Below are 115,343 nucleotides of genomic sequence, written 5' to 3'. Positions count from 1 at the left end.
TTCCGCAATCAAGGCCGCCTTGGCTGCCCGCACGACTACACCTGCTTCGGCAGCGAACTGGAGCCGCTGATTGTCAACATTCATGGCGACAGTCAGCATGCTGGGAAGCATCCCAAGCATCACCAGCAAACCTCGCAAGAGCAGACACGGCTCATTCAACTGCACAACGACATGAAAGCGGCGGTTGAAAAGGAAGATTACGAGCGTGCTTCCCAAATACGGGATGAAATCCGTAAGATTGAGGATGGGCAGTCGTAGCCCTGGGGCCGTTCCCTGCGGTTCACGTTGGCAAGCAAGTAACTGGAGAGTGAAGGTTAGACTTACGTGGAACTAAATGAATTGGCATGTCGATCTGGCGAATGGATGCGCGGTAGCGGGCCTGAGTCCGATATCGTGATAAGCAGTCGTATTCGTCTGGCTCGCAACCTGGCCGAGTTCCCGTTCATTCGCCGCTGCTCGCCACAGGATCGCAAATCGATCGAAAAAATGGTCCACGATCGCCTGCATGCGATCCCTGGATTCAATGCTCTGTACTATCTTCGCGTCGATGAACTGGCCCATGTCGATCGCCAGTTTCTGACCGAACGCCAGTTGATCAGCCGCGAACATGCCGAGGCCGAAGGTGCCCGCAGCGTGGCGATCGACAACGACGAACGCTTGAGCGTGATGATCAACGAAGAAGATCATCTTCGCATTCAAGTGATGAAAAGCGGTCTCGATCTGCACAGTGCCTGGCAACAGATCAACGAAGTCGACGATCAATTGGAAAGCAAGTTGACGTATGCCTTCCACGAACGACTCGGCTATTTGACCGCTTGTCCGACCAACGTCGGCACCGGCATGCGAGTCAGCGTGATGCTGCACTTACCCGCCCTGGTGATCACCAACCAGATCGAAAAAGTCTTCCGCAGCCTGCAGAAGATCAACCTGGCGGTGCGTGGCTTGTACGGTGAAGGCTCGCAGGCCATGGGCGACTTCTACCAGATCAGCAATCAGATCACGCTGGGTAAGTCGGAAGAAGAACTGATCGGTCAGGTCAGCGGCGTTGTGCCGATGATCATTGCCTACGAACGCAAAGCTCGCGACTTCCTGATCACCCAGAACCGCGAAGACCTGCACGACAAGATCAGCCGGGCTTACGGGATCTTGTGCACCGCCCAGACAATCAGCAGCGAAGAGACCATGCACCTGCTTTCGAGTGTGCGAATGGGCGTCAACTTGGGGCTGATCGATGACTTGGCCATTTCCGACATCAACAAGCTGTTTGTCGAAACGCAGCCGGCTCACCTGCAAAAGCTGCGGGGCAACGAACTCGACACGGCAGGTCGCAACATCGAACGGGCCTTGTACCTGCGTCGATATCTGCAAGATCGCGGAAAAGAACACCGCGACGAGCGAAATTAGCAGAATTGGTCGATTTTTCGCCAAGGTTCTTCTAGACTCGACGAATAAGATGTCGAAATTGCCGGGTGAGTCTTTCCCCGGCAAACCTTGTCCTTGGCCCCGAAATCGATCCCATGTACGAACTGCTGCCGGTCCAATCCATTCTGCTCGCTGTTGGAGGAGAGATTGCCGGTTTCGTCGTGGTGATCGTAATGATCGTGGGGGGCATCCTCACCGAGCATCTCCACGGCGGATTTCGGACGCTCTCGCTGATTCGGCTGGGTAACAAACGTGCCCGAATGGACCAGATGGATCAAGCTCTCGAAGCGATTCAAGAGGCCGACCCGAACTTCGATCTACAGAACTTCTGTGCCGCGGCCGGCAAGGCATTCATCGAACTGGAGAAAGCGGTCGATAGCCGCGATCTGAACGACATCCGAGCTTTTATGTCGGATGGAATTTACCAGCGTGTGATCTTTCGTTTGGAAGAAGAAGAAAGCCTCGGGCGATATCGCAAGACCGACAAGCTCGAACTCACCGAGATCGTTCCGGTCGAGGTCAGTTCCGCGAAGAACAACGAAAACGCCTTCGAGGTGATCTCGCTGCGGATCGTCGGCAAGGCACATCGCGAATACCAGATGAAGCATGCCGAGGCCTCGATTGCCTTGGACGAGATTGAGCCGATCAGCGAAGTCTGGACCTTTTTACGCCGTCGCGGTGCGAAGACCCGCTCGGGCGACTTCGGTTCGATCCATGGCAATTGTCCCAACTGCGGTGCCGATGTTTCGGTGAACCAGTGGGAGAAATGCCCTGCCTGCGACAGTATGGTCCGTTCCGGCGAGCACGACTGGGTGCTGTCCGAAATCTCGGATGGTTCTTCCTGGAAGGTGACCAAGCCTTTCAAGATGAGCAGTGTGACCCGTTACTGGATCAAGCAAGACAAAGGCTTCAGTTCGCACTACCTGGAAGATCGAGCGAGCGTGATCTTCTTCCGCAAATTTCTGGCCGACCGAATCGGAACGATCGACCCGCTGGGCAAGGTCGCCACCGATCGCTTTTGCGAAGCGTATGCCCAGAAACTGCAGCCCGATGCCAACGGCACGCGGATGATCTTTCTGCAGCCGAAGATTCTGGCAGCCGACGTTTCCGGCGTGATCGCAGAAGCACCGCTCGATAAGGCACTGATGCATGTTCGCTGGACCGCACTTCGGGGGACGGTCGACAAGCGTGGTGACTTCCAGCTGGAACGCGATCCGGTGCAATTCAGCTCGATGATGGTTCTGGTGCGGCAACATGGCACGATGACCCGCATCGAGCGAACCATTACCAGTTCGCATTGCCCCAAGTGTGGTGCTCCTGAATCGAACAACGCGTCGCATGCCTGCGAGTTCTGCCATACCGTGCTGAACGATGGTGCCTTGGAATGGACCTTGGCCGATATCCTTCCGTTTACATCGACCGCGGCATTGGCGCTTCGCAAGAAAGCGTACGAGGGAATCGAGCCGAAGGTGGCCGTCATGACCTCGGAATACGACGAAGACACCCAGCTCAAACGCGTAATCGTCGTTGACCAGACGATGCCGGCATTCACCAAAAGCGAGATGGAAGGGATCCAGATCGATGGTGCCACGCCCGATATTCATGTTCGCGAAGACGACGTCACACTATGCCGCTTGATTGGCGTGATTTCGACCGAGTTGAACGTTTCGCGAAAGAGTGCCCAGGGATTCATCCTGGAAGTCGCTCGGGCCTGCGAGATTCCTCGCGAAGTGCTGATCCAAGGAATGAAATCACGCACGCCGCTCGATCGGGCACATCTGCGAGATTTGAATCCGATGCTGGTGAAGCGTTGGCTTTCGGCGATGGTCGATGTCTGCTTGATCGATGGCCGGTTGGAAGAGTGGGAGCGAAAGCTACTCAACGCGACCGCCTTGGCCATTGGACTGAGTCAATACGATGTCGACGCCCTGATGCGGGCTCGAACGCTGCAATTAAAAGAATGGACCGATGGGATGCGTTCGGTCGACATGTTTGCCTGGGTGGTGGTCGTCGCAGCCTCGGACGGCAAATTCGATCCACGCGAAGTCGATCAGCTCAAGTCGTTGGCGGCGGAATTCAAAATCACCAACCAACAGCTAAAAGAGATGTGCCTCGCTGCGAAGCGAAACGAACTGGAGGCACCCAAGCCTGGGGACTTTGGCATCGGCAAATATTGGCTGATCCGGATGATTGACATGGCACTGGCCGACGGCAACATCTGTGCTAACGAGCAGCGAGTGCTGACCAAGGTTGGGGCTTCGATCGGGATGACCAGCTTCGATATGAAGCAGATGATTCGACGTCGCCGATCAATTCTGCATCAGCAAGCGCAGCAGGCCCTTCGCCAGAACCAGGCTTCCGCCGACGACTCTTTGCATGTCGAACGGGACTGGTAACGCCGGTCCCCTTCCCTTGCCTGGCCGGACGATCTAGCGCGTTAGCTTTGCCCGCAGGTCTGGGATGATCGACGACGGCACGAACTTCTCGAGCTGTTCGTCGTTGGCCAGTGGCGTGATCTGTTTCAGCAGCGAGCTGGAAACGTGGCCATATTCTTCATCCGCCATCAGGAAGATCGTTTCGATCCCACTGTCGAGCTTGCGGTTGGCCATCATCATCGTGAACTCGCCGGCGATGTCGGTCAGGGGGCGGATCCCGCGAATCATCACATGGGCGCCCACGCTGCGGACAAACTCGACCGCCAGGCCATCGAACGTTTGGGCCTCGACATTCGGCATGTCGGCCGTAACTCGCTGGACCAGGTCAATACGCTCGGTCGGACTGAACAGCCCGGTCTTCTCGGCATTGATACCGATGCCAACAATCAGCTTGTCGACTAACTTGCTGCTGCGCTGGATTAGGTTCAGGTGCCCCAGAGTGATCGGATCGAACGATCCAACATAAACGGCGATTCGATTGCCATCCGCCATGGAAGTCTTTCAGAATTGGAAACTACTTACGTGGGCTTAATCTTGTGATGCGAGAGTCGACGCATGGTAGCTCAGGATCCATTTTCCCAAGCTGAAGTAAATCAGTTGCCCCAGTTGATAAACGAGGCCAAAGATGAGGCCCACGACGATTGAATAGTACATGATCGTGCGGAACATCTGCGACTTGGCATCGTTCTGCTGTAAGGTCATCAAGGCTTGTTCCATGGCATGCCAGTTGGCCATCTGCAGCATCGTGGTCGCCACGGCATTGATCAGCGTGTAGATGATCCCGACCAGGCAAACATTCGCCAGAAAACGGTATGTTCCGGCCTCGTCCTTCCGTAGCGATTGGATGCTGCCATACATCAGCGACACACCCATCAGAAATGAAAACAAAGTCAGGCCAATGAGCAACGGCAGGTGGTTCCGGGTAACCTCAGCCATTTTCTCTTGCATCTCAATCTGGGCTTTGAGCTGCGGGTCGGCGTCGGTCGCATCCATCGAAAACGCATCAGGTGCGAACGCCTGCATGAGAATCCCTGGCATGCTGCCCATACAGCCCAACAGTAAAATGACCGCCAGGATGATGCCTACCACCGCGATCACCGTCACCTTGGCGGGACGCATCGGTTTGTTCGGGATGACTTCGGCAAATACTTCTTCACGATCCGAGAAGTCGACCATCTGCGATTCCAATTCGTCCAGTTGGGCTCGTTTGTTGAGGCACGCTTCCCGTCGAGTCGTGCACACTTGATTGCCTGAAGCTTAATCGACAGCGTCCAGCGTTTCTAGCAAACGGTCGAGATCTGCCTGATTGTTGTAAGCATGGGCACTGACCCGAGCGAAGTCACCACGAACGCTGAAATTCACGCCGATCTTCTGGCCGGCGGCGCGCAGGGCTTGGGGAAGTTTGCCAGGGACCTGAAACGGAACGATCCCGGAACGTTCGTCCCCTTGCCGACTGCAAATGACATGGGCCCCTGCCTTGGTCAGTGCTTCGCAGATGGCGTCGGTTACCTCGAGAACGCGCTCCCCCACGGCCGATTGCTGCGGGCCGGCGCCCTGATCGAGTAGAAACTGCAGGCTCGCGCCGAGGCCAATCATGCCGGGCATGTTCTGCGAACCCCCTTCATACCGGGCAGCACTCTCGCGGAACGTGAGATCGGTTTTATCGAAATTGGTGCGACCGGCGACGCTGTTCCAGCCGATGCCGACCGGATGCAGTTCGTCGAGCAGTTCCTTCTTCACATAGAACAGCCCGGCACCTTCCGGCCCAAGCATCCACTTGTGACCGTCAGCCGCCAGGAAGTCGATATCGGCATCACGCACATCCAGCGGAAAGACACCCATCCCTTGAATCGCGTCCAGAAAGAACAGCGCGCCAGCATCGTGCGCCATTCGGGCCACCGCCTTGGGATCGATCCGCCAACCTGTCTTGTAGCTGACCCAACTCATCGAAAGTAGACGGGTGCGGCTATCGAGGGCCTCGGCAATGCGATTGAAGTCGGGCTCGACCCCATCAACCGGGATCACGCGAATCTCGACCCCCTTCGATTCCTGGTGGAGCCACGGGTAAAGGTTCGAGGGGAATTCGTTCCCCAGCACCACCATGTTGTCGCCAGGCTTCCAGTCGAGCCCTTCCGCCACCAGGTTGATGCCATGGGTCGTGTTGGCAACCAGCGCGATCTCGTCGGTCGTGGCCCCGATCAGTTGGGCTCCGGCGGTGCGGGTAGCCTCGATGGCACGTTCCCAGTCGAGCCAAACGACATCCCCCTCTTGGGCTGCCTGGTCGCACCAAGACTGAATTGCTTGGGCCGTGACACCCGGCAGCGGAGCGACTGCGGCGTGATCGAAATAGGCCCACTTCCGGGTAACAGGCATCGCTTCGCGAAAAGATTGCCACCGGGAATCATTGGAAAACGTCATTAAAATCTTCTTTTATGATCGACCAAAAGACTTGTAGGAAATATAGTTACGACTTAAATTAGACCATCTTTCACCAGGGCGGTTCAGTATCAATTTAAAGACTTTTCCGATCGCCCGACACCATCTGGAACCTGAAAGCAAGACGATCACCTACCCTGTTTTATGCCGACTGGGCGCTCTAGGTGACATTGCCTTTCTGGGAGGTATACTGGATGGACTGGATAAATTGGTCAAAATTTGTCTTTTCAAACCGTAGCGTATCGCTGATTTGCTCCAGGAGTTGCCAATGCCGAAAGCGCTGACGATTGTGGGAATGGGTGTCGCCGTTCTCCTACTCTTGATATTTGCGCTCGATCTGTTGGCCGGTGTTCCCTTTGGTGGCGTCAGCTGGATGATGGACATCTCGTTCATCGTGTGCGCCGGAATTCTCGGTTTCCTGGCGTTCACTACGTTCCGCGAACAGAAGTAGCCCCACTACACGTTCCCCAAATTGCGGGATCTGTTCCGAAAAATCGTGCGAGTTCCCGCCTCTTCCCCATCGCTATTATGAAACTTTCCTTTACGCGATTCGTTTTGGCTGTGAAAATAGTAGGAAGCCTAAGCAAATCAAAGGAGTTAGCGAATGGTGAACCTGAATCGTCGAAGTATGTTGGGAATGCTGGGTGGCTTGTCCGCCGCAGCCATGACGCCTCCGTTGTTGGGTGCCCCTCCTTCCGATTCACAACGCCGCACATGGGAAGCCTGTGTTGAGAAAGGTCTGGCGTGGGTTCAACGAACCCAGTCTCGCTTAGGTCACTGGACCGCGGCGAACTATCCCACCGCAATGACCGCCCTGGCTGGCACCGCTTTATGTGCCTCTGGCTCGACCACCATGCAGGGCCCCTACTCCGAGAACCTCCGCCGAGCGGTGGAGTTCCTCGTTTCGAAGGCCCGACCCAATGGTTTGATTGGCGACCCGGTCACCGACAACCGTTACACCTACGGTCACGGCTTTTCGATGCTCTTCCTCTCGCAGATCCTGGGAGAAGAAGAAGACTCGGACCGACGTGAAGATCTCATTAAAATTCTGACCAACGCGGTCAAGTTCAGCGTCTCGGCCCAGACCAAATCGGGCGGATGGGGCTACGTTAGTGCGAAGGACGGAAACGACTTCGACGAAGGTTCCACGACGATCACCCAGGTCCAAGGACTTCGCGGCTGCCGCAATGCCGGCATCCCGGTTCCTTCGGAAGTGATCGAGAACGCGAAGAAGTACATCTACGACTGTCAGAACCCGGACGGCGGGATCTCGTACAGCTCGAAGAACCGAGGGACTTCGCGTCCGGCAATCACGGCGGCTTCGATCTGTTGCCTTCAGAACGCAGGCGAATCGAAGTCAGACGTCGTGCAGAAGATGCTCGACTACTGCAAGAAGAACCTCTACCAGATCCAATCGCAGGCCCAGAGCTTCAGCCACTGGCATTACTCGTACCTGTACTACTCGCAGGTCGTCTACCGCGAAGGCTCCAACGATGTGAGCCTGTGGGATACGTTCCGCAATCGTTTGTACGACCGCATCACGGTCGAGCAAAACAACGAAGGCTACTGGGACGAAACCAGCATCGGGCCAATCTACGTCACGGCTTGCAACTTGATCATGATGCAGTTGGATCTGGGCTACTTGCCAATCTACCAGCGTTAGTCCGCGGTCGACGCGACATGTTCGAGGATCGCGTCGACGATTCCTTGCATGGTGTAAGTCTTGGCTTCGACAACTGGTTCGAAGCCGAGCTCGCGCAGCGTGTTCGAGGTAATCGGGCTGATGCTCACGAGCTTACTCTTCTTCATCTCTTCTCCCAGCAAGGCCACCGTGGCATTGGCGATCGCGCTGCTGGTGACAATCACCCAATCGATCCCCTTTGTTGCGAAACGTTTCTGGACCTCCGATGAAAGCTCTACGACGTCGTCGCTTTGATAGGTGACCACCTCGGTCACGTCCGCCCCGTACGACTTAAGCCCTTCCGGCAAGACATCGCGACCACGAGATGCTCGTGGCAATAGAACACGTTTTCCAGAGACCTCGTTGGCCAAGGCATCGACCAGCGACTCGGCTCGGAATTCTTCCGGAACCACGTCGGCACGAAATCCAAACGACCGCAGCGCTGCTTCCGTTCCGGTGCCAATTACCCCGAATTTCACGTGCCCAAGGGCTCGATAGTCGAGGCCGATCGCTCGCAAGCGGCGTAGGAAATAGGCTACCCCGTTCACGCTGGAGAAGACAATCCAGTCGAACGATTTCAGTTGCTGCAACGCTTCGTCGAGCGGCTGCGTATCGTGGGGATCGTTGATTTCGATCGCTGGTTGCAGCAATACCTCCGCGCCAGCTTCCGCCAGTGGATAGTGCAAGTCGATCGCTTGCGACGACGGCCTTGTCACCAGAAACGATTGACCAAACAGCGGACGTTCTTCAAACCAGTTGGGCATGCCCCGATCGGCCGCGACCTCGCCCACAACCGTGATCACCGGCGGACGAATCTTCGAGCCGGAATGCAACAAGTTGGGGATCTCGCCCAGCGTGCAGCGGAACGTTTCTTGATCAGGCCAGCTACAGCGACGAACGATCGCGCACGGAGTATCAGGCGACTTGCCATGTTCGATTAAAGCGGCCGACCACTGCGGAGCGGTTGTGACGCCCATGTAAAAGACCAGCGTGCCTGGGAAGCTGGCGAGCGCACCAAAGTCGATCGCCGAGCCATCCTTACCAGGCTTCTCGTGACCGGTCACAAACGCGACTGCCGAGGCATAGTCCGAGTGGGTCAACGGAATGCCGGCATAGGCACTCGCGGCCAATGCGGTGGTGATGCCAGGCACGACTTGAAAGGGGATGTTGTTGGCGCGGAGCGCTTCGATCTCTTCCCCGGCCCTGGCGAAAACGGTTGGGTCGCCACTCTTCAGGCGAACAACGGTTTTGCCGGCTTGGGCATGGCGGATCATTTCGGCGTTGATCCGATCTTGGGTCCAGATCTTTCGTTCGGCGTGGCTGCCGAGGCAATGCATTTCATCCGCGACCAGGTTAGCAAAACGCAGAATTTCCGGGTTGGATAGATAGTCGTACAGCACAACGTCGGCACGCTGCAGGCAGAAATAGCCGCGCTGCGTAATCAGTCCAGGGTCACCAGGGCCACTACCGACCAGGTAAACAGTTCCGGGTCGCGGAGTCGGCGATTCTTCTGGGGTGGGTGCCACGATCGTCCCTCAAAGGAAGGTGTGCCGTCAGTCGGCGATGCGTTTCTATGAATTTAAAACCAATTGGCGCCTTAACGGAAGCGGTTGATACAATAGGACTAACGGATTATTGTGCGTGGCAGACACAATAAAAATTCCTCATGCATGTCCGAACGATTTGGCCAGCCCTATGTCTGACGGTGGAAGTTTTTCGATCTCGGAAGAAGCCGACTACGAAGTCTCGCCAGCGCTAAGAAAGCGTCTGCAGCAGCTTTTCGATCACGCAAACCAGTTGATGAGCAAGCCGAAGTACGACTTCGACTATGCCCACAGTTTGTTGGCCGAGTGCTGCAAAGGTGACCCAGCGAACCTGTTCTACGTCGAGAAGATGTTGGAAAATCTCGACCGTAAGTTCAAAGGCAAAAAGAAGGGCTCGCTGTTCTCAGGCTTCGGTAGCAAAAGCGGCTTTAAGAAGGCCCTGGCTGCGAAGAAGTGGAAGGAAGTCCTGGCCGAAGGGGTCGAACTGCTGAAGTCGAATCCCTACGACAGTGTCACGCTGCGGGGGATGGTCGATGCCTGCGAGGCGATGCGATACCACGAAGTGGGCCTCCGCTACATGAAAAACGCCATGGATGGTTCGCCTGGCGATATGGAGGTGATGCGTCACTGTGCCCGTTATCTGGGGCGTGTTGGCCAATTTGACCAGGCAATCTCGCTTTGGCACTTCATCGAAGAAAAGAAGCGTGGCGACGACGAAGCCAACAAGATGATCTCGCAATTAACCATCGACCGCGAGCGCCGGGCCCAAGGGCTCGCGACGGTGACCAACCGGATCGATCCTGCCGACGCTGCGAAAATCCGCCGTCGCCCGGCTGCTCAGAATGGCGAAGAATCGGACGGTATCCAAGAGCGTCCGGCGATGAAGATCGAGCTCAACGAGAAGCAGAAGCTGAAAGCGAAGATCGAGGCCGATCCCGATTCGCAAGAAAATTACATGAAGCTTATCGACCTCTGGTGCGACGAAGGGAAGTTCTTCGAGGCCGATAAGGTGATCAAAGAAGCCTTCTCCCACTTCGGCGAATCGATGGAATTGATCGAGAAGCGAGAGGATGTCTCGATTCGCAAGGCTCGCCATCGGTACCGCATGGCCGAACAGCAGGCCGCCGAGAACGCCACGCCGCAGGTCCTGGAGCTTGTCGAGACCGCCAAGAACGACCTCAGTCGGCTCGAACTCGACGTCTACAACAAGCGCTCCGAGCGTCACCCGGGAGATGTCAGCCTGAAATACGAGCTGGCCTTACGGCTCAAACGGGTCGGGAACTTCGAGGAAGCGGAGAAATTATTTGATGAAGTCTGCGAAGCGGATGAAAAACTTTTAGCAATTTGCTACCTGGGCAAGGGAGAGTGTTTGCAGGCCCGGAAGAAGTACGTCACCGCGATGGAGATCTATGAAGAAGCCCTAAACTATGCTGACAACTTGAGTTCCGAACGATTGAAGCTTCTGCTTTATCGGGCCGGGGTGCTCGCCCAGGGGCTAAAAGAGTGGACTTCGGCGACCGCGTATTTAAAACGCCTGCAGAAAATGGACGCGGATTACAAAGATGTCTCTCGACGGCTAGACAAACTCCGGTAAATCCGGCATGATGATTAGCTTCCAGTAAGAGTCTGACAAAGGACTGTTCGTTTCCGTCTACCCGGTTCAATCATGCCTAATACCAAGAGCGCTCAAAAACGTCTTCGCCAAAATGTGGTTCGCCGTACTCACAACCGTGCGGTAAAGTCCTCGCTTCGATCCTCGATCCGTAAGGTTCGAGAAGCCGTTACGGCTGCTGACTTCGAAAAGGCTGAAGAACTGTTCCGCGCCACGGTGAAGAAGCTGGACAAGGCTGGTGCCAAGCGTGTTCTGCACCCAAAGACCACTTCGCGTTTGAAGTCGCGTCTGTCGCAGCACATCAAGAATGCCAAGCTGAAGGCTTCGGCCTAAGTTATCTCCGGCCGTCAGGCCGTTGTTAGATAACTGCGTCTAGAAACAAGCTGGGGTGCCCAATGGACGCCCCAGTTAACGCACGTCCAGCCCTGACTCTGGTTGGACGTTTCTCATTGGCGGACGCTTCTAGGCGTGCTCCCAAGCAATCTGACATGCGTCGAAGATTGGTCCTTCGACGCACGTTCGTTTGTAGTCCCAACTGCCATCTTCCTGCAGCACTGGGGCAACACAGGTAAAGCAGATCCCGATGCCACAAGCCATCGGTGTTTCCAGCGAAACCTGGCAGGGCACATCGCGTTCGGCGGTGAGCTTGCTGACCGCTTCCATCATCTTCTCGGGTCCGCAGCACAGAACCTGCGGGGCGCCGATTCGCTCGGCAATCGCTTGATCGAGAAGGTCGGTTACCAGGCCGTGATGCCCGGTCGAACCGTCATCGGTGCAGATCTTCAGTTCCAGGCCGGTGGCCTCGAAGTCTTCTAGCCCCGCCAAATCAACCGCCGAGCGAGCACCGTAGCAAAGGGTAACCTTTTGCGGAGGCTTCTGGGTGAACTCCCCTTCTCCGTACGACTGCTTGCCCAGCACTTGCTTGGCGACCGCCAGGAACGGTGTCTGGCCGATACCGCCGGCAACCAGAATCAAGTGATCGGTCTCAGGGATCGTGAAGCCGTTGCCAAGCGGACCCCAGACTTCCAGTTGTTGACCAGGTTCCATCTGCTTCAAGCGAGTCGTCAGTTTGCCGTGGACCTGGTAGACGACGTCGACGTATTTAGGGGTTCCGTCTTCGCCGGCGATCACGTCGTACATGGCGAAGGCCCGGCCGAGCAGTGGATCGAAGCAGTTGGCAACACGCACCATGACGAACTGCCCTGGCTGGATCTTGGCTGCGATCTCAGGGGCTTCAAAGCGAACCCGATAGATACGGGCCGCCATCTGGACGTTTTCAACGATCGAGGTCGCTTGAAATTGGAACTGGGACATCGGCTTCCAATCCTTCTCTCTGGCTTATTTCCGACGCATCTGCTTGTCGCGCGATGCTTTCTTTTGCTTGACGGCTCGGCCCTGGCCACGACGCGATTCGGTCGGTTGAGCCGACTTGGTGGGGGCCTTCTTCTTTTTCTTTTTCCCGCCGCGGGCAACGGCACCCTTCTTGGTCACGCGTTTGCCGCCGGCCTGGAACGAGCCGCCGCTACTTGAACTGCGGGTAGCTGATTTTCGTTTCGGAGGCTTGGCAGAGGCCGCGTCTGGCGAGGCGCTGGCTCGCAGCGATTTGACTTCAGACGGCGTCAGTTCGCGGAAAGCTCCGGCGGGAACTTCGCCCAACTTCAAAGGCCCGATGGCGACCCGTTTCAGACGCAGTACCTTATGGCCAACCTTGGCCATCATGCGGCGGATTTCGCGGTTCTTGCCTTCTCGCAGCACCACTTCCAGGATGGCGCTTTTCTTGAGCTTGCGTTTCAAGCGGCATTCTTCGGCCCGAACCATGCCCTCGGCGATGTAGACGCCGCTGCGCATCATCTTGATTTCTTCGACCGACGGAACACCGGCCACTTCGACGTGATAGGTCTTCGGCACGCCATAGCGTGGATGAGCCAGCACGTTGGCCAGTTCGCCGTCGTTGGTAACGATGATCAAGCCTTCGCTCTGGCGATCAAGGCGACCAATCGTAAACAAACGTTCGTCGGGGGGCAGAAGATCGACGACGCGGGTTCGCCCTTCCTGGTCGAAGTTGGTGCTGACCACGCCGACCGGCTTATTCAGCACGAAGTATTGCTTGCGGCGAGTGCGGATCCGGTTGCCATCGACGGTGATCTTCTGGGTGCTCGGATCGACGCTGGTGCCCAGTTCGGTGACGAACTCGCCGTCGACTTCGACGCGTCCCTCTTGGATGATCTCTTCGCACTTCCGGCGCGAACCGATACCGGCTTCCGCCAGGACTTTGTGCAAACGGACGAGGGGAGACGATGACGATGAACCAGGCATAGGGCCAATTGACTGCGAAAAAAGGACTTAGGCGAATGGCTCTATGATACGCCCCGAGTCCGCAATCGCCCATGGGGAGCGGCCCCCAACCTGCCTAAAACGCGGGGTTCCCGTAGGGATCGAGGAAGCTGTATGGCTGATTTTTGACCGCTTCAGGCAGCGACTTGTTGAAGTCTCGAGGCCGAACGCCGACCATTTCCGGGCCAGCATCGGTATCGGGATAAGGATCGCTGTGGAGAGCACGGAGCCGCTGTTGCTCGACAGTGCCTGGATTGGACCAATTCGGTCTCGCCAGGCCGGCACAGCCCACCAGAGGCGACAGCGCAACGATCACCAGCAGCAGACGAGCTGTGGGAGCGAGTCGAATTGGCGAGAATTTCGAGATCACGCGATTTCTCCGAGAAAATAGAGCCACATCCGGGGCTCTGTGCTGCGAACCTTAGCGATTTCCCCCATTTGCCGCAATGGAGAACCCAAATGGCCCTGGTCCGCCGGGGGGAGGCACGAAGATCAGTACTCTTCCAAAGCGACTTTGGTTCAGCTTGCATCCCGAGATCCCATCGGAAATCGGCCACCCAGCCGGGCCGTGCTGCTTTCAGGCAAATTGCTTTAATCGCGATTTAGCTCTGCTAGACTGACCGGAACTAAGGGATCGCGGCACGAATGACTGCTGAAGAAAGGTTGCCTGAATGGACTTTGCTACGCTGTTTGCCTGGTTCGTCATGGGGCTTTTGTCTCTGGTCGTGGTCGCGGTGATCGTTGGGCTTGGCTCGCTCCCAGGCCAAGTCGCGAAGGCTCGCAGCCATCCCCATGCCGAGGCGATCAACGTCGCCAGTTGGATCGGGCTGGCTTGTGGCGGAATCCTATGGCCGTTCGCCTTGATCTGGGCCTACCTCCCCTTCTCTTCAGCATCGACTTCCGAAAGTTCGGAGGTCGATCAGCTTCGCCAGCAAGTCGCCACGCTCGAGGCGGAGCTTGCCGCTTTGAAATCTGCTTCCACGCACGCCTCTTCCTGATCTCTCTGCACCGGATCGGTACGCCATGATTGCAATGTTTGTCGTTCTGTACGTCGCCGGGATCTGGCTGTTTTATGTTCGCTTGAAGGTGAAGCCGAACCCGATCAATCTAGCGGTTTGCGTGGTGATCGGGCTGGTCGCCGTGATGGGAATCGTCATCGGCTGGCAACATTCCGCGCCGACTTCCGGACAACTGGTCGTCACGCGCTACGCGATCCCCATCGTGCCGCAGGTCAAAGGACCGATCGTCAAGATTCATGCCCTGCCGAACGTTCCGCTAACCAAGGGCAAGGACATCCTGTTCGAGATCCAGAAAGAACCTTTCCAGTACGCCGTCGAGCAAAAGACCGCGATCGTGGGCGTGACGGAAAAGACGATCTCGCAAATCGAAGCCAGTTTGAAGGTCGCCGATGCCACGATCGCCGAAGCGAATGCGAACCGCGATGCCGCCGAGGCCGATCTGAATGCGAAAGAAGATGCCAACAAGCGATCGCCCGGTGCCGTGAGTGCGTTGGAGTTGGCCGAACTCAAGCAGCGTCTGGCGGCGGCATTGGCGGGCGTCGACAAAGCAACGGCCGCTCGCGAAGAGGCCGCGGCATCGTTGGAAGTTGCCCGGCAGCAGCTTCTGCAGCATCAAGCCGAATTGCGGAGCGCCCAGTTCGACCTCGATCAGTGTGTGGTCTATGCCCCTGCGGATGGCTTTGTGACGAACTGGCAGGTTCGCGAAGGCTCGATGGTGACCCCCATGGCCTTGGCTTCGGTTGGGACATTTGTCGATACTTCCGAGGTCAGCATCGCGGCGGTTTTCAGCCAGAATGTGCTGATGAATGTCGCCCCTGGTCAGAAAGTGGAAGTTGCCCTGATGAACCATCCTGGCGAAGTCTTTTCCGGCACGGTCGACTCGGTCATAGCCGCGACTGGCGAAGGTCAGTTTCAGGCAAGTGGGCAACTGATGAATGCCGACAGCATTCGTTCCAGCGGCAAATATGGGGTGAAAATCTCGCTCGACGATCCTAAGCTAATCGCCGAGCTGCCAATGGGCACCGGCGGCATGGCAACTATCTATACCGACTCTGGCCGTCCTTTTCAGGCCATCAGCACGGTGACCATGCGTATCAAAGCGTGGGTTTACTATCTGCTGCCGTTCTAAACGGCTACGGCAAGTACATATCGAGCAAGGTCGTGGGTTCGATCGCGTTCAGTTGGACCGAGCCGCACGCGGCTGGGATCAAGAACGTCGAACCCTTCCCCAGGGCCTGATCCAACTGGGCGTGTGAGGTGCGAATCTTGCCTTCCAGCACGGCGACGATGTGAAAGCCCTGATTTCCGCCGATCGACTTGCGCCCCTCGAACTGCCAGCGATCGAGGATGAACTTATCGCACGTGACCAGGCGGTTGATGTCAGCATCGGAAGTCGGCTGCGGCTCTTGCGGTTCGACAGGGCCTCGGTCGAAGTCGATGGTCTCGAGCGATTCGGTGATGTGGAGTGCCCGCGGCTTGCCATCCGCCCCCACGCGGTTCCAGTCGAACAAGCGGAAGGTGGTGTTACTGGCCTGCTGGATCTCTGCGACCAGCAAACCTTTGCCAAGGGCATGCGTGGTCTTCGCAGGAATGAAAAGGCAATCGCCGACCCGCGGCTCGATCACGTGCATCGTGTCGACGACCGAATTCGCCTCGACCGCTTGGGCGAGCTGCTCTCGGGTGACCCCTTCTTTCAAGCCGACATAAACCTTCGAGCCAGGCTCGGCGTCGAGAATGTACCAGGCCTCGGTCTTGCCGAGATCTGGCGGATCGAGCTTGGCTCCTTGGGCGTCGTCGGGATGAACCTGGATCGAAAGGTCGCGATTGGCGTCCAGAAATTTGAACAGCAGCGGAAAGGTCCTTCCGGCCGACTTGTTGCCGAAGAGATCGGTTGGGAATTCCGCGACCAGTTCGCCGAGCGTTTTGCCGGCCAGGGGGCCGTTGGCCACCACGCTTTGATCTTCGCCATGATCGACCACTTCCCAGCTCTCGGCGAAGTCGCCTGTGTCTGGGATTGGCTTCCCCAAAACCGTTCCCAGGCGACGGCCGCCCCAGATATAGTCGCGGAAGGTCGGCTTGAAGATTAGTGGGTAGTTCAATGGCACGGTGCGTTTCCTTGCTTCCGGTCGTAGCGATTATGCAAATGGACCTTACCAGTTTTGAACCTTTGGCCAGAAGAAGCAACCATCTAGGCGATTCAATCGGTCGCGTTCCGGGCGAAAACCACCCTGGCGAGCCCCTCCGCATTGAATTTTCGAGGCGGCGTTGGTAGTATAAAACGCATGTCAGGTGGCAGACCGGCCTTTATCTACGCCCCACTGCTGTCGCGCGAAGTGCTCTTTCGGGGTGCCGGCAAGAATCCACTGACATGGCAAGACAACCTGTTCGCTTCGATGCGAGTGAAGCGGTCGCCATCCTTACGATGATGATCGTCGGTCACCCAGATCCGTTCAGGAATAAGCTTGCCGCGACTCTTACATGCTCCTGCAATCCCCTGACGATGCGCTTCCTGTACCGAGGTTCTGGGAATGAACAGCAAGATCAACGATGACTTCTTCGAAGGCAGCTCGATGTCCTTCGGCGATCACCTCGAGGAACTGCGTACCTGCTTGTTCCGGGCGGTGATCTGGCTGGCAGTTGGCGTTGCGGTCGGCCTTTATTTCGGCAACGACGTGGTGAAATTCATCGAGAAGCCGATTCAAAGTGCGCTGATTCGCTATTACCAAGACAAGTCGATCATCCAATTGGAAGAGAACCTGGGGATCAAGCTGACCGAGGCACAGATTCGCGAAGTCGACAGTTTGATGCGTACCAAGGCCTGGGTGGCGGTCGACATGTGGATCGAACCGGCCGAAATCCGTCGCCTCGCAGGCGTCGAAGGCACGCCGGAAGCCAAGCCCGAAGAGCCACAAGCGGACGAAGCCAAACCGGCCGAAGAGAACGAACCTGCCGCGAAAGAAGACGCAGAAAAAGAAGGCGCCGCTGAAGCAGACACTGCCAAAGATGGCGAGGCTAAGACGGAACGCGAAAAGATGCTGACTGAACTCAAAAATGCCGGCGTCTTGCCGACCGAAGAGCCAGTCCGGATGCGTACCTGGCAACAGATTCAGCCTTCGACGGAAGCCCTGCGGGTGGAAGAAGTGTTCATGATCTGGCTGAAGGCGGGCATCGTGTTCGGCTTTATCCTGGCCAGCCCGGGCATTTTCTGGCATCTGTGGCAGTTCGTCGCCGCTGGCCTTTATCCGCACGAAAAGAAGTACGTCTGGATCTTCATGCCGTTCAGCTTGACGCTGTTCTTTGGTGGTGCGGCCGTGGCTTACTTTCTCGCATTCGAGCCGGTGCTCGACTTCCTGTTTGGGTTTAACCTGCGAACCGGCATCGACCCGCGTCCTCGGATTAGCGAGTGGATGGGCTTTGTGATCATGCTGCCGCTGGGCTTCGGGATCAGCTTCCAGTTGCCGCTGGTGATGCTGCTGCTCAACCGGATCGGGCTGTTCAGCATTGAAGCGTACACCTCGAACTGGCGTGTTTCGATTCTGGTGATCTTCGTGCTGTCGATGCTGCTCACGCCATCCGACCCGATCAGTATGTTGCTGTTGGCCGTTCCACTGACGCTGCTCTACTTCCTGGGAATCGCCCTCTGTAAGTGGTTCCCTTCGACACGTACCCCGTTCCCGGCCGCTCGAACCTAAATGGCAAATCGGGCCTGCCTTCTGGGGTCGAGTCGAAAACTGGGCTAAAATAACAGGCATCGTCTTCCGCGACGATGCCTGTTTGCTTGGGTAGCTCTGCATCGAAGGATTGAACCTTGGGATATCTCGTCCTCGAAAACGGAACCGTTCACGATCCCCAGAATGGGATCGATGGCGAAGTTCGCACGCTTTGGATCGAGAACGGCAAGGTGGTGCCGCCGTCGACCGAAGACAATCCGGTCATCGCCAGACGCATCGATTGCCGAGGCTATGTCGTCATGCCAGGTGGTGTCGATATGCACTGCCACATTGCCGGACCCAAGGTCAACATCGGCCGGCAGATGACGCCCGAGTATCGCCGTGATGAAGGAATCCCCCGCAGCGAAGGTCGCCGAAGTGCTTCCGGCGGGTTGCTGCCCAGTTGTGTCGGGACTGGCTACATGTTTGCCGGGCTGGGATATACGACCGCCATGGATGCCGCCATCCCTGGTTTGCATGCTCGGCACGCGCACGAAGATCTGCTGGACACACCGCTGCTGGACAAAGGCTTTTACTTGCTGTTCGGCAACAATCAGTTTGTGATGGATCGAATCCGCGAAGAACGTCACGACTGTCTCGATGCCTACCTGGCGTGGTCGCTTGGTTCGACGAGTGCTTACGGTGTGAAAGTGGTGAATCCCGGCGGTGTTGAAAACTGGAAACAGGTCAGCCGCAAAACGGTTCAACAGTTGGAAGAACCGGTCCCTGGCTTTGGGGTCTCGCCACGATCGATCGTGCGGAATCTGGCGGCTTCGGTCGATCGTTTGAAGCTGCCACACTCGATCCACATTCATTGCAACAATCTCGGTGTGCCTGGCAACAGCGAGACAACGCTGCACACCATGCAGGCCCTCGAAGGGCATCGAGGCCACTTCGCCCATACGCAGTTCCACAGTTATGCCGGCGACGAAAACGACCCGGCCAGCTTCCGTTCGGCGGTGCCTCGTTTGGCAGAGTATGTCAACTCGAACCCGAACATCACGATCGACGTCGGTCACGTGAATCCTGGTAAGACGTTGGGCATTACCGGTGATGCTCCGTTCGGATACTTTCTCTCGAAGCTGACCGGCAATCGCTGGTATGCCGCCGACAGCGAACTGGAAGCAAGCTGCGGCGTGATTCCAATGGAGTTCCAACCGCAGAAAGTGCTGGTGCATGCCATTCAGTGGGCGGCCGCGCTCGAGTGGTATTTGTTGATGGAAGATCCATGGCGGGTCGCCATGAGTAGCGATCATCCCAACGGCGGCGCGATCTTCCGTTACCCGGAAGTGATCCATTTGCTGATGGACAGTGCCTTCCGCAGCGAAGCGATCGCCCGGATGCACAAGACGCTGGGGGACCGAACCATTCTGGGCGATCTCGACCGAGAGTACTCGATGAACGAGATCGCGATCATTACCCGGGCCGCACCGGCCAAGATGCTCGGACTGAAGCACAAAGGGCATCTGGGGATTGGCGCCGATGCCGACGTCACGATCTATACGCCGAACCTGAACCGGACTGAGATGTTCCAGCGGCCACGGTATGTCGTCCAGGCTGGCCGCGTGATCGTCGAAGATGGTGAGCTAGGCGGCGAGGTCTTCGGAAAGCTGTTCACGGTCGATCCAAGCCTGGACGACGGACAGTTGCCGGTGATTCAGAAGTGGTTCGACGACGCTCACACGATTCGCTTCCGCAACTTCGCGATCGATCGGCAACATCTGGGCGAAGTGGAAACGGTCGCGACTAGTTAGCCGGCATGCATCGCTGTGCCTTGGCAAGCACAAAAAAACGGCACGCGGGATAAACCGGCGTGCCGTTTGTGTTGGATATCGAATTGCTGCCGGGGAACTAGCCGCCGGTTGCTTCGAGCAGTTTCTCTTGCCCGACGCGATCGCAGAAGTCGCCGAGGGTTTCCCCTTCCTGACGCTGTTCTTTGAAGACCGTCATCACCTTGACCAGTTCCGGCACGACTTCGTCGGCTGGGACCATGTCTTTGTAGATGTAGCTCAAGCGATTGCCGAGGCGGCGACCACCGAGGAACATCGTGTACTTTTCCTTGGCACGACCCACCAGGCCGATGTCGCTGTTGTAAGGACGAGCACAACCGTTCGGGCAGCCGGTCATACGCATGGTGAACTTTTCGTCCTCCAGACCAAGCTTGGCGACTTCCTTTTCCAGATCGTCGACCATGCCTGGCAAGGCCCGTTCGCTTTCGGTGATCGACAGACCACACGTTGGCCAGGCGACACACGCCATCGACCAGCGAAGGGTGTTGCTGATTTCGGAAGTCAGGGCGATGCCGTGCTTCTTCAAAATCGCTTCCAGCTTGGGCTTATCGGCTTCGGCGATGCCGCTGAAGATGATGTCCTGGTGGCTGGTGAAGTGGATGCCTGGTTCCAGCGTCGCGCAGATCTCGCGGATGGCACTCTTCAAAGTCCATCCTTCCAGGTCGGCGATACGACCGTTTTCGACGTTCAGACCATAGAACCAGTTGCCATCGCCTTGAGCCGACCAACCTTTGTGGTCGTCGAACTCGGTGACGTCGGCAGCGTGTGGTTCAGGAAGATCGCGACCGAAGTATTCTTCGACCTTCTTCTTGAACTCTGGCAAGCCCATGTTGCGGACGGTGTACTTCAGACGAGCCACCTTACGGTCTTCACGGTTGCCGTAGTCGCGCTGAACCTTGACGACTGCTTCGCAAACACCGATCAGGTCTTCCGGTGCGACGAAGGTCAGCTTCAGGCCCAAGGCTGGGTAGGTCTTGTCGGCACTTGGCGTACGACCCATGCCGCCACCGACCAGGATGTTGTAGCCGATGATCTTGCCTTCCTCGTGGATGGCGATCATGCCCAGGTCCTGGGTGTAGACGTCGATGCAATTGTCTTCCGGCAGGCAGATGCCCATCTTGAACTTACGGGGCAAGTAATGCTTGCCGTAGATTGGTTCGATGATCTCTTGGCCGTTCTCGTCGACCTGGATCTTTTCGCCCGTTTCAGGATCTTGCAGGAAGATCTCGCGGTAGGCACCAGTACGTGGCGCGAAGTGATCGGCGATCTGGAACGAAACCTTTTGGATTTCGTCGTGCAGTGCGTTGTTCTTGAAAGGAGCCGGGCAGCACATGACGTTTCGGTTGACGTCGCCGCAGGCACCCAGCGTGGTGAGACCAACATTCTTCATCCGCTGCATCAACTGACGGACGTCGCTCTTCTGAACGCCGTGGAACTGCGTGGCCTGGCGGCTAGTGATGCGGAGCGTGCCGTTGCCGATGTCGTCGCACAGATCCAGCTCTTCCAGCAGCTGCTTGCTGGTCAGCAGACCGGCCGGCAGGCGAGTGCGGATCATCATGATGTATTCTTTGCCCGAACCGCCGGCGGCGCGGCTGGCAGCGCGAGCGTCGCGGTCGTCCTGCTGATACATGCCGAAATGTTTGATCAGCTGGATGCTTTCCTTGCTGAAGTGGTCCGTTCCATCGACCATTTCAGTGGCAAGGTTGCCGCGCAGGTAATTGCTTTCGTCTTTGATGCCCTCAACCGGGCTCAGCTTGTTATCAGAGGATGCCATGGAGCAAAGCTATTTTGGGGAAATAGAAAAATGGGGAGGTTCTGACGATAACACCTGCGCGAAATTATTCATTTGCACGCAAATTGGCCCCCGAAACCGGCAATCCTGGCCGTTTTACGGGGATGCTGGCGCTTAATATACACATTCGGACAATTCTTCGTAATGCGTCAATCTCGTGTGGTTTTACCAGACGGAATTCTTTCCGAGGCGGGGTGTCGGCGGTCGATTGGCGGGTAAAAGGCAAATCTGGGGGACGGAAGAATTTGATGGTGGGTGGTTCCCAGAGCGGATCGCTCGATAAAATGGCCCACATTCCTCTCATGCCTAACGACACCCGAATGGGGAGTGCCCTGTGACTGCGACGATTCTGGATGGAAAAACGGTATCTGCCGCCCTGCAAGACGATATTGCCTCGCGCGTGGCCAGCTTCCAGCAGGAAACGGGCAAAACGCCTTGTTTAGCAGCGGTGTTGGTGGGTGAGGATCCGGCCAGCCAGGTCTACGTTCGTAACAAGGAACGGGCCTGTCAAAAGGTGGGGATGACCAGCCAGTTGTTTCGTAAGCCTGCCGAGATCACCCAGGCCGAGCTGCTGGAACTGGTGGCCCAGCTTAATCAGGACGACACGGTCAGTGGCATTCTGGTTCAGCTTCCCTTGCCGAAGCATCTCGACGCGTCCGAAGTCTTGGATGCCATCGATCCCCGAAAGGATGTCGACTGCTTCCACCCCAGCAACGTCGGTCTGCTTTCCCAGGGACGCCCGAACTTCCTCCCGTGCACTCCGCATGGAGTGGTGCAGATTCTGAAGCACTTCGATCTGCCGACGGCCGGAAAGAACGTGGTTATTCTTGGTCGTAGCGATATCGTTGGCAAGCCTTTGGCCCTGATGTTGATGCAGCGGTCGAGCGAAACCTGCGGTGCCGACTACGCCAATGCCACCGTGACCGTGGCCCATAGCCGTACGCCGAATCTGAAAGAGTTGACCCAACAGGCCGACATTTTGGTCGCCGCCATCGGCGTACCGAAGTTTGTCACGGCCGATATGGTGAAGCCAGGGGCGATTGTGGTCGACGTCGGCATCAATCGAACCGATGACGGTCTTTGCGGCGATGTCGACTTCGACGCGCTGTTAGAAGTTGCCGGAGCGGTGACGCCGGTCCCGGGTGGCGTTGGCCGACTGACGGTCACGATGCTGCTGGAAAACACCCTGAAGGCAGCCCAGATTCAGGCCAGCTAACCGCTTAGGTCCGCTGCCGTAGTGCTTCGTACAACAGCACCGCGGCGGTGGTCGAAACGTTCAAGCTGTCGGCGATCCCGTTCATCGGCAGATGAATGTTCTGCACATGGTCCTGGTGCCATTTCTGACTGAGCCCGTGCGCTTCGCTCCCCAGGACCAAGGCGGTCGCTCTCCGCATATCGACCGAGGTATAGGCTACCGAACCATCGACTCGGGCCGCGAAGGTCTCAATCGCGTTGTCCTTCAGCCAGGCAATGGTTTCTTCTGACGTGGCATCGACGATCGGGGTCGAGAAGATCGTCCCGAGACTGGCTCGAATCGCGTTGGGATTGAACAGATCGGTGCGACCATCGGCCGAGATCAACAAGTCCGCACCGACGGCATCCATCGTTCGCAAAATGGCGCCGACGTTGCCTGGCTTCTCGACTTGCTCGATCACGACAATCAGTGGTGCTTCCGGCAGGGTGACCTGCTGAAGCGAGTTGGACGGGATCGGTACGATGGCCACGGCCCCTTCGACTCGTTCACCAAAGGCAAGCTTGGCCATCACATCGCGTGTGACATGCTGGATGTTGAGGTCGGGGTGCTGCTGCAGGACCTCGTCAAACGACTCCGCTTCCGGGCCAGAGAAGGCATCGGGAAGGACGTAGATCGTTTCGACCGGAAATCCCATCAACAAGGCTCGGCGAATCTCGCGCAGACCATCGACGATGGTGCGGCCCTGCTGACTGCGACCGCGGCGGTCACGAAGTTTGACCGCGGCTTTAATCTGAGCGTTTTGTAGCGAGCGAATGATTTCAGCCATAACCGCCTAGGCTCCACGTTGGTAGCTGGCGAAATAGCCGCTGGGAAGCTTGCGGCCTTTCTGGTCGGTGATCGTCAGCGGCCCCGATTTGATTTGACGCGGAGCTACCGACGGAAACGCATCGTCCACCATCTGATGCAACGTGTCCGCTTCGTAGCCTGGCGAATGGCAAGTTAGCAGAACTAGCTTCGGACTGTCTGCCAGAAGTTCATTCAAGTATCCCATTAGCAGTGGCAGGTGCTTATCAATCCGCCAGACTTCCCCTTTCGAGCCATGGCCATAGGTGGGCGGGTCGAGGATCACGCCGTCGTAGGTGTTGCCCCGTTTGACTTCGCGTTTGACGAACTTCCGGGCGTCTTCCGCGATCCAGCGAATGGGGGCTTCGCCCAGGCCTGAAAGCTCGGCATTGCGGCGAGCCCATTTCACCACGTTGGCGGCGGCATCGACGTGGGCCACTTCGGCCCCACCCAACGCACATGCCAGCGAAGACCCGCCGGTATAGGCGAACAGGTTTAATATCTTGAGCGGCTGAGGGCTTTCGCTGCATGTTTTACGCAGCCATTGCCAGTTGGCAAACTGCTCGGGGAAAAGCCCTAAGTGACCAAACTGCGTTGTCTTGAGACGAAACCGTAGCTGCCCGGCGGCCACTTGCCAATCTTCCGGCAACTGGTCGGCGTCGTGCCAATCTCCCTGGGTTTCGGTACGCCGCACATATCGAGCGGCTGCCTGAGACCAGATTTGGGGAGAAGCTGCGCGAAACCCTTCGGCCGAAGGGGAATAGCGATCGAGAACGACCGAGCCGAATTGCTCTAACTTTCGACCAGCTCCGAAGTCGAGCAAGCTATATTGAAAGGGAGCCAGATCGGCGTCGTGCATAAGAGTGGTTAGCCACGAGGCGAGGGAGAGAATTTGGTTTTGCCCTGGAATAGTTCCTAATATCTTCCCACAATAACAGAACATGGCTCCTCTGTCGTCGACCCCCAATTCGAGATCGCTCGTGACTGTTCGCCGAATCCTTCCATTTCTCGTTTGCCTGACATGGGGGCTGTTCCTCTTGGTACCCTCGGTCCAAGCTGCCGACGGAGACCAACCGGCGACCGATGCTGCCGCCCCGACGACACCACCGACTGCGGCCGAAATTCAGGCTTGGATCGATCAGCTCGACAGCGACAAGTTCCTGCTTCGCGAAAACGCCACTCAGAAGCTTATCGAAGCGAAAGACACTGCCATCGAGCCGCTGACCGATGCGGTCCGAACTGGCAGTCTCGAGAAAGCTTTTCGTTGTATCCATGTCTTGCGGGCCTTCGCCATCGGCGACGATATTGCGACCGAACGAGCCGCGACCGCCAAGCTGGCGTTGATCGCAGCCACGCAGCACGACCGTGTTTCAGCCTATGCCACCGACGTGCTGAAGAAGATTCAGCCGGTTCAGCGAGAACGTGCCATCCGAATCTTAAGCGGGCTGGGCGTGAAGTTCTCGACTTACAGCCAGCCGCAAGGATTCCAGGCCAGCCTGCAAGAGCCAGGGATTGTGATCGACGACAGTTACCAGGGAACGGTCGACGATCTTTATTACCTGCAGCATCTCAACTTCATCGGCGACGTGCAGATCTCGAACGACAAAGTCACGGCCGATTGGTTTGCTCACATTGCCAAAATGCCCAACGTCCGGCTGATGACCATCAAAGATGGCCCGGTCGATTTGGAAATGCTGCGCGAGCTCGATCCGCTGCTGCCACGCATGATCGGCTTCCGGCTGTATTACTTGGATATCAAGGGTTCGCTGGCTCCGTTGTTCTCGAAGATGATCAACCTTCAGCGAGCCGAGTTGTTCGGCATGGTGGTCGATGGGAAAGAACTCTTCCTGAACGAAGCCGAGCAGGAACGGATCATGCGAGTTGTGCCTGACATCACGCGTCAGGTCGACAATTTCAAAATCCGCAGCGGTGGTTTTCTCGGGGTGCATGGTTCGAGTTCCGGAGGCAACGGCCCCTGCGTGATCCAGAACGTCAACCAAGATAGCGGTGCTTACAAAGCCGGTCTTCGGGGTGGTGACACGATGGTGGAAGTCGACGGCGAAAAGGTCGATAGCTTCACGCACCTGATTCAATTGCTCAAGGATAAGAAGGTCGGCGACCGAGTTGAAATGATAGCCGTCCGCGGATCGGAAACGAAAAAGCTGGACGTTACGCTCGGTAAATGGCCACTCCGGCCCGAATATTAGCAGCTGGCATAATCTGGCGGTGGCTGGTCTTGCCCTGCGGGGGCGTTTCTTTCTACGATACGCCCCGCCTCGGTGCCGCCAGAATGGCACACGACAAAAGGAGTTGTCGGCCCTATGCTATCACCTGCCCCTCGCATCCTCATCACTCGACTCAGTGCTCTGGGAGATACCGTACTGACGTTGCCGGTGCTATGCGCGCTGCGACGTGCTTACCCTTCCGCCCAGATCGGTTGGGTCGCCGAACCGGCTGCCTCGAAGGTGCTGGCCGATCGGAACGATCTCAACTTTCTGTTCACGGTCGAAAAGGGCTGGCTCACCAAGCCAGGCGAGATTCGCCGGCTGCGACGCGCTTTGTCACGGCACAAGTTCGAGATCGTTCTCGACGCGCAAGGCCTGACGAAGAGCGCCGCCGCCGGCTGGCTTTCGGGACGGAAGCATCAGATATCGTTCGCGCGGGGCGAAGCACGTGAACTGGCACCAACGTTGGCCGGGATTCATATTACCCCCAAGGCGACCTACGTCGCCCATCGCTACCTGGAACTGCTCAAGCCGCTGGGGATCGAGAATCCTCAGCTTGAATTCCAGATGCCCTACGACGCCGTCGCCCATCAGGCGATCGCTCAGCGCGTGCCGGCGATTGCCTCGGGACGGTATGCCGTGTTGAACGTGGGGGCCGGATGGTATTCCAAAACCTGGATTCCAGAACGTTTCGGCGAAGTCGCGGCCGATCTGTTCATGCGGGACGAACTGCGCAGCGTCTTGCTGTGGGGTAGCGAAACCGAGCATGACTACGCACGCCAGGCCGCCCAGGCAGCGAACCTTGTGGCCCCTGGTTCGGTGTCGGTGCTTCCCAAACTGTCGATCGCCGAAATGAAAGAAACGATTCGCCACGCTCGCCTGCTGATCAGCGGCGATACGGGGCCTTTGCATTTTGGAGTGGCCCTGGATACCCCGACGATTTCCTTGTTTGGGGTGACGAAGTCGGAGTACTATAGTCCCAGCCAAGGAATTCATCGGACCGTTCAGAATGTCTACGATCCGCTCTCGTGCCGCAAACGCCGGAAGGCGGGCAACGAGGCAATGCAGGCGATTCAGACCGAAGATGTCCTGGCCCAGGTAGACATCCTGCTCAACATGCGGCATTCTAAAGCTGCATAATCTGGACTATTTTTCGTGTCTTCACCGAGCCTGACTTTGCCGTCCGACCCGCAAGAACAAACGATCCCACGCTGGAGTACCCTTCTCGCTGGCTTGATTGGCGTGATCGCGATCATCGTGATGGTCACGCTGAACTCCGGTAGCGAGCCCGCTCCACCGCCGAGTCAGCCAGGTCAACAAGACGACCTGAGCCGCTTCCTTCCGATCGACGGCGAAAAGGCGTATCAGCATCTGAAAGAGATCTGTGCCCTCGGACCACGCATCAGCGGTAGCGAGGCGATGCAGCGTCAGCAACAGATGATCGAAGACCACCTGACCAAGCACGGGGCAACCGTTCAGCGGCAGTCGTGGGAAGTTCGGCACCCGGAAACGGGACAGCCGGTCACGCTGACGAACCTGTTCGGTCGCTTCCATCCGGAACGCACCGAACGCATCTTGCTGTGTTGCCACTACGATACGCGTCCTTACGCCGACGAAGATCCGGTCAACCCGAAGGCACCCTTCGTCGGGGCAAACGATGGGGCGAGTGGTGCGGCGCTGTTGATGGAGCTGGCCCGGCATATCAGCGAGATCGACACAAAGTACGGGGTCGACCTGGTGTTTCTCGATGCGGAAGAGTTCATCTTCGACCGCGAACGAGATCCATTCTTCCTGGGCTCGACCTATCTGGCCAACAAGTACAAAAGTGCTGACATCAACTTCCAGTACAAGTGGGGCATTCTGCTCGACATGGTTGGTGATAAAGAACTGCAGATCTACCAGGAACGCAACAGCGTAGGCTGGAAGGATACCCGGCCGCTGGTCATGGACGTCTGGCGGGTGGCGAACAAGTTGAACATCCCTGAGTTCGTCCGCCGACCTCGCCATACCGTGAACGACGACCATGTTCCCCTGCACGATATTGGCGGGATTCCGATCATCGATATCATCGATTTCGACTATCCAAATCCGGGATATGGGCCAAAATATTGGCATACGCAACAAGATGTCCCTGAGAACTGCTCGGCCGATTCGTTGGCCAAGGTGGGGAAAGTTGTTCTGACCTGGTTGCAGGAAGTCGAATAATCAAGCTACGTCCTGAAAGGGACGCTTCACGTCCATGCTTTTCGCTACCTCGCTACTCGCATTCGTTTTGACCCTCGTCTCGTGGATGATGCACACGCATCACCAGCAGACGGTGAAGATGGTTGAACGGCATCCCGAGTGGGATTCTCGAAAACGTGAATATCTGCTGGCCCAGGTGCGTCGTCGTAAGAAGGTGACGTACACGCTGATGCTGATCGCCATCGCCGTGCTGATCAGCCCGGCCATTCCTCACAACGCCGCCTTCATCGTGTACTGGGCGGTCGTTCTGCTGTTAGTCTTATGGATGGTAGTGATCGCCGGCATCGATGGATTCGCGACGAAGTCGTACATTCTTTCGCTGCGAGACGAGCGGATTGCCAGCCGCCGGGCTCTCGAAGAAGAAGTCAAACGCCTTCGCGAAGAGAACCGTTCGGCCAGTTCGTCGGTCGAAGAGTAGGCTGCGGCTCGATCGGCTCTCGGCGGCCGCGCCAGGGAAAAAGCGTGACAACGCATAGCGGTTTTGGGAAGATAGGCTCGCTTGCTCGATCCTCATCGCTTCCCCCGCTCGAAAGTCTCTGGCCATGCATCGTGTCTCGCTTGCCACGTGGATGTTGTACTCCCCTGCCCTATTGTGGGCGACCGCTGTCAGTTCAGTCCAAGCCGAAGACCTGACGAAGCCAGCCTTCGAGAAGGTTCGTCTGACCGAAGAGTATTTCGCTGAAGGAGCCTCGGTTGGCGATTTCAATCGCGACGGTAAGCCAGACATTGTCTGCGGGCCGAACTGGTTTGAAGGGCCGCAGTTCACCGAGCGGCACGCGATCTACGACGGCAAATCGTTTCCGAACGATCGTGGTTATTCGGATAACTTCTTCTCGTTCGTCGAAGACTTTAACAGCGACGGTTTAGATGATGTGCTAGTAGTTGGCTTGCCCGGCACGCCAGCGCATTGGTACGAGAATAGCGGCTCGGATCAACTGTGGAAAAAGCACTTCGCATTCCCTGCGGTCGATAACGAAGCCCCTGGTTTTCTCGACATCACCGGCGATGGAATCCCAGAACTGGTTTGCCACTTTGAAGGCCAGCTTGGCTATGCCCAGCCAGGCGAGAAAGATCCGGCCCAGCGTTGGAAATGGACGCCAATCTCCGAGAAGCAAGGTTGGGGGCGGTATCAGCATGGGCTCGGTGTCGGGGATATCGATGGAGATGGCCGCGCCGATTTCCTGATGCCCGAAGGCTGGTGGCAACAGCCAGAAAACTGGGACGGAACGAGTCCCTGGAAAAAGCACGCATATCGCTTCGCTCCTGGCGGTGCTGGAATTCATGCCTACGACGTCGATGGGGATGGCGACAACGACGTGATCACGAGCCTGCAAGGCCACGCGTATGGTCTGGTCTGGCACGAGCAATCGAAGAACGACGCCGGCGAAATTATCTTCACCCAGCACGAGATCATGGGGACGCCTGACAAGTCGGTCAGCGAGGTGGTCTTCAGCCAATTGCATGCGGTGGAGCTCGCCGACATGAACGGCGACGGCGTGAAAGATATCGTCACCGGCAAATGCTATTGGGCCCACAACGGCCACGACCCAGGTGCCAAAGATCCGGCGCTGCTGGTTGTCTTTCTCACCGATCGTTCTGGCGATCAGGTGACTTTCCACCCGGTAGTCGTCGACAGCAACAGCGGTACCGGTCGGCAGATCACGTTGGCCGACGTCAATCAAGATGGTGCGATCGATATCGTCGCCGGCAACAAAAAAGGGACGTTCGTCTTCCTGGCGAAATAGCGATTCGGTTCAGTGTTGGCATGGATTTGCGGGTGGTTGCTATGTGGCTATTGTAGGGGCACCTTCCCGTAGATCATATTCCATTGATGATAAGGGAGAAATTACGGGCTTTATGTATAATTGACTGGTTAAGCAGTTGGCTCTGTAATTAACCATTAAGGCGGCGATTGCGTTGGTTATTTATCCGCAATGGCGTGGACGTTCGCTTTTGCTGGAATTTATCTTTCAATTGTACAGCCCGCAGGTGTGTTATGTCTCAGCCCCAGCGACGGGGTTTTACCCTCGTAGAACTGCTTGTCGTGATCGCCATTATTGGCGTCTTGATCGCGTTATTGCTGCCTGCCGTGCAGATGGCTCGTGAAGCGGCTCGACGCATGAGCTGCTCGAATCAGCTTCGTCAGCTTGGCCTCGCTTTCCACAACATCACGACACCCACAATGCATTTCCTGCGGCCAACTACACGGCTGGCGAAGACACTGGATACCCTTACTACGGGTATGGGGCGTTCGTGCAGATTCTGCCTTATATCGAACAGGCCGCCGTTTACGATCTGGTACAAAGCAGCTCGAACAACTTCACCAACCGTTGCTTAAACAACAGCCAGCGGAACGTGAAGCTGAGTGCCTTCCTTTGTCCTTCCGATCAGGAATATCCCGGTGCTGGCCCTGGTTGCAACTACGCCATCAGCGTTGGCTGCACCAAGAGCTACGCAAATCCAAATCAGCAGAACGGCATGTTCCGCGGACCGCAGACCGACCATACCAAGGCCGGTGTCGAAACCCGGATGCGTGACATTACCGATGGTACGACCAACACCTTGATGCTGTCGGAACATCTGGCGGGCGACGATAACGACACGGGTCTGATGAACGGCAACTCGTCCGAAGCCCGCAAAGGTTCCACCGTCACGTGGAACCAATATCCGACTCAATCGGAAATCGATACGTTCGGCTCGGCCTGCGCTGGGGTTACGGCCCACAATGGCAGTAATGGTCAGCATTGGATGGCCGGCTTGCCATCGCAAACGATCATCAACACGATCGCACCACCCAACTGGAAGTATCCGAACTGCCAGAACAGCGGCAGCGGTTACGCTTCGGATCGCGACGGGGTGTATGCCCCTCGCAGCCGTCACCCTGGCGGTGTTCTAGTGACCGCCGGCGACGCATCGAATCGGTTCATTGCTGAAACGATCGATCTCGCGACCTGGCAGAACTTCGGTGGTCGTAACGACGGCAAGGTGATCAACCTGCCTTAGGCCCGCCTGCTTCCATCCTTTCTCGTTTCCGCTGGCCAGCACGCTTGGTTGGCCAGCGGATTCTTGAGATCGCTCTGCTCTGCCTTCCTGCCCGCATTCATGCCCAGCTTATTGGATCCTCCCCATGTCGATTGCTACCCGTTCGCTGATTCTGGTTGCCTTGTTGTTCGCGGTTGTCGGCTGTGGTCCCGGCAGCACGCCGGTCCCCGTTGAAACGACACCCCCTTCCGAACTGATCAAGAAGGATCTGCAGTACCTCATCGAAACCGGCATGGTCGGCAGCGAAATGATGTCGATCCAAAAGAACATCGACCTGATCAAAGAATCGGACCCAGAAAAGGGTGCTGAGCTGCAACAGGATTACGACAAGCTCGATAAAGCCTCAAGCGGTCAGGCCCGTGGCATTGCCAAGAAGATGGCCGAGAAGCTCTAATCGGCTCGGCAGATCTCATTGATGCGAGCGGCAATAAAAACACTCAATTTAAATAATAATTATTGCATCTTGTTCTTTTGAGGGTGCCTACGATACTGAACATGGGTTGCCTATCTCGAAGCAAGAATGAGGGTCGTCACCGCGCGGTTAAGCGACTTGGACACTCCTATTTAGCAAGCTGTCGCCTCTTCCTTCCGGCCCCAATTATCCCCTCCTAAACCCTGCCCCTATTATCGATTCTTGAGGATCAGATCCGTGACGTCCCCATCTTTGCAGCGGCGTGGTTTCACGCTCGTCGAGCTTCTCGTCGTCATCGCCATCATCGGTGTGTTGATTGCTTTATTGCTTCCAGCCGTTCAGCAGGCACGCGAAGCCGCCCGGCGGATGGAATGCCAGAACAAGCTTAAGCAGTTAGGCCTGGCGCTTCACAACCATCACGACACCTTCGGCCACTTCCCGAAGAAAGGTCGCCTGCCTGGTCCCTACTACGAACGCGTCGGCGGGATGGTGCTGCTGCTGCCTTACCTCGAACAGAATGCCCTGGCCGAGCAGATCAAGAATCATGGTCTTGCTACGCCACCAACCCCGTGGGACAACTTCGCTCCGTTCAAAGTTCGACTGGAAGCGTTCATCTGTCCTTCGGACGCTGGTAGCTCGGACGCGATCATCAGCAATGGCAACGCTCCAAACAACTATCGCTTCTCGATCGGCGACTCGTACCGCGATGTCTACACGCCAGACAATCCGCATCGTGGTTTGTTCGACGATCGCGTCGAGAAAGACTTCAGCAGCATCACCGACGGAACGAGCAACACGTTGATGATGGCTGAGCGTTCGACCGGCACCACCGCCAAGCTAGTGATGCAGGGGCAAGCCACGAGCATCGCCTTCTTGACCGATCCGACCGTTTGTCGCGATTCGGTTTCGACCACCAACCGCAACGAATACGCCGGCGGCGCGAGCAATCGTGCGGCCCAGCGTTGGAACGACCGCTTGCCGGCGTTCTCGGCAATCTCGACCGTGCTTCCGCCGAACAGCCCTTCCTGCTGGACCGGAACCAACGAGAACACCGACGACTCGATTATCTCGCCTACCAGTTATCATCCTGGTGGCGTGAATGGTTTGCTATGCGATGCGTCGGTTCGCTTCCTGCCAGAAACGATCGATACCGGCGACCTGACTCAGCCTGAAGTCACTTCCGGTGCCAGTCCTTATGGAATTTGGGGAGCGTTGGGCAGCATCAACGGTGGCGAGTCGCGTCCGCTCGAATAAGTCGACGGCGTGACCAGACCCTGTTTCCCATCTGCATCCGCCTCGGCAGAGTTTCTGTCTTTGCCGAGCGAATCCCTATTCTGTGAGAGTTGAAAATGCGTTGCGTATTGATCTTAGGCGGCATGCTGTTGATGGCATGCAGCGGCTGCGGTGCGAAGCCGGTCAGCCACAATCCTGGCGTTGAAGTCTTCGCCACCCAAGTCACCGTGACTCACAAAGGTAAGCCGGTTGAAGGGGCTCGGGTATCGTTCAGTTCGGTCGACCAGCAGCGAAGTGCCACTGGCACGACCGACGCTGCTGGCATCGCGAAGCTCACCACGTTCGACCTGCACGACGGCGCGGTCCTTGGCAAACATCGCGTGAAGATCGCCAAGGACGAAATCGAGGTGATCAAAGAGGCCGATCTCGACGATCCGACCTCTCAGGCCGAAATCAAAACGGTGCATCACCTGCCCGAGAAGTATGGCAACTACAAGTCGTCCGGTTTGAATGCGGACGTCAAAAACGACCCGGCTGGAAACAGCTTCGAGTTCGACTTGAAGTAAGCCTGCCGTCTATTCATAGAACCATGAGACTGGCAATCGCTGCGTGTTGGTGATTGCCAGTCCGTTGTTTTCGCGACGATCTCCGGCGCAGTAGGCCATAACCACGTGATCGTCCACAAAGTCGACTGCGATATAGCAGAACCAGCCAGTCGGACTATCTTCCAGCGTCTTCACATGCGTCCAGGTTTTGCCTTCATCTTTCGAGATTGCAGAACGGAGCGGCGTTCGCTTCCCTTTCAGTTCCGGTGCGATGTCGGAGTGATCGTTCCATAGAAGCAGCAGGTCGCCTGTCGAAGGAATTCGTTCGATCGTGGCAGGCGAAAGGGGCGAGATCATCTTCGACGGTTGCAGCTGCGACCAGGTCTCACCTTGGTCTTCGCTGAATGTCACAAATTGGCTGCCCGCATCGGTGCGGCACCACATCATCAGTCGGCCATCTTTCAGTTCGACGACGCCTGGTTCCTGGACGAGCACGTCGCGGTCGTTGCGTTTCGGTGGCCGTGCGGCAGCGGTGCTTCGTGTCCAGGTCTGACCGGCATCGTCGGAGTAGTAAACCAGCGTGGCTGCCGAGTTATTGCGCTTCGGCATGCCTGGGCCGACATGCTGAGCCACCGGGGCGATCAGGCGACCACCAGTCAGTTGCACCACGCGATCGTTGTTCAAAATGTAATAGCCGATTTCACGATCCGGAATGACTTGGGTCGGTTCGCCCCAAGTCTGGCCTTCGTCGGTGCTGATTCTCATTTGCGGTCGGCAATCGTCCTGAGCGTTCTTTCGCAGGTAGAAAAGGGCCAATCGTCCGTCGGCGAGCCGGAGCAGCGAAACCGACATCACGTTCAGTCCCCCTTCATTCGGAACGACGAGCTTATCTTCCGTCGACCAGGTCGCCCCTCCGTCGTGCGAAATGCGGCTGGCGAGGTGGGCCTGGGCATGATCGCCCGAGCCACCGAAGAAATGGGTATAGATCAACAGCAGATCGCCGTTCTTCAGGCGGACCATATCCCCTTCGCTGTTCCGCGGATTGCCAGGACCGGTCGGCAGCGTGACCTGCGATTTGGGAGGCTCTGCGATCACGGCCGAGACGGCAAAAAGCAAAAAAGGCAGTACGAGCCAGCCAGCGCGAGAGGTGTTCATAAGTGGGCTTTGACAAAGGGGTTGGCAGCGGGAGCGGGAAGTTTTTGCGGGAGGGGTGTCACATTTCGAGGAGGTGAATCGTCTGGTCCGTAGAAAGTGGCTTATGGTGCCGAACGACTCAATCAGAATTCCAACGTAAGGAGTTTCAAGTGGACCTGCAACAAGCGGAAGCGAATCTGAAGCAATTCAGCGCCCACTACGACTACGACACCGGGTACATTATTCAGTTGTTGCACGATTCGCCGGGTGCTTACGAAACCTTCGCCGCCGCCCAGGCCATGCCGAACTATTCGCAGGCATTGCCGCTGGATGCGTTCTTTGTGGCGAAGATCACCGTGATGAAGACCGAAGATTGTGGCCCTTGTGCCAACCTCAGTCTGAAGATGGGTGTCGAGAAAGGTCTCGATCGTCAGTTCCTCAAAGATATCGTCCAGAACCCGGCTGCCCTGCCCCAGCCGCTGAAAGATGTCCACGATCACGTGGTCGCCGTAATTCGAAACGACGATCAAGATGCCGATCGAATGGAACGTATTCGGCAGCACTATGGCGTTGAAGCATTTGCAGAACTAGCCGTGGTAATCGTGGGTTGTCGCATTTACCCGACCCTCAAGCGAGCGATGGGGATGGATGCGTATTGCGAAGTGTTGAATCTGGATTTCTAAAATGGTCGCGGCCAACGAGTTTGAATCGCTTCGTCAGCAACTGATCGGGTTTTCGTATCGCATGTTGGGAAGCGTTTCAGACGCCGAAGACATCGTGCAAGAGGCTTACCTGAACTGGGAGCAAGCGGGTCGGCCGAAATTGGATTCGCCCCGCAGTTGGTTCTTTCGGGTCTGCTCTCGGTTGTGTCTCGATCGGATCAAGTCGGCTCAATATCAGCGCGAGAACTACGTTGGCCCTTGGCTGCCAGAGCCACTGTTGGAAGACCATGCCGATCGAGCCGAGCTGGACGAATCGATTTCCATGGCGTTGATGCTGACGATCGAACGCTTGAAGCCAGCCGAACGCGCCGCGTTTATCCTGCACGACTTGTTCGGCTACGAGTTCAACGAAGTCGCATCGATCTTGGGACTCGAAGCGGCCAATTGCCGCCAGTTGGCCAAGCGTGCACGAACGCATTTGAAGGGGGACAAACAGCGTGCCCCTGCCGATGCCCAAGTGGTGAAGCGAATTTCAGACGCGTTCTTCGAAGCGGTTAACGAAGGCGATCTCGATAACCTGCGTTCGATCTTGTCGGAGGATGTCGTGCTGACCTCTGATGGCGGAGGCAAAGTCAGTGCGGCCCGTCGTCCGATGGTCGGCTTCGACGAAGTGACGACCTTCATGATTCGCGTCATTCGCAACGCGCGGCGAAACCACGCTGTCGAGTTCCGCGCGGTCCGTTTCAACGGTGCCCCCGGCATCCTCGGCTACATGGATGGCGAACTGTTTGCCGCCTACCAGGTAGAAGTGGTGGATGGCAAGGTGCAGTCGCTGTACGTAGTCCGGAACCCTGACAAGCTGGCGATCTTCTCGCGGCTGGCGACTTCCTAGGTCGAAGTTACCTCGAACTGGAAGTTGTTCTTGTCCGACTCTTCGACCGTCGCGGTGAGTGTGGTTTCTTCGTTGAACTTCTTCGGGATGATGTTCTTCATCGACTGTTCCTCGTTGGGGCCATACATGTTGGTGTTGGCCGCGACTGGAACGTACGATCGCACTTCCACCTTGCGATCGCCGGCGAGGACTTCTCCGGAGAACTTTCCGTCGATCACTTTCACGGTGTCTCGGATTCCGTCTTTCACCGAAACGAAAACGACCTCACCGGTGGCCATCGGTTTGCCGTCGAGGGTGACCTCGCCTTGGACCGGGTACGATTTGGGGATCGGCGGTTTGGAGTTGCAGCCAATCAAAACCAGGCAAAGCAAAGGCAAGCAAATGGCGTTCGCCGCCATCTTCGTAGGGGCGTTCATAAATGGTTCCGTGGCGATAAGAGCGATGGAAGAAAGAATGCGTCGCGGGCAGCGATCCGTGCTTGCGTGCCCGCGAGAAATGTTCGAGGTGCTTACGGAAGCTCGAGCACCTGACCGTCGTCGCGGGTCACCATTCGAGCGACCAGGTCGAGCGGAACGGTCTCGGCGAGGAAGCGGACCGAGCCATCCCCCATCAACACCATCGCTCCGCCAGGATGGGCAGAAATCAACGGCATGTTGGTGCTCGCGTTGTCGCAGATGCCATCCGATCCGCAGTTGCCGGGGGCATCGGGCCAGCCCGTGCCGGGACGTCGCTGCTGATTCACCGGATAGCGGATCGTGACCATGTTGAAGGTTCGCAAGTCACCACCATTACCAGCGTTCGGTGGTGTCGAACTGCTACGCCAGCCGATGATAAATCCGTGACGAACGCCATTGCGATAGTCATGCTTGGAACCGTTGGCGGTAATCAATGCGTCGCTGATTTCACCCACGAGTGCCGTGTTGGAGGTTCCGTCGGTAAGCGAGGCCAGGCCAATCTGACCGCCGGGGATGATCGCACCACCGCCACCCGCAATGCCCCCAGAGCAGCAGCCTGTGATCGAAGCAGGTGTGTTGAAGCGTGACTCGGTGTATCCCGAGATCAAGCCATTGACCGCACCTGAGATCCCGGCGTAGCTCGGGGCCATGATAGGTCCGTTGGAATGAGGATTCTGAGCCCACTTTTCCAGCGGTGAGGATGGGCAAAGATAGCCACTAATCAAAACGTTCTTGGCGGCATTCGTGTTGTTCGCAGCATTCGTTCCCCAGCCTGAGCCACCACCGAAGTTGAACTTGTCGTACATGACATTCTGTTCAATGTACGGAAGCAAATAGACCATCCACGAACTTCCCCATGCTGCTTCGGTGGTACTGGTACCGAAGGGAATCTTGTCGGCCGCGCCGCCGGGTGGCAGACGGAGATAGGTGTCGTGGAAGTTATGAACGGCAATGCCCATCTGCTTCATGTTGTTGCTGCATTGCATGCGGCGAGCGGCCTCGCGCGCTTGCTGAACAGCAGGCAGAAGGAGTGCAATTAATACCCCAATGATTGCAATTACAACCAGTAGTTCTACCAACGTGAAACCGCGAAGATTACCCAAATTGCGATAGCGCGTGCCCATTGCCAGACTCCAATAAGAGATGAGATGAAATGTGGAAAAGTCGGCTCTTAGATCGTTTTATCGGCTTAAATTTAGCTGGTCAATGTTTATTTCTAAAACATATGACTTTTTATGCTGTCGCGATGAGTGGCGTTTAAGAGATTGGTAGCCCAATATGCAATCGGTTTAATTTGCCAGAATTGCCCGATTGGCATCTCGATTGATAGACGTGCATTTCGCGACGTGGGGTGAAGAAGATACCCCAGCGAGCCCGGCACCTGGATGCCGGGCTTCGGATTGGTTCTGCAGGATGGCGAATGGCAGGAAGTTTAGAGATCGAACTGGAAATCATTCATTTCGTTGGACTTCACTTCGGCCGTCAGTTTCGATGAGCCAGGGACGGAGACGTCTCGCGGCAGCAGTTCGACCAGCGGCGGCGGTTCTTTACCGGGTGCGACGGACGAACCTTCTTCCGAGGCCTTGTTCAAGGCATCGACGCGGGCCTGGTAGTCGGCTTCGGAAATGCCTTTGGGGGGCACCTTTTTCGAGATAGTCACTTCGTAGTTCGACGGCACCGCCCCTTTGACATCGGCCTGACCGCTGACGTGCGTGGTCAGTTCGAAGTTGCCATTGGCATCGGTTCGTCCTAAAGCGATCTCGCCTTCTGCCATTCGGCGCGAGCCACGACTGAAGATGACCATCGCATCGGCCAGCGGTTTTCCTTCGTAGGTGACGTGCCCCTTCACCGAGCTGGTGCTCGGTAAATCGGAGTTGCCACACCCGCTCAATATCGCCACGACTAATGCCGTGGCGGAGAAGCTAAGCCAGCTTCGACAAGTTTTCATGACGATGTCTCTTGTGGGGAAACGAGAGGTTGGAATGGAAGGGAGGGAATCGATCGAGAACGAACCTTATGGCAGGGAGGTCGTTTCACCGCCTGACTTGCTGCCGAGGTTTCCCCACACGCCGTAGCGCGAAGGACCGCTGGTAACTTCGGCCAGGGTCAGATCGCCGGTGTCGATGGTTTCAGGAATGAAGTGCACCGAAGCATCGATCATCAGCACCATTGCGCCGCCTGGATGGAAGCTGCTGGCGCTGAACAAACCCCATTGGTCTCCCCAGTTGTCGTTGGCACACGAAGGGCTGTTGGGAGGCAAGACGGTGGTTACACCAGTGAACGCAGGGAAGCCATCGAACCACTGCACGCCAACCGCCCGCGCCTCTTGCACTGACTGCGATGTGTTGTACTTGCCTTGGCTGGCGGTGGTCAGGCAAGAGATCGGCGAGGTGTTCAAGCCGCTGACGTTGTTCGCAAAGAAGCCGCGGATGTCGCGCGTATTGCCCGACGTGCCGAAAGCACGCTCCGCCATCATGATCGTGTTGCTCGTTCCGTCAGTGACCGAGGCCATCGTCAGTTGGTGCTGCTTGCCATGATCGACACGGCCGAACGGGCCACGAGGGTTCTCGAGATTGTGGCTGGCGTTGATCGTATCGCCAACGCTCACCGCATAGCTGCGAGGTCCCCAACTGCGGCTCCAGATCTGAGCGGCCGGTGAAGGATTCGAAGGGCAGACGAACGCAGGAATCGTTGCTTGATACGGCGGATAGACACGTTCGCGAATCGGGCCGAATTCCAGTACGTTGATGCCGCCGTAATTGCCAGGCGCCGAGAGGATGTCGTAGATCGCCGACTGCTCGAGGTACGGCAGGATATGCATCATGCCGCTGTTACGTCCTTCATTCCCCTGAGGATCGGTCGAACGTGTACCGCCGTTGTTCACCCGCAGGCCTGGAAATCGAAGGTAGGTGTCGTGATGGTTGTGAATCGCCAGCCCCAACTGTTTGAGGTTGTTCGAGCAGTGCATCCGTCGGGCAGCTTCGCGCGCTTGTTGAACGGCCGGCAGCAGTAAGGCGATCAAAACCCCAATAATGGCGATGACCACCAGAAGTTCGACCAGTGTGAAACCGGCCCGAATGGATACTTTTCGCGTGGCTTTCATAGACTCGAGCTCCGATGAACGCACCAGGCCGCGTGGAATTACCCGCGACATCATGCAAGTAAAAATAAATGCGATTTAATGAATATCGCTCGGGCTCTAGTTTAGGCGTGTACCACGATTGGCTGCAAGCAGAATTCCAGATATGGGGTATTGGTTTGAGAAGTTAGCGCACGAAAAAAGGCCACCGGATGGTGACCTTTTCGGATTAACTTAGTTTTGGCGAACCGGGCGTGACTAGTCGTTCACGTAGGTTTCCAGGAAGCGAGCGAGCTTCTGGAAGTCGCAGCCCTGCGGGATGTGGCGAACAACCGTAACCAGGTTTTCCTGGTTGACCAGGTCCTCGAAGTTCACGTAGTGCAGCTCGAACTGACCGCTGGCCGAAACCATCACGCCGTTCAGCTTCTTTTCGACCAGGGCACGATAAGCACCGACGCCCAACTGGCTGCCCAGGATCACGTCGTAGGCCAGCGGCTTGGTGCAGCGGGCTTCGTAACCGAGCTGGATGCCGGTCACCTTGCGGCTGCGGCCGGTCTTTTCTTCGTAGGCCTTGGCAACCCACTTGCTGAACGTGCGACCGAGCTGAATGTCGGTGATCGCGATGTGGCCGTGATCGTCACGGGCGACGCCTTCCAGGTAGGAAGTCGGCAGCATTTCGGCCAGGCCTTCTGCCAGGACGATCACGCCGAATTCCTTGCCTTCGGCTTCGCGAGCAAGCATCGTCTTGACGATCCGATCGACCACCTTCGGGACGTTCATCGTCTTCAGCGTTTTGCCGTTTTCTTCCCATTCTTTCTCGACGTAATCGCCAGTGATGTCTTCGACGCTGATCACCAGCGAAGCTTCGCCAGCGATCGCTGCACCGTAAGCCAACCAGCCAGCGCTACGACCCATGGCTTCGCACAGGAAGTAAGCCTTCGAGGCTTCGCCGTCGTACAGCAGCGTGCGGATTTCGGTCGACAGGAAATCGACGGCGGTGAAGAAGCCGAACGTGAAGTCGATGCCGTTGTAGTCGTTGTCGATCGTCTTTGGCAGGTGGACGACCGGCATCTTCTTGCTACCTTCTGGCAGCGTGTCTTGGAACATCTTGAACTTGTTGGCGGTCTTCAGCGTGTCGTCGCCACCAATCGAGATCAACGCGTCAACGCCCAGCGAATTCAAAGCATCGTAGGTAGTCTGGAAAGCCTTGCAGCGTTCCTTGTCCTTCAGATGATCGGGGTGCGAGATCGCCTTGCCAGGGTTGGCACGGGCGGTACCGATCATGATTCCCTGCTTGGCACGGCTACGGCTGAGCGCCTTATGGTCCAGAACGATGTAGTCACGATCCTCTTCCATCGGACGATCGGAACCGAACTGCATCAGGTTCGAATAGCCATTCATGATCCCCAGCACTTCAATGCCGGCACGCAAAAACGAAACGGCTGCAGTCGAGATCACCGCGTTCGCGGCCGGGGCGGGACCACCGGAAAACAGGATGGCAACACGCTTGAAATTGTGTTCAGGCTGTTCAGGACGGGAGAGGCTGTTGGCCATGTTCAAAATCCAAAGGGGAAGCAAAAAGCAGTAAGTTATCGAGAACCGATGATTTTATGCGTTATGGGGTGGTTTTCAACCTACGGCAACAATCGTACACCAACTGGAAAATATTGCGGAAAGATCCTGGGCGATACTTCGCTGCTAATGGAGTGCAGGATTGCTTAGCTCATTCCGGGCAAAGGCCGGAATGGCTTGCCTGGGAAAACTAGCCGAAAGCGTGTCGCTGTCTGGGGGCTCAGGGCCATCGCCGATCTGGATTTGGTGAGATCGGCGATGGAGAAAGACGCCCATTTAGATCGGGACGGTCGACCGCTGCAGAATGTCCTCCAACTCCAATTCGTCGGGGACCGGAAATTCGAAGACTTCGCACAAATGGCGTGCCCGTTGTAACGCCTCGCCGCAGATCGCCATCCGTTCATCGTGACTGAAGTCGGTATAGCGGCTCAGGAACTGCGATAACTGGAAGTTGCGGTAAGGATGCGGCATTTCCATCGAGTTGGCGAACGCTTCGGCCAGGCGTATCACCCTTAAGTAGCTGGCATCCGACTTGGTTAGATGGTCTTCGCCATCGACATCATGATGGGCAACCACCGTTCGCACGAGTGACTGAGGAAGGTTCCATTTTTGCAGCAGTGCTGCGGAAACATGCGCGTGATGGATCGAGAAGCTTTCCAATTCTAATTGATGCAATTGGCATCGGCCCACCTCTTGAACGCGTTTAACAATCCTGTCGTACCGGCTTCCGAACTTGTTCGCCATGACCAGGCACCCCACGTCCTGGACAAGCCCCAGGATGTAGGCCGTGTCAGGGGAACAGTGCTCGAACTTATCGGCAAATACCGACCCTGCCGCCGCCACGATCACACTTCGCTTCTGATACCACTGCCGATACGCTTCGTTCCATTGATTCAGAACCTTCGATTGAGCACGCATCGTTGCCATCGACATCACCTGCGATATCGTATTCTGGGCCCCTTGCAAATTGACAGCTTGCAGGATGCTGGTGGTTTGCTCGAACATGGATCGGCCACAGTTGGTTATATGCAGCAAATCAGTCGTGGCCTGCGAATCAGTTGCAATGTCGTCTGCCAGCTCGTTGAGTGGGATTTCGTTGATCGGCATTGCGAGGTAACCGGCCAACTTGACTACCAGTTGGGGCAATGGTGGAATTGCGCCGAAGTCTTTCACCAGATGTCGCGCCAAGGGAGGAATGAAAGCATCTTGCTCCGTAGTATCCCGAAGGATGCGGCGAACTTCAGCGATCAACTCTGTTCGATCGGTGTTTACCGGGGCAACAATCTCCACTCCGATTTCATCCGCTTGCTGGACGGTTTTGTCGTCCAGGTCGCTTAGCAAAACTATCTTCGGCCGAATCAACTGTTGGTTCAATCGTTCGACAATTTCGAGTCCGGTCATGAAGCCGCCGAGGTTGTTTTCGATCAGCAGCAGATCGATCCGTTGGCGATCGAGAACGTGGCACAGTTGTTCCGAGCTGGAAGTGGCGAAACAAGCGGTCGATTCGTCGCTGATATCGGCGGCCAGTTCTTCGGCCATTTGCGTCTGGTGTAGAAGCAGCCCGACATTATGTTTGGCCTGACGAGGTTTTGACGCAGAAGAGCGAGTCTCGCCGCTGGAATCGCCGGAGTCCGCGTCCGGCAACGAGGTGCGGCGGGACGATTGCTCGTCGGCCAAACTGCGAAGCTCACGGGCCAAAGTCCGGAAATTGATTGGTTTATGGCGGATCAGATCGACGCCGCGTTGCTGAAGATCTTGATTCAATCGTTCGTGACGAACGGCTGTCAGCACAGTAACGATAGGACGCGTGCTTGCTCCAAGGAGCTCGACACACAATTTATGCCCATTCATCTTGGGCATCTTCAGGTCGGTTACAACCACATCAAATGGAGCTCGCTGGTGTTGCTCCCAAGCGTCTTCTCCATCGGCTGATTCGACGCATTGAAATCCGACTTCACTCAGCGCGCGAACGAGCAATGCACGGACAGGTAATTCATCATCGACGACTAACGCGGTTCGTTTTTCTGTCATCATCTTCAAATCCTTCGGTTCTATGGAAGATCTTCACAGAATATTTCTTTTAAAAGAGAAGGTGCGTGAAAGGTTCACCCGCCTCTTGCCCGCGTCTTGCGGCGATATTCTCCTAAGTGGACTATTGGGTAGTGTGTTCGTTCAACTAATGAGGTGGTTCGGCGATCGTCACGGGAAGTGGCATCTCTTCGCAGTAGGTGTCCGTTATCGCACTTTTCGTGCGACCAAGTTTGCGAAGCTGATCGGCCAGGTTTGCGCCATCTCGGGCGCTCTCTATGATCGCTTGAATGTCTGGCCTCAGAGGGCTGTTGGCGTCCAGCTCTTCCTGGACCATGAAGGCACTCCCAAGCGTAATCTGGAAGATATTGCTGAAGCGGTGCGCCAGTTTCCGGGCATCACGCTCGATGTCCTTAGACGCTTGCTGGTGGCTCAGATCGGATGATCCTGGTTGCCCAGCCTCGCAAAGAACATGACTAAATGGGACTGCCATGGCTATCCAGACCAGGCTGACGAGACGTTCCTCCCAGAATGAAAGAGCGGGATCGCTCGCGACGCCCATAGCGATCGTCGTTAGAACACTGATGGTTATTACTGAAAGCATGCAAAGGTGCGAACGAGTTAGCCCCGCGACGAGAATCGCAAAGACGTAAAAGCCCCCCAAAAAGGCATTTCCAGGTTCAATAACCTCTGCTGCAACTGTGAAAAGGATGAGAAAACCAGACGCTAATAAGGGTCGCCAATGCTCATAGAAATCCATTTTTCTACTCCGAGTTTACGGCCAATTAACTCTCCAATATGGGATACGGTTTTCCACGAAAGTGGTGCAATTTGCATGAATCACGTAGCAGATTTCACAAATTTCACGGCGTGAATTGTCGGGAATTCCGGTCGAATGGGTTTTGTGAACTACTACTTTTGGCGGAGACAAATATTGGTGAAGACGACGCGTCGTATTGGGGGGGGACGGCAAAACTTAGGCGACCGAGATCGCAGATATTCCGTATTCAGCTCGCTGGAGTGCCTCAATATTCTCTAACGGGCATATTAGCGACCTAGGACCTATCAGTTTGTCTTCGTCCCGCACACTTTCTTAGCGTCGCGTGCTTGATTTCGAGACGGTTAATCTTTGACCACCCAGGCGAGATCCTTCTAAGTCTCGTTCAGCTATACGCTTTCGCGCATCGCCCTCCCCTCGCCCGGCATGGCGGCATAGATGTTGCGAATGGCTTGCTTGCAACCACGGGATGGTCTTTGCGTGATGGGAAGCGCGGCGGCCTGATGTCTGTATGTGAACACCCATCAGGAAAGGTTGAAAACTGAGCTATGATGCGACTCAGTCTGACGGCGTGGATCTTGATAGGCCTTGGCCTGGGGATCTGCACCGGCATATTCATCGGCGAGCGAGCCGAGATCTTAAATCCAATAGGGACTGGCTTCATCCGTCTTCTGCAGATGGCGGTCCTGCCCTATTTCATCGTGAGCCTACCACTTGGCTTCGGTCGGCTCAGCTTTGAGGAAGCGAAGCTGCTGGGAGTTCGTCTGGCTGGGTTTTCGTTTCTGCTGTGGATGTTGGGAATTGTGTTGGTGTTGCTGCTGCCACTCACCTTCCCGATGATTCAGTCAGCCAATTTCTTCAGTGCGAATCTGGTCACACCGAACCAACCGGTCGACTTCGTCGAGCTTTACATCCCGGCCAATCCATTCCGTAGCCTCTCGGATGCGGTCATCCCGGGCGTAGTCGTGTTCGGGATTGCCTTGGGCGTCGCCTTGATCGGCGTGCCGCAGAAGAAGCAACTGCTGACGATCCTCGATAGTCTGGCAGATGCCTTGGGACGGATTACCGGCTTTGTCGTTCGGTTGACTCCGATAGGTGTCTTCGCGTTGGCAGCGAGTGCCGCCGGAACGATGACGCTGGAAGACCTCAGCCGGCTTCAGGTTTACTTGATCGCTTACTCGGTTGGAGCGGCACTGCTGACCTTTTGGTTGGTGCCGATGCTGGTCGCTTCGCTCACGCCGTTTCGTTATCGCGATGTTCTGCGTGCCACACGTGATCCGCTGGTTACCGGCTTCACCACCGGCAACCTGTTGGTGGTGTTGGCGATGCTGGCCGAGAACTGCAAACATCTGTTTCAGGAACAAGAAGAGCTAAGCCGTGGTCGAGCGGAGTCGGTCGTCGATGTCTGCTTGCCGATCGCGTTTACGTTTCCGAACTTGGGCGTGGTGCTGTTGCTGCTGTTCATTCCGTTTGCTGGTTGGTTTACTGGCAATCCGGTCGAACTGGCTGACTACCCGAAGCTCTGCCTGCTGGGCTTCTTCAGCTTCTTTGGAAGTGTCGAGATTGGTCTCCCGTTTGTGCTGCAACAACTACGAATCCCGACCGATATGTTTCAATTGCATGTGGTGACGCTGGTCTACATCGGCCGACTGGCGACGATGTTGGCGGTGATGCATCTGGCAGGCGTTTCGTTACTGACCGCCGCCGGCAATGCGGGTTGGCTGCAATTCCGGCCGAGGCGATTGACCATGTTCGCCGGTGTGACGGTGGTCGTTTTGATTGCCTGTGTGGGGGCGACGCGAGGCATTCTGCAAACGACCGTCGATCAGGCGTACTCTAAAGACCAGGTCATCGCCAGCATGCAGTCGATCCAGACCGAACTGAACGGCAAGGTCAGTCGCGACATCCCAGAACCGCTCGACATTCCGGCCGATACATCGGTGCTGCAGTCGATTCGCGAGCGGGGTGTCTTGCACGTCGGCTACGATCCCGGCGGCATGCCGTTCAGTTTTTTCAATCGCGAAGACCAGTTAGTCGGTTTCGATGTTGAAATGACCCAGGCCCTGGCAGACGAGCTGGGAGTATCGGTCGAATATCATCCGTACGACAAGGGACAGATGGCCGAAGGGCTCAACGGGGAACGTCGCTACGATATGTTGATCGGCGGGTTGTTTGCCACCACGCGGCGTGTCGAGAAGATGTTGTTCTCGGAAGCGTATCTCGATCTCAATCTATCGTTCATTGTGCCAGACCATCGGAAGCACGAGTTCTCGCGGTTCACGAATTTGCGAAGCATCGATCGGCTACGAATCGCGGTGCTCGAACGGCCTTATTTTGGGGCTTGGATTCAGAACACCGCGCCCGAGGCGGAGGTGGTGTTGATCGATTCGCCGCAAGAGTTCTTCGAGAAGCCCGATAACTACGACGCGCTGGTAATGAGTGCCGAGGCGGGTAGTGCCTGGACGCTGCTGTATCCCAGTTACAGCGTCGTGGTGCCGGACGATGCTCACCTGAAAGTAAGCGTCGGCTACCCGATGCCGCTGGAAGCGAAGCGGCTGCAAGATGTGGTGAGTCGATGGATCGAGCTGAAGAAGAACGACGGGACGATCGACTCTTTATATGCGCACTGGATCGAAGGACAATCGACGAAGAATCGTAGGGCTCGCTGGAATGTGATGACCGACTTGCTGGGCTGGGGAAAGCCCGAGGGCGAGCCTGCGACGTTGGCGAAGGAAGGTTCCGAAGAGGGTGACGAACCTCCTTCATAGCTTCCCACTTCGATCGGTAGCAGCCATGAAAAAAGGCTGGCCCTGAATTTCAGGGCCAGCCTTTTCGATTTGTTGGCAGCAACGTGGCCAGATCGCGGCGGACGACTACGAGAACCAGGTTCGTTCAACGAAGGTGGTGTCAATCTTGCCTTCCGCGAAGGCCGAGTGGTTCAGCACCTTCTTGTGGAAGTTGGCCGTTGTGATGACGCCATCGGTTCGCAGCTCGTCCAACGCACGCAGCATGCATCGGATGGCATCCGTGCGAGTCGCACGATGAACCAACAGCTTGCCAATCATCGAGTCGTAATGCGGGGGCACCGTATAGCCGGTGTAAGCATGCGAATCGAAGCGAACGCCAGGGCCGCCAGGGACGATCAACTGGGTGATCTTACCGGGGCATGGCATGAAGTTCTTATCGGCATCTTCAGCATTGATTCGGCATTCGATCGCGGCACCCTGAATCTTGATGTCTTCCTGCTTCCAGGGTAGCGGTTCGCCGGAAGCGACGCGAATTTGGGCCTGGATCAGGTCGATGCCGGTCACCATTTCGGTGACGCAATGCTCGACCTGGATACGGGCGTTCACTTCGATGAAGTAGAAGTTCTCGTCCTTGTCGACGATGAACTCGACCGTACCGGCGTTCTGGTAGTCGGCTGCCTTGATCATTCGCACGGCGGCCGCACAGATTTCCTGGCGGGTTGCTTCCGAAAGATTCGGTGCCGGGCTTTCTTCGATCAGCTTCTGGTGACGACGCTGCGTGCTACATTCACGCTCGTACAAGTGAACCGCGTTGCCGTAATGGTCGGCGATCACCTGGACTTCGACGTGACGTGGATGCTCGACGTACTTTTCGATGTACACGCCAGCATTGCCGAAAGCGGCGGCCGCTTCGGTCTGGGCCTGATTCAAAGCGTTCTTCAGCACCAGGTCGTTGGCGGCGACACGCATGCCGCGACCACCACCACCAGCGGTTGCTTTGATCAGAACCGGGAAGCCGATCTCGTGCGCGATCCGCAGTGCTTCGTCTTCGTCTTCGATCAAGCCGTCCGAGCCAGGAACAACCGGCACGTTGGCTTCGCGAGCCATGCTGCGGGCGGTGTTCTTATCGCCCAGTTTGGCCATCGCTTCGGGCGTTGGCCCGATGAAGTCGATGTTGCAGCTGCGGCAGATGTCGTTGAACTCGGCGTTTTCGGCGAGGAAGCCGTAGCCTGGGTGAATCGCTTCGACGTTACCAATCTCGGCCGCGCTGATGACACGATCGATTTTGAGGTAACTTTGAGCACTCTTGGCAGGGCCGACGCAATAAGCTTCGTCGGCCAGCTTCAAGTATTCGGCGTCGCGGTCGGCTTCGCTATAGATGCAGACCGTTTCGATACCCAGTTCTTTGCAAGCGCGGATGATGCGAAGAGCGATCTCGCCGCGATTGGCGATCAGAATTCGGTTGTACATGAGGTCATGTTCCTCGCCCCAAGGGTGCGAGGCCGGATGGGTAGAGAATTAACCTTTAGGATCGACCAGGAACATCGGCTGGCCGTATTCGACCGGGTCTTCGTTCTTGACCAGGACCTTCACGATCTTACCAGTGACTTCCGCTTTCAGTTCGTTGAAGGTCTTCATCGCTTCGACGATACAAACGGTGGTGTCTTCCGAGACGTGATCGCCTACGCGAACGTAAGGATCGGCGTCTGCTTTCGGCTTGGCATAGAACGTGCCAACCATGGGGCTCTTGATGGGGACCAGGTTGGCGTCGGCGGCAGCGGCTGGAGCAGCTTCGCCACCGGCTGCCGGAGCGGCAACAGGGGCAGCCATTGGGGCGGCGTGCATCGGAGCTGCCATCGGTGCCGGTGCGGCATAGATGGGGGCTTGGCCGCCCCGCTTCAGCGAGATCTTCTGATCCCCTTCGCGAAGATCGAGTTCGCTCAGGTCATGCTGCTTCATCATTTCGACGAGCGCGCGAACCGTCTCGACGTTGAAAACATTACTAGGCGTCGATTTGGAATCGGACATTCAGTTCTCTCCCACGGGGTCATCCGCTAGGGGAATATGGTCGAATTGTTTTTTGGGCAAAGCTTTACAGCGTAAGGGATAAAGGTAGGTTTCGTCCAGATGGGTAAGGCAGCCTGCCGCTGGACGCTGCGGGATGTTGGAATAGGCCCCGATCCAGGCCGAATTTTGCCAAAAATCGCCCCGTTTCGGCCCCAATTTTTTCTCGGCCTTAAATGCGGACTTGGGCTTCGTCAAACGACTTCGGGACGCTGGTTAGCACTTCGTGCCCATCGTTGGTGACCAGGATGTCATCTTCGATCCGCACGCCACCGAAGCCGGGGAAGTAGATCCCTGGTTCGACGGTCACAATCATGCCCGGTTCCAGCGGGCGATCGACGCTGCCCGCCAGGCGTGGTGCTTCGTGAATATCGAGGCCGATGCCATGCCCCAGCCCGTGTCGGAACTGCTTCCCCCACCCTGCTTCGGCAATGATACTGCGGGCGGCATGATCAACCGCCGACATCGCCACGCCTGGCTTAATCGCCTTGATCGCGGCGAGTTGGGCTTTCAAGCAGACCTCGTACATCTTGCGCATCTTGGCCGGGACTTTGCCGTAAAACAGGACCCGTGTCAGATCGCTTTTGTACATTTGGTAGTCCGCCCCCCAGTCGATCAGCACGAAGGCGCCTTCTTCGATCCGTTTCATGGTGGGTGCCACATGCGGTAGCGCAGATCGTTCGCCGACGCCAACAATCGGAGGGAAACTGGTGCCTCGGCCGCCGTTGCGTTGGATTTCGTAGGTAAGCTGGGCTTCGAGCTCTTTTTCGACCTTATCGCCGCGCAGAGCGGCCCTTATCACGGCGAATGCCTTTTCCGCCAACGAGACTGCTTCGCGAATCTGAGCGATCTCGGTTTTGTCTTTGATCTCGCGTAGTTCCTCGACCAGGCCGTCGAGCGGTTTGACTTCCATCGTGGCGAGCTTCTTACGCACTTGCTGATAAAGCTGCACCGACATCGAGCCGCTTTCGATGCCCAATCGCCCGATCTTGGTTCGCGCGACCGCTTTGCCAACCCGCGACAAGATCGAGGTGCCTGGTTCGCGGATGTCCATTTCCAGGTCAGGACATTCGGCTTCGATCTGAACGGAGAACCGCGGATCGCTGAACAGGATCACTTCCTTTGACGTGACCAGCAAATAGCTGTCATCGCCAGTGAATCCGCTCAGGTAGGTCACGTTCTTGAAATTGGTGACCAGCAGCGCATCGGCCCCGCATTGCTTCAGTTTCCGACGCAGTTTCGAGATGCGAGGGTTCGAGCGAGGTCGCGAAGTGGTCATGGCGTCTGCTTCAAAAGAACATGTGCGAAGAGAATGACATCAAAGCGTTCAATTCTCGGCAATTCGCACGCAGACGCAACCAGCCGCGAGCGCTCAGATGCCGCGGCTGGCGAGATTACATCGATCGACTTACTTGGTTTTCAAGGCGAAATCGATCGGATTGTTACCGCCGGTGACGGTCGCTTTCAGCTCGGTTTCTTCGAGCGAAGTGTAGTTCTTACCGAGCTTCAGGTCACGATCGACCTGCGAGCCAGACTCGCGAAAGACACCGACCGTCACGAGATACTCGCCGGCCGGAATCAACTTCTTGCCGCGGCCATACATCAGTTCGTATTGGCCGCCGTTGGTGGTGAAACCGATGGCAGTTGCCGTTCCATCGTTCTTTGGAACGAACTCGACCTGAAGGCCATCAACCGGTTTGCCATCAACCGTGATCGTGCCGGTGACGATACCACTCTGGCCGGCACTGCAGCCAACGAAAGCTACAGTCAACAGCAAGAACATCGAAGCGTGATAAATCGAAAAAAGATGAGAGCAGCGCATAGAACCACCGATGGAAGTGAAGAACTGGCGGGAATCCAACAAGAATAGAAACGGTGGAGGCATCAAGCGAGCGATGATGCCTCCACCGTTTGAATGCGTAGGTCTCTTCGCTTATGGCAGCGAGAAGACAACCCCGTCCGCACGACGTGCCATCGGGATGATCACACGATTGCGGTCGGTCGTTTCAGAAAGGAAGCGAACCGAGCCATCACACATCAGGATGTTCAAACCGCCAGGATGCAGGCTCGACATCTGCTTACCCATGTTTTCCGGGCCACCGGCTGCGGCGTAGTCGAAGTTAACCTGAAAGCTTGCGCGGAAACCAGTTCGGGCCACGTGTTCCTGGCCAATGCTGTTGTTGGCACCCACGCCCGCCCAGACGGCTGCACCGTAGTTCTTGCCAGCAACGGTCGAGTTACCACCGTCACGTTCGGCGATCATGATCGTGTTGCTCGTTCCATCGACAATGTCTCGGAGGCCGTTGAAGCTGTTGCCATAGAACACGCCGTCCCCTTCATCCGCTTTCACCAAAGGCAGCGTGCCTTCGTTGCAGACGTAGTTCGAGGTGGCGATGTCGAAGTGACGGGTCGAACCGAACTTGATCTTGTCGTTCAAGTCGCCCGTGATATCGCTTGGGCAGCGATAACCATCAATCTTGGTCTGCAGCAACTGCTTGTCGGTCGCGGTCGCACTGCTGGTGTAACGGCTGTACAACGGTGTGCTGCCGGGATCGAGGGCATCGTAGAGGGCGTTCTGCTCGATAAATGGCAGCAGGTTCGTAGCCCAGCCATAGTTGGCGCGACCATCACCACCACGATAAAGCCAGCCCGGAGGCAAGCTGTTGAAGGTGTCGTGATAGTTGTGCAGAGCGAGACCGATCTGCTTTTCGTTATTGGTGCACTGCATACGACGGGCTGCTTCACGAGCCTGTTGTACGGCGGGCAACAGAAGTGCAATCAGAACGCCAATGATCGCAATGACCACCAGCAGTTCCACCAGCGTGAAACCTCGAGTGTTTTTCATCCGAAAATCGCCTTGCGAGTAGAAAGAAAATAAGAAAATGGAAGATTTCTTTCGGAGACGTGAATTCTATCGGCAGTTTGTGAGAATGGCTACCCTTGTTGTGCGGAAAAGGGGGAAGATCCATGCAAAGTGCGCAGTCCCGCAATGCTCAGCAAGAATGAGCTGTGTTTCGTAGTTATTTAGTGGGGGTATTTAGCCGCCGAACATGAACGCTTCGACAGCATCCAAATCGCCGAGATTGGCGAGCAGAAGATCGGGATTGGCAGCTTCTAGCTGGGCAATAGAAAAGACGCCCGTCGCGACCGCCACGGCCTGGGCTCCGATCGCCCTGGCACACTTCACATCGTTGGGGGTATCGCCAATGACAAAGACATCGCTCGGAGCGAATGGCGAACCATGGTACTGCTCAGCGGCAGCGAGCGCGGCCCGAGCCACGTCGTCGCGATCTGGATGATGATCTCCAAACCCGCCGAAGGCAAAGTACTCATGGATTCCGTAGTGAGTCAGCTTGAGTGCCGCACCACGTTCCACATTCCCGGTCAGCAGACCAAGCAGCACGTCATCGCGCTGCGAAAGTCGAGCCAGCAGAGCGGTGACCCCTTCCAGGACCATCCCTTCGCGCTTCGGCAAATTGGCCTCCAGGCCATTCAGGTAACGCTCGATGAACGTTCGCCAGGCTTCTTCGGTCATCGTTTTGGCGTGAAGCTGAAACAACTCGGCAAAGATGCCGCGATCGGTCTTTCCACTGACTGTCAGAACGTTTTCCATCTGCGTCAGTTCGGCCACATGTAAAAACGCGTCGATCAGCGCATCTTTGCCTGCCATCCCGGTGGTGACCAGGGTTCCATCGATGTCGAACAGGCAGACTTTCATGAGGTCGCTTTGCCGGGATAGAGGAGAAAACTAGATCGATTCTTTGAGGGCGACGTTCAAATCGACTTCACGTTGCTTCTCGGTGTAGAGACCGCGAACCACTTTCACCCTCAACACATCACCGACTTGGTGCTTGAACAACTCTTTGACGATGTCGCCGTGCGTTTGAATCGGCGTCTCGTCGATTCGCACGATCAAGTCACCCAGCACAATCTGGTTTTGCTGAGCGATGATGGTGGGCTGAATGCCCGCCGCTTCGGCTGGACTGCCTGGGATCACTTCCGCCACGAGAGCCCCTTTGATATTCAACCGGGCATTGATCGTCGGGGGAGCGATCTGCACGCCCAGGTATGGACGTTTGATTTCGCCATGACGAATGAGTTCCGTCACAACGGAATTCACAGTGTCGACTGGAATGGCAAAGCCGATGCCGGCGTAGGCACCGCTGGGGCTGTAGATTGCCGAGTTCACCCCGATCAAACGCCCGCCGCTATCGAGCAATGGACCACCGCTGTTACCGGGATTGATCGCGGCGTCGGTCTGAATCAGGTCGTCAATTTGCCGGCCATCTTCCCCTTCGATCGATCGTCCCAGTCCGCTGATCACCCCGGTGGTCAGGGTATGGTCGAAACCAAAGGGATTGCCAATCGCGAAAACCTTCTGTCCAACTTGCAGATCGGCCGATTGACCGACTTCAATTGGCTGGAAGGCTCCTCCCTGAAAATCGGTGACTTCCAACACGGCCAGATCATGTTCCGGCGAGGACCCGACGATCGATGCTACGTAGCTGGAAGCATCGGCGAAAGTGACCCGCGCGAGCCCAGAACCGTTGGCGATCGACTTCACCACGTGATAGTTGGTGATGATATGCCCCTCGTGATCCCAGACGAAACCACTCCCCTGCCCGGTTGCCATTTCCGAGATCTTGGCACTGCCATACCGGCGAACCTGCTGCGAGGTGGTAATAAAGACGACCGAATCGGCCGACTTCTGGAACAGGTCAATCGTCGCCTTCTCGTCTTCAGCCAGGTCACCCCGTGGGGTGACGGTTCGAGGCTGGGCATCCGGGTTCAGCGAAGGTGTGGTAACCTTGGTCGTCCAATAGCTGATCACCCAGGCACCAAAGATCGCCACAACCAGGCAGTACAAAAATAGCCGCAAGAACGCGATCGGATGAGGCTGATTGCGATGCGAATCGGGGGCCTCATGGGGGCCTCTTGAAGATGTTGGCTCCATCGAAGCACGCCGAAGAGAGAGGTGGAGGAATCGGTGGAAATCAATTCCGCGCGAAAAAAAGGCTCGCAATCATGCGAGCCACCAAAAAGCTGGGGAACTAGGATTTGAACCTAGACTAACAGAGTCAGAATCTGTCGTGCTACCGTTACACTATTCCCCAATAATTTTGCAGCGATTAAAGGTATGGCCTAAGTCGCTTGCCGTCAAGGGATTCAGTCATCGAACTATAGTAGACGTTTGCTGAAATTGGTAGACTACTCCCTGCACTCGAATCGATGTTTTCTACCTTTTCGGCCGTAAAGACCGTTTTCTTCGACGTTTTCCGAGATGGTGATCCAACTCGGTTGGATTCAGCGTCTTCGGCGGGAGATCAGCGCAAGGCATGTCCAGCTACTTGGTGGCACTGAATGGCCCAGATTCTGGCAAGAAAATTTTCCTCGTCGGAGAGGAATTCACGCTCGGTCGTCATCCCGATTGCGACATCGTTGTCGAGGTCGGCGCGGTCAGTCGTTATCACGCCAAAATCATCAAGGGGAACGACGGCTATCAGGTAGAAGACCTGGGAAGTCGTAACGGAACCTACGTCAACGACGAGCAGCTTTCCAAGCCTCATCGATTGACCCACGGCGATACGATTCGCGTTTGCGATGTCTCGTTCGAGTACAAGCAAGAAGGCTACAAGCCGACCCCCAAAGACACGGTTGGCATCCGCGCCGATGGCCCTGGTGCCTTCGGGGCCGTGATGATCGACGACGACGGGGCGACCTCGACCATCATGTCGAAATTCGAGGTTAGCTCGCAGACCGGTGCCATTCATCTGACGGCCAGCCCAGAAGCGAAGCTGAACGCGTTGCTGGAAATCACGCGTGGGCTGACCGGGACGCTCTCGCTGGACGAGGTCTTGCCGAAGGTGCTGGATGGCTTGTTCCGGATCTTTCTGCAGGCTGACCGCGGTTTCATCATCCTGCGAGATGAATCGGGCAATATGGTCCCTCGCTGGACGAAGGCTCGACGGGAAGCGGACGAAGAAGAAATTCGGATCAGCCGAACGATCGTCAAGCATGTAATGCAGACCCGCGAAGCAATCTTGTCGGCCGACGCCGCCGCGGACTCTCGCTTCGAGATGAGCCAGTCGATCACCGACTTCAAGATTCGCTCGATCATGTGTGCCCCGCTGGTGAATGCCGACGACGAAGTGCTCGGCGTCATTCAGATCGATACGCTCGATCAGCGAAAGCGATTTCAGAAAGAAGACCTGGAAGTTGCCGTTAGTGTTGGCATGCAGGCCGCCGCCGCGATCGAACGTGCCCAGTTGCACGACGCGGCGATTCGTCAGATTGCTTTCCAGCGAGATCTGCACGCCGCCAATCAGGTTCAGATCGGCTTCCTGCCGTCGGAAGAACCGAAGCTCGACCGGTACCAGTTCTACCACTATTACCTGGCAGCCAACTCGGTTGGTGGGGATTACTACGACTATATCCCGTTGCCGGATGGTGGAACGGCGATCCTGGTCGGCGACGTCGTCGGGCATGGGATCGCGGCTTCGCTGATGATGGCCAAGCTTTCCGCGGAAGCTCGCTACTGTCTCGCTTCGATGGCCGATCCGCAGAAAGCCGCCTATCACCTGAACAACAACTTCACGGCGGCAACGCCGGCCGACAAGTTCGTGACGCTGGCCATTGCGATCCTGCATCCGGAGAAGAACCTGGTCACGCTGATCAACGCCGGGCACAATCCACCAATCCTCCGCAAGCCAGACGGCAAATGCACCATGCTGGCCGAAGAAGAGATCGGCTTGCCGCTGGGGATCATGGAAGATATGGAATACGACATCGCCCAGTTCACGCTGGAGCCGGGCGACATGCTGTTCATCTATACCGACGGGATCAACGAAGCGATGAACTCGCAGGGAGATCAGTTCGGTATGGAACGGATGCTCGGCTGTATCTCTGAAAACTGCGATGACGTCGAGATCTGCAGTCGCGCGATCATCGATGGCTGTCGCGAGTTCATGGCCGGCAGCCCGCAGTACGACGACATGTGCATGGTCGCCATTCAGCGGCACGACTAGATGCGTGCCGCTTCTTAAAAGATTCGCGACCCGCTAATTACTTCTTGGCGGGTGTCGGCAGTGTTTCCGCTTCTGGCGTCGAGCTGACGACGGGACCACCCAGATACTCGATCCAGATGTTGCGGAACACGACTGGGTTTCCATGGTCTTGCAGCTTGATCGTCTGCGGTTCTGGGCCCTCTGGTTTGCCCGCACCGGTCTTGTTGGGAATCAAGTAGTTGTCCTGAACCAGGATCCCGTTGTGCTGCACGGTGATGCGGGCCGGAATGATCTTGTTTCCTTCGCTATCGAAGCGAGCCGCCGTGAAGTAGACATCGTACGTCTGCCACGAAAGTGGTGGGAAGCACATGTTGATGTCTGGGCTCTTGGTGCGATAGAGCGAACCACATTCGTTGAACTCGCCTGGCAGGCCGAACGAGTCAAGGATCTGCACTTCGTAACGTCCTTGAATGTACAGCCCGCTGTTGGCTCGACCCTGGCCGGTGGCAAACGGCATGTAAGGCAACCGGAATTCCAGGTGCATGCGGAAGTCCTGGACCGGGTTCTTCGTTTCGGTGCCGATCTGTAGTTCGCCCTTGTCGTTGATCTTGGCGTTGACGAACTGCTCGACCGAGTTGCCATCGAACAGGACGACGGCGCTGGAACTTGGCTTGAGGCCCAGCAGTTCGCTGCGACGCTGAACCTTGGTCAGCACGCCGAGCGTGTCGCCGGCCGAATTCACGATGGTTGCCTTCTGATTCGTGACGACAACCTGATAATCACCCTGGGTTAGAATGAGCACATCCCCTGCCCGTTTGCCGGTCAGGTCGATCTTCTGATCGTTATACCAGCCATTGCCTGGCAGACCGCCACGGAGTTGGCGTCCAACGAAGTTGCCATCGCCTCGGGCAATGATCTGCAGACCGGCTGACTCCGAGGTACCACCGGGCAGATGAATCTTGCCGTAGTATTCGCCCTGGAAAGCGAAGTCTGCGTCGACGTTGCTCAGCTCGGTGATCGCCATTTTGCGCGGATCTGGTTTCGGAGCCGGCTTGGGCAGTGGACTTACTTCCGGTTTGGGCTCTGGTTTCTTTTCTTCAGGCTTCTTGTCCGCAGGCTTATCCGGAGCAGCTTCCGGTTTCATCTCGGCTTTGGGCTCCGGAGTCTTTGCAGGCGTCGGTTCACCCTGGGGCTTGCCCTCTTCTTTCTTGTCGGCGTCCTTCTTCGGCTCGGACTTTGCCTCCGGTTTCATTTCCTTTTTGGGTTCGTCCTTTTTGGGTTCGTCCTTTTTGGGTTCGTCCTTTTTGGGTTCGTCCTTTTTGGGTTCGTCCTTTTTGGAGTCGTCCTTTTTGGAGTCGTCCTTTTTGGAGTCGTCCTTTTGGGAGTCGTCCTTTTGGGAGTCGTCCTTTTTGGGTTCGTCGGACTTGGCATCCTTCTTCGACTCTTTGTCTTGTTTCGGTTTGTTCTTCGGCTTGTCTTGTTCCTTCGATGGCTTCTTCTTGGGATCGCCATCTTTCTTATCGTGGTCGTGCTTGTCGCGATGTTCTTTCTTTTTGTCGTGGTCTTTCGACGACGACTTTTCGTCTTTCTTTTCTTCTCGCTTGGCTTCCGTAGGTTGATCTTTCGGGGCATCCTCGGCAGCCGAGACGTAATAAGCGCCGGGGCCGATAAGCAGTGAGGTTGTCACAAGGAAGGCGAACAAAGCACGAGAAAGCATCATGATGGTTAAACTCCGGCGGTGGGCTGCTTGGGGTCTCGGGACAAGAGACGAGACGCAACGAGGAAGGGCTCAGCCGCTAGGCTCTTATCGATTGGTTAAATAGGTAAGCAGCTTTAGTTTGAACAGTTAGGCAAAAGGAATCAAGTTAGGGAAGAGTTATTCTGGCAGGTCATGGGCGCACAAAAAAAGCACCCAAGGTTTCCCTCGGGTGCCTGTGCTTGGTCGTGGATGGCTGTACGAAGACAGATCCTGGCGAGTGGCTTATTCAGCCGGTTTTTCTTCGGCAGCTGGTTCTTCAGCTGGCTTTTCTTCCGGCTTGGCTTCGTCGGCTGGCTTTTCGTCGCCAGGCATGGTGACTTCCGGAGCGTCAGGAGTTTCGACCGGTGGTTCGGCTGGCTTGCCACATCCAACGGTTACAACGGTCGCACCGAACAGCAGCATTACAGTGGCAGTCCACTTCAAAAACGACATGGAACGAATCTCCTCGGATCGTAATTCAAAAAGTTGATAGGCAGGTAACTGTCTTCCCCGATTGTAGGGGCAGAAAAGGCGCCGCAACACATGTGCACTTAACCTTTTCTAAATATTTTCAGGGAAGTAGGTGCGGATCAGATCGGTCATTTTGTTCACAGCGGATTTAGGCCTTCCCCGTGGGTCGAGTAGCCCGGCATGTGGGAAGCGATGTGGCTGCGAATCGGAAACTTGACTCCAGAAGACCCCCTGAACCTGCGGATGGGTCAGCAAAGCCGGCAAAACATGGCTGACGATTTCGCGTTGGGTTCGGCGGCTGATACGCTCCAAAGGCTCTTCCTGACGATTGGGATCGTAGATCGCGTTCGGATCAGGCCGCCAGGAACTGGGAGCAGAAATGGTGACAAACAGCGGCACACCCAAAAGGCTCCAGTAGTCGAGAATGTCGACCACGTCGAAGAACCCGCGATAGTAAGTCGCCGGCGAGAGTTCGCCAAAGTTGAACTCCAGGCCGATCCCCGTGATGCCAACACGGGCCCGGACGAGTTCTTCCGCGAAATGAATCGGCGCCAGTTCGCGATCGCGCGTGGTCATGTATTCGCCCCAAGGTCTGGCGAAACTGACTAGCAGCGGCGCTCGAAGCCCGCTTGAACGCATCGACTGAACAATGTGCAGCATCAATTGCAGACGCTGCTCTTCTTTCATCGGTAACGCGGTGTGGTCGTTCAGGCCTGCCGCGCAGTACCACAGGTCGACACGATTCCGATAGTGCTGCACCAGGGCGGCCGTGTACTTTTCGACTGCGCTGAGCACTTCCTCAAAATCGTTTTCCCACAGATACAGCCAATCCGGTGTCGAGAACTTATCGAGCGTGAACATCGGTCCCAGGACCGTGGCATGCCCTTTCTCGCGGATCGTATCAAGGGTGAGGTCGACATCTTTCCAGTCGTAGTGGCCGATCTCTGGTTCGCACTTTTTCCAGTTCGGTTCGATCACTATCGTGTTCAGAGCTTTGGTAAATAGCGGCTGAACTTCGGCCGAGAGTGGTTCGTTGAGCGTGATTCCGCGTAGGAACGCCCGTTCTTTCGGCTGCTTGGAAATCGCGTGATGCGATGCCATCGCATAGACATGCTCGAGCTGCGAAAGTCCCTGCAGCGATTGCTGGAGACTGAGGAGTGCCCGAGGATTGGCTTCGCCGGGCGTCTCTTTGCCGATCGCGGCCTGGGCGAAATTTTCGGTGGCGTCTTTCAGCAACCGCTTGGTGATATCGAGCAGATCGAGGTGCGCATCAAGGCAGGCATTCGTCAGATTGCGGAAGCGGAACAGCGTTCCACGAGCCAGTTCGAGCAGCAAGTTGTACGGTGTCTTGTTCTCGACCCGTAACGCACATGTTGAAAGCATGCGGGCGTTCCGCTGGGCATCACGAAACGGAACTTTGACTTTCACGCCATCCGTTTCCAGCAGTTCCAGCACCATTCGGTCTTCCGACCGTTTCACCCCGGTGAAACGTACCAGGCGATCGCAGCCGACGACATGGATGATTCGACAGTCATCGTCCGAGATAGTCAGTTCAGCGGGAATATGAAAGGTGAGTTTGGGCAAAACCGGGGCTCGCTTGAAACTTGGGGCGGTTCTGTGGAGGCCAATCGATGTAGCTGTCCCCGCGCAATCGCACGCATGCTCAATTCTAATCGTCGAGCATTGCCGGATGAACCACGAAAATCTGTATCTCGTGGTGTATGTGGGCTATAGCAACTCTGCCGATGAGCCGAGTTGCCGGGCCTGTTGTCCTGTTGCCGGCTATGGCAAAATGCCGAGGTAGGTTTGCACTCTACCGGCAAACGGTAGGGATCGCACCCGTAGCTAAGCCTTCCTTTCTTTTAAGATCTGCGAAAATATGGGTCTAAACTATCCCCTCCGACAGGGCAAAGTCCGCGACGTGTACGATTTGGGCAACCAGGTTCTACTGGTGGCCTCGGACCGGATTAGTGCTTTTGACTACATCTTGCCGTCGCTCATTCCGGATAAGGGACGTGTTCTGACGCAGATGAGCCGCTATTGGTTCGAGTCGCTCGGCATCCCGAATCACCTGGTTTCGACCGATGTCCGCGAAATGAATCTGGAAGGTGATGTCGATCTGGCGGAACTCGATGGCCGTTCGACCCTGGCCCGTAAGACTGAAGTGGTTCCGATCGAATGTGTCGTTCGAGGATACCTCGTTGGTTCGGGGTGGAAGGAATATCAAAAAACGCAGACCGTTTGTGGCATTCAGTTGCCGGCCGGTCTCAATCAGGCCTCGAAGCTGCCCGAACCGATCTTCACTCCGGCGACCAAGGCGGAGTCGGGGCATGACGAGAACATTTCGTTCGAACAGATGTCGGCGATCATCGGGGCCGACCTGGCGAACTTGCTTCGCGAGAAGAGCCTGGCCGTTTACAACGCCGGAGCCGAGCGAGCAATCGAGCAAGGGATCATCATCGCGGACACCAAGTTCGAGTGGGGCGTCGTCGATGGCGAAGTGATCCTGATCGACGAAGTTATGACGCCGGACAGTTCACGCTTCTGGCCACAAGACGAATACGCGGAAGGAATCAGCCCGCCATCTTTTGACAAGCAGTTCGTCCGTGACTGGCTTGAACAGAGTGGCTGGGATAAGAACAGCGAGCCACCAATGTTGCCAGAAGAGATCGTCACGAAGACGCGTGCCAAGTACATCGAAGCGTACGAGCGGATCACGCAGCAGAAGTTTGCCTGGTAAACCGCGACGCGATTAGCTCTCGGCCGAATCCTTTTCGGCCGAGTCCTTTTCTTTCATCGGAGCCGGAGTAGTGTCGTCAGACGATTCAGCTTCGGCTTTCTTTTCTTCCGCTTCTGGCTTGTCGCCTTCCGGTTCTGCCATCGGCTTGGCATCTGCCTTGTCGTCTTCCTTGGCTGGTTCTTCCGTTTCTTCGATCAGTGGAAGACGCTCGGCTCGCAACGTGTTGCCGCGGCGATAAGGGGAAAGCACGTCGTCGTCATCGGTGTAGATGTCGTAGGCGTTCTGTGCCATGGCCGGATCATCTTCTTCGATCGCCAGGGCTTCGCAGGCTCGGCCGATTCCGTAATAGGCTGCCGACTTGAGCCGCGTGTTGGGGAACTCTTTCAGCGTGCCATCCTGGAAGAAGAAGACCGCCGATTCGTTCTGCCCTGCCCCGAGCGAGATCACACCCAGGTTGAAGCTTGCCAGTTCACGCCACATGACCATCGACTTGTGAATCCGGTCGAGGTAGACCTGCTGAGACTTCGGATCGGATGGAAGATCCATGCCGGAAGCCTTCAAGATTTCCAACTGCTCCGACGGGGTCGAAATGCGGAACTTGCGTTCCAGGATGCGAGCTTCGAGGAATAGTCGACGTGCTCCTGGCTGCTGCGATTCGCCTTCGAATCGGCACATCAACTGAAGCATTCGAGCCATCGAGAATGGTGTTGGCGTGTCGTAGAGCCAACGTTCGACGCTAAACAGTTGCGCAAGGTCTGGATCGGAAAGTCGCTTGCTCATCGCTTCTTCCGCCAAAAACGGGACCATCCACAACTGGACGTCGGTCACGCCTTGGAAGTCGGCCAGGCGATCTTTGAGCGACGAAGGGCTGACGTAAAGCTTCATCGTCGAGTCGCCAGACAAAACGCCTTCAAGCAGATAAGCGGCTTGCGTGAGCGAAGTGGAAGGAGCATCGATCAGCAGCGTGACGTTCTTCAAGTCGTCCGCCGAGACCGGGTATTTGTAGTTCTTGGTCGCCATCGCCTGAAGGTCTGCCGGATGCTCGACGATGCGCGAGAGCGTATTGATGCCGCTGCCATCGGCGGTGGAAATTGGCAGGCCGTAAGCCGTATCGAACAGATAAAGTTCCTTGCCGATCGCCACGCCGACGACCTGAGTGACGGCGTCTTTGTCTTTGCCAAACTTCACGACCACAGCGTCCAGCCCTTGCTGTCGGCAAAGCTGAATGAAGACGCGAGCACGCTCCAACGCGTCCCCTTCATTGAGTTGCAAAGCTTCCCAGACGTCGCGGCTGGTGCCAGGGGCGAACTTGCCTTCTTCGTACTTGGTCGGTTTGATCGGCTGAATGTGGCGAACGGTCCAGTCGAACAGCAAGTACGCCAGGCCAAGGTCAGCGACCTGGCTTTCATCGAGCGTCTTGTTTTCCTGAGCGTCGAGAAACTTCTGCATCGATTCTGGCGGAAGCTTCGTTTCGCGGATCCAATTCGAGATGGTCTTGGCCCAATAAGTCCCGACGAAGAAATCGAATTCGCTGCCACGCATCGTGAAATTTGGATAGCCGTTGGGCTGCTCCAGGAAGTCACGCGTTTCGAGATTTTGCAGACGTGGCAATCCCTGCACTTCCGAAGGGAGATCGGCGATCATCGGATCAGGCTGCCAGGTCTTGTCGAACTTCTGAACATTGAGCCAGCGATTCAACTGCTCGAGCACTTCCGACTTCACGCGGACCGGTTCGTAGCGATCGAGCCCGTCCAGGTAATTGACCGCCTGATCGACGAACTGTTTCGAGCTGCCGGCGTCGGTATTCGCGCCGGTTTGGGTTTTATCGATATTCGCCGGGCGGATGACCCGTTTGTTTTCGCAGCCGAGCAGCGAGAGCATCAGAAGCGAAACGATCGTCAGGCGAAGAGTGCAGCTCATGTTGTTTCGTTTAACCTTGGGCCGCCGCGCGAACGGCCAAAACACGTTGGACAAGCGTTTCCAACTCGGACAACGGAACCATGTTGGGACCGTCGCTGGGGGATTTATCAGGATCAGGATGCGTTTCCAGGAACAAGCCATCGATGCCGACGGCAGCCGCCGCCATTGCCAGGGGAGGAACCATCGCTCGATTGCCACCGGTCTGACTGCCAAGTCCGCCCGGCTCCTGCACGCTGTGGGTCGCATCGTACACGACAGGTACGCCCAGGGATCGCATTTCGATCAAGGCACGCATATCGTTCACCAGCCGACCATAACCGAAGAACGTGCCACGCTCGGTCAGAAAAGTTTGCTTGGCGCCGGCTTCTTTCAGCTTCTCGACCACATGCTTCATGTCCCAGGGAGCCATAAACTGGCCCTTCTTCACGTTCACCGCTTTGCCGGTCTCGGCAGCTGCGACCAGCAGATCGGTCTGCCGGGCCAGGAACGCAGGGATCTGCAGGATATCACAGACCTGGCCAACGGCCGCGGCCTGATACGATTCGTGAAGGTCGGTGGTGACCGGAACGCCAAATTCCGAACGGACGGCATCGAGGAGTTTCAGGCCATCTTCCAGCCCTAATCCTCTGTACGAATGAATGCTGGTTCGGTTCGCCTTGTCGAAGGAGGCTTTGAATACCAACTGAACCGGATGGCGACTGGCAATGTCGCAAAGCTGCTCCGCAATATGAAAGGCCAGCTCCCGCGTTTCCAATACGCATGGGCCGGCAATGAGCAGCAGGTGCCCATCCTGATTCAGAGAGAACTCGGTAATTGGCGATGGGCTCACGATCGATCTCGTTCTAATTGGGAAGCGTTCATCCTATTTTCCCGCTAGAGATTCTCCCAGGGTCTGTCGGGTTAATTCTTCTTGAAGACAGATCCGCGGGACGCTCTTCCCTTATTTTGCCAGGACTTACGGAAAATTCCCACCATACGTCCGCCCCCGTCCGGGCGGGATTCGTATTAACGGGCTTTTCGTTTCGGCACGACCAGCGGAAGGTAGTTGGGCAGCACGGCCAGGCGAACGTCGGTGAAGCCGGCGGGATCGCCATCGGTTTGCAGCGGGATCGGAGCATCGAGGCTGGTGATCTCGGCCGAGCGTGCCTGGAAGATCTGCACGTCGCTTCGCTCGCTAATCGATCCAGAAAGAAGCGAAGTGATATAGGCCCCGGTCGACCAGAAGCCTTTGCGGGTGAAAACACAGATATCGAGCAGCCCATCATCAGGCGTCGCCTTAGGGGCGACCTCGAACCCGAGGGCATAGCGAGGCACATTGAAGGCAAACGCCCAATAGCCTTCGGTCTGGGTCCGTGTTCCGTCGGCCAGTTCGATATCGAGCTGGATCCGAGGATATTCGTACTGAGCCAACATCCGGAAGGTCGGTCGGACGTAATGGAACTTTGTCAGGTGGCCGTTGCGGCGGGCGTGGACCTGGTGGACGATTTCCGCCTCGAATCCGACCGAGGCCATCAGCATGAAGGTCCGATCACCACACTTCCCGGCGTCGATCTGACGAACGAACCGCTTCGAGAGCATCTTCGAGAACGCGGTAAAATCGGTCGGAATCTGGAGATACTTGGCTAGAACGTTCTCGGTACCGGCTGGATAGATGGCGATGGGGACTTCGCCGCTGGTCACTCCAGCGATCATGGCGGCCGTACCGTCACCCCCCACCGATACGATCACATCGGGCCGAATTTGGGCCGGATCGTTCCACATGGCCTTCAGCTGGTCGGGCGAATTGATCTCGACCGGCAGCATCCCGAGTTCTTCCAACAACGCACGTAGTCGCATGTGGCTTTGCGATTTATCAAAGCTTCCAGCGATGCGGTTGATGAAGAGCCACGCCGTTTCTGTCGCAGTCGCTTGTCGGGTTTCGGTGAACGTCACGTCTGCGTCACTCTCTTTAGGCACGGTATTTCCATGAAATCCTAGAGACATCCTATCGGGCCGAGCCGTGAAAGCGAAGTGCGGCTTGCAACCTGTTTCATATTGAGATGCTTTTCAGGCATTTGGGGCTGGTGTTATGCCTTTGTCTCAAAATGGGCGCAATTTGCGACGCCGTAAATCACTTCCGTAAAAAGCGTTACGGGAATAGGTCTCGATATCAGACGATATGACAGGAAAAAATGGGTCAAGATGGGGCCCGATCAGGGGGGTGTATTATTTCTTTGTGGCATCGTGCGTCACGTTAGGCGAAATCCTACAAGCGAACTTGGATGGGTTCTTTCGGGCCAATCTTGTAAGTCACTGTTTTCATGCGACTTGTGGCAAAAGTTAAAAAATAGTTGGCGTTTGGATCACTGTTTGCTTCTAGTGTGGGCATCGGCTCCTCGGAGGAGTCGGTAAGCTGGCCCGTGGGGCCGCTGTCGAACTCAAGCTGGATGGTTTGCCTTGCCCCTGACGATTCAGCTTCTCCAACGCGGGTTGGTACGACAGCGGTCCCTCGATTTTTTCTTGAGCGACCAAAATCTTGCACGTCGCCGCCGGTTCTCTTCAGATGAGCGCGATTCTCTTTAAATAAGCAGATTCGCAAGTGGCTGCGGTGTGAACTTTGTTGCCGGTTATCCCCTTCCGCAAAACCTAGACCACTTTCTAAAATGCTGGGTTATGGTAAGTTGACGCCATCCAAGAGCTTCTGTATCTTGGAGCGTTTTGATTCGCAGACTGCGAGCAAGCCAGCGTAGCTTCAATTGGCAGAGCACAGCATTCGTAATGCTGGGGTTACGAGTTCGACTCTCGTCGCTGGCTCTTCTTGTTTCCCGATTGCGAAGAGGTAATCGACCTGTTTCGGGGTGTTTTCCCAAGTAAAAACATCCGGCGGGTTGTCCGCACTCGTGTGACCCGGATTACCCAAAATATCTCCCCCGAGCTCTCGCACTTGGGCGTCGACAGAAAACGTTTGGAGCCCCGTTGATGATTCAAGGAATCGATTTCGATCTGAAGAGCGTTGTTCTTACGAATTCCTCTTTCGGACCCGAGGAAATTCGTCAGATCCTGCGAACCGTAGGACGCGACTACAACGCCTATTCGACGCTTCGCGACAGTGTCTCCGAACTGGAAGGCCAGTCGGAAGAACGCTCGCCGGCGACGAACGTTCGTTTGGGCGTCTGCCAATTCATTATGGGTAACTACAACGGAGCCGTTCAAACGCTGTCGGCTGCCGATGGTGGTGCCCTGGCTCACTTCTACCTGGGCCGCAGTTACTTCTGCATGCAGAACTACGACAAGGCTATCGAAGCCTTCCAGTCGGCTCAAACTGCTGGTTACAACAAAGATGATTGCCAGCTTGGCATCATCGAAGCCCTGCGTAGCCGTGGCGAGGCCGAAAAGGCGTTGCAGATGCTGGACAACATGTTCGGCCCTATCGAATCAACCGCCAACTACTTGTATCAACGTGGTGCCACGATCGCTTCGATGGGTGGCAATCCAGATGAAGTCGTCGCTCTGTACGAACGTGCCGTTGAGGCCGATCCAGGCCACGCCGGTGCGTTGTTCGGACTGGCTCTGGAAAACGATCGTCGTGGCAACGACGTTCAGGCTCTGCAGTTGTATCAGAATGCCGCCGCCGTCTTTCCGACCCACGTTGGTGCTTTGCTGAACCTCGGCATCCTGCACGAAGATCGTGGTGAATACGATCGTGCGACGCACTGCTACCAACGAGTGCTCGATTCGTACCCGACTGAAAAGCGGGCCCGTATGTTCATGAAGGACGCTCAGGCGTCCGGCGACATGTACTACGACGAAGAAGAGCAGAAGAAACGCGACCGCATGTCGCAGGTTCTCAGCATTCCGGTTACCGACTTCGAGTTGTCGGTTCGTAGCCGTAACTGCTTGCAGAAGATGGGCATCATGACCCTCGGCGATCTGTGCCGCTGCAGCGAACAGGAACTGCTGGCCAGTAAGAACTTCGGCGAGACCTCGCTGATCGAAATTCGCGACATGCTTCGCTCGAAGGGTCTGGAACTTGGGCAGATGTCCAACGAAAAGGCAGCCGCGCCAGAAGTGTCGTACGACACCTCGGGCCTTTCGCCTGACGAACAAGCTTTGCTCGATCGTCCAATCGCCGAGCTCAGCCTGTCGGTTCGTGCCCGCAAGTGCATGGTCCGCTTGGGGATCTCGACCATCGGCGAATTGGTTCGCCGCACTGGTGACGAACTGCTGGAGTGCAAAAACTTCGGCGTGACCAGCTTGAACGAAGTTCGCGAGAAGCTGACCTCGTACAACCTGAAGCTTCGCGGCGACTAGTGCTTAGTTCGCGAAGCCACTTGGCAGACCACACAAACCCATACGGCAAGCCGTGTGGGTTTTTTTCATGGAGCGACGAGACACTTTGGAAGCTTCCACGCCTGACAAGCCGGCCGAGAAGGACTGGTTTCAGTACCAGCTCAAGCATCAAGACGGCACCTCGAAGGCACGTCGTGGGCAATTCGTTACGCCACATGGTGTCGTGCAGACGCCTGCCTTCATGCCGGTCGGTACTCAAGGGACCGTCAAGGGGCTCGAGATCGGGATGGTGCGGCAGACCGGCGCGCAGATGATCCTCGGCAACACCTATCATCTCTCGCTTCGGCCAGGCGACGACGTTGTGGCTGATCTGGGCGGGCTGCACAAGTTCATGGGATGGGATGGCCCAATCCTGACTGACAGCGGCGGCTTCCAGATTTTCAGCCTTGCCCAAATGCGGAAGATTACCGAGCAAGAGGCGGTCTTTCGTTCGCACATCGATGGCCGGAAGATCCATCTTTCGCCCGAACGAAGTATCGAGATTCAAGAGAACCTCGGTAGCGACATCGCCATGGTGCTCGATCACGTCGTCGCGTTACCAAACGAGCCGAAGGTCATTCGCGAGGCGATGGATCGCTCGATCCGCTGGGCTAAGCGTTGCCAGGATGCCGCCACACGAAAAGATCAGGCCCAGTTTGCCATCGTGCAAGGTGGTCTCGACGAAAAGCTCCGTGTCGAATGTGCCGAGCGTCTAGGCGAGTTGAATTTCCCTGGCTATGCAATCGGCGGCTTGAGTGTCGGCGAACCGCCCCCGGAGATGTACCGGATTCTCGACGTGACCTGTCCTGCTCTACCGGCCGAAAAGCCTCGCTATTTGATGGGAGTCGGGCGGCCAGAGGATCTGCTGGAAGGCATTCGTCGCGGGGTCGATCTGTTCGACTGCGTGATGCCGACTCGCAATGGACGCAACGCGTTGGCCTTCACCGACGAAGGGACCGTCCGGCTGCGAAACGCCAAGTATCAGCGCGATTCGACCCCGCTCGATCCGAAGAGCGTGCCCCAGGTAGCGGGCCTGAGTCGGGCCTACCTGCGGCATCTGTTCATGGCTAAAGAGATGCTCGGGCCCATTTTGCTGACTCTGCATAACGTCGCTTACTACCAGCGTTTAATGCGTGAAGCCCAGGCTGCGATCGAAGAAGATCGCTTCGAGTCCTTCTATCAGGCCAAAATGGAAGGCTGGGGTTCGGCCAGCTAGATTGTTCTTCAAATCTTCGCGAAGAATCTGAATCCTTTACCCAGTCGGCGGACTCTAACTGGGTAACACGGTTGTCTGATGCTGCGCGCCTCGCACGAAGGAACATTGCCAATGTCGACGTTTTCGTCCACGTTTTTCCGTCTTTTTTCTCTGGCGGCTCTTTGCTCGCTAGTCGTTGCCCCAGCCGCTTGGGCGGACGAATGGCCTCAATGGATGGGCCCCCAACGCGATGACGTCTATCGCGAGACCGGAGTGATCGATTCGATCCCCGAATCTGGCTTGAAGGTGAAATGGCGGATGCCGATCGCTGGTGGCTATGCCGGTCCAGCTGTGGCAGGCGGGCGTGTGTTCGTGACCGACTACAAGGCAACCACGCCGGAGATTTCCAACAACCCAGGCGCACGTCAGGATCGAACCGGTCAGGAACGCGTTCTGGCCTTCGACGCCGAGACCGGTGAGTCGTTGTGGGAATACGCTTACGAGCGACCTTACTCGATTAGCTATGCCGTGGGTCCACGTTGTACGCCAACCATTGATGGTGAACTGTTGTTCTGGACCGGTGCTGAAGGTGATCTCGTCTGTTTGCAGGTCGAAACAGGTGAGTTGGTCTGGCGACGAAGTTTGTCGAAGGATTTCGGGGCAGAAATTCCGATCTGGGGCGTTGCTGGGCATCCGCTCGTTTCGGGTGATCTGCTTTATGTGCCGGTCGGAGGCCAAGGTCAAGGAATCGTGGCTCTCGACAAGCGAACCGGCGAAGTGCAGTGGAAGTCGCTCGATGCCCGTATGGGGTACGCACCACCAGCAATTATCGAGGCAGGCGGAACCGAGCAGTTGATTTTCTATCACCCGGAAGGGGTCGCTTCGTTGAACCCAAAGACGGGCGAAGAATACTGGAAACTCCCACTGACCCCTTCATACGACATGTCGGTCGCTCGCCCAATGGTTGATGGCAATCGGATGTACGCCAGCGGGATCCAGACCGAGGCGCTGATGATGGAGCTGGCAACCGATAAGCCTGCCGCCAAGGAACTTTGGCGCGGTCAGCCGAAGAATGCGCTTTACAGTGGAACCTCCAGCCCTGTTTTCGTGGATGGGGTTGTTTATGGCAGCGATTGCAACCTCGGCAGTCTGATCGCGGTCGATGCGAAGACGGGCGATCGGCTTTGGACCACCTTCGAGGCAACTCGGCCGGACGTGACTCGCTTTATCAAGCATGGGACCTGTTTTGTGACACGTCTTGGCGAAAGCGATCGTTACCTGATCTTCAGCGAAGTGGGGGATTTGCTGGTGGCCAAAATGACGCGTGAAGGCTTCGAGTCGCTCGGCAGCTTTCACGTGCTTGAGCCAACCAGCGAGGCATTTGGACGTGGTGTGGTGTGGACTCACCCAGCCTATGCCGGCCGCACCGGATTCTTCCGCAACGACAAAGAGTTGGTCGCGGTCGACCTGAGTGCCGAGTAGTTCTGTCTGGGAAGTTTAGGCAGTTACGGCAAAATTAAAATCCAATGCGGAGCAAAGTAGGCGTCTCGAAGGGGACGCCTACTGCCGTTTTCGGGGCCTCTGGCCACTATTGCCGGTATAGAACGAAACTCTTATCATGAGCGGTTTCCATGTGCTGTCACACTGTAGACGGTGCATTCAGGTCCATATCTCTCGGTGATTCTGGCCTTTTTCAGAATTCGCAATGGCTATAGCGTAGCCAGCGTTGCTTCTGGAGGCATTGGGATGCCACCAGTGAGTCAGACAAGCGGTAGGAAGCTCGGCGGAAATGTTTGATTTGTCGGTATTGCCAGTTCATCTTCTGGCGCAGCAGCCCGATGTTTCTTCGCTTTACACCTGGCTTCCGATCGTGGTCATTCTGGTGTTGGGCTACTTCATGATCTTCCGGCCCGAACAGCAAAAAGCGGCAGAAGCCAAGCGGATGCTCGAAGGGCTGAAGAAGAACGACCGCGTAGAGACGATCGGAGGCATCATCGCTACGGTGGTTAGTGTGAAGAAAGACCAGCAAGAGGTCATCCTTCGCCTGGACGATAAGTTGGGCACGGAAATGCGGGTCCGTATGCGAGCGATCGGTGTCGTTCTCTCGAAAGAGGGAAAGACAGGTGATAACGCCGGATCCTAATTACCGCTGTTCGCAACTTTTGTGGACGATTCACGGACGAATTCCCCCTTTCCAATTCAACCATACGACTTGCCCGGCACATTGATGCTGCTGAGGCTTGGAGACACGCAATGCAGAAGAGTTGCACGATTTTTGCTGTCATGCTCGTGCTGACGCTGATGGCCACCCTGGTGACCGGCGTCGACATCGGGACCGATGCTGGCGGAAGTTCGTGGCTGGGCTCGACCGCGATGGCGCAGACGCCGTCGCAGGAAGTCCTTGGCCCGACGATTGAAGTCACCCCAGTCCCAGAACAGAGCTCCGGAGGCTCGCAGGCCCTGAACGTTTTGGGGGTGATTGTTCTCACCCTGATCGTTCCTTACATCCTGGGTGTCTGGATTGCTTCGTCGATTCGGCTTCCAGAAATGGGACAGAAGCTGGGCGTCATCCTGGCGTCGCTGGTCTGCAGTGTCAGTATCTGCTTCCTGCTGTGGCCTCCCAAGTTCGGGATCGACCTGCAGGGTGGCGTGATCCTGGTCTACGAAGTGGACCAGAAGGCGAGCCTCGACCTGCTGGAATCGGACACCACCCCCAATGAATCGGCCTTCAACCTGACGCCTGAAAAGCGTCTGGAGCAAGGGACGGCTCAGTTGATCACCCAGTTGCAGAAGCGTATCAATCCATCCGGTACGTCCGAAGTGGTCATTCGTCCTTACGGCGAGAACCAGATCGAAGTGATCGTGCCGCAAGCCGAATCGTCGGACCTGGCTTCGATTAAACGCTTGATCACCAAGGCTGGTGTGCTCGACTTCCTGATTGTCGCCAACAAGCAGGATCACGACTTCCTGATGACCCGTGCCGAAGACGAATCGCAGATCGGTGCCACGTTTGTGACCGATCGCAAAGGCGAACGTATCGGCCGCTGGGTTCGCGTGGATGACGATGCTCGCGGTACCGTCGGTGGTGGCAACATCTCCGATCCATCGCTGAAACCTTACGTCAACGGTCAGCGTCACATGGTCCGCGGTGGCGGTCCTGGTCTGCCGCTGGAAGTTCTGATGCGAGTCGAACGTCCGGAATACCGTCTTGGTGGTAAGCACCTTTCGTCGGCCGCTGTGACCCGTGACGAATATGGCAAGCCAGCCGTTTCGTTCGAGTTCGGCATCGACGGTGCTCGCCGCATGGGTCACCTCTCGGCTGAAAACCTGAGCGAACCCAACATGCCGCGCAAGCTCGGCATCGTGATGGACAACTACCTGATTTCGGCACCGAACATTCAGAAGGTGATCACCGATCGCGGTATCATCACCGGTAGCTTCACCCAGGACGAAGTCGACGACTTGACCCAGGTGCTGCGTAGCGGTCGTTTGCCGGTTGTGCTGCGTAAAGAACCAATCAGCGAACAGAAGATCAGCGCCACGCTGGGTGACGATACGATCCGCAAGGGTCAGATCGCCATCACCATCTCGTTGATCGCCGTTCTGATCTTCATGGCGATCTATTACCGAGTTGCCGGTTTGGTGGCTTGCTTCGCACTGCTGTTCAACCTGGTGTTGGTCTTGGCAGTCATGATCGCCTTGAGTGCCGACCTGACGCTGCCCGGTATCGCCGGCTTGGTGCTGACCGTTGGTATGTCGGTCGACGCGAACGTGCTGATTTATGAGCGTATCCGTGAAGAGTTGGCTGGCGGTGCTTCGCTGCGAGTCGCTCTCTCGAACGGTTTCAGCAAGGCGATGTCGACCATCGTCGATGCCAATATCACGACCTTGATCACCGCCGCGGTTCTGTTCCGTATCGGTACCGACCAGGTTCGTGGTTTCGCCGTGACTTTGTTCGTCGGTATTCTGATGAGCATGTTCACCGCGATCTACGTCTCGCGTGGAATCTTCGACATCCTCGAAAAGAAACGCGTTATCAAGACCCTCTCGTTCATGCCTTCGGCATCGAGCATCGGCTACGACTTCATCGGAAAAGCCCGTGGCGCGATGATCGCTTCGCTGGTCGTCATTGCGATTGGTCTGGTCGGCGTGTTCGGTCGTGGCAAAGACATCTTCGACATCGACTTCAACGGCGGTTCTTCGGTCCAGGTTTACCTCACCGAAGCGATGCCGATTTCGGAAGTTCGTAGCAAGCTGACTGGTGTTCTGCCTGACCTTTCGGTGAGTGCTGTGACGCTGGAAGGCTCGGAAGATCGTATCTACAAGGTCGATACCTCGCTGGCCGAATATGGCGAGCTGGGTAAGGTCTCGATCACCGATCGCAGCGGCAAGACCGCTGAGGTCGATCTGACGGGCATCGACACCTTGAACCAGATCATCCTGGCTTTGGATGCCGCCGACGTGAAAGTCGCCGTGCTGCCAAACGCCGATGGTGATGGGATCGAGTTCCAGGACGAAACGGGTGCCGACTCCGGCACGATGTCGGTCAAGAACGTCGACGACAAGACGCAGACCGCATCGAACCTGCGAATGAACTTCAGCACCGATGCTTTGCGTTACAACACCGGCAAGATTCCGGCTGGCGTGGACGTGGTTCAAGAGAAGATCGCTCAGGTCTTCACTGGTCCGAACGGCGAAAGCATGTTGGTCATGCACAACATGGACTTCACCCCACCTGCGGAAGTGACCGGTGTGGTCTTCCCGTCTGCCACGACGACTCCGGAAGCGGCCCCAGCCACGACCGAAGAATCGAAGTCGGCTCCGGAACCTGAAGCAACCACGGAAGAAAAAGCAGACGACAAGCCAGCCGAAGAGAAGCCTTCGGAAGACAAGCAGTCGCTGCTGATTCCTGCCTCGACCCGTATGCTGGCCTGGATGCCATGGAACGGTTGGGCCACTGGTTTGCTTCAGGAAGAAGGCGAAGGGGACAAAGAGCCTCCGATTGAAGAGAAAGCGGCCGACGACAAACCGGCCGATGAAACTCCAGCCGAGCAAAAGCCTGCAGACGAAAAGCCTGCAGACGAAAAGCCTGCAGACGAAAAGCCGATGGAAGAAGCTCCAAAGGAAGAGATGCCAGTCGAGACGACCGCAGCTCCAGCCGAAGAAGAGACGGCTCCGATGACCGAAACGCCAATGGCGGAAGCTCCGGCTGCGGAAGAAGCCCCTGAGGGTGAAGTTCCTGCAACCGGTGCCGGCAGCATGTTCCAGGACATCGCTGGTGGCGTGGCGGAAGGTCCTCGCTTCAAGACTGAAACCAAGCTTTCGTTCGACGAAGGCATCAGTGCCGAAACGGTTCGTACGATGATTCTCGACGCCGCGGACGCCCTGACGGTCGCTCCTCCAGAGATTCAGCTGTTGGACGTCGAAAGCCGTCCTCTGCCAGTCGACAGCCGCGTGAGCCAGGAAGAGTGGACCGTTCGCTTGTCGACCGATCCTGCTCAGTCGGACAAGTTGCTCCAGCAGGTTAGCAAGGGGCTCGATTCGACCCCGGTTTGGCCTTCTTCCAGCAAGATTGGTAGTAAGGTTGCCGGCGACATGCAGACCATGGCGGCTTCGGCGATCTTCTTCTGCCTGATCGGTATCGTCGGTTACATCTGGTTCCGCTTCCAAAGCTTTGCCTTCGGCATCGCCGCGGTGGTGGCGTTGGTGCATGACGTGTTGGTCACCTTGGGAGCGATCGCCATCAGTTACTGGTTGGCTCCGTTCCTGGGCTTTGCGCAGATTACTGAGTTCAAGATCAGCCTGCCAGTTGTGGCGGCGTTCCTGACGATCATTGGTTACTCGCTCAACGATACGATCGTGATCTTCGACCGTATCCGCGAGGTTCGCGGCAAGAGCCCGAAGCTAACCAGCGAGATGATCAACATCAGCATCAACCAGACTCTGGGGCGTACGCTGCTCACCTCGCTCACGACGTTGATCGTGGTGATCATTCTGTTCTTCATCGGTGGCGAAGGCATTCACAGCTTCTCGTTCTCGCTGGTGGTCGGTGTGATCGCAGGTACCTACAGCACGGTCTTCATCGCTTGCCCGACGTTGTTGTGGCTGATGAATCGTGAAAAGGCTCCGGCCAAAGACTAAGCCCAGGTCATTCAAAGCCCTCGGCTTCGCTAATCGTTAAAGTTTACGAAGGCGGCATCTCTTGATGCCGCCTTCTTTTTTTGCGCTGAAACTAGCTTCGATCGCACGAACTGGGCCGCGCAAGCATCGCGTAATGAAGAGCGTGAGCGATGTTCCCCTTGGTTGGGATAGGTGCCACTGCGTGCTGGTTTCGTCAGCCGCGTACCATCGTCAGATCACTCGCCAGACGGTGCCATCGTCTGGCGAACTTCGGGTTGGGTCGTGAAGTCGATCCGAGGATGGGGCTGCCCGAAACTTGCGGCAGTGGCACCTAAGACCAACCGGCATCTTCGCCTCGTTTTTCGCAGGCCGAAAAGTCTTCCAGCATAAAGTTTGCCTGACTCGCGCGGTGCTCATTTTCGCACCCTGCTCGAGCGAAAAACGTGAGAACGAACTCCAAAAAATGAAGAGCCCGACGCTAGCACGCGTCGATGAAGCGAAGTATCCAGGATGGTCTTCGATGATTGAAGCAAAGGACTGCGTACACGTGACTCCCCAAGATGACGGTACGCAATATGAGTGGCGATTCCAAATTTCTGACCATGGCTGCACTTGGAGTGATTGGCCTTGGTTCAGCCATGCCGTATTGGTCGGCATGGACGACTCCACCTCAGGCAACGCCTGAGGTAACCGCTGCCCCACAGGCAGCTCAACATGCTCCGGTCGAACCTCGTGTCGATGCGCAGCAGTACTGGGACCAACAGGTCTCTCGTCCAGACGTCGTGACGCTTACCCCGCGCGGGGATCAAAGTATGGGTTTGGACAACCCGGCCCAGATTCCTTCCTTGTCGATGGGTATGCAGCAGGGAACACCGATTTCTGCTCAGCCCATTCTGTCTGACATCCCTGTCAGTCAGGTTGGTAACGTAACGTTGGCATCGCGTGTTGAAGCGGTAGGTGCCACCAATACAGCCAGCCGAGCCGTCGTACCGATCGAGATCCCCGGTACGGCAAGACCGCTGCCTCCAACGACCACGTCTCCCGTGATCACGACGCAGCAAGTGATGAAGCCGCAGTTGCCTGAGACCCAGGTGCAGCAGCAATTCACTCCCCTGCCCCGCATCGCGCCCCCCAACCATGGCGCGAACAACCAACGCGGTTCGGCAATAACGCGGGAGCACCGCGTACGTGATGGAGACAGTCTCGAGTCGATCGCCGAGAAGTATCTCGGCGATCCGCTCCTGGCGGAGGCGATCTATCGGGCGAACCGGGCTCAGCTCGACTCGCCTGATCTGTTGCCGATCGGTGTCACGTTAAGCATTCCGGACGCACGCACTGCCATGGCGCCGGAAGCGGCCCCAAGCCAGGTGCAGCCTGTGACCAGGCTCCGTCCGGTATCGACCGAAGGTGGATGGCGTGGCGGCGACCAGCCGTTCACCACTCTGGCTCCTCCAGGCAGCTAAGCTGCCTGGAGTGGATGGCGCAGCAGCGATCGGTTTATCCGAGCGTGAAGAAAAACGCCATCCGCAGAAACGCGCGGTATGCAACAGAGGGCGGACAATCCGCCAGGCGTTTCGGCTACAGATTGCCGAAGACGCCCAATTGACGATTCGCTTCGTGGCCTAGTTCAACGGCGACGAGCGATCGGTCCAAGGATCATTGGCCTGCAGATCCTGCAGGTGGACCTTGGTGAAGAACAGAATGTCTTTCAAGCAGTTCGCACGTGGGTCGGCCAGCAAAGCAGTCCCTTCCAGTGGCGAAGGCTTGGCAGCGAAGAAGACGGTACGGTCTTTCGCTTCCGTGAAGGACTTCTGGCGGATCTTGTCGATCGAGCTGAACAGACGCTTGGCGTCGCTGAAGCTCGTACGATCCTGGTCGCCAGCAATGATCATGATTGAAACCTGATTCTTGATCACCGGCGACTGAATCGCCATGTTCGCGTTGAAGCCCTTGAAGGTCTTTGGTGGCGAGATCAAGACGAGGCCCTTCACGTCCTGCCCCTGTTTGATCGCCGGCAGAATTGGCCAGCTCCAGTCTTGCAGGGCAAAGTTCATAGCGGCAATCGCGCTGTAATCGCAGCCGACGATGGTCAGCATCTCGATATTCAGCTTGCCCTTGTTGTTTTCTTCCATCAGGAAGCTCTTGATCGCTTCCAGGTCTTGCGTGACGAACGTATCGAAGTCGCTCGAACGAACGCGTCCCAGATCGATCTCGGTGATTTGACCGCCGGGGCCTTGGATCGTCTTGCTGGCACCATGGCCACGCAGGTCAACCGTCACGACTGCCAGGCCTTGCTTCTGCATGGCATCGGCCAAGACGATCAGGTCGTTCTGGCTACGTTCCCAGCCTGGGATCATGATGACCGGGATGGCTGTCTTGCCTTCGGTGCTGGCGAAGTAAGTGCCGTGAAGGATCACGCCATCTTTGGTGGTGACGTTAAACGCTTCTGGTGGCGGAATCTCTTTCTTCGTTCCGGGCTTCTGCCCATGAGCCAACGAAAGGTCCAGGACCAGCACAGCGCACATGGCGACGAATAGTGATAGGGTTTGCAAACGCATCTTGGCCGGATGGGTTGAGTGGTTCGAGGGGATAAGAACGCCAGAACAACGCAACGTAAGTCGTTGTTTGACTTTACTTAATGGTAGAAGATGTTTTCGTACCGGTCAACTTTTCCGTGCCGCCCTGTGGGGGGCTTAGTGGGCGACAAACGATTCATCGAGCATCAGATCTTCCCGCGAATCGTACTTGTAGAAGTTGCGGGCGATACGGTGCGAAATCAGCCGCAGGAACGAACTTCGGAACTCACGTTCGCTGCTCGAGACGTATGCCAGTTCGTTGATTGGAAATTCGATCGCGCTGGGGGTGTCCTGGAAGACCAGGCGGCCGTCGTCGTTGATGTCGTAGACCGAAACAGCGTATTCCGCATGTCCCTTGAAGATCCCAGGGTTAGGCTGGATCTCGAAGCGAGCCAGGTCGATGGCGATCACCATGTCAGCGCCCAGCGACTTGCCAGCTTCGCGGTAGTCCATGTTGTCCCAACCGCTACGATCCTTCCAATCGTCGATCTTCTGCTGCGAGATGATTTTTACCTTGTCCGACTTGGACATGATGAGCGACTCGACCTGTTCGGCGATCCGGCGCGAGGTGGAGTTTTCGGAATAGAACGAAGGGCCAGCGACGCACAAAACGGCGACTTTCTTGCCTTCCAGTCCCGTGTAGCGAGCCGAAACCGTATCGGTATGCAGCAAAGCCGCCAACATGCCGACGCAGCCGCCGTTGCCAACCAGCAACAAGCAGATCAGCCCCAATGGCACGATGCTGGAAAACGATTGTGGCGAAAGTCGAAACCGTCCGTGGCTCATGGTTCGGTCCATCCCTGGTGATATGTCGTGCGACCTGGCGTCCTGCCGAGTCGTCTTCACAATTGAAAATAGTTGATTCGTACCAGCCAATCTCCTAGCGTCACGGCCACCACTAACACGGTTATGGTGATCAACACGGCATCGCTCGGAGCTGGGACAGTAAGTCGACCAACGATGGCGGAACTTAGCATCCACGGGGCCAGGAAGAGGGACAACAATCCCAGCAAACAGCCAGCCGAGTTCGCTTTGAGCGAGCCCCACACGTTCCCCTTCATCAGGTGCGACCAACTGGTGGTCATCCCGCACGAAGGACATCGTGTGCCGGTTAGTTGCACCAGCGTGCACGGGGGAAGCCCCAGTTGCTGATGCGTTCCCAGGCCTTGGGCACTAGGACTAAGCCAGGCGGCAGTTGCCAACAAAACGGCCAAAACCGCCCCACCAACGCCCATCATCAACCGCTGATACCAGCGAAGCGGAGAGGGTGAATTGGGTTCAGTCATGGCAGAATTGCTCTTCAATCGGGCGCGAACGATACCGAAATCCCGCAACCAGAACAAGGCAGGATTCATCAACTTCGATGCTATCAAAGTTAGCGGTCGGTCGGTAGCAATGAGGGGCTCTTCATGGGCCGCCCCCTCCGTGGGACCTTCGGTGGCTCAGGAATTGGGGCGGCAGGAAAAGTGTCGGCCCTAGGGCTGGCTCTGCAGATACGCAAACAGATCTCGGATTTCGGTTGCCGAGAGGTCATCGAGCAGGCGATCGGGCATCAACGATTTTTCCAGTGCCAATGGCCCCGCTTCGATCTGTTCACGAGGGATCACCATCGCAGGGTTTTCGGCGTTCTTCAACGTGATCGTCTTGTCGTCCTGGTTCACCAGAAAGCCAGACAGCACCCGGCCATCTTCGGTCAGCACGCGATAGTTGGTGTACTCTTCGCGAATCGCCGCGCTCGGATCGACGACCGACAGCAGCATGAAATCGAGATTAGTGCGTTCGTAACCGGTCAACTCCGGCCCAATCGTCGCTCCTTCTCCGAATAGCTTGTGGCATGTTCCGCAGCGTTTGGTGAACAGCACCTTGCCTGCCTCGGCGTGCCCTTCTCCCGTCTTCAGGATCGTCGTCGTTTGGCCAAGTCGAGCCGTCAACTCAGCTGGCGTTGCCCGGGTGGCTCCCCACAGCTTGCTGATTCGCTCGTTCAATTTCGGATCGCCGTGCAGCTTCAAGTTCTCGACCAGATCGACGGCAACGTCTGAACGTGGAACGGTCCCAGATTCAATCGCATCGAGGAGTAGCGACGCGCTGCTGGGCCGAGCGGTTGCCAGATCGATGATCGCCCGGCGGACGTCACCGCCTTCGGTGGGATACCGTGCCAAGAGTTGTTGCGTAATCTCTGCGGAATCCAACGAACCGAGGCCAGCGATCGCCGCGACTCGGTTCTCGCTAGTGTCGGTTCCCAGGGCCACCTTCAGCAGAGGTTCGCGAGCAGAGTTCGAGCCGACCTGGCCGAGCAATTGAATCCACTTCAATCGCTGAGCCGAAGCGGTCTTCGGGTTTTGAATTGTTTGAAGGAGGGTTTGTTCGGCTTCTTTTTGCCCGGCCCGGACTAACAAGGCCAACTGAGCGTCTGTCTTGCCATGGGCCGAAGCGACAATGGCGTCACGTAAGGCGTCGGGGAAATGTTCGATCTTGCGACCTTCAAACGCGGAATTGATCGCGACTAGCAGCTTTTGCTGTAAGGCGTTGTCGGAAATCGAACGTAAGAGTTCGGCCAATCGGGTGAGACTCGCTTCGTCTTCTTCGGCAGCGAGTCGCTGGGCCAGACGGGGCAGAATGATCGTGCCGCCGATTTTTGTCGTCGAGAGTTCGGCAGCGACGTTCATGCTGAGGGATGATTCATCGGCGTGCGATTCGATCGCCCACCATGTGAGCAGCGGAATGTGGGGATCGTCGGCCAGTTCGTCCCGGGCCGCCAATTGCTGGGCGATCGCCAGACCAAGCGGCCCTGGTAGCCGCTTGGCGGTGGAAGCCAATTGACTGCAAACTTCCACATGCGATTCCCGGCGAGCAAGCGATAGGACCGTCTGGGACATCGCGTCGGCTAGTTCGGGCGAAAGTAGCCTTACGCCCCAAACACGCACATACGGATCGCTGTGATTTAAAGCGACTTCGGCCGCACGTTGATCGTACCCGCCCAGGGCATCGATCGCCCACAGAAGTTCCAATGCCAGTTGATCGGTTTCATTCGAAAGGCGGGCGACTAACTTTTCGGCGGCGGCATGGTCGCCATGTTCGCGGAGCATTCGCTGCGCGAGTTGTCGGCGAAGTTTGTTCGGGCTGGCGAGTTGTTCGACGAGCGCTTCCGTGGAAAGCTTCGACAAATCGAGCGGTTCATGATCAGGGTAGTCGTCCGGCTGCAAACGCCAAATTCGCCCCCGAGCACGGTCCCACGTATCGCGAGGGTCGACATGTGTGAGCCGCGTATCGCACCAATCGGCAATGTAAACGCAGCCATCGGGGCCAACCTTGATGTCGACCGGGCGAAACCAGACGTCGTCGGTCTCGATCGCGTTCCATTGATCTTCGGTTTGCCAGGTCGAACCATTCGGCCAGATCCGTGAAACGGCAACATAGTTGTGTAAAGGAACCGGGGCGATCAAATGTCCCTGGTACGATGCCGGAAGTGCGTCGCTTTCATACTTTACCAGCGTATGACTGAAGCGTTCGACCGCTGGGTTCTTCATCGCTGGGAAATAACCATAGGCATGCGGATTGGTCAGCGGCCCATGCTTTCCCCAGCTCTTCTGGTAATAGCCCCCTGGCACGTAATGAAAGCCACGCGTGTTGCCTCCGTTGTGGCCGGAGTAAATGCGACCCTTGGCATCGAATTCGACGGCGAACGTGTTGCCGCCCCCTTCGGCGAAGACTTCAAACTGATGCGAGTCAGGGTGATAACGCCAGACTGCCTGGCCTTTGAAATGAACCGGCGGATGTTGAGGATCTTTCGGTACGTTGACCGTGGCCCAGCAGGTGCTGCCCTGGGCTCCGTACAGCCAGCCATCGGGGCCCCAAGTCAGACTGTTGGCGACCGCGTGCGTGTCTTCCAGGCCGAAGCCGGTCAGGTGAACTTCTGGATCGCCATCTGGTACATCGTTCTGATCTTTGTCGGGATAAAACAGCAAGTAAGGTGGATTCATCACCCACACGCCATCCTTGCCGGGCAGCGCACTGGTCACGATGTTCAGGCCGTCGACGAATGTCTTGTGCTTGTCGAAGGTGCCGTCGCCATCGGTGTCTTCGTGGATGGTGATCTTGTCGGCACCGCGATCGTGATGCGGTGGTGCCGGCGGAACCTTATCGAAGACTGCTCGCAGGTGTTCGTCATATTTGACGATCTTCAGCCCGGCGGGAAAGGGATATTGCAGATATTGCACGACCCACATCCGTCCCTGTTCGTCGAAGTTGATGCAGACGGGTTGCCGGACGATTGGTTCGGCGAGGGCCAGTTTCATCTGCACTCCGTCCGGTGTGACGAACTGTTTTTCAGCCTCTGACGGCGCGAGTGCTGGAATGGAGAAGTCTGCCGTTTGTCCTCTTCCTTCGAAGTTGCGTATGTGTTCGCGGACCGCTTCGTTTTCCGCCGCACCAAGCGAACGCTGTTGGGTGTCGTCTTGCTGAGCGGTGACCACGGCGACGTATGCCAACGAGAGTCCACAAGCGAACAGAGCACGTACCAGGCACAAACGTTTCATGGCAGGATCGGTGGGTGGGAGGTCGGTAGGCAGGATGAGTTTTCAGTTCTAGCGAGAACCTCGTCGCAATTCCAGTTTTTTTAAGGGATAATTCGAGCAATCAGTCCTGTTCCTCGAGTATCGCCCCACCGCTCTCTGGAGTCCCCATGAAATCGCTCGTCCCCTGGCTCATGCTTTGCTTTCCGTTGGTCCTTTCTGCCGCCGAGCCTGATCTGGCTGCCCTGGAAAAGATCGGCGCGAAGATCCAACAACGCAACGGTGAAATTCACAGTTTGAGCATCGACTGCGATGGTTTTACCGATGACGAATATCGCCTGATCGGTCAGTTGACGATGCTGAAGTCGATCGCGATCAGTGGTAAAGAATTGAACGATCAGCAGTTGGAAATGCTGACCGGATTGAAAGAGCTGGAATCGTTCATGATCAATGGCTCGGTGCTGACCGACGAGGGCTACCGCCACTTCGCAGCGTTCCCGAAGCTGACGCGACTGTCGCTGTTCCATCCTTCTCGCAAGATCGAAGCGTTTAACGGTTCTGGCCTGGCGCATTTGAAGGCGATGCCTGCGCTCAAGTCGTTGACGTTCGCCGGAGCGACGGCTGGCAATGAAGCATACGAAGCGGTCGCGCAGATCTCGCAACTGGAAAGCTTTCGCGAGTGGCATAACACCGAAACGAGCGAAGGCCTGAAGCAATTGCCGAAGCTGAAGAATCTGAAGTCGATTCGCTTGGGCCAACGCCTGCCAAGCTGGGGCAAAGAGACGCCTGCCAGCTTCGATGACGAAACCTTGGCTATCCTCGCTCAGATGCCTTCGCTGGAAGATATCGAACTGACTGAAGCACGCCTCAGCTACGATGCCGTCGCCCAGCTCAAGCAGTTGCCGAACCTGAAGAAGCTGAAGATCAATCAGGTTGATATTTCGGCGGAAGAGGTCGAGAAGCTGAAGGCTGCCATGCCGAATGTCGAGATCCAGTTCGACCCGCTCACCGAAGAACAGGCCGACATGCTGACCAAGAAGCTGAAGCTATAAACTTCCAGCGAGAATCAACCGGCCACTGCTTCGGCGGTGGCCGTGGGGGCAGGCAACGTCTCGCGAATGAAGCGCTCGATCGTTTCGCAATAGCTATCCAGCGGCAGGTCGTCCTTCTCTTTGCCGAACGGCTCTTCGATCGCCTCGGCGACCATCTCCATGCCGAGCATAAAGCAACTTGCCAGCAGGACAATCGGGATCGTAAACCATCCTTGATCGATACCCACAACCCATGGGCCGGCCAGCGTGTAAAGAATCACGCTGCCCCAGGCCATGTAGCGATAGGTGGGGACCATCGGCGTGTTGCGGATCCGTTCGCAGGCCCCACAAATTTCCATCAAGGTGTTCGCGTTACGCTCGATAATGCGAATCGAAGCATGCAGCGTGTCGTCGCGATTCCACCGATCGAGATACTTGAAGATCTGTAGGGCGACGAAGCCAGGGCGATGCTGGATTTGCTTGATCTCTGGGTACGTCGCTTCTATTTCAGGAAGTGGATCGCGTTCGCCTCGGAGATGCATTCGAAGGGCGTTGGGGAAGGCGATCAGCAGATCGGCGAAGTGACGCTGTTCGGCCAGTTCGATGTCGGCGAACGCCGCGGTTTTGATCGCCAGGTTGCGTGACTCGTTGATCAGGCAACCCCACAACGTGCGAGCTTCCCACCAGCGATCGTACGAGGCACGATTGCGAAACACCAGCAAGACACCAATCGCCAAACCAAGGACCGTGGTAATGGCATCCCCCAGCGTCGACTCTGGAACGTGATACTCTTCAAAGACGGAGATCACGATGACGCTGTATGCGGTGACGGCCAGCAGCCATAACAGAAGACGGACGTACATGGGTGGTCGCAGGTAGAAGGTTGAAAACGAGAAACCAGGAGCTTATTCCAGGCCCTTCTTCAGTTCCTTGACCTCATTTTCTCTCACCTGAAGTCGCTGGATCGCGGTCGCTTTCCCTGTTTGCGAATCGACATCGACGATTGCACCGTTCAAGCGGACGTCGTCTTTCGCTACGTCGAAAAGCGTTGGGCGGAAGGTGATGGTCGTTTCAAGCACCCGATCGATTCGCCGGCCGATGATACTTTCGTGCGGTCCGGTCATGCCGACATCGCACATGAAGGCAGTTCCCCTCGGGAAGATCTGTTCGTCCGCGGTCGCTACGTGAGTGTGCGTTCCCAGGCAATAGCTGGCGCGGCCGTCGAGATGACGCCCCATCAACTGCTTGTCGCTGGTTGCTTCGGCATGGAAGTCGACGCAGCGAATCTTCACGTCGGATGGGATCTGCGAGAGCACGCGATCGATCGCCGTCCAAGGACAATCGACCGGTCGCATGAAGACGCGTCCCATCACGCTGATCACCGCCACACGCAGGCCTTCTTTCGACTGCACAATGGCAAAGTCTTTGCCAGGTGCCGACGAAGGATAATTGGCTGGTTTGACGATGTTGGGCTGCGATTCGAGCGTCTTGTTGAGCTCTTTACGGCGATAGATATGATCGCCCATGGTAATGCAGTCGACGCGAGCATCGATCAGTTCGCGATGGGCGGCCGGGGTCAGACCCGAACCGCCGCATGCGTTTTCAGCATTGGCCACCACGAGAGAAAGGTTGTACTTCTCGCGGAGTGCCGGCACGACATCGCGTACGATGTCGCGTCCGACTTTACCGACGATGTCGCCGATGTGCAGAATCCTCAAGGGAGCCAGCCTTTCCAAGCTAGTGAACTACCGCGCGAACTCCGTGAAGCGGGATTCGCGGACCATGGTGACTTTGATTTCGCCTGGGTACGTCAATTGTTCCTCGAAGGCTTTGGCGATGTCGCGACAAATCTTCGCGGCCATCTCGTCATTCACTTCCTTGGCGGATGCGATCACACGCAGCTCGCGGCCAGCCTGAATGGCGAAGGCCTGTTCGACGCCATGGAAACCAGTGGCAATCGATTCGAGCTCTTCCATGCGTTTGATGTACCGCTCGAGGGTTTCTCGACGAGCCCCAGGACGCGAAGCACTGCACGCGTCGGCGGTGGCTACCAGCATGGTATAGGGATATTCGGTGATGATCTCGTCGTGGTGACCGAAAGCGGCGTGCACCACTTCCGGCGATTCGCCATGACGCTTCAGCAGGTCGGCACCGATCTTCGGATGGCCACCTTCCAGTTCGTGGTCGGCTGCCTTACCGATGTCGTGAAGCAAGCCGGCGCGACGAGCCGTCTGGGCGTCGAGGCCGATCATCTCGGCCAGCAAGCCAGCGATGAAGCCGACTTCGATGCTGTGCCGTAAGACATTCTGGCTGTAGCTGGTCCGGAAATGCAACCGGCCCAACATCTCGATCAGCCGTGGCTGAAGCCCCATCACGTTGATTTCGGTGGCGGCTTCTTCACCCTTTTTACGGATGGTCGCTTCGATCTCGGACTGGGTTTCTTTGACCACTTCCTCGATCCGCGACGGGTGGATGCGGCCGTCGGCGATCAGCTTGTTGAGTGACTGCCGGGCAATTTCGCGGCGGACCGGATCGAACCCGCTGACGATCACCACGCCGGGCGTGTCGTCGATGATCACGTCGACGCCGGTTTCTTTTTCGAAGCTACGAATGTTACGACCTTCGCGGCCGATGATTCGTCCCTTCATTTCGTCGCTGGGGATGTCGACCGTGCTGGTGGTCGATTCGGCCGTGTGTGCGGCGGCGAATCGCTGCATGGCGGTCAGCAGCATGTCTTGAACGATTGGGCGAACTTCTTCTTCCATCCGGCGCTGATGCTTCAGCACGATGGCGCCCGTTTCCGATTGAAGCTGTTGGTCGAGTAGCTTCAGCAACTCTCCCTTGGCTTCTTCCGCGTTGAGACCACTCATGCGGTGCAGGCGTTCCTGCTGATCGCGGATGATGCGTTCCAGGCTGGTGGCCCGCTTGTCGTTCTCGTCGATTTTCTCAGAGAGCCGGCGCTGGGTTTTTTCGACCATGTTCTCCTGTTTGCGGAGATGAGTGGCCTGTTGGTCGATCGATTCTTCGCGGCGGTCAAGCGATTTTTCGCGTTCCCGCGTTTCGTCGCGTTGTTTCGAGAGTTCCTTTTCGGCTTCGGTCTTTAGACGAAGGGCTTCTTCCTTCGCTTCGAGCAAGGCTTCCTTCTTCAGGTTTTCAGAGTCCTGCTTGGCCTTATCCAGGATCTGTTGGGCCTCGGTCTCCACGTCCTTTTTTCGGAGCCGATCAATAAACTTGACAAGCAGTGCGGCACCAACTGCCGACATGACTGCTGCCAACACGATATAAAATCCCACGTTCCACTACTCCTGCAGCTGGATGGAATAGCGATTAACGAGGTGAAGCAGGCGCGGACGAGAAGGCGGTCGTACCAGAAGTGGTAGGCCGGCCAGTTTGTCAGAAACGGTCGATAGCCAAATTGAAAAGTTCGTTCCCCCGAACGACCTTACCCCAGGGCGCAGCAGCACCCACTCATGGGTCAGAAGTCGCTGCGACGTCCGGAAGAGGTTCCGGATGTTGGGCCTGCTCGTTTCGCGGACCCTTCTCGGGCGCGTTGGCAGGCGTTATGGGGAAGAAGATGGGCGTCAATTTCCAGCCAGCCAAGCAATGGCAAGTGAACCATCGCGGTCTCTCGTTGAGAAGAGGCGTGCCGCTTGTCAGACCGAGCGCGTACGCGTACCGGGCTGAGGATTTCTACCTTCCTTGGACAGAGCGCCACCAGGAGCCGTATCAGGAAAAGAAGTAGTTGCACGCTTATCCGCCCTCCGAAAAGCCAATGGGGCTAGAGGATTTACCAATCCGGCACATCGACTGGGTTTCTCCAAACGCACGTCAAGCGAAATGCTTCGCTGCCATTCGTTAAACGCTTAGGTCAACACAATCGGCGGGAACGCGCACAATCGTGGTGCGCAAAACCCGTTCACGCTATATTAACAGACTTCCCCTTCAGAGGGAAGCATTCATTTTTTTCTTGCGGGAATCCTTCTTAACAATTGAGGGGCAAACCCTTTCCATCGTGGTCGAGCATGTCCGATTTACCCCTCAGATTCCTGGAAAACTGGCCGCTGGCGGCCTGGGCTGGCCGGGTAATCCTGATCGGTGTTTCCGGTGGTGCCGATAGTGTCGCCTTGCTGCGACTGATGGCCGAAGCGGTCGACGACAACGCTCGCTCCCGAATGTGGGCCATTCATGTGAATCATCGGCTCCGCGGCGATGCCTCAGACGGCGATCTGGCGTTTGTTCGTGAGCTAAGCGGCAAGCTGGGGGTCAACTTTCGCTCGTTCAGCTTATCCCCTGCCCTGCTCGAGCAGCAATCGGCCGGCCTGGGAATCGAAGCCGCTGCCCGGCAAGCCCGCTATGCAGCCTTTAAAGAAGCGGCCTGTGAAGTCGAAGCCCGGTATCTGGTGACCGCTCACCATCAAGACGATCAGATCGAAACGGTCCTGCATCGCATCTTGCGTGGGACCGGAGTCGCCGGACTTCGCGGAATTGCCTCGGCTCGGCAATGGCTGCCGGGCGTGGGGCTCGTTCGACCGATGCTTCCCTTTACGCGGGCCGAAATCGTCGATTACCTTCAAAGGTGCGATCAGGACTGGCGAGAAGATGCCTCGAACCAGACGCTCGAGTTCACCCGCAACAAAATCCGTCAGCAAACGCTGCCGAGCCTGCGGGAGGACTTTGGCAGCCAGGTCGACACCTCGCTCGTTCGCCTGGCGGAACAGGCCCGGCAGTGCCAGGAGGTGATCGACGACCTGGTGTCCGACCTTTACGACACCGCCGTCTGGCAAGAAGGGGATGGCTCGGTACGGGTCGATTTGCGAAAGATCCGCCAGCAACGTCCTTACCTCGTGCAAGAGTTGATGGTCCGGATCTGGACCGAACGGAACTGGTCGCGGCAAGACATGAGCCAGGTCGCCTGGCAAAAGCTGGCCGAACTGGCGATGTCTTCCCAGCAAGTGACGACCGACATGTTGCCTGGGGCGATTCGAGCCCTTCGCGATGGCGACTTTTTGATTCTTCAGCGTTAACCCCTATGAGATACCCCATGCTGCTTTCTCGAATGTTGCTTCTGTTGGCGATGGTTTTTTCGCCGCTGGTTTCCCAGCTCTCGGCCGAAGAAGTGCCGGCATTGCCGAAGCAGGCAAAGCTGGTCCTGGAAGAAGACTGGTCTTCCGGTGAGATCGACCCGCAGCGCTGGTATGTCTTCCGCAAGCAATGGGGTGGCGGCAATCATGGGGTGGTGCCAGAGAACGTGACAATTGGCAAAGACGAAGTCGATGGTCAGCAGCGAAACGTCTTGATCTGCACCGCGCATGGCGATCGTTACGAAGGGCCGGTTAAAGGCTGGTGGGGCAACAAAACGCGTGTTGGTGGCGTGATCGTAAGCCAGAAACATTTTGCGTCTGGCCGGTTCGAGGTGGTGATGAAGATGGGCGCGAAAGAGGCTCACGAAGGTGGCCCTGCCGATCCGACGCGTCCGAAAGGCTGCATCCCTGCGTTGTGGACGTATGCCTATCGCTGGGTCGAAGGTGATAAGGCTCGCAAAGATGAGTTTCAGCCGGAAACGCCGATGTACAATCCGCATATTCCTGCGTACGGCATGGCGGCAAACGAGTATTGGTCGGAGCTAGATTTTCCGGAGTTCGGCAAGGCGGGGAACTTCGACGATGCAATGTACAACACCTTCCTGCAAAACCGCCACGACAATCGTTTCTTCTCAGTCCCGCAAGCCGTTGACGGCGAATATCACACCTTCACGACCGAGTGGCGAACGCAGCTCCGCGAAATGCCTTCGATCCGTGATTCGCAGGTCATCGAGTCCGATGGCTATTATTGGGTTCAGGACAAATCGATCCCGTTCGCCGATTACCTGGGCAACCCGCTGAAGAAGCTGGGCGAGAACCACTATGCCTTGTATGAAGGCAAGATCGCTACGCACTACATCGACGGCAAGAAAGTCGCCGAAAACGACAAGTGGGTCCCGGCGATGTCGGCTCAATTGACCATGGGGGTGTGGCTGCCGGACTGGGCTGGACCAGCCGACTGGAAGACCGCATCGCTGAAGGTTGCCAGCGTGAAGGTTTGGCAATTTGGTGACGAAGGAGATGTCATGGGCGTGATGAAAGGTCGAACCGCCGATAGCTTTGGTGTCGACGGCACGCCATTCCAATAACCTCGCTAGGTCGAGCCGAACGGCGGCACTTCGCATAAGGTAAATGGAAGCTCGTCGAATGACTCGATGCCGGTGATTTCGGCGAGCAATTCCAATAGCATCTCTTCTGGATCGCGATCTTCGGCCCAGTGGTCGTTCGTAAACGACGTCGCGCCCGTGTCGATGTACGTGGTGTCCTCGGCCTGCAAGATGGCCCGGCTGCACTCTCCGTTCTCGTAAGCAGCGAAGCCATAGGTATCGGACACGCCGTTGAGTAGCAGTGCGTAGCTGGGGTGTTCGTTCGACATCGCCAGCAGACGCTGCTCGAGTGGTAGTGGCAAAAGCACGCCTCCGCCACTGATGGCATCATCGGGAAAGAGATCCAAGAAGAAGACTGGATCGGTCAGGATCGTCCAGCCATTCGATTCCGCAATCGCTTGCCCGGCCAGTCCCGACGATGTGGCTTCGTGGAACGAGATCGATTCTGTCTCTTGAGCCCCCGGCAGTCCGAGCGATTCCAGGAACGACGCCGGTTGTTTCCCTTGGGAGCCCTTCTGAATCAGAAAGAATGTGTTCCAAGACATGGCATTTTCCGGATGAGTTGGGTGGTCGCAACCAATAAAAAAGCGAGCCTTCAAGGGGAAGGCTCGCTTTAGCATAGCGTGGGAAGGTATCAGGCGTCGACTATTCGACTGGGCCTTCAACACCGCCGGTGTACTGTTCGGTCTCTGATTCTTCGCCGTGCAGCACGACCTGCTTGTAGCCGCCCTGCATCTGGAAGTAGATCACCAGCAGCAAGTAGCAGACACCCATCGTCGCGGGAACGATCGCCGTCCATTTCAGGGCCATACGGCCACCGAAGATGTTGGCTTCTTCGACCACTTCCACTTCGTGCTTATACTGCTCTTCGTTGGCAGGCTTGTTCGCGGCCCACCAGGCGTTCAGCTCTTTGGTTTCCGGCGATAGCGTGTCATCTTTGGTTTCGATCTCGGTACGACGTGCCAGTTCCGCACCGTCATCCTTCAACACACCCACCTTGGCACCGTTGAGTGCATAGACGGCTGGGAAGAACAGGAACGACTTCTTGTCGGCCGAGCGGTATTGCTGGAACAAGGCATCGTCGAGCTGTTCCATCTTCTGCGTGGCGAAGTAGTCCTGCTTATAACCAATGCCAGGACCACCGAGCAAACCGGCGGAAAGCATACCGATACCACCCATCACGCCCATGGTGATCGCACCACCACGTGGGAAACGTTCGCCCACCACGCCGAGCATGGTTGGCCAGAAGAAGGTCTTGCCCAAGCCGTAAACGGTTGCCGCGGCGACAATCGCCCAGCCTGTCTGGGCAGCACCCAGCCAGTACAAACCGGTGCAGCCGAAGATGGAACACACAAACAACAGACCGAGTGGGTTGATTTTGTGAACGATCGGCCCAGCGAAGAATCGCAGGACAAACATGATCGACGAAGTGTAGATGAACAGCAGGAACGCGTACTTCGAGATCACATTTTCCATAATGTTCGTGATCCAGCTATCGGTACCCAGTTCGACGTAACCGACCATTGCGTGGATGACAAACAAAAACAGCAGCAGTGGCGAAAGGAACTGCAGCAGCATTTCTTTGGTGGTCACACCGGCTGCGGCAGCTTCCGATGGTGGGAAGGCTTCTTTGACGACCATGATGCCGTAGATGATGGTTGGAACCATGTACAACGCCAGTGGAACTTCCCAAGGAAGATGCGTGATGAAAGCACCTTCACCGCAGAACAGGAAGCCGATGATACCGCCGATGATCAAACCGGCCGGCCAGCCTGCGTGCAGAATGTTGAGGTAATGCGTCTTCTCTTTCGGGAAAAGGGTCGCCACCAGCGGGTTGATCACCGCTTCGCACACGCCGTTGGCCAGAGCGAAGATGAACACGCCGATGTAAAGACACCAATAGGTGCCTTCTTTACCGGCAAAGCCATAAACGGGCGTCGCGGCCAGGGTGATGATCACCGACAAGACGTGCAGCGCGAAGGCGAGAACCAACAGCTTCTTGTAGCCCAGCAAGTTGTCGGCCAGGAAGCTGAAGAAGATAATCGTCACACCGAAGCCGACCAGACCACCCCCGGTGATCGTTCCCAGTTCGACCTTGGTGAAACCATATCGAACCGCCCAGTCGTTCAAAATACCGGCACGGACGCCGAACCCGACCCCAGCTGCGATCAGGGTCATAAAACTAGCGATCAGAAGCGCCATCCGATGATATTCTTTCGGAGTGGCGGCAGAAGAGGCGTTCGACATCGGAAGAAAATCTCCTACACAGTGCTGTGCATAATGGGGGGATATTGGACGGCTGCCCTGGGTGCGGGTGCTCGAGATCGGTGTAATCCAGCCGAAGGGGGTGCAACTGGATAAGACGAGAAATCAATGGATTTGCTCCTCGCATAGTGCAAGGCAGTCCGAGTATACCGAACGCAAACTGGAAGTAAACTATTGTCCTGGGGCGATTTCCGGCAAGATTTTCCCTAGGGCGCTAATATTACACAAAGGATTGCAGGTTCCCTAGATTGCCAGTTTTGAATAACTGCTAGCAACCCGCTTCGACCTTTCCCCTCGGAAAACAGAACGATTCATGGCCGATCTTCAATCAGCAGCACTTCCCCAAACGGGATACTATCGGTGGCTTTTGCTGCTGATCTTGTTGCTGGGGTTAGGGATACGACTTGGGGCCGCGTTCTGGTGGGAATCTCGTATCGCCGAACCGAACCGGTTCTTTTTCGGCGATAGCCTAAGCTACGAAGTCCTCGCCCGGCAGATCGCCCACGGCGACGACTTCGTCTACGGCGACTCCTACATCGCCCGGACGCCTGGCTATCCGCTGCTATTGGCACCGTTTTACTGGTTCAGCGACCAGCCGCCGACAATCGCTCTGCGGTTGGTGGGCATCTTCTGCGGTGTTGCTGCGATTGGCTTGACCGCCTGGCTAACGCGAATGCTTTTTGGCCCGCTCGCCGGTTTGATCGCCGCGGTGCTGGTTTGCTTTTACCCTGGGGCGATCGCCATGAGCGTCTTCGTGCTGAGCGAAGCCCCGTTTGTGCCGCTGATGCTGCTGAATCTCGGCTGGATGGTTGCCGCGCTGCGATCTGATCGCCCAGGCAGTTCTTTGACGTGGGCTGCGCTGGCCGGCGCGGCGTTTGGCCTGGCAATTCTGGTTCGGCCAAGCTGGATGATGTTCCCCTTCTTTGCCGCACCAATCGGCCTTTTGTTCTACGAAAATCGGCGGCAACAGCTTCAGTGCTACTTGGTTGCCGGGCTGGTCGCGGTGGTTGTAATGTCTCCCTGGTGGGTGCGAAACTACCGCGTGACCGGCAAGTTCGTGCCGACCACGCTGCAGGTCGGGGCGAGCCTTTACGATGGCATCAGCCCAATGGCAACCGGGGCGAGCGACATGCGGTATGTCCCAGAGTTCCGACAAGCCCAGGCCGATGCCGACGCTGCCGCGGATGGCCATTTGCCGGGAACGTATGAGTCGCGTCTCGATGACCGGATGAAACAGGCCTCCATCCAATGGGCTCGGCAGAACCCTGGGCAGGTAATCTCGCTGGCGGGCGTCAAGCTGTGGCGATACTGGACCCCGCTGGGAAACAACCAGGAAGTTAGTGGCAAAATGGAGCTAATTACGGCGATTGGCTACCTGCCACTCGTTCTGACGGGAATCGCGGGGGCGATCTGCTTTGTCCGCCGTGGCTGGGTTTATCTGCTGCTGGCGTTACCGATCGTTTATTTCTGCTGCTTGCATCTCGTGTTCGTAAGCTCGATCCGCTACCGGCAGCCCCCAATGCTAGCTCTTGTCGTCCTAAGTGCTGGCCTGCTGGCAAGTTGGCTCGGTCAGAAAGCATCCCATGCCCCTGCTTCCGAGGCGGAAGCGTCCGCGAACTGAACCACTAAAACAGCCGTAGAATGGCAAACCGGCGTTTACCGGAAACGCTGATTCTGCCAAGATTTAGCCGCTTAATTCCCTTTTGGAAAGGATTCCATCTCGGGTGCATCGGTTTCTGTCTACATCCTATCGATGTCTGAAATGGGCGACGTTGGTCGTCGTCGTTCTGGCATGCGCTGTCGGGATGTATCTCTACCAGAACCTGAATCAAGAGATTCGCAGCTACGTCGAGAAGAAGTTCGCCTCGCATTACGACAACCTTTTGGTGTCGGTCCGCTCGGCCCGGTTCATCGAAGGCAAAGGAATCGAGATTCGCGGGCTGACGTTGTCGCAGCGTTCGAGTGCCTATCAAACGCAAGAGTTGGTTTCGCTCGACGAGATCATGGTGTACTGCACGACCGATCCACGTACGCTGGCTACCGGCGATTTCAAAGTGGAACGAATCGTCGTCAAGCGACCACGACTGACCGCCACGATTGAAGCGGATGGACAAACGAACTTGCGGCATCTGTTCCCCTTGCCGAAATGGGGTGACGACAATCCCGCGATTGAAGTGATCGATGCGTCGCTGCTGCTGGCCGATCGGCGCGGTGGCAACGTCCGACGATTGTTGGAAGATGCCGACTTCCAGGTGAAGACCGAAAACGGACCTGGCATGGGGGCTCATGCCGGTCAGGTTCGGATGCAGAAACGAATCAAAGCAACCCTCACTTGCCAGAACTGGGAATCGGCAACGTTGACGGGCCTGATCGACGAAGAAGCCAAGACGTTCGCCGCGCAAGGCAGCATCGTCGATCTGCAAATCGACGATCACCTGTGGGAGCAGTTTCCGCTCGACTGGAAGCAGAAAATCCAAGACATTACTCACCTGAATGCGAACGCCGACGCTTCGTTTCAGGTCTCTGGCAACGCCAGCGGGCTGACCAACTACCTGGCGGTGCTCGACGTGCGAGATGGAACGTGGAGCGATCCACGCATTCCTGGTTCGGTCGAACGGATTCAAGCTCGTGTGACGGCTTCGCCTCCTGGGATTCGTGTCGACAAACTGGTCGCTTACTACGAGAACGGCTCGGTTAGTGCTTCGCTCACGCGAAATGGCTGGGCGGCGAACAGCCCGATCCATGCCTCGGCGACGCTGAAGAACTTCAACCTGCACCAAGGTCTGGCAGGTTTGCTGCCGGCCGCAATGAAGAAGAGTTGGGAACGCTATAGCCCCTCGGGCACGCTCGACGCTTCAGTGAAGCTTGATTACGACGGAGCGAAGTGGACGCCCGAGATCCACGCGAATTGCCGTGGTACCAACTTCGTCTTCGAAGGTTTTCCTTATCCGGTGTCGCAGGCCCGCGGAAAGATCGACTTCCGAGATCGCCTGCTCGATATCGACCTGACGGCGTTTGCCGGCAAGTCGCGTATCACCATCGTCGGCAGCGTGCTCGACCCTGGTCCGAACAGTAGTGGTCCGATTCGGGTTCGATCGCTCGACCCGGTCTATTGGGATCCGACTTTCGAGAACGCATTGAAGGTCGCTCAGGAAGATGTATGCCGAGTCGCCCAGTCGTTCAATCTGCAAGGGGGAGCCCTGGTCGACTTCACGCTGGTCACACATAGTGCCCCTGATGTGAAGCCTGACAAAACACTTCGCATGGAGATCATCGACGCGTCGGTGCGGTTCGACAAGTTTGCCTATCCGATCTCGAAAATCAACGGCCATCTCGAGTGGAAAGATGGGATCGTCACGATCGAACAGTTGCAAGGCTACAACGACAGTGGGCACATCACCTGCCGGGGAACCTGGCAGGAAGTCCCAGGCGACAAGCGTGGTAATTTGAACCTGACGTTCGCCTGCAAAGATGTTCCGCTCGATGACGAACTGAAGTCCGCCCTGCCGATCTCGGCCCAGGAAGGTTGGGATCAACTTCGACCACGCGGTTCGATCGACCATATGGATGTTCAGTTGCACTGGCCCAATGTCGAAGGGGCTTGCGACTTGTGGGTGAATGCTCAGAAGTGGGAACGAACTCGCAACCTTTCGGGGCGAGCAATTTCAGTCGAGCCGGTCGGTTTTCCGTACGTGCTGGATGAAGTGGTCGGCGGCGTCGAGTTCCGTAACGGGCAGATCTCGCTGCATCAGGTAACGGCCCGGCATGGCGATGTCCGGGTATCGACCAATGGCTCGTGCTATTTTCCGGAAGATCGCCGCTGGCAGATTCGCTTCGAGGGAATGCGAATTGAAAACGTCGTGATCGATCGTGACTTGCTGTTAGCCGTGCCCGAGAAACTGGAACAATCGCTGCAGCGTTTGCAGATTGGTCCCCTGCTCCACGCCGATGGAACGGTGGTGCTTTCCAATCCGAACCCAGGTCGGCCGATTCAAATCAATTGGGATATGACTGCCCGGATGGCTGGCGGGCATCTGCGACGTGGAGCGTTGATCGACAACGTCTACGGTGCGATTCGCTTCGAGGGACAATCGGACGAATCAGGTGCCCGCTCGTTTGGTGAATACCAGCTCGACAGCGTTACTTATCGCGGCATACCGGTCTCAAATGTTCGTGGTCCCTTTTGGATTGATGAAACGCAGTTTCTGATGGGACGACATGTTCCACCGAGCGAAGGTCAAACGCCGCGTCATGTCACGGCCAACTCGTTTGGTGGTGTCGTTTCGCTCGACAGCAGGATGCAGCTTGCTGGTGCTCAGCCGTTTCAGTTGGATGCCACGCTGGCCAATGGCACGGTCGGGCAGATGCTGATCGACCTGGGGCAACAAAACCGAGCACAGACTTCAGGTCGATTGTTCGGCAACATCAGTCTGACTGGGACGATGGAAGGTCCGCATACGTACGACGGCAAAGGCTCGATGCAGCTTCGCGATGCGAACCTCTATCAACTGCCGATTGCAGTGGCGATGCTGAAGGTGCTCAGTGCCCGGTTCCCCAACACCAACGCGTTCAACTCGGCCGACGTCAACTATCGTGTCGCTGGCAACTATATCTATCTGGACGACATGAAGCTGTCGGGCGACGCCCTCTCGCTAAAGGGTAACGGCGAGGCCAATCTCGATGGGTTGATCAGCATGCGGTTCTATACCGAGTTTGGCAATCAAACGTTCAACGTGCCGGTGGTCCGGCAGATGTTAGGGGAAGCTAGCCGAAGCTTGATGGTGATTCATGTCGGGGGATCGATCGATAACCCGACCACCGAGCAAGAGATCTTCCCAATGGTGAATCAGACTCTGGAACAACTTTTTCCCGCGAGAGCCGTACGACTTCCTATCGGTGCACCGCCAACGTCCGATACGCCGGCCGGTGTGCGACGCGGAAGTTCGATACCTCGCTAGCATTGCGCAATGTGATTCCCCTTAAGATAGGGGGCGAACATGACGATGATAGCGAATAGAACTAGTTTTTTCCCACGGAAAGCAACTCGACTTACCTGCACGCGTCCGTAGCCGTTTGACTTGATGGTGAACCTGTCCCAAGGTTCATAGTGAATCAGTATCCCTACAGTGGGATGTCTGCGACCCGATTCAAGCAGCCCAAACAGGGCACGACGAGGAGCAAGGTCATGAGCGTAGGACCGATGGGGGCTTCTTTCGCCAGTTCGATTGCCGGAACCGATTTGGCTCAGCGCAATTCGTCGGACGTCCCTGCCGCACAGCAGGCCACCAGCAACCATTCACGAAAAGTCGACTCGACCGAGAAGGCGGAAAAAGCCGCCGGTGTCGGTGATCCGGACGAGAGCGAAAAAGTTTCCGACCGCGATGCCGATGGCCGCCGAGCCTGGGAACGCGTCGGCCATCCCGAAGACGAATCGGAAGAAGAGCCAGAGCTTCACGACGAAGCCACCTACGACGCCTCGCAACAAAAAGACCTGATCGACGACAAAGGTCACGAGATCGACCTGAGCGGCTAAGCTTCGCTGGGAGACTCTACTTCAATCAAGTTCCCGTTGTTGTCCTCCATCTTTCTTGCCTGGGCGAGTGCTGAAGCAACCAGGCCGGCAGGAACAGAGATCACACCCAGTCCGATCACCAATATCCCGAATGTGAAGATCTTTCCGCCGACAGTGATCGGGTAAACGTCTCCATAGCCAACGGTCGTTAGAGTCGCGACAGCCCACCATAGGCAGTGAAACACCGAGCCAAAGGTCTCGGGCTGAGCATCGCTCTCAAAGTGATAGATGCCAACCGCGGCGAGGTAAAGCAAGATCAAGGCCGCACCGAGGAACAAGACGATTTCCTCGCGAGCGATCAAGATCGCACGATGAAAACGCTGGGCGGCAGCGCTGTAACGGGCCAGTTTTAAAATACGAAAAAGCCGTAGTAATCGCAGTGATTTCGCGGCTCGAAGATCGATACCGAAGCCGAGAAAGAACGGAAAGATCGCCAGCAGGTCGATGATCCCGAAAAAGCTGAAGACGTAATCTCTCTTTGGCGATGCCATGTAAACGCGAAAGAGATATTCGCCGCTGAATAGGAAGACCGAAATCAGCTCTAAGCGTTCCAGCCAGAGACGCGTCGTATTGGAAATTCCCGGCAAGGTCTCAAGCGAGAAAGCAAGGAGTGAGACCACAATCATCACTAGAATGAACAGGTCAAAGATTCGCAGGAACTTTTGGCGTTTCGTTCCCGCGGCAGGAGCATCGGCGTGCATAGCGTTCGGTTAAGTGCTGGGCCTGGTATGTGGTGAGGGGGCCGTTATACCACAAAAGTATGCCCTGCGGAGACTCTACTTTTTCTTCTTCAGCTCAAACGTGAATTCGTTCGGGCCTTCTTCTTGAACGGTGACTTCGATTCCGCCGTCGATCTTTCCGTAGCGGTCCGGAACGATGTCGATCGAGCCTGACTCGATATCGTCGTCGTAGATCGTGACGCGGTGCTTGCCTGCGACGACTCCTTGCTTCTGGCCGTTGGTCCACAAATCGAGGACCTGGCCTGCTTCGACGCGTCCGTTGGAACTCGGGCCAGGCTCTTCCGGGCTGAAGGCGATCAGTGCCTTCGAGAGTGGCTGGCCGTCGAGGGTTACCGTAGCGGTCACTGGGACGGTGGGTGGTAGCGCCGGGCCAGGATCGCCGCAACCTGCCAGGGCGATCCATGGTGTCGCGGACAGAGCGTACCAGGTTGAAGAGAGCTGTTTCCAAAGCATGACAGTGGCTCTACGCGTGGGGTCGTTGAGTCAGGGGAGTTGGTTCTGGGGCGGAACGTGGCGGATTAGATCTCGCCTGGGGTCTCTCCACCGGCCCGGGTTCCATAGGCCTGAAACACTGCACGATTGACGGTTTCAGGAATGAACCGCACCGAACCGTCCCCCAGCGTGACGTTCGCCCCGCCGGGGTGCAAACTGCGGGAATGGATGATCATGTTGTCGGTCCCCTGTCCGTTGCATGGGGTGCGTGGCAAGTTGCGACAACTGCTCAGGCGATCACCCACGATCGTGTTCGGCGGTTCCCGTGTGCTGAAGTTGCCACTGGCGCGGCGACCAAAGTAGTACGAACCTCGCAGGTCTTGATTCACCGAGTTACGCGGAGCGACATCGGGGACCACCAAGATTTCGCCCAGCATCACGGTGTTGCTGGTGCCATCGACCACGGCGGCGAAATCGGTCTTCGATTTGGCATAGAACATCCCGTTGGCGTTTTGCATGTAAGGATCGGAGCTAGGGGTGAAATAGCCCGAGCCGCTGCAGGCGACATAGTTGCCACCAAACCCGAAATTGCCCGACCAGACAGCTGGCTCGATATTGGTAATCTTCGGCGTGTTGGCATCGCTGGGGCATGTCAGGCCATCGATCACGGTAAAACGACCCGGCGCGGTGGCAGCCCGGCGGCCTTGATCGAAGTGGGGCTTCATTTGGTCGTACAGGTTCGCCTGTTCGATGAACGGCAAAATCGACTGCATCCAAGTTGGCGGCGTGTTTTCGAAGTTCAACGGATCGGTTCCGTCGAAGTTGACCAGGCCGATCACCCCTGGGGGGAAGTTGCCGTACGTATCGTGGTAGTTATGCATCGCCAGGCCCAACTGCTTCTGATTGTTGGTGCACTGCATGCGTCGAGCCGCCTCGCGAGCTTGCTGGACTGCTGGTAGCAGCAGTGCAATCAGCACTCCAATGATGGCAATTACGACGAGAAGTTCGACCAGGGTAAATCCTGACCGGGCTTGTGCTCGATAACTATTCATGGCGGGGCGATCCGAATCGAAGGGACGAGGCGAAGCTGTCTAGAGAAAAGCAGTGAGAAATTGCACTTGTTAAGATCGTGTGGCCGCGGAATAAATGCAATAGAAATATGCTTAATTGAGAAAATTTCTATATTGCTCGGTCGTCGATTTAAACTGAGGGCTTTTGGTGGAGCGGGCAGGTAAGTTGCTCCAAGACTGGCCGACCGGTCTTAACTCGCGAGGCCCCTGCAGAGTAGGATTAAACCTCTGTACCTTAGACTCCCTTGAATCGCCCCTTGGTAACCCGATGTCGCAGATGCGTTTTACAAAGATGCACGGAGCCGGAAACGACTACGTGTATGTGAACCTGTTCGAGCAGTCCTTGCCGGCAACGCCGGAACGTCTGGCACCCCTGGTTTCCGATCGTCACTTCGGAATTGGTGGCGACGGTCTGATCTTGATCACGCCATCGGAAGTGGCCGATGCCCGGATGCGGATGTTCAACGCCGACGGTTCCGAAGCTGAGATGTGCGGCAACGGTCTGCGCTGCGTGGCGAAGTACGTGTATGACCATGGAATCGCCAAGAAGGACAAGCTCGACCTCGAAACAGGGGCCGGTGTTCTTTCGGTCGCTTTGGAGACCGATGGCAACATCGCCAAGCGGGTCACCGTGAACATGGGCGAACCGATCCTCGACGCGGCCAAAATTCCGACCACCTTCGGAACGACCCCAGTGGTGAACGAAAAGTTGACCATCGGCGACCGCGAGTTCCAGGTGACTTGTGTTTCGATGGGCAATCCTCACTGCGTGATCTTTGTCGACAAAGCAGACGACGATCTCGTGCTGAAGATCGGTCCGCAGATCGAGAAGGCGACGCAGTTCCCTGCTCGCGTGAATGTCGAGTTCATTGAAATCATCAGCCGTACCGAAGTTCGCCAGCGTACCTGGGAACGTGGCAGCGGCGAGACACTTGCTTGTGGTACCGGCGCCAGCGCTGTGTGCGTGGCAGGTGTCCTGACTGGTAAGTTGGATCGGAAGATTCTGAATCACCTCTTAGGAGGCGATCTGGAATTGCACTGGAACGAAGCCGACAACCACGTTTATATGACGGGGCCGGCTGAAGAAGTTTTCAGCGGCGTCTGGAACATTCCCCAAGACTTGCCGAAGATAGCGGACCTGGCATAGGGTTCGTCGAGATTATCGTTGAGGCACGGAAGCCATGCGAAAAACTCATCATCCTTGGATTGCCCGCACCGGTGGTTTAGGCCTGGTTGCGTCGCTGAAAGCTTTGACGTGGACGCTTGATCTGCGGGCGATGTACTTTCGGGCAGAAAACGATCCTGCGAATCCTTTCTGCCCTCGACGTGGCATCTACGTCTTCTGGCACGAGTACATCACCATCCCGTTCTGCCTGCGTGGCAACTGCAATCTTTCGATGCTGCTCAGCCGGCATCGCGATGCGGAATGGTTGGCTCACGCGGCGTCGATGATGGGCTTTGGGACCGTGCGGGGATCTTCTAGTTGGGGTAGCATCGCCGCCCTGAAAGAGCTGATCAAGGTTTCGCGACGGTCGCATTTGACCATCACGCCAGACGGGCCCCAAGGTCCACGGCGCGAGATGGCGCCCGGAGCGATCTACCTGGCGTCGAAGCTGCAGATGCCGATCATTCCGATGGGCTTTGGAATGGATCGCCCGGTCCGATTGGGGACTTGGGATAAGTTCGCCCTGCCCCGTCCCTTCAGTCGGGCACGGATGGTGATGGGAGAAGCGATCAACGTGCCCAAGAAGCTGTCGCGCGAAGATGTCGAGTGGCATCGCATGGAAGTTCAACGAGTGCTGAATCAATTGACCGACTCGGCCGAGAAATGGGCCGAATCGCATTTGCCAGGCGAGAACGAAGTGGCGTTCTTTTCGACCGCGACACCGCTGAGCAAACAGGCCGAGGCGTCGTCGAAGCGGCGATTCTGGTTGAATGCCGCCTCGCGTGATTTCCGCCGATCACCGGCTAAGCAGCCGCCGGCCGAGGCTCGCGACGATGCACCAGCCCCGACGATTCTTCCGTTTCGGAATGCCTCGTAAAGCGAATCGCTTAGCGACGAACCTGTGGCGAGCCCCACACGCTCCAGCAGCCGTGGTTGTTGTCTTCGCCGCTTTCGGTGATCAGTTCCAGCGACTGCACGCCAGTCACATCGAGCGAAACTTGAGCCGTTTCGCCGCCCCGGAGTTTGCCAGAGCGATAGAGCTCTTTGCCGTCGCCAACGACGATAAAGACCGCCGAAGCCGTTTCGCGAACGCCATCCTGCATACCGGCCGTCGCCTCGAACGACTTCCATTTCCCCTCCAGGTTGAAGGCGTACTTGGACGGAGCATGGGCATAAAAGCCCTTGGCATGAAACTGGCCGCCAGGCTGCAGGAAGAAGCTTCCTTCCGCACCACGTCGCGGCATGGCATAGACGTTGTAGCTGGGACGGCCGTAACCAGTCTTCGCTTCGGTCGGCTCGACATCCGACAGGTAAGCCGAATCGCCACTCACGCTCGCTAGTGCCACTTGAGGTCGTGTTGGATCGACCGTCTGCGAATAGCTGAGAATTGGTTCGATTGCGGTCTGTGGATTGTTCGTCAGATATTGCTGAGCGAACTTGCGAGCTTCGTCAGCTTCGCCCGAAAGAAACGATTTCTCGAGGCTGGCGATCGCCATGCCATCCTTCAGCGCTTGCACGTCAGGTTCGCCATTCTGATTGGCTTGAAAAACATAACTGACGTCGCTGGTTGCACCGTTGGCATGGCAGAAACTCAGTCGCAGGACATTCTTGCCAGGCTTATGGACATCGAGCGTGACTTCAAACTTGCCACTCGGGTCGACCTCGGCGGTCCACTGGTACGCGTCGTAATTGTTGCCGCCATCGGCGTCGCTGTAGGCGATCACAGCAAAAGGTTCGACATTGGACTCCACCTTGCCAGAGATCGTAACCGCCTTGCCATCGCCGCTGAACTGAACATCTGAAACACGGACGTGGGCTCGATCGAATCGCTGCTTGTTTGACTGGGTAACCAGGGGGTGGCACATCATGCGGGTCGCGCTGGCCAGTGTCATGAAGCTACCCTTCTTGCCGACCAGCTCGGCTCGGTAGGTATAGTTGCCGGAACCCATCAATGCGGTTCCCTTCCCTCGCTCGGAAGGAAGTTCGCGATTGTGTGGCAGGCTCAGACCGTGACCCAGTTCGTGGGCCATGCCGCCGATGAAGACCGTGTTGAAGTCGGCCAGGCTGCGGCGTTGGTCGCGGTTGTGTTCGTTGTAGCGAAATGGTTCGTTGGTCTTGGTCAGGTTTAGCGTATCCAACATTTCGCAGTCGGCAGCGAAGCAGGTTCCACGCACCTGATTGGCCCCACCCAGTCCGTAGTACGGCGAATAGATCTTGAAGCTGCCGTCTTCCTGCTTGTCGCACAAGGCACACAAGATCAAAAGGAACTCGCGATCTGGATCGACGTTGCCTCGCAGCTTCTGGCCGATCTCGCGCAGGATCGTGCGGCCAGAGTCGTACCCGTAGCCATCGTGGTTCTCGTCCCCTTGGACCATGTTGATCTTCAACCGCTGACCATCCATTTCCAAAGGCAGCACGGCGTCGGTCAGCCCGATCCGAGCGAACTCGGTATCGTAGAAGTCTTTAATATCGAAGACGATGCGATTGATGCGTTCTTCGTAACTCGGCAGTGGCTGACGATCAGCGGGATAGAAGTAGATCACCCGCAGTTTCAACTCTTCGTTCGGAGCCCCTTCGTGGAATGCACGGACTCGCGCCTGCAATGCTTTGGCCAGCGTGGTTTCATCGGCTGAGGCCAAGCCAGCGAACGAAACGAAAAGCAACAGCGACAGAAGAATCCGTAGCATCGGCGGGAAGTCCTGGGAGGGAGGAAGGAAAGTCGGTGGGTTGCGCACATTTATATGCTAGTATGCGAACCCGCCGATGTCGTTCCCTCTGGGGTGCTGTACCTTCCGAATTGCGGAAAACTGTTCTATCATCGAGCACGTTTCGCTTGCGGTTAAAAGTTGATTTTTAGGGGATTTTATCGTCGACATGGATGCTGGAGCCGAGCCTTGGGAAGAGTCATCGCAGCAGCCACCGGTGTTGTCGGTGTCGCAGTTGACCGCCTTGATTCAGGGAACCTTAGAGATGGCGATTCCTGCCGTCTGGGTTTCTGGCGAGGTTTCGAATTTGTCGCAGCCTCGCTCTGGTCACATTTACCTGACCTTGAAGGATGACGAAGCCCAGATCCGGGCCGTCTTGTGGCGCAACACGGCCGCCAAACTTCCATTCCAATTGGAAGATGGACAGGAAGTTCTCTGCCATGGTCAGCTCGACGTTTATCCGCCGCGCGGCAGTTATCAGTTGGTGATCCGCGAGATCGAACCTCGTGGTGTCGGTGCCCTGCAGTTGAAGCTTCGCCAACTGCAGCAGAAGCTGATGGCGGAAGGTTTGTTCGAGACCGAACGGAAGCGACCGATTCCGCGCTTTCCGAAACGCATTGCGTTTGTCACCAGTCCGACGGGTGCTGCGGTGCGCGACTTTCTGGAAGTGATGGGCCGGCGCTGGAAGAACGTCGAAGTGCTGATCATCCCGGCCCGTGTTCAAGGGGATGGTGCCGCGGAGGAAATTGCCGCCGGCATCGAACAAGCCAATCGTCTGGCCGCACGCCCCGATGTGCTGGTGGTCGGTCGTGGTGGCGGCAGCATGGAAGATCTGTGGTGCTTCAACGAAGAAGTGGTGGTCCGGGCGATCGCCAATTCGCAGATCCCCACCATTTCAGCCGTCGGTCACGAGATCGATGTTACCCTGTCCGACTTCGCAGCCGACGTTCGAGCCCTCACGCCAAGCGAAGCCGCCGAACTGGCCCTCCCCTCAATGATTGAAATCGAGGAACGTTTGACCGGACTTCAGCAGCGGCTTTCGACCGGGCTGCGTTCGACTTATGATCGTGCGGCCGCGAAGGTGGAACTGCTAACGCGTAGTCGTGCGTTCACGCATCCGTTCGAGATGATTCACGACCATCAGCGAACACTCGACGAGTTAGACGCCGCTGCGACTCGGGCCATGCAGCGAAGACTGCGATCAGCACACGAAATGTTGGCCCGCCGGGCCGCCCAGCTCGAGGCGATGTCGCCGCTGGCGGTGTTATCACGTGGATACTCGGTCACCCTCAACGATCAGCAAGAGGTCGTTCGGTCCGCCGACCAGGTTCAGCCTGGGGAGGAAATCGAGACGATTCTGCCGGACGGCCGGATCAAAAGCCGCGTGATCTCGTAGTTATTCATGGCGGCAAACCCTCAACTTATACCACCCATCTGGCTGTCGCCAGCAACCTGTAAGGAATGTCATTTTGGCAAAGAAGACGAACGAAGATCAGCCAGCTCCGAAGTTCGAGGAAGGCCTGGCCGAGCTGCAACAAATTGTCCAACAGCTAGAAGGTGGACAATTGGGGCTGGATGCGGCACTCGAAAAATACCAGCGTGGGATCGAGGTTCTCAAGCAGTGCCATACCGTTTTGAAATCGACGGAACGCAAAATCGAGCTGCTTTCTGGGGTGGATGCGGAAGGAAACCCCATTACTCAGCCCTTTGAGGACGAGGAAATGTCGCTCGACGAGAAAGCTCAATCGCGAGCCAAACGCCGAGGGACCACAAAGAAGCCCGCGACGAAATCGGGGTCGGATATCGTGGACGACGAACGCAAGTTGTTCTAAAATCGGACGTTGCAGCGGAATGCGGCTCGGAGGCCGCCATGTGACATGCCGCTACTGCCAGATACCCCCGATCACCCAGGATTGAGCATGGCCGAAGTGTCGACTGACACCTTTCGGGAAGTTGCCGAACGTTTACGTCCCGAAATCGACGCTGCACTGACCCGTCTTACCGAGTTTGACCACGATTGCCCCGAGGTTCTGCGCGAGGCGATTAGATACAGCTTGCTCGCGCCTGGCAAACGCCTGCGACCGGTCCTCGCGTTGCTTGCCGCGGAAGCATGCGGTTCAAACGCCAGTGCGGCGATCGTCCCGGCATGTGCCGTCGAAATGATTCACGCTTACTCGCTGATTCACGACGACTTGCCGGCAATGGACGACGACGACCTGCGTCGCGGCCGACCGACATGCCACCGTCAGTTCGACGAAGCGACGGCGATCTTGGCGGGCGATGCCCTGCTGACCCGAGCCTTCGAGATCCTGGCGGTCGAAATCGCCGATGCCGAACAATCTCGTCGCTGTCTTCGCGAACTAACTTATGCGGCGGGTGCCAGCCAATTGGTTGGTGGCCAGGTCGACGACCTTCGGTTCGAGACGCTCGAGGGAACCGCTGACGATCTGGCAGCCATCCACCGCCGGAAGACCGGCGCGATGATTACCGTTTCGTTACGACTGGGCGGCATCATGGCCCACGCCGACGAAGCGAAACTGAATCTGTTGACGCAGTACGGCGATTGCCTCGGACTGGCGTTTCAGATCACGGACGACCTGCTCGATGTTCAAGGCGACGAGAAGTCGATGGGCAAGCGGGTTGGTAAAGATGCAGACAAAGGCAAAATGACGTTTCCCGGGGTTTGGGGGATTGAAGAAAGCCGTCGTAAGGCGGAACAATTAATCCAGCAGGCAGGTAATGCCGCGGCCAAGCTTCCTAGTGGAGGCGACTCCCTTATTTCCTTGGCCCAATACGTGCTGGAAAGGAATCACTGATCGCCATGGCGGAACTACTCCCCAAAATCAAATCGCCGGAAGACCTGAACGATTTCTCCACGGCCCAACTGGAACAGTTGGCCACCGAAATCCGCGAGGTCTTATGCAATTTGGTGGCGACGCGTACGGCTCACTTCGCCTCGAATCTGGGCGTCGTCGAGCTTTGTATTGCCTTGCACCGCACGTTCGACTTCAAGCAGGATCGACTGATCTGGGACACCGGCCATCAGATCTATCCGCACAAGTTAATCACCGGTCGTTACGACCAGTTCAACACGATGCGCACCAAGGGTGGCCTGATGGGCTACCCCAACCCGAACGAGAGCGAATACGACCTCTTCATGACGGGGCACGCCGGAGCGAGCGTCTCGACCGTGATGGGGCTTTCCAGCGGCGACTACCTGAGCGGTGAAAACGATCGTCACTCGGTCGCGGTGATCGGCGATGGTGCGTTCCCAAGCGGGATGGTGTTCGAGGCCTTGAACAATGCCAAGGCGCAGAAGGGAAACCTGATCATCATCTTGAACGACAACAAGATGTCGATCTGCCCACGCGTTGGTGGCGTGGCCGATTACTTCGATCGCCTGCGGATGAATCCGTTCTATACCGGGTTTAAGACCGAAGTCGTTAAAGCGCTGAACATGGTTCCGCTGTTTGGCGACCCGACCGAACGCTTCCTGGCTCAGCTCAAGGAAGGCGTGAAGGCTGGTCTGCATGGCGGCATGCTGTTCGAAGAGCTGGGTGTGAACTACATCGGCCCGATCGACGGTCACAACATTCCGCTGCTGCGGAAATACCTGGAAATGGTCAAGACGCAGAAGGGGCCAACCCTGTTGCACGTGGTGACCGAAAAGGGGCATGGCTACGATCCTGCCGCCGAAGATCCGGTTTACTATCACACGCCACCGGCGATGTGCAAGACCGACGAAGACGAAGAAAACGCACCGAAGCCAGGCGAATCGAAGGCTTATACCAACTACGCCCGCGATGCGATCGCGGACGTGATGCGTAAGAACGAGAAGGTTACCGTCCTGACCGCGGCCATGTGCCAGGGAACCAAGATGGAACCGCTGCGTGACGAATTCGGGGACCGGTTCTTCGATACCGGCATCTGCGAGTCGCACACGGTCGCTTTCGCCGCCGGCCAGGCCAAAGCGGGGCTGCGGCCAATCGTCAACATTTACAGCACCTTCCTGCAGCGAAGTTTCGACAACATCTTCCAGGAAGTCGCGCTGCAAGATCTGCCGGTCGTGTTCACGATGGACCGCGCGGGGATCACCGCGGCCGATGGGCCGACGCATCATGGGATGTACGACATCGGCTACATGCGGATGTTCCCGAACATGGTCGTGATGGCTCCGGGCGACGCCGACGAACTGACCGCGATGGTCAACTTCGCCGTCGAGCACGATCACCCGACTGCGATCCGTTACCCCAAGACCAACGCTGAAAACATCGCTCGCGATCGTCAGCCGGTTGAACTGGGCAAAGCGGAGGTCCTCAAACGAGGTTCCGACGGCGCCGTGATTTGCTACGGTCCACAATTGGCCGAAGCGAAGAAGGCGGTTGAACTGCTCGCCAAAGATGGAATCGACGTCACGCTGGTGAACGCTCGGTTTGTGAAGCCGCTCGATACCGAGACGATGCTTCCGATCGTCAGCGAAACGCCATTCGTCGTCACTGTCGAAGAAGGTGCCTTGATGACGGGCTTCGGCAGTGCCTTGTTGGAAGCTGCCAACGAAGCCGGCGTGAACGCCAGTCACGTGAAACGACTTGGAATTCCGGACGTCTTCGTGCAACATGGAGATCGGGCCGAGATCCTGGCGGAACTTCAGCTCGATGCCCTGGGTATTGCCTCGGTCTGCCGCCAATTGGCAGCCGCCCACGATCAGATTTCTTCCTCGCACTAAAATCCCCGTTCACGGCCCGATGCCCTCGACCGCTTAGGAAGAGGGTTGGCATGAGGGGGATACTGGCTTGCGCGTTCGCCGCGGCGATTCGACGTTTAGCCGAACCATACCAACAACCTACCTCATCCTCGCGAAGATCCACCGTGGAACCAGCTTCTCCGAAGAAACCGAGTTGGACCGGGAAAGAAAAGCCGCGCGTCATGCTGCTCGGAGCTGGCAATCGCGCGCATGTCGAGGAAGAAGCGGAACGCCTGGAACACTTGCTTCCCCAGTTCGCCGAAATTGTCCATACCGACTTGCAATGGAAGACCGATCTCTCGCACGTCGAAGCGGACTTCGCGATTGTTCTCGGTGGCGATGGCTCGATTCTCGGAGCCGCCCGCAGCATGGGGAATCAACAGATTCCGATCGTTGGCGTGAATATGGGTAAGCTCGGCTTTCTGGCGGCGTTTACCCCGGAGCAGGTTGTCGATCAGTTGGCCACCATTTGCCGGGGCGAGTGTCAGATCATCGAGCATATGATGCTGCGATGCCGGGTTCTGAAAGATGAAGAGGTGATCGCTGAACGAATCGGTTTGAACGAAATGGCGATTCTTGGCGGTCCACCCTTCCAAATCCGCTCGATTGATCTTTACGTCGACGATCAGTTAGCGACATCATATAGCTGCGATGGCTTGATCATCAGCACTCCGGTCGGTTCGACGGCCCATAATCTGTCGGCGGGCGGTCCCATTGTGCGGGCCGATCTGCGGGCATTCGTCATTAGTCCGATCAATCCACACACGCTCACCATGCGAAGTGTGGTCGATACCGGTGACCGCTGTTTCGAGATGCACTTGCGAGGTGCGACCCGAACCATGTCGGTGGTTGTCGACGGAAGAGTGCTCAGCCCGATTACAGCCGAACATCGCGTTTGCGTCGACCAGGCGAAGCCTCGCTTCAAACTGGTTGCGATGCACGACCATAATTACTACCGCACGCTTCGCGAGAAGCTTGGTTGGGGCGGCCAAATCGACCACGGCCGCTAACATAGGCTTCGCAACCCGGACGCGAAGCGAAGACCCCCTCGATAGATGACCCAAACTGCAAGGATGCAACCGATGAAAACACTCGCGACTCTCGCGCTGCTGTTGGCCACTTCTACGGTCGCCATGGCCGACGATGCCAAGGTTCTGCTCAAGTACAAGTTCGACGAAGGCGATTTGATTCGCTCGAAGATCGTTCACTTGTCGACGGTCGAAACGAAGATCAAGGGTTCGACGCAAACCGCTCAGTCACGCAGCATCTCGACCAAGCAGTGGAAGGTCGAAGGAGTCGATAAGGAAGGTCTGGCCACGTTCGTTCACTCGGTCGAATCGATCGACATGTGGCAGAAGGTGACCGATCGTCCGGAACAACGCTACAACAGCCAAACCGACCAGGAACCACCCGCGATTTACGCGGCAGCCGCCCAGAGCGTGGGGATTCCATTGGCCCGTATCACGGTCGATCCGCAGGGCCGACTGGTTCAGCGTAAGCAACTTGGCGGAACCCCCAGCGGTGAAACGCAGATTTTGCCAATCCTGCCAGAAGAACCAATCGCCGTGGGAAGTGCCTGGTACTCGCCAGACGACCTGACCGTTCGGGCCGGCAATGGCAAGCAGAAGCATATCAAGACACGCCAGGTCTTCCGCCTGGAAAGCGTCACCGGCAATGTTGCCACGATCTCGACCGAAACTCAGATTCTGACTCCGATCGACGATCCGATGCTGAAGGTCGAATTGATTCAGAAGTTGACCCGTGGCAAGGTGAAGTTCGACATCGCTGCTGGTCGTCTGATTTCGCAGCAGTTGGATCTCGACGAAACGATCATCGGTTTCCAGGGCGAAACGAGCGTGATGAACTACCTCGGTCGCATGACCGAAGAACTGTTGCCAGGACCTCCGGCCAAGGTGGCTGCGATGCCAGCCGCTCCGACGCCCGTCGCCGAGCCTGCCAAGGTTGCCGAGCCACAGGAACCGGCCAAGATCGCCAGCAAGCCAACCGCTCCTCGCAGGTTGGATGGGGTTCCAACCCTGGCCGATCCTGCGACCAAGCCGGTCGAGAAGGACGAAGAAGCAACCGAAGGTCCTGATTTGGACTAAGCTGGTTCGATCCGTTGAAAACAATCAGCCGCCGTGGCCCAAGCTTTGGCGGCTTTTCTATGCGCCAGTCGTTGCCGGTCGCCGGCAAAGAATCGCTCGATTGCCTTCGACGGTCGGCGTGAAGATGATGGTCCCCTGCCCTTGGCCGCGAGGCTTGAGTTGCTTTCGCCAGGTCTCGAGCTTCAATTCGAGGCCGCGTTGTTTCAGCTCGAGCGTACCCCAGTCCTCAGTCGCGACCGCCTTCTTCAGCCGCTTGTTGTCGATCTTTTCCTGTGTGATTACCTCGAACCGTTGCAGCAGCGGATGATCGAAGGGCTGTCCGCCGGTTAGGTAGTGCGACTGCGCCGAGACCCGCGCCAGATCGTGCCGGGCTGCCAAGGCATCGACCAGTCCCGAAGCGACCAGGGCCGGATCGGGATCGAATAGATAAGTGTCGACGGCCTCGGACTGCTTGAGTTCAACCAGCGAATCTTCAAAACAGGTGGCCTGACCGTTGCCATCGATGCGAGTCGCGCGCCGCGTGCCGGGGCGATCGGTGAGGTTGCCCAGCCAGACCATCAACTGTTTACATTCGCGATGATTTGAAATCCATTCACATTGCCCCGCCTCTTCCCAGTCGGCAGGAATTGCATTGGCCGGAGCGAGCTTCAAAGCCGCGTTCGGGTTCTGCTGCAGCATCGCTTCGAGATGCTCGAGGCTGGGACGAAACTGATCGAGGCGAATGGTGCGCGTCTGCTCAGGTCGTCGGTCTGGGTCGATATGCCACGCGGCGAAATCAGCAAGCGAAGTCTCTTCCGCGAGGCCGCAGTAGCGATCGGCAAGCTTTGCGCCATAGGCACGAACGTTCGCTTCGGCAAAACAAAGATGATCGTCCGAGGCATCCACCGCGACCACCTCGCACCGCTGAGCGATCGCAACCAAGTCTCCGCCGATGCCACAGCAGAGGTCGGCCACCTTCTGCCCGGCAGGAAAGCGAGTCGCCTTGTAGGTGGCGATTTGCTCGTCGGTCGATTGCTGCAGCCCGATGTCGGTGAAGAACATCTGCCGTGCCTGAGAGAACTTGCGCGTCGCTCGCTCGCGCAGGTCTAGCTGTTGCAGGAGCTGACTGGCCTGATCGTTTGAAAGCTCGTTCCGCAGTTTTGTCAGGGTACCCAGCGACTGACGATCGACAGTTGAAAGCCAGTCAAACCAAGGCCGGGCTTCGGACGAGACCAGCCAGGACGATGTGGCGGAAGATGCCGGCTGTTCGGGTGATTCCATTTCTTCGATCTGCGGAAAACTTGGCGGCGGCTCGGGTCTTGCGATGTGCTGGCATCCCATTCACGACACACACGGCGGTGGTTCGATGTAAGGAATGGACAATCGCACGGAAGGAGGTCCAAGGTGTTTCGTCGCACAATCATGTTCTGGACTGCAGCCGCCGCCAGCTTTGGCGTGCCGTATAGCTATTACAATCCCTCCGTGCGCGAAACGGTGCAGACCTATTGGAACAAGGCGACTCAGGTCTTGCCAACCGGTGAGGCCGCTCCGGCTGCTTCGATTGGTGGAGAAAACCAACCTTCCGGGCAGAATCTGGTAAGTGTGCCGAATTCTTTCGCCACTGGTTCGTCATCGATCGGTGGCAAGTCAATGGGGCCCGCTCCGACCGCGCCGGTCTTCGAGCAACTTGACCATGTGATCAACTTCAACGCTAATCCACGCTGGGTCATGGAAACCTGGCCGCGCGTCAGTACCACGGTCGGGGATTTGCATCTGGAAGGGATGCGTGTGCCGCTGGTCAGTGGTTCGCGGATCGACGACATCGCTGGCTCGCTGACCTATTACTTCGATCAAGAGAAGACGCTGCAGCGAATCACCTTCCATGGCACCACCGGGGACGAACGTCGTCTGGTTGCCATGCTGACGGAGCACTACAAGTTCGAACTCGAACCTTCGATCTCCGGTACGTTGTACATGGTCAAATGGAATGGCGACCCGGTCAGTGTGCTGCGTGTCGAACCGACCGCGGTCATCAACCAGGCCATGCCTCATTCACGATTGAAGATCGATCTCGAAATCAATCGTCCTTCCCGCTACTACACGCTGAGTCCTGAGATGACTCAGTTGGTGACCCGCGACAAGAACGCAGGTCGCTGGGGTTTCAAGTAAGCGGTATCTGGCTGGCTGACTGGGAATAGAATCGACGTCCCAGCCTTCTTTAAGAAGCGGCTCGAGAGTGCCATATCCGCGACTTCGTGATGAACGACGGACCCGAGGGTATGACACGCAATCTTGCCGCGTGTGAGCGATTCACAACGAAGTGAATTGGCTCACGGTGCGAACTGGACAGCATACGGCCCAGTATGACTAAAAAGCGGTCGAGCGTTTCACGCGACCTGCTGATTTGATTACGTTGCTAATTAAATTATCGACCGATTCGCAGCTCTGCTTCAGCCAGTTCGATCGCTTCCTTCGCTTTCAGCGAACGATCCGCGATTTGGACGACCGATTCATCCGCCAACCACTTGTTGACCTTCTTCTCGGCCGAGATCACGGTGCTGTGGCTGCGACGCTGGAAGTGTTGGCAGATGTCTGACAGCGCGGCACCGGTGTGCTTGCGAGCCAGCCACATCGCCAGCATGCGAGGATTGCTCGCACGACGTGATTTCGATTGCGAACGGAGCAACTTAGTATCGACGCCGAAGACGCGACAGACGGCCGCTTCGACATCGTCCAATCGCATCATGCTGCTTTGTTGTGGAATGAGATCCGACAACAAGTTTTCGAGCACGGCGATCGAAAGTTCGTTTCCTTGCACGGCACAATAGGCCCACAAGCGGTTGATCGCACCCGAGATTAAACGACCTTCGCCGGGGAGCTGACGGGTGAGCCAAAGAGCAACTGGTTCGCTCAAGGCAACGCCACGCTTTTCAGCCAGACGAGTAATCATGGTTTGTTTGCAAAGGTCGTCGAGTGGATCGACCTTGCAGATCAGACCACTCGAGAAACGTGCGACCAGTTCGGTACCGAGGGCCGAAAGTTCGGTTGGGCGTTGGTTCCCTGCCAGAATAACCTGACCACCGCGACGCGTGATCGCATCGAGCGTGTGGAGCAGTTCCGTCTTCGTCGCACGTTTGCCGGCAAAGAACTGCACGTCGTCGATAATCAGCACACCGACGTCGCGATACTTGCGGCGGAAACTGGCCACGCCCGAGGACTGTAAGGCTTCCAGGAAGTAAGTCGTGAATTGTTCAGCCGACAGATAAACGACGCGTCCCAGCTCTTTCTTCTGCTGAGCAAGTCCGTAGATCCCTTCCAGCAGGTGCGTCTTGCCGCTACCCGAGGGGCCATGAATATAGAGAGGCGAGATCTGGCCGGGTTGCTGCAGCACCATGGTGGCAGCCGTCTTGGCCATCGAGTTGCAATCGCTGACAACAAAGTCTTTCAGCGAAGCAAAGCGGCGACGTTGAATGATCGACTGACCACTGTCGCTGAAAGTGCGAGATGGTTTCGCTGCTGGGGCCTGGGCACGCATCTTCTTCTCCGGAGTCGGAGTGGAAGTACTCTGTGCCTTCTTGGCGGGGGCAGAACCTTCGCGGTAAATGACCTGATGGCCAGTGAGTTGAACGTCGGAAAGAGCCTGGCGAACTGCTTCGTGAAAGTTCTTACGGAGGAAATCGAGATTCACTCGACTGGTCGATTCGATCAACAAACAGCCTTCGCCCAAGCGAAAGTGCGTGTTGTTCGTTCCGAACCAAAGATCGAAGCGATCTTGTCCTACCCTTTCGATCATTGCGAGACGCAACGCAGGTAGAATTTCGATGTCTTCCGTGACCACAGGCTGACTCTTTCAGCGAGTTGAAGATGCGAGATTCCTTCTGGAATGTCGATCCTCAACCCCAGACGGGAGCGAGGCAAAAACAGGCGGCATCAACAGCCGCGTGGAGGACGATTGTATGCAAGCTAGCACCCCTGTCAAACCTGTGAGAAGCAGCCTGGAAGAAAAAAAGCCAAGGGGGAAAATCGCCCTCGCGGAATGCCCCTGATTTCCCGGAAATTTGCCGCTAGCTGCGGCTTTCCATTTTCTAACACGATCTGAACACAGGCGTGGATAATTTGTCGAATCCTGTGAATTCTCGCTCAAGTCATTGGCCATCGATGGTTGTATCGTGTTGAAATCATTCGAGTTGCGAACTTGGACCCGTCGAATTTGACGTTTGACACGTTTGGTCATACTTCGTGAAGATTGGCGAAAGAGAACGTAAACCGATCCCCTCGAATGGTTCACGCGACCGCCATGCTGCCACGGCGTAGCGACAACAGATAGAGCTGCTTGGAATCGACCTGATGAAACCCGAAGCGGCGGTAGAGAGAGAGTGCGGGTAGGTTCCGCTGATCGGCTCCGGTGACGATGCTTTGGCAATCCAATTGGCGAGCGATTTCAATAACTAATCGTAATACCTCACCCCCCAGCTTACGGCCGCGAACCGCCGAGACCAGGCCAAAGTAGATCAATTCCAGTTGATTGGCATCTTGGTGGTGAGCCAAGATCAACACGCCAGCCGGAACCCCCCGATGGTGAAGCTGGAACCAATACTCGGTCGACCGACCGCTGGTTGCGAAGTAACCGTCCAGTACATCTTCGATTTCCCGCAGGCTGTCCAGTTCAGGGCAATCGAGGCTATCGACGTAGGTTTGCTCGACCCGATCGACAAACGACGGATCTCGATGGTCCTCGCATACCGTCCACTCGAGTTCTGGCGAAGGAGGTTCCGCGTAGAACTCGTCGCTGTAGGCCTGAAGCGTGTCGAGGATCGTGATCGGGCGGAAGCCGCCTCGCGACAATAGTTCACCGGCACCTGGATTGTCGGCCCCGACCAGGCTTTGAATCAAATGGCAACCTTGCTCGGTGGCCTTCTCGATCGCTTCTCGCAGCAGCGTATCGACGGTGCATGCCGATTCGCTGGGAAGACGCCCAGGGCCCCAAATCGTGGCGATTCTTCCAGGCTGGTTCAAACACCACAAAGAAGCAACGATCCGTTTCCCACGTTTGGCAGTATAAAGACCGTTGAAATGGATTTTGCCTTGCTTCTCCGCCGCCAGCAGCGCGGTGACACGACCACGGCTGGCGAGCCTGGTCCGACCACCGGTTGCCATCCATAGGGCCGCGCCGTAATGCTCGGGCAAGGCGAGGCCAACTTCGAGATGGTTGGTTTGTTCAGCATCCATATCTCTAGCGTAGCAACGAGCCTGGAACTTGTCTTCAGGGAATTTTCAGCACCCATGTCCGCGATTTACTTTCCTTCTTGCAGTGGATGCGGGACAATGAGAGCGGCAAGGTAATTTCGCCGAAGAACAGCATGCCTGGGTTGAATCAGGCGAGGGAGGAAATCATGCGACTGCTGCATTCCATAAGAATGTCGATTGCTTTAGCGGCAATTTTAATCGTGACGCCCCAATGGGTAATGGCTCAAGGGGCCCTCGATCGACTCAATAACTTGATCGATCGCGTTCAATCGAACACGTTGCCACCACCGCTTCCTCCGGATCAGCCCACGCCAGCCACGGCCACTGTCGAGAAGCCGTTCATCGGCGCGATGCTCGACACGGCGGTGTCCAGTTCGTTCCCCAATGGGAAAGATGGAATTGTCGTGACCGAGGTCAACGCCGGAGGTCCTGCCGACAAAGCCGGTCTGAAGCAAGGTGACCAGATCATGACCATCGACGGCGCGGTTTACAGCGACCTGCAGAGTCTTGGCACCTGGATGCAAACGAAGAACCCAGGCGACAAGGTTCGCATGCAGGTTGGTCGTGATGGGAAGACCGTTGGGCTGGACCTG

The 115,343-nt window shown here is 56.8% G+C and carries 95 protein-coding genes, 2 tRNA genes and 1 pseudogene (2 of these 98 running past the window's edge); 49 read left to right on the top strand and 49 right to left on the bottom strand.

Going from position 1 to position 115,343, the window contains the following annotated elements:
* The 3 genes from AB1L30_RS15330 to AB1L30_RS15320 all read left to right on the top strand — a co-directional run.
* Positions 1 to 258, top strand: the 3' portion of a protein-coding gene (locus tag AB1L30_RS15330; protein WP_345086191.1) for a UvrB/UvrC motif-containing protein. The gene continues 252 nt to the left of window position 1, outside the view; only the last 258 of its 510 coding nucleotides appear in the window; its start codon lies off the left edge, out of view; the stop codon is at positions 256 to 258.
* A 105-nt stretch (positions 259 to 363) separates the two neighbouring features.
* The gene (locus AB1L30_RS15325) at positions 364 to 1,404 is read left to right on the top strand and encodes a protein arginine kinase (RefSeq protein WP_345090823.1); all 1,041 of its coding nucleotides are present in this window, start codon (positions 364 to 366) and stop codon (positions 1,402 to 1,404) included.
* 113 nt (positions 1,405 to 1,517) lie between these two features.
* Positions 1,518 to 3,818, top strand: coding sequence for a TIM44-like domain-containing protein (locus AB1L30_RS15320; RefSeq protein WP_367014303.1), 2,301 nt, complete (start codon positions 1,518 to 1,520; stop codon positions 3,816 to 3,818).
* A gap of 33 nt (positions 3,819 to 3,851) precedes the next feature.
* Here the strand turns inward: AB1L30_RS15320 and coaD are convergent, their stop codons facing one another.
* The 3 genes from coaD to AB1L30_RS15305 form a co-directional block, all read right to left on the bottom strand.
* A complete protein-coding gene (gene coaD / locus AB1L30_RS15315) occupies positions 3,852 to 4,349 on the bottom strand; it encodes a pantetheine-phosphate adenylyltransferase (RefSeq protein WP_367014302.1) in 498 nt (165 codons plus the stop codon).
* 36 nt (positions 4,350 to 4,385) lie between these two features.
* Positions 4,386 to 5,033, bottom strand: a complete 648-nt coding sequence (locus AB1L30_RS15310) for a hypothetical protein (protein ID WP_367014301.1) — start codon at positions 5,031 to 5,033, stop codon at positions 4,386 to 4,388.
* Positions 5,034 to 5,114: 81 nt separating this feature from the next.
* Positions 5,115 to 6,275 (bottom strand): aminotransferase class V-fold PLP-dependent enzyme, encoded by a 1,161-nt coding sequence (locus tag AB1L30_RS15305; protein ID WP_367014300.1) that lies wholly within the window; start codon positions 6,273 to 6,275, stop codon positions 5,115 to 5,117.
* Positions 6,276 to 6,561: 286 nt separating this feature from the next.
* On the opposite strand from AB1L30_RS15305, the gene AB1L30_RS15300 reads away from it, so the two are divergent.
* Both AB1L30_RS15300 and AB1L30_RS15295 read left to right on the top strand, forming a co-directional pair.
* Positions 6,562 to 6,744, top strand: coding sequence for a hypothetical protein (locus AB1L30_RS15300; RefSeq protein WP_367014298.1), 183 nt, complete (start codon positions 6,562 to 6,564; stop codon positions 6,742 to 6,744).
* A gap of 213 nt (positions 6,745 to 6,957) precedes the next feature.
* Entirely contained in the window at positions 6,958 to 7,956 is a 999-nt protein-coding gene (locus AB1L30_RS15295; protein ID WP_367014809.1) for a prenyltransferase/squalene oxidase repeat-containing protein, read from the top strand.
* On the opposite strand, the gene cobA is transcribed toward AB1L30_RS15295, so the two are convergent.
* Positions 7,953 to 9,500, bottom strand: coding sequence for a uroporphyrinogen-III C-methyltransferase (gene cobA / locus AB1L30_RS15290; RefSeq protein ID WP_367014297.1), 1,548 nt, complete (start codon positions 9,498 to 9,500; stop codon positions 7,953 to 7,955). The two genes, AB1L30_RS15295 and cobA, sit on opposite strands and share 4 nt — an antisense overlap.
* 169 nt (positions 9,501 to 9,669) lie before the next feature.
* Between cobA and AB1L30_RS15285 the strand changes: the two genes are divergently transcribed.
* Both AB1L30_RS15285 and rpsT read left to right on the top strand, forming a co-directional pair.
* Complete coding sequence (locus tag AB1L30_RS15285) at positions 9,670 to 11,112, top strand: hypothetical protein (RefSeq protein WP_367014296.1); 1,443 nt, start codon at positions 9,670 to 9,672, stop codon at positions 11,110 to 11,112.
* A 72-nt stretch (positions 11,113 to 11,184) separates the two neighbouring features.
* Positions 11,185 to 11,463 carry a 30S ribosomal protein S20 gene (rpsT, locus tag AB1L30_RS15280; protein WP_367014295.1) on the top strand — a complete coding sequence of 93 codons (279 nt, stop codon included), beginning with the start codon at positions 11,185 to 11,187 and terminating at the stop codon, positions 11,461 to 11,463.
* 129 nt (positions 11,464 to 11,592) lie between these two features.
* Here rpsT and AB1L30_RS15275 read toward each other — a convergent pair whose 3' ends face one another.
* From AB1L30_RS15275 to AB1L30_RS15265, 3 genes are all read right to left on the bottom strand, one after another.
* Complete coding sequence (locus AB1L30_RS15275) at positions 11,593 to 12,444, bottom strand: dihydroorotate dehydrogenase electron transfer subunit (protein WP_367014294.1); 852 nt, start codon at positions 12,442 to 12,444, stop codon at positions 11,593 to 11,595.
* A 24-nt stretch (positions 12,445 to 12,468) separates the two neighbouring features.
* A complete protein-coding gene (locus AB1L30_RS15270; protein WP_367014293.1) occupies positions 12,469 to 13,446 on the bottom strand; it encodes a pseudouridine synthase in 978 nt (325 codons plus the stop codon).
* Positions 13,447 to 13,540: 94 nt separating this feature from the next.
* Positions 13,541 to 13,834 carry a hypothetical protein gene (locus AB1L30_RS15265; RefSeq protein WP_367014292.1) on the bottom strand — a complete coding sequence of 98 codons (294 nt, stop codon included), beginning with the start codon at positions 13,832 to 13,834 and terminating at the stop codon, positions 13,541 to 13,543.
* Positions 13,835 to 14,135: 301 nt separating this feature from the next.
* Here AB1L30_RS15265 and AB1L30_RS15260 point away from each other — a divergent pair, with 301 nt between their 5' ends.
* Positions 14,136 to 14,462, top strand: a complete 327-nt coding sequence (locus tag AB1L30_RS15260) for a DUF3302 domain-containing protein (RefSeq protein ID WP_367014291.1) — start codon at positions 14,136 to 14,138, stop codon at positions 14,460 to 14,462.
* 25 nt (positions 14,463 to 14,487) lie between these two features.
* Positions 14,488 to 15,612, top strand: a complete 1,125-nt coding sequence (locus AB1L30_RS15255) for an efflux RND transporter periplasmic adaptor subunit (RefSeq protein ID WP_367014290.1) — start codon at positions 14,488 to 14,490, stop codon at positions 15,610 to 15,612.
* Positions 15,613 to 15,616: 4 nt separating this feature from the next.
* Here the strand turns inward: AB1L30_RS15255 and AB1L30_RS15250 are convergent, their stop codons facing one another.
* Positions 15,617 to 16,588 carry a type I phosphomannose isomerase catalytic subunit gene (locus AB1L30_RS15250; RefSeq protein WP_367014289.1) on the bottom strand — a complete coding sequence of 324 codons (972 nt, stop codon included), beginning with the start codon at positions 16,586 to 16,588 and terminating at the stop codon, positions 15,617 to 15,619.
* A gap of 423 nt (positions 16,589 to 17,011) precedes the next feature.
* Here AB1L30_RS15250 and tatC point away from each other — a divergent pair, with 423 nt between their 5' ends.
* Complete coding sequence (gene tatC / locus AB1L30_RS15245; protein ID WP_367014288.1) at positions 17,012 to 18,175, top strand: twin-arginine translocase subunit TatC; 1,164 nt, start codon at positions 17,012 to 17,014, stop codon at positions 18,173 to 18,175.
* A 116-nt stretch (positions 18,176 to 18,291) separates the two neighbouring features.
* A complete protein-coding gene (locus AB1L30_RS15240; RefSeq protein ID WP_367014287.1) occupies positions 18,292 to 19,947 on the top strand; it encodes a formylmethanofuran dehydrogenase subunit A in 1,656 nt (551 codons plus the stop codon).
* Positions 19,948 to 20,044: 97 nt separating this feature from the next.
* On the opposite strand, the gene AB1L30_RS15235 is transcribed toward AB1L30_RS15240, so the two are convergent.
* Positions 20,045 to 21,757 (bottom strand): NADPH-dependent assimilatory sulfite reductase hemoprotein subunit, encoded by a 1,713-nt coding sequence (locus tag AB1L30_RS15235; RefSeq protein ID WP_367014286.1) that lies wholly within the window; start codon positions 21,755 to 21,757, stop codon positions 20,045 to 20,047.
* Between the two features lie 352 nt (positions 21,758 to 22,109).
* On the opposite strand from AB1L30_RS15235, the gene folD reads away from it, so the two are divergent.
* Positions 22,110 to 22,991, top strand: coding sequence for a bifunctional methylenetetrahydrofolate dehydrogenase/methenyltetrahydrofolate cyclohydrolase FolD (folD, locus tag AB1L30_RS15230; RefSeq protein ID WP_367014285.1), 882 nt, complete (start codon positions 22,110 to 22,112; stop codon positions 22,989 to 22,991).
* A 4-nt stretch (positions 22,992 to 22,995) separates the two neighbouring features.
* Here folD and AB1L30_RS15225 read toward each other — a convergent pair whose 3' ends face one another.
* Both AB1L30_RS15225 and AB1L30_RS15220 read right to left on the bottom strand, forming a co-directional pair.
* Complete coding sequence (locus tag AB1L30_RS15225; protein ID WP_367014284.1) at positions 22,996 to 23,796, bottom strand: RNA methyltransferase; 801 nt, start codon at positions 23,794 to 23,796, stop codon at positions 22,996 to 22,998.
* Between the two features lie 6 nt (positions 23,797 to 23,802).
* Positions 23,803 to 24,672: a class I SAM-dependent methyltransferase gene (locus AB1L30_RS15220; RefSeq protein ID WP_367014283.1), complete on the bottom strand. Its 870-nt coding sequence runs from the start codon at positions 24,670 to 24,672 to the stop codon at positions 23,803 to 23,805.
* A gap of 121 nt (positions 24,673 to 24,793) precedes the next feature.
* Between AB1L30_RS15220 and AB1L30_RS15215 the strand changes: the two genes are divergently transcribed.
* From AB1L30_RS15215 to AB1L30_RS15175, 9 genes and pseudogenes are all read left to right on the top strand, one after another.
* Positions 24,794 to 26,020: a PDZ domain-containing protein gene (locus tag AB1L30_RS15215; RefSeq protein WP_367014282.1), complete on the top strand. Its 1,227-nt coding sequence runs from the start codon at positions 24,794 to 24,796 to the stop codon at positions 26,018 to 26,020.
* A 114-nt stretch (positions 26,021 to 26,134) separates the two neighbouring features.
* Entirely contained in the window at positions 26,135 to 27,178 is a 1,044-nt protein-coding gene (locus AB1L30_RS15210) for a glycosyltransferase family 9 protein (RefSeq protein WP_367014281.1), read from the top strand.
* A 15-nt stretch (positions 27,179 to 27,193) separates the two neighbouring features.
* Positions 27,194 to 28,243, top strand: coding sequence for a M28 family peptidase (locus AB1L30_RS15205; RefSeq protein ID WP_367014280.1), 1,050 nt, complete (start codon positions 27,194 to 27,196; stop codon positions 28,241 to 28,243).
* Between the two features lie 34 nt (positions 28,244 to 28,277).
* Positions 28,278 to 28,700: a hypothetical protein gene (locus tag AB1L30_RS15200; protein WP_367014279.1), complete on the top strand. Its 423-nt coding sequence runs from the start codon at positions 28,278 to 28,280 to the stop codon at positions 28,698 to 28,700.
* A 124-nt stretch (positions 28,701 to 28,824) separates the two neighbouring features.
* Positions 28,825 to 30,027, top strand: a complete 1,203-nt coding sequence (locus AB1L30_RS15195; protein WP_367014278.1) for a VCBS repeat-containing protein — start codon at positions 28,825 to 28,827, stop codon at positions 30,025 to 30,027.
* Positions 30,028 to 30,278: 251 nt separating this feature from the next.
* Positions 30,279 to 31,285: pseudogene (locus AB1L30_RS15190) on the top strand (DUF1559 domain-containing protein).
* Positions 31,286 to 31,409: 124 nt separating this feature from the next.
* Positions 31,410 to 31,718 carry a hypothetical protein gene (locus AB1L30_RS15185; RefSeq protein ID WP_367014277.1) on the top strand — a complete coding sequence of 103 codons (309 nt, stop codon included), beginning with the start codon at positions 31,410 to 31,412 and terminating at the stop codon, positions 31,716 to 31,718.
* 255 nt (positions 31,719 to 31,973) lie between these two features.
* Entirely contained in the window at positions 31,974 to 32,990 is a 1,017-nt protein-coding gene (locus tag AB1L30_RS15180; RefSeq protein ID WP_367014276.1) for a DUF1559 domain-containing protein, read from the top strand.
* A 95-nt stretch (positions 32,991 to 33,085) separates the two neighbouring features.
* Entirely contained in the window at positions 33,086 to 33,535 is a 450-nt protein-coding gene (locus tag AB1L30_RS15175) for a hypothetical protein (RefSeq protein WP_367014275.1), read from the top strand.
* Positions 33,536 to 33,544: 9 nt separating this feature from the next.
* Here the strand turns inward: AB1L30_RS15175 and AB1L30_RS15170 are convergent, their stop codons facing one another.
* Positions 33,545 to 34,669 (bottom strand): sialidase family protein, encoded by a 1,125-nt coding sequence (locus AB1L30_RS15170; protein WP_367014274.1) that lies wholly within the window; start codon positions 34,667 to 34,669, stop codon positions 33,545 to 33,547.
* A 149-nt stretch (positions 34,670 to 34,818) separates the two neighbouring features.
* Between AB1L30_RS15170 and AB1L30_RS15165 the strand changes: the two genes are divergently transcribed.
* The gene (locus tag AB1L30_RS15165; RefSeq protein ID WP_367014273.1) at positions 34,819 to 35,331 is read left to right on the top strand and encodes a hypothetical protein; all 513 of its coding nucleotides are present in this window, start codon (positions 34,819 to 34,821) and stop codon (positions 35,329 to 35,331) included.
* A 1-nt stretch (position 35,332) separates the two neighbouring features.
* Entirely contained in the window at positions 35,333 to 36,202 is an 870-nt protein-coding gene (gene sigJ, locus AB1L30_RS15160) for an RNA polymerase sigma factor SigJ (RefSeq protein WP_367014272.1), read from the top strand.
* On the opposite strand, the gene AB1L30_RS15155 is transcribed toward sigJ, so the two are convergent.
* The 7 genes from AB1L30_RS15155 to AB1L30_RS15125 all read right to left on the bottom strand — a co-directional run bounded on the left by AB1L30_RS15155 (position 36,199) and on the right by AB1L30_RS15125 (position 44,096).
* Positions 36,199 to 36,618 (bottom strand): hypothetical protein, encoded by a 420-nt coding sequence (locus tag AB1L30_RS15155; protein WP_367014271.1) that lies wholly within the window; start codon positions 36,616 to 36,618, stop codon positions 36,199 to 36,201. The genes sigJ and AB1L30_RS15155 overlap by 4 nt on opposite strands.
* Positions 36,619 to 36,710: 92 nt before the next feature.
* Positions 36,711 to 37,781, bottom strand: coding sequence for a DUF1559 domain-containing protein (locus tag AB1L30_RS15150; protein WP_367014270.1), 1,071 nt, complete (start codon positions 37,779 to 37,781; stop codon positions 36,711 to 36,713).
* Positions 37,782 to 38,089: 308 nt separating this feature from the next.
* Positions 38,090 to 38,605 (bottom strand): hypothetical protein, encoded by a 516-nt coding sequence (locus tag AB1L30_RS15145; protein ID WP_367014269.1) that lies wholly within the window; start codon positions 38,603 to 38,605, stop codon positions 38,090 to 38,092.
* 66 nt (positions 38,606 to 38,671) lie between these two features.
* Positions 38,672 to 39,760: a DUF1559 domain-containing protein gene (locus AB1L30_RS15140; RefSeq protein WP_367014268.1), complete on the bottom strand. Its 1,089-nt coding sequence runs from the start codon at positions 39,758 to 39,760 to the stop codon at positions 38,672 to 38,674.
* A 234-nt stretch (positions 39,761 to 39,994) separates the two neighbouring features.
* Positions 39,995 to 41,290 carry a 6-phosphofructokinase gene (locus AB1L30_RS15135; RefSeq protein ID WP_367014267.1) on the bottom strand — a complete coding sequence of 432 codons (1,296 nt, stop codon included), beginning with the start codon at positions 41,288 to 41,290 and terminating at the stop codon, positions 39,995 to 39,997.
* A gap of 294 nt (positions 41,291 to 41,584) precedes the next feature.
* Positions 41,585 to 43,342 carry an HDOD domain-containing protein gene (locus tag AB1L30_RS15130; protein WP_367014266.1) on the bottom strand — a complete coding sequence of 586 codons (1,758 nt, stop codon included), beginning with the start codon at positions 43,340 to 43,342 and terminating at the stop codon, positions 41,585 to 41,587.
* 142 nt (positions 43,343 to 43,484) lie between these two features.
* A complete protein-coding gene (locus tag AB1L30_RS15125) occupies positions 43,485 to 44,096 on the bottom strand; it encodes a hypothetical protein (RefSeq protein WP_367014265.1) in 612 nt (203 codons plus the stop codon).
* Positions 44,097 to 44,662: 566 nt separating this feature from the next.
* Here AB1L30_RS15125 and AB1L30_RS15120 point away from each other — a divergent pair.
* Positions 44,663 to 46,882, top strand: coding sequence for a cation:dicarboxylase symporter family transporter (locus tag AB1L30_RS15120; RefSeq protein WP_367014264.1), 2,220 nt, complete (start codon positions 44,663 to 44,665; stop codon positions 46,880 to 46,882).
* Between the two features lie 105 nt (positions 46,883 to 46,987).
* Here the strand turns inward: AB1L30_RS15120 and accC are convergent, their stop codons facing one another.
* The 8 genes from accC to AB1L30_RS15080 form a co-directional block, all read right to left on the bottom strand.
* Positions 46,988 to 48,331, bottom strand: coding sequence for an acetyl-CoA carboxylase biotin carboxylase subunit (gene accC / locus AB1L30_RS15115; RefSeq protein WP_367014263.1), 1,344 nt, complete (start codon positions 48,329 to 48,331; stop codon positions 46,988 to 46,990).
* Positions 48,332 to 48,379: 48 nt separating this feature from the next.
* Positions 48,380 to 48,889: an acetyl-CoA carboxylase biotin carboxyl carrier protein gene (gene accB / locus AB1L30_RS15110; protein ID WP_367014262.1), complete on the bottom strand. Its 510-nt coding sequence runs from the start codon at positions 48,887 to 48,889 to the stop codon at positions 48,380 to 48,382.
* Positions 48,890 to 49,097: 208 nt separating this feature from the next.
* On the bottom strand, positions 49,098 to 50,204 hold the full coding sequence (locus AB1L30_RS15105; protein WP_367014261.1) for a Xaa-Pro peptidase family protein: 1,107 nt from the start codon (positions 50,202 to 50,204) through the stop codon (positions 49,098 to 49,100).
* A 129-nt stretch (positions 50,205 to 50,333) separates the two neighbouring features.
* Positions 50,334 to 50,696 carry a hypothetical protein gene (locus AB1L30_RS15100; protein ID WP_367014260.1) on the bottom strand — a complete coding sequence of 121 codons (363 nt, stop codon included), beginning with the start codon at positions 50,694 to 50,696 and terminating at the stop codon, positions 50,334 to 50,336.
* 162 nt (positions 50,697 to 50,858) lie between these two features.
* Entirely contained in the window at positions 50,859 to 51,770 is a 912-nt protein-coding gene (locus AB1L30_RS15095; protein WP_367014259.1) for a DUF1559 domain-containing protein, read from the bottom strand.
* A 192-nt stretch (positions 51,771 to 51,962) separates the two neighbouring features.
* Positions 51,963 to 52,643 carry an HAD family hydrolase gene (locus AB1L30_RS15090; RefSeq protein WP_367014258.1) on the bottom strand — a complete coding sequence of 227 codons (681 nt, stop codon included), beginning with the start codon at positions 52,641 to 52,643 and terminating at the stop codon, positions 51,963 to 51,965.
* A 30-nt stretch (positions 52,644 to 52,673) separates the two neighbouring features.
* Positions 52,674 to 53,804 (bottom strand): trypsin-like peptidase domain-containing protein, encoded by a 1,131-nt coding sequence (locus AB1L30_RS15085; protein ID WP_367014257.1) that lies wholly within the window; start codon positions 53,802 to 53,804, stop codon positions 52,674 to 52,676.
* A 164-nt stretch (positions 53,805 to 53,968) separates the two neighbouring features.
* Positions 53,969 to 54,039, bottom strand: a tRNA-Gln gene (locus AB1L30_RS15080).
* A gap of 222 nt (positions 54,040 to 54,261) precedes the next feature.
* Between AB1L30_RS15080 and AB1L30_RS15075 the strand changes: the two genes are divergently transcribed.
* The gene (locus tag AB1L30_RS15075) at positions 54,262 to 55,950 is read left to right on the top strand and encodes a SpoIIE family protein phosphatase (protein ID WP_345086097.1); all 1,689 of its coding nucleotides are present in this window, start codon (positions 54,262 to 54,264) and stop codon (positions 55,948 to 55,950) included.
* Between the two features lie 37 nt (positions 55,951 to 55,987).
* On the opposite strand, the gene AB1L30_RS15070 is transcribed toward AB1L30_RS15075, so the two are convergent.
* The 3 genes from AB1L30_RS15070 to AB1L30_RS15060 form a co-directional block, all read right to left on the bottom strand.
* Complete coding sequence (locus tag AB1L30_RS15070; protein WP_367014256.1) at positions 55,988 to 57,649, bottom strand: family 16 glycoside hydrolase; 1,662 nt, start codon at positions 57,647 to 57,649, stop codon at positions 55,988 to 55,990.
* 261 nt (positions 57,650 to 57,910) lie between these two features.
* The gene (locus AB1L30_RS15065) at positions 57,911 to 58,120 is read right to left on the bottom strand and encodes a hypothetical protein (RefSeq protein ID WP_345086093.1); all 210 of its coding nucleotides are present in this window, start codon (positions 58,118 to 58,120) and stop codon (positions 57,911 to 57,913) included.
* 108 nt (positions 58,121 to 58,228) lie between these two features.
* Positions 58,229 to 59,722, bottom strand: coding sequence for a hypothetical protein (locus AB1L30_RS15060; protein WP_367014255.1), 1,494 nt, complete (start codon positions 59,720 to 59,722; stop codon positions 58,229 to 58,231).
* A 295-nt stretch (positions 59,723 to 60,017) separates the two neighbouring features.
* On the opposite strand from AB1L30_RS15060, the gene AB1L30_RS15055 reads away from it, so the two are divergent.
* A complete protein-coding gene (locus AB1L30_RS15055) occupies positions 60,018 to 60,878 on the top strand; it encodes a phosphoribosylaminoimidazolesuccinocarboxamide synthase (RefSeq protein WP_367014254.1) in 861 nt (286 codons plus the stop codon).
* Between the two features lie 12 nt (positions 60,879 to 60,890).
* On the opposite strand, the gene AB1L30_RS15050 is transcribed toward AB1L30_RS15055, so the two are convergent.
* The 3 genes from AB1L30_RS15050 to AB1L30_RS15040 form a co-directional block, all read right to left on the bottom strand.
* Entirely contained in the window at positions 60,891 to 62,798 is a 1,908-nt protein-coding gene (locus AB1L30_RS15050; protein ID WP_367014253.1) for a hypothetical protein, read from the bottom strand.
* A 10-nt stretch (positions 62,799 to 62,808) separates the two neighbouring features.
* Positions 62,809 to 63,627 (bottom strand): 3-deoxy-8-phosphooctulonate synthase, encoded by an 819-nt coding sequence (kdsA, locus tag AB1L30_RS15045; RefSeq protein ID WP_367014252.1) that lies wholly within the window; start codon positions 63,625 to 63,627, stop codon positions 62,809 to 62,811.
* Positions 63,628 to 63,803: 176 nt separating this feature from the next.
* Positions 63,804 to 64,754: a diacylglycerol kinase family protein gene (locus tag AB1L30_RS15040; RefSeq protein ID WP_367014251.1), complete on the bottom strand. Its 951-nt coding sequence runs from the start codon at positions 64,752 to 64,754 to the stop codon at positions 63,804 to 63,806.
* Positions 64,755 to 65,517: 763 nt separating this feature from the next.
* Here AB1L30_RS15040 and AB1L30_RS15035 point away from each other — a divergent pair.
* The 7 genes from AB1L30_RS15035 (at position 65,518) to AB1L30_RS15005 (ending at position 75,884) form a co-directional block, all read left to right on the top strand.
* Positions 65,518 to 65,591, top strand: a tRNA-Thr gene (locus AB1L30_RS15035).
* Between the two features lie 165 nt (positions 65,592 to 65,756).
* Entirely contained in the window at positions 65,757 to 67,088 is a 1,332-nt protein-coding gene (locus tag AB1L30_RS15030; protein ID WP_345086081.1) for a DNA-directed RNA polymerase subunit alpha C-terminal domain-containing protein, read from the top strand.
* A 67-nt stretch (positions 67,089 to 67,155) separates the two neighbouring features.
* Positions 67,156 to 68,322, top strand: coding sequence for a tRNA guanosine(34) transglycosylase Tgt (gene tgt, locus AB1L30_RS15025; protein WP_367014250.1), 1,167 nt, complete (start codon positions 67,156 to 67,158; stop codon positions 68,320 to 68,322).
* A gap of 111 nt (positions 68,323 to 68,433) precedes the next feature.
* On the top strand, positions 68,434 to 69,783 hold the full coding sequence (locus AB1L30_RS15020) for a PQQ-binding-like beta-propeller repeat protein (RefSeq protein ID WP_367014249.1): 1,350 nt from the start codon (positions 68,434 to 68,436) through the stop codon (positions 69,781 to 69,783).
* Between the two features lie 307 nt (positions 69,784 to 70,090).
* On the top strand, positions 70,091 to 70,444 hold the full coding sequence (gene yajC, locus AB1L30_RS15015) for a preprotein translocase subunit YajC (RefSeq protein WP_367014248.1): 354 nt from the start codon (positions 70,091 to 70,093) through the stop codon (positions 70,442 to 70,444).
* Positions 70,445 to 70,554: 110 nt separating this feature from the next.
* Positions 70,555 to 74,442, top strand: coding sequence for a protein translocase subunit SecD (gene secD, locus AB1L30_RS15010; protein WP_367014247.1), 3,888 nt, complete (start codon positions 70,555 to 70,557; stop codon positions 74,440 to 74,442).
* Positions 74,443 to 75,023: 581 nt separating this feature from the next.
* Positions 75,024 to 75,884, top strand: coding sequence for a LysM peptidoglycan-binding domain-containing protein (locus AB1L30_RS15005; protein WP_367014246.1), 861 nt, complete (start codon positions 75,024 to 75,026; stop codon positions 75,882 to 75,884).
* 159 nt (positions 75,885 to 76,043) lie between these two features.
* Here the strand turns inward: AB1L30_RS15005 and AB1L30_RS15000 are convergent, their stop codons facing one another.
* The 4 genes from AB1L30_RS15000 to AB1L30_RS14985 form a co-directional block, all read right to left on the bottom strand.
* On the bottom strand, positions 76,044 to 76,979 hold the full coding sequence (locus AB1L30_RS15000; protein WP_367014245.1) for an alpha/beta fold hydrolase: 936 nt from the start codon (positions 76,977 to 76,979) through the stop codon (positions 76,044 to 76,046).
* A gap of 135 nt (positions 76,980 to 77,114) precedes the next feature.
* Complete coding sequence (locus tag AB1L30_RS14995; RefSeq protein ID WP_367014244.1) at positions 77,115 to 77,783, bottom strand: hypothetical protein; 669 nt, start codon at positions 77,781 to 77,783, stop codon at positions 77,115 to 77,117.
* A 56-nt stretch (positions 77,784 to 77,839) separates the two neighbouring features.
* Positions 77,840 to 78,283, bottom strand: coding sequence for a DUF2752 domain-containing protein (locus AB1L30_RS14990; RefSeq protein WP_367014243.1), 444 nt, complete (start codon positions 78,281 to 78,283; stop codon positions 77,840 to 77,842).
* Between the two features lie 189 nt (positions 78,284 to 78,472).
* Positions 78,473 to 81,532 (bottom strand): PVC-type heme-binding CxxCH protein, encoded by a 3,060-nt coding sequence (locus AB1L30_RS14985; RefSeq protein ID WP_367014242.1) that lies wholly within the window; start codon positions 81,530 to 81,532, stop codon positions 78,473 to 78,475.
* 146 nt (positions 81,533 to 81,678) lie between these two features.
* Here AB1L30_RS14985 and AB1L30_RS14980 point away from each other — a divergent pair, with 146 nt between their 5' ends.
* The gene (locus AB1L30_RS14980) at positions 81,679 to 82,560 is read left to right on the top strand and encodes a hypothetical protein (protein WP_367014241.1); all 882 of its coding nucleotides are present in this window, start codon (positions 81,679 to 81,681) and stop codon (positions 82,558 to 82,560) included.
* A 14-nt stretch (positions 82,561 to 82,574) separates the two neighbouring features.
* Here AB1L30_RS14980 and AB1L30_RS14975 read toward each other — a convergent pair whose 3' ends face one another.
* Genes AB1L30_RS14975 through rny form a run of 3 tightly spaced genes read right to left on the bottom strand, consistent with a single transcriptional unit; the run spans position 82,575 to position 85,832 of the window.
* Positions 82,575 to 83,402 carry a bestrophin family ion channel gene (locus tag AB1L30_RS14975; RefSeq protein WP_367014240.1) on the bottom strand — a complete coding sequence of 276 codons (828 nt, stop codon included), beginning with the start codon at positions 83,400 to 83,402 and terminating at the stop codon, positions 82,575 to 82,577.
* A 42-nt stretch (positions 83,403 to 83,444) separates the two neighbouring features.
* Positions 83,445 to 84,257: a TIGR00282 family metallophosphoesterase gene (locus AB1L30_RS14970; RefSeq protein ID WP_367014239.1), complete on the bottom strand. Its 813-nt coding sequence runs from the start codon at positions 84,255 to 84,257 to the stop codon at positions 83,445 to 83,447.
* Between the two features lie 27 nt (positions 84,258 to 84,284).
* Positions 84,285 to 85,832, bottom strand: a complete 1,548-nt coding sequence (rny, locus tag AB1L30_RS14965) for a ribonuclease Y (protein ID WP_367014238.1) — start codon at positions 85,830 to 85,832, stop codon at positions 84,285 to 84,287.
* Between the two features lie 729 nt (positions 85,833 to 86,561).
* Between rny and tilS the strand changes: the two genes are divergently transcribed.
* Both tilS and AB1L30_RS14955 read left to right on the top strand, forming a co-directional pair.
* Positions 86,562 to 87,563 carry a tRNA lysidine(34) synthetase TilS gene (gene tilS, locus AB1L30_RS14960; protein WP_367014237.1) on the top strand — a complete coding sequence of 334 codons (1,002 nt, stop codon included), beginning with the start codon at positions 86,562 to 86,564 and terminating at the stop codon, positions 87,561 to 87,563.
* A gap of 17 nt (positions 87,564 to 87,580) precedes the next feature.
* The gene (locus AB1L30_RS14955; protein WP_367014236.1) at positions 87,581 to 88,708 is read left to right on the top strand and encodes a glycoside hydrolase family 16 protein; all 1,128 of its coding nucleotides are present in this window, start codon (positions 87,581 to 87,583) and stop codon (positions 88,706 to 88,708) included.
* A 5-nt stretch (positions 88,709 to 88,713) separates the two neighbouring features.
* Here AB1L30_RS14955 and AB1L30_RS14950 read toward each other — a convergent pair whose 3' ends face one another.
* Complete coding sequence (locus AB1L30_RS14950) at positions 88,714 to 89,271, bottom strand: hypothetical protein (protein WP_367014235.1); 558 nt, start codon at positions 89,269 to 89,271, stop codon at positions 88,714 to 88,716.
* A 100-nt stretch (positions 89,272 to 89,371) separates the two neighbouring features.
* Positions 89,372 to 90,973 (bottom strand): MFS transporter, encoded by a 1,602-nt coding sequence (locus tag AB1L30_RS14945; RefSeq protein ID WP_367014234.1) that lies wholly within the window; start codon positions 90,971 to 90,973, stop codon positions 89,372 to 89,374.
* 331 nt (positions 90,974 to 91,304) lie between these two features.
* Between AB1L30_RS14945 and AB1L30_RS14940 the strand changes: the two genes are divergently transcribed.
* From AB1L30_RS14940 to AB1L30_RS14930, 3 genes are all read left to right on the top strand, one after another.
* The gene (locus tag AB1L30_RS14940) at positions 91,305 to 92,612 is read left to right on the top strand and encodes a glycosyltransferase family 39 protein (RefSeq protein WP_367014233.1); all 1,308 of its coding nucleotides are present in this window, start codon (positions 91,305 to 91,307) and stop codon (positions 92,610 to 92,612) included.
* A 151-nt stretch (positions 92,613 to 92,763) separates the two neighbouring features.
* Positions 92,764 to 95,949 (top strand): AsmA-like C-terminal region-containing protein, encoded by a 3,186-nt coding sequence (locus AB1L30_RS14935; RefSeq protein WP_367014232.1) that lies wholly within the window; start codon positions 92,764 to 92,766, stop codon positions 95,947 to 95,949.
* A 227-nt stretch (positions 95,950 to 96,176) separates the two neighbouring features.
* Positions 96,177 to 96,524 carry a hypothetical protein gene (locus AB1L30_RS14930; RefSeq protein WP_345086040.1) on the top strand — a complete coding sequence of 116 codons (348 nt, stop codon included), beginning with the start codon at positions 96,177 to 96,179 and terminating at the stop codon, positions 96,522 to 96,524.
* On the opposite strand, the gene AB1L30_RS14925 is transcribed toward AB1L30_RS14930, so the two are convergent.
* The 3 genes from AB1L30_RS14925 to AB1L30_RS14915 form a co-directional block, all read right to left on the bottom strand.
* Complete coding sequence (locus AB1L30_RS14925) at positions 96,521 to 97,264, bottom strand: ion transporter (RefSeq protein WP_367014231.1); 744 nt, start codon at positions 97,262 to 97,264, stop codon at positions 96,521 to 96,523. The genes AB1L30_RS14930 and AB1L30_RS14925 overlap by 4 nt on opposite strands.
* A 75-nt stretch (positions 97,265 to 97,339) precedes the next feature.
* Entirely contained in the window at positions 97,340 to 97,756 is a 417-nt protein-coding gene (locus tag AB1L30_RS14920) for a hypothetical protein (protein WP_367014230.1), read from the bottom strand.
* Between the two features lie 65 nt (positions 97,757 to 97,821).
* On the bottom strand, positions 97,822 to 98,787 hold the full coding sequence (locus tag AB1L30_RS14915; RefSeq protein ID WP_367014229.1) for a DUF1559 domain-containing protein: 966 nt from the start codon (positions 98,785 to 98,787) through the stop codon (positions 97,822 to 97,824).
* 295 nt (positions 98,788 to 99,082) lie between these two features.
* On the opposite strand from AB1L30_RS14915, the gene dapF reads away from it, so the two are divergent.
* Positions 99,083 to 99,952 (top strand): diaminopimelate epimerase, encoded by an 870-nt coding sequence (gene dapF, locus AB1L30_RS14910; RefSeq protein WP_367014228.1) that lies wholly within the window; start codon positions 99,083 to 99,085, stop codon positions 99,950 to 99,952.
* A 34-nt stretch (positions 99,953 to 99,986) separates the two neighbouring features.
* Complete coding sequence (locus tag AB1L30_RS14905) at positions 99,987 to 100,847, top strand: lysophospholipid acyltransferase family protein (RefSeq protein ID WP_367014227.1); 861 nt, start codon at positions 99,987 to 99,989, stop codon at positions 100,845 to 100,847.
* Positions 100,848 to 100,857: 10 nt separating this feature from the next.
* On the opposite strand, the gene AB1L30_RS14900 is transcribed toward AB1L30_RS14905, so the two are convergent.
* Positions 100,858 to 102,657, bottom strand: coding sequence for an NPCBM/NEW2 domain-containing protein (locus AB1L30_RS14900; RefSeq protein WP_367014226.1), 1,800 nt, complete (start codon positions 102,655 to 102,657; stop codon positions 100,858 to 100,860).
* A gap of 187 nt (positions 102,658 to 102,844) precedes the next feature.
* Between AB1L30_RS14900 and xseA the strand changes: the two genes are divergently transcribed.
* The 6 genes from xseA to AB1L30_RS14870 all read left to right on the top strand — a co-directional run bounded on the left by xseA (position 102,845) and on the right by AB1L30_RS14870 (position 109,524).
* Complete coding sequence (xseA, locus tag AB1L30_RS14895; protein ID WP_367014225.1) at positions 102,845 to 104,071, top strand: exodeoxyribonuclease VII large subunit; 1,227 nt, start codon at positions 102,845 to 102,847, stop codon at positions 104,069 to 104,071.
* A gap of 73 nt (positions 104,072 to 104,144) precedes the next feature.
* On the top strand, positions 104,145 to 104,507 hold the full coding sequence (gene xseB, locus AB1L30_RS14890; protein ID WP_367014224.1) for an exodeoxyribonuclease VII small subunit: 363 nt from the start codon (positions 104,145 to 104,147) through the stop codon (positions 104,505 to 104,507).
* Between the two features lie 87 nt (positions 104,508 to 104,594).
* Positions 104,595 to 105,491 carry a polyprenyl synthetase family protein gene (locus AB1L30_RS14885; RefSeq protein WP_367014223.1) on the top strand — a complete coding sequence of 299 codons (897 nt, stop codon included), beginning with the start codon at positions 104,595 to 104,597 and terminating at the stop codon, positions 105,489 to 105,491.
* A 5-nt stretch (positions 105,492 to 105,496) separates the two neighbouring features.
* Complete coding sequence (gene dxs / locus AB1L30_RS14880) at positions 105,497 to 107,401, top strand: 1-deoxy-D-xylulose-5-phosphate synthase (RefSeq protein WP_367014222.1); 1,905 nt, start codon at positions 105,497 to 105,499, stop codon at positions 107,399 to 107,401.
* Positions 107,402 to 107,544: 143 nt separating this feature from the next.
* Positions 107,545 to 108,429, top strand: a complete 885-nt coding sequence (locus AB1L30_RS14875; RefSeq protein WP_367014221.1) for an NAD(+)/NADH kinase — start codon at positions 107,545 to 107,547, stop codon at positions 108,427 to 108,429.
* Between the two features lie 72 nt (positions 108,430 to 108,501).
* Positions 108,502 to 109,524: a hypothetical protein gene (locus tag AB1L30_RS14870; protein WP_367014220.1), complete on the top strand. Its 1,023-nt coding sequence runs from the start codon at positions 108,502 to 108,504 to the stop codon at positions 109,522 to 109,524.
* Between the two features lie 57 nt (positions 109,525 to 109,581).
* Here the strand turns inward: AB1L30_RS14870 and AB1L30_RS14865 are convergent, their stop codons facing one another.
* A complete protein-coding gene (locus AB1L30_RS14865) occupies positions 109,582 to 110,784 on the bottom strand; it encodes a class I SAM-dependent methyltransferase (RefSeq protein WP_367014219.1) in 1,203 nt (400 codons plus the stop codon).
* A gap of 123 nt (positions 110,785 to 110,907) precedes the next feature.
* Here AB1L30_RS14865 and AB1L30_RS14860 point away from each other — a divergent pair, with 123 nt between their 5' ends.
* Positions 110,908 to 111,672 (top strand): DUF6690 family protein, encoded by a 765-nt coding sequence (locus tag AB1L30_RS14860; protein ID WP_367014218.1) that lies wholly within the window; start codon positions 110,908 to 110,910, stop codon positions 111,670 to 111,672.
* Between the two features lie 256 nt (positions 111,673 to 111,928).
* On the opposite strand, the gene AB1L30_RS14855 is transcribed toward AB1L30_RS14860, so the two are convergent.
* Positions 111,929 to 113,341, bottom strand: coding sequence for a DnaA/Hda family protein (locus tag AB1L30_RS14855; protein ID WP_367014217.1), 1,413 nt, complete (start codon positions 113,339 to 113,341; stop codon positions 111,929 to 111,931).
* Between the two features lie 446 nt (positions 113,342 to 113,787).
* On the bottom strand, positions 113,788 to 114,732 hold the full coding sequence (locus tag AB1L30_RS14850) for a GNAT family N-acetyltransferase (RefSeq protein WP_367014216.1): 945 nt from the start codon (positions 114,730 to 114,732) through the stop codon (positions 113,788 to 113,790).
* 164 nt (positions 114,733 to 114,896) lie between these two features.
* On the opposite strand from AB1L30_RS14850, the gene AB1L30_RS14845 reads away from it, so the two are divergent.
* Positions 114,897 to 115,343, top strand: the beginning of a protein-coding gene (locus AB1L30_RS14845) for a PDZ domain-containing protein (protein WP_367014215.1). 633 nt of this gene lie beyond the right edge of the window; the window shows 447 of its 1,080 coding nt (coding positions 1–447); its start codon is at positions 114,897 to 114,899; its stop codon lies beyond the right edge, outside the window.

It is taken from the genome of Bremerella sp. JC817 (genome assembly GCF_040718835.1).
Classification (GTDB): domain Bacteria; phylum Planctomycetota; class Planctomycetia; order Pirellulales; family Pirellulaceae; genus Bremerella.
This window is presented reverse-complemented; position numbering and strand designations above follow the sequence as displayed.

Excerpts from the sequence above, each read along its gene's own strand:
- AB1L30_RS14975 (WP_367014240.1), bottom strand. The coding sequence starts at position 83,402 with ATGTACGTCCGTCTTCTGTTATGGCTGCTGGCCGTCACCGCATACAGC.
- AB1L30_RS15235 (WP_367014286.1), bottom strand. The coding sequence starts at position 21,757 with ATGGCATCCTCTGATAACAAGCTGAGCCCGGTTGAGGGCATCAAAGAC.
- AB1L30_RS15285 (WP_367014296.1), top strand. The coding sequence starts at position 9,670 with ATGTCTGACGGTGGAAGTTTTTCGATCTCGGAAGAAGCCGACTACGAA.
- AB1L30_RS15145 (WP_367014269.1), bottom strand. The coding sequence starts at position 38,605 with ATGAAAACTTGTCGAAGCTGGCTTAGCTTCTCCGCCACGGCATTAGTC.
- AB1L30_RS15225 (WP_367014284.1), bottom strand. The coding sequence starts at position 23,796 with ATGGCTGAAATCATTCGCTCGCTACAAAACGCTCAGATTAAAGCCGCG.
- AB1L30_RS15270 (WP_367014293.1), bottom strand. The coding sequence starts at position 13,446 with ATGCCTGGTTCATCGTCATCGTCTCCCCTCGTCCGTTTGCACAAAGTC.
- dapF (WP_367014228.1), top strand. The coding sequence starts at position 99,083 with ATGCGTTTTACAAAGATGCACGGAGCCGGAAACGACTACGTGTATGTG.
- AB1L30_RS15005 (WP_367014246.1), top strand. The coding sequence starts at position 75,024 with ATGGCTGCACTTGGAGTGATTGGCCTTGGTTCAGCCATGCCGTATTGG.
- AB1L30_RS15000 (WP_367014245.1), bottom strand. The coding sequence starts at position 76,979 with ATGCGTTTGCAAACCCTATCACTATTCGTCGCCATGTGCGCTGTGCTG.
- coaD (WP_367014302.1), bottom strand. The coding sequence starts at position 4,349 with ATGGCGGATGGCAATCGAATCGCCGTTTATGTTGGATCGTTCGATCCG.
- secD (WP_367014247.1), top strand. The coding sequence starts at position 70,555 with ATGCAGAAGAGTTGCACGATTTTTGCTGTCATGCTCGTGCTGACGCTG.
- AB1L30_RS15175 (WP_367014275.1), top strand. The coding sequence starts at position 33,086 with ATGCGTTGCGTATTGATCTTAGGCGGCATGCTGTTGATGGCATGCAGC.
- AB1L30_RS14985 (WP_367014242.1), bottom strand. The coding sequence starts at position 81,532 with ATGAAACGTTTGTGCCTGGTACGTGCTCTGTTCGCTTGTGGACTCTCG.
- AB1L30_RS14865 (WP_367014219.1), bottom strand. The coding sequence starts at position 110,784 with ATGGAATCACCCGAACAGCCGGCATCTTCCGCCACATCGTCCTGGCTG.
- yajC (WP_367014248.1), top strand. The coding sequence starts at position 70,091 with ATGTTTGATTTGTCGGTATTGCCAGTTCATCTTCTGGCGCAGCAGCCC.
- AB1L30_RS15090 (WP_367014258.1), bottom strand. The coding sequence starts at position 52,643 with ATGAAAGTCTGCCTGTTCGACATCGATGGAACCCTGGTCACCACCGGG.
- AB1L30_RS14930 (WP_345086040.1), top strand. The coding sequence starts at position 96,177 with ATGAGCGTAGGACCGATGGGGGCTTCTTTCGCCAGTTCGATTGCCGGA.
- AB1L30_RS15305 (WP_367014300.1), bottom strand. The coding sequence starts at position 6,275 with ATGACGTTTTCCAATGATTCCCGGTGGCAATCTTTTCGCGAAGCGATG.
- AB1L30_RS15260 (WP_367014291.1), top strand. The coding sequence starts at position 14,136 with ATGGACTTTGCTACGCTGTTTGCCTGGTTCGTCATGGGGCTTTTGTCT.
- AB1L30_RS14885 (WP_367014223.1), top strand. The coding sequence starts at position 104,595 with ATGGCCGAAGTGTCGACTGACACCTTTCGGGAAGTTGCCGAACGTTTA.
- AB1L30_RS14850 (WP_367014216.1), bottom strand. The coding sequence starts at position 114,732 with ATGGATGCTGAACAAACCAACCATCTCGAAGTTGGCCTCGCCTTGCCC.
- AB1L30_RS15095 (WP_367014259.1), bottom strand. The coding sequence starts at position 51,770 with ATGAAAAACACTCGAGGTTTCACGCTGGTGGAACTGCTGGTGGTCATT.
- AB1L30_RS14905 (WP_367014227.1), top strand. The coding sequence starts at position 99,987 with ATGCGAAAAACTCATCATCCTTGGATTGCCCGCACCGGTGGTTTAGGC.
- accB (WP_367014262.1), bottom strand. The coding sequence starts at position 48,889 with ATGTCCGATTCCAAATCGACGCCTAGTAATGTTTTCAACGTCGAGACG.
- AB1L30_RS15275 (WP_367014294.1), bottom strand. The coding sequence starts at position 12,444 with ATGTCCCAGTTCCAATTTCAAGCGACCTCGATCGTTGAAAACGTCCAG.
- AB1L30_RS15050 (WP_367014253.1), bottom strand. The coding sequence starts at position 62,798 with ATGAGCTGCACTCTTCGCCTGACGATCGTTTCGCTTCTGATGCTCTCG.
- AB1L30_RS15065 (WP_345086093.1), bottom strand. The coding sequence starts at position 58,120 with ATGTCGTTTTTGAAGTGGACTGCCACTGTAATGCTGCTGTTCGGTGCG.
- dxs (WP_367014222.1), top strand. The coding sequence starts at position 105,497 with ATGGCGGAACTACTCCCCAAAATCAAATCGCCGGAAGACCTGAACGAT.
- tatC (WP_367014288.1), top strand. The coding sequence starts at position 17,012 with ATGAACAGCAAGATCAACGATGACTTCTTCGAAGGCAGCTCGATGTCC.
- AB1L30_RS14870 (WP_367014220.1), top strand. The coding sequence starts at position 108,502 with ATGAAAACACTCGCGACTCTCGCGCTGCTGTTGGCCACTTCTACGGTC.
- AB1L30_RS15075 (WP_345086097.1), top strand. The coding sequence starts at position 54,262 with ATGTCCAGCTACTTGGTGGCACTGAATGGCCCAGATTCTGGCAAGAAA.
- AB1L30_RS15030 (WP_345086081.1), top strand. The coding sequence starts at position 65,757 with ATGATTCAAGGAATCGATTTCGATCTGAAGAGCGTTGTTCTTACGAAT.
- AB1L30_RS15170 (WP_367014274.1), bottom strand. The coding sequence starts at position 34,669 with ATGAACACCTCTCGCGCTGGCTGGCTCGTACTGCCTTTTTTGCTTTTT.
- xseA (WP_367014225.1), top strand. The coding sequence starts at position 102,845 with ATGGATGCTGGAGCCGAGCCTTGGGAAGAGTCATCGCAGCAGCCACCG.
- AB1L30_RS15210 (WP_367014281.1), top strand. The coding sequence starts at position 26,135 with ATGCTATCACCTGCCCCTCGCATCCTCATCACTCGACTCAGTGCTCTG.
- AB1L30_RS15135 (WP_367014267.1), bottom strand. The coding sequence starts at position 41,290 with ATGGCCAACAGCCTCTCCCGTCCTGAACAGCCTGAACACAATTTCAAG.
- AB1L30_RS15120 (WP_367014264.1), top strand. The coding sequence starts at position 44,663 with ATGATGCGACTCAGTCTGACGGCGTGGATCTTGATAGGCCTTGGCCTG.
- AB1L30_RS15220 (WP_367014283.1), bottom strand. The coding sequence starts at position 24,672 with ATGCACGACGCCGATCTGGCTCCCTTTCAATATAGCTTGCTCGACTTC.
- AB1L30_RS14945 (WP_367014234.1), bottom strand. The coding sequence starts at position 90,973 with ATGTCGAACGCCTCTTCTGCCGCCACTCCGAAAGAATATCATCGGATG.
- AB1L30_RS15055 (WP_367014254.1), top strand. The coding sequence starts at position 60,018 with ATGGGTCTAAACTATCCCCTCCGACAGGGCAAAGTCCGCGACGTGTAC.
- AB1L30_RS14915 (WP_367014229.1), bottom strand. The coding sequence starts at position 98,787 with ATGAATAGTTATCGAGCACAAGCCCGGTCAGGATTTACCCTGGTCGAA.
- AB1L30_RS14955 (WP_367014236.1), top strand. The coding sequence starts at position 87,581 with ATGCTGCTTTCTCGAATGTTGCTTCTGTTGGCGATGGTTTTTTCGCCG.
- AB1L30_RS15130 (WP_367014266.1), bottom strand. The coding sequence starts at position 43,342 with ATGATGACAGAAAAACGAACCGCGTTAGTCGTCGATGATGAATTACCT.
- AB1L30_RS15140 (WP_367014268.1), bottom strand. The coding sequence starts at position 39,760 with ATGAAAGCCACGCGAAAAGTATCCATTCGGGCCGGTTTCACACTGGTC.
- AB1L30_RS15125 (WP_367014265.1), bottom strand. The coding sequence starts at position 44,096 with ATGGATTTCTATGAGCATTGGCGACCCTTATTAGCGTCTGGTTTTCTC.
- AB1L30_RS14940 (WP_367014233.1), top strand. The coding sequence starts at position 91,305 with ATGGCCGATCTTCAATCAGCAGCACTTCCCCAAACGGGATACTATCGG.
- AB1L30_RS15325 (WP_345090823.1), top strand. The coding sequence starts at position 364 with ATGCGCGGTAGCGGGCCTGAGTCCGATATCGTGATAAGCAGTCGTATT.
- AB1L30_RS14900 (WP_367014226.1), bottom strand. The coding sequence starts at position 102,657 with ATGCTACGGATTCTTCTGTCGCTGTTGCTTTTCGTTTCGTTCGCTGGC.
- AB1L30_RS14980 (WP_367014241.1), top strand. The coding sequence starts at position 81,679 with ATGAAATCGCTCGTCCCCTGGCTCATGCTTTGCTTTCCGTTGGTCCTT.
- AB1L30_RS14950 (WP_367014235.1), bottom strand. The coding sequence starts at position 89,271 with ATGTCTTGGAACACATTCTTTCTGATTCAGAAGGGCTCCCAAGGGAAA.
- AB1L30_RS15320 (WP_367014303.1), top strand. The coding sequence starts at position 1,518 with ATGTACGAACTGCTGCCGGTCCAATCCATTCTGCTCGCTGTTGGAGGA.
- tgt (WP_367014250.1), top strand. The coding sequence starts at position 67,156 with ATGGAGCGACGAGACACTTTGGAAGCTTCCACGCCTGACAAGCCGGCC.
- rpsT (WP_367014295.1), top strand. The coding sequence starts at position 11,185 with ATGCCTAATACCAAGAGCGCTCAAAAACGTCTTCGCCAAAATGTGGTT.
- AB1L30_RS14920 (WP_367014230.1), bottom strand. The coding sequence starts at position 97,756 with ATGCTTTGGAAACAGCTCTCTTCAACCTGGTACGCTCTGTCCGCGACA.
- AB1L30_RS15200 (WP_367014279.1), top strand. The coding sequence starts at position 28,278 with ATGCTTTTCGCTACCTCGCTACTCGCATTCGTTTTGACCCTCGTCTCG.
- AB1L30_RS15310 (WP_367014301.1), bottom strand. The coding sequence starts at position 5,033 with ATGGTCGACTTCTCGGATCGTGAAGAAGTATTTGCCGAAGTCATCCCG.
- AB1L30_RS15155 (WP_367014271.1), bottom strand. The coding sequence starts at position 36,618 with ATGAACGCCCCTACGAAGATGGCGGCGAACGCCATTTGCTTGCCTTTG.
- AB1L30_RS14925 (WP_367014231.1), bottom strand. The coding sequence starts at position 97,264 with ATGCACGCCGATGCTCCTGCCGCGGGAACGAAACGCCAAAAGTTCCTG.
- AB1L30_RS15020 (WP_367014249.1), top strand. The coding sequence starts at position 68,434 with ATGTCGACGTTTTCGTCCACGTTTTTCCGTCTTTTTTCTCTGGCGGCT.
- AB1L30_RS15295 (WP_367014809.1), top strand. The coding sequence starts at position 6,958 with ATGACGCCTCCGTTGTTGGGTGCCCCTCCTTCCGATTCACAACGCCGC.
- AB1L30_RS15195 (WP_367014278.1), top strand. The coding sequence starts at position 28,825 with ATGCATCGTGTCTCGCTTGCCACGTGGATGTTGTACTCCCCTGCCCTA.
- AB1L30_RS15070 (WP_367014256.1), bottom strand. The coding sequence starts at position 57,649 with ATGATGCTTTCTCGTGCTTTGTTCGCCTTCCTTGTGACAACCTCACTG.
- AB1L30_RS15300 (WP_367014298.1), top strand. The coding sequence starts at position 6,562 with ATGCCGAAAGCGCTGACGATTGTGGGAATGGGTGTCGCCGTTCTCCTA.
- AB1L30_RS15150 (WP_367014270.1), bottom strand. The coding sequence starts at position 37,781 with ATGGGCACGCGCTATCGCAATTTGGGTAATCTTCGCGGTTTCACGTTG.
- accC (WP_367014263.1), bottom strand. The coding sequence starts at position 48,331 with ATGTACAACCGAATTCTGATCGCCAATCGCGGCGAGATCGCTCTTCGC.
- AB1L30_RS15185 (WP_367014277.1), top strand. The coding sequence starts at position 31,410 with ATGTCGATTGCTACCCGTTCGCTGATTCTGGTTGCCTTGTTGTTCGCG.
- AB1L30_RS14995 (WP_367014244.1), bottom strand. The coding sequence starts at position 77,783 with ATGAGCCACGGACGGTTTCGACTTTCGCCACAATCGTTTTCCAGCATC.
- tilS (WP_367014237.1), top strand. The coding sequence starts at position 86,562 with ATGTCCGATTTACCCCTCAGATTCCTGGAAAACTGGCCGCTGGCGGCC.
- AB1L30_RS14990 (WP_367014243.1), bottom strand. The coding sequence starts at position 78,283 with ATGACTGAACCCAATTCACCCTCTCCGCTTCGCTGGTATCAGCGGTTG.
- AB1L30_RS15105 (WP_367014261.1), bottom strand. The coding sequence starts at position 50,204 with ATGACCACTTCGCGACCTCGCTCGAACCCTCGCATCTCGAAACTGCGT.
- sigJ (WP_367014272.1), top strand. The coding sequence starts at position 35,333 with ATGGTCGCGGCCAACGAGTTTGAATCGCTTCGTCAGCAACTGATCGGG.
- AB1L30_RS15255 (WP_367014290.1), top strand. The coding sequence starts at position 14,488 with ATGATTGCAATGTTTGTCGTTCTGTACGTCGCCGGGATCTGGCTGTTT.